Source organism: Aridibaculum aurantiacum, from assembly GCF_017355875.1.
GTDB lineage: Bacteria > Bacteroidota > Bacteroidia > Chitinophagales > Chitinophagaceae > Segetibacter > Segetibacter aurantiacus.
The window spans coordinates 1-115,343 of sequence record NZ_JAFEWC010000002.1; the positions used below are offsets into that span (position 1 = coordinate 1).

General features: G+C 43.5%; 79 protein-coding genes and 1 riboswitch (1 of these 80 running past the window's edge). Of the genes, 52 read left to right on the forward strand and 27 right to left on the reverse strand.

The features are described from left to right. Positions 1-228 precede the first annotated feature (228 nt). From J4N22_RS11755 to J4N22_RS11795, 9 genes are all read right to left on the reverse strand, one after another. Complete coding sequence (locus J4N22_RS11755) at positions 229-879, reverse strand: HAD family hydrolase (protein WP_242692209.1); 651 nt, start codon at positions 877-879, stop codon at positions 229-231. A gap of 140 nt (positions 880-1,019) precedes the next feature. Beyond that, positions 1,020-2,048 (reverse strand): LacI family DNA-binding transcriptional regulator, encoded by a 1,029-nt coding sequence (locus J4N22_RS11760; RefSeq protein WP_207494767.1) that lies wholly within the window; start codon positions 2,046-2,048, stop codon positions 1,020-1,022. Between the two features lie 13 nt (positions 2,049-2,061). After that, positions 2,062-3,768 (reverse strand): glycoside hydrolase family 43 protein, encoded by a 1,707-nt coding sequence (locus tag J4N22_RS11765; protein ID WP_207494769.1) that lies wholly within the window; start codon positions 3,766-3,768, stop codon positions 2,062-2,064. Positions 3,769-3,880: 112 nt separating this feature from the next. Continuing rightward, positions 3,881-4,990: an endo-1,4-beta-xylanase gene (locus tag J4N22_RS11770; RefSeq protein ID WP_207494771.1), complete on the reverse strand. Its 1,110-nt coding sequence runs from the start codon at positions 4,988-4,990 to the stop codon at positions 3,881-3,883. Positions 4,991-5,017: 27 nt separating this feature from the next. Further along, a complete protein-coding gene (locus J4N22_RS11775) occupies positions 5,018-5,815 on the reverse strand; it encodes a polysaccharide deacetylase family protein (RefSeq protein WP_207494773.1) in 798 nt (265 codons plus the stop codon). Between the two features lie 145 nt (positions 5,816-5,960). Beyond that, positions 5,961-8,522, reverse strand: coding sequence for a glycosyl hydrolase 115 family protein (locus J4N22_RS11780; RefSeq protein ID WP_207494775.1), 2,562 nt, complete (start codon positions 8,520-8,522; stop codon positions 5,961-5,963). Between the two features lie 40 nt (positions 8,523-8,562). After that, on the reverse strand, positions 8,563-9,315 hold the full coding sequence (locus J4N22_RS11785) for an SDR family NAD(P)-dependent oxidoreductase (RefSeq protein ID WP_207494777.1): 753 nt from the start codon (positions 9,313-9,315) through the stop codon (positions 8,563-8,565). 54 nt (positions 9,316-9,369) lie between these two features. Further along, complete coding sequence (locus tag J4N22_RS11790; RefSeq protein ID WP_207494779.1) at positions 9,370-11,520, reverse strand: alpha-glucuronidase family glycosyl hydrolase; 2,151 nt, start codon at positions 11,518-11,520, stop codon at positions 9,370-9,372. Positions 11,521-11,550: 30 nt separating this feature from the next. Beyond that, positions 11,551-12,579 carry a LacI family DNA-binding transcriptional regulator gene (locus J4N22_RS11795; RefSeq protein ID WP_207494781.1) on the reverse strand — a complete coding sequence of 343 codons (1,029 nt, stop codon included), beginning with the start codon at positions 12,577-12,579 and terminating at the stop codon, positions 11,551-11,553. Between the two features lie 151 nt (positions 12,580-12,730). On the opposite strand from J4N22_RS11795, the gene J4N22_RS11800 reads away from it, so the two are divergent. The 15 genes from J4N22_RS11800 to J4N22_RS11870 all read left to right on the forward strand — a co-directional run bounded on the left by J4N22_RS11800 (position 12,731) and on the right by J4N22_RS11870 (position 36,357). Next, positions 12,731-13,801 carry a glycoside hydrolase family 43 protein gene (locus J4N22_RS11800; RefSeq protein ID WP_207494783.1) on the forward strand — a complete coding sequence of 357 codons (1,071 nt, stop codon included), beginning with the start codon at positions 12,731-12,733 and terminating at the stop codon, positions 13,799-13,801. Between the two features lie 32 nt (positions 13,802-13,833). Then, positions 13,834-15,162, forward strand: a complete 1,329-nt coding sequence (xylA, locus tag J4N22_RS11805) for a xylose isomerase (RefSeq protein WP_207494785.1) — start codon at positions 13,834-13,836, stop codon at positions 15,160-15,162. Between the two features lie 32 nt (positions 15,163-15,194). Continuing rightward, the gene (gene xylE, locus J4N22_RS11810) at positions 15,195-16,595 is read left to right on the forward strand and encodes a D-xylose transporter XylE (RefSeq protein ID WP_207494787.1); all 1,401 of its coding nucleotides are present in this window, start codon (positions 15,195-15,197) and stop codon (positions 16,593-16,595) included. A 110-nt stretch (positions 16,596-16,705) separates the two neighbouring features. Continuing rightward, positions 16,706-17,386 carry a fructose-6-phosphate aldolase gene (fsa, locus tag J4N22_RS11815; protein ID WP_207494789.1) on the forward strand — a complete coding sequence of 227 codons (681 nt, stop codon included), beginning with the start codon at positions 16,706-16,708 and terminating at the stop codon, positions 17,384-17,386. A 23-nt stretch (positions 17,387-17,409) separates the two neighbouring features. Beyond that, positions 17,410-18,252, forward strand: coding sequence for a transketolase (locus J4N22_RS11820; RefSeq protein ID WP_207494791.1), 843 nt, complete (start codon positions 17,410-17,412; stop codon positions 18,250-18,252). 110 nt (positions 18,253-18,362) lie between these two features. Next, positions 18,363-19,322: a transketolase family protein gene (locus J4N22_RS11825; protein ID WP_207494793.1), complete on the forward strand. Its 960-nt coding sequence runs from the start codon at positions 18,363-18,365 to the stop codon at positions 19,320-19,322. Positions 19,323-19,339: 17 nt separating this feature from the next. Next, the gene (locus J4N22_RS11830; RefSeq protein ID WP_207494794.1) at positions 19,340-20,818 is read left to right on the forward strand and encodes a xylulokinase; all 1,479 of its coding nucleotides are present in this window, start codon (positions 19,340-19,342) and stop codon (positions 20,816-20,818) included. A gap of 444 nt (positions 20,819-21,262) precedes the next feature. Next, positions 21,263-24,415, forward strand: coding sequence for a SusC/RagA family TonB-linked outer membrane protein (locus J4N22_RS11835; protein WP_207494795.1), 3,153 nt, complete (start codon positions 21,263-21,265; stop codon positions 24,413-24,415). 18 nt (positions 24,416-24,433) lie between these two features. After that, the gene (locus J4N22_RS11840; RefSeq protein WP_207494796.1) at positions 24,434-26,221 is read left to right on the forward strand and encodes a RagB/SusD family nutrient uptake outer membrane protein; all 1,788 of its coding nucleotides are present in this window, start codon (positions 24,434-24,436) and stop codon (positions 26,219-26,221) included. 45 nt (positions 26,222-26,266) lie between these two features. Continuing rightward, positions 26,267-27,853 carry an endo-1,4-beta-xylanase gene (locus J4N22_RS11845; RefSeq protein WP_207494797.1) on the forward strand — a complete coding sequence of 529 codons (1,587 nt, stop codon included), beginning with the start codon at positions 26,267-26,269 and terminating at the stop codon, positions 27,851-27,853. A gap of 178 nt (positions 27,854-28,031) precedes the next feature. Further along, the gene (locus J4N22_RS11850) at positions 28,032-29,954 is read left to right on the forward strand and encodes a sialate O-acetylesterase (protein ID WP_207494798.1); all 1,923 of its coding nucleotides are present in this window, start codon (positions 28,032-28,034) and stop codon (positions 29,952-29,954) included. Positions 29,955-29,980: 26 nt separating this feature from the next. Continuing rightward, complete coding sequence (uxuA, locus tag J4N22_RS11855) at positions 29,981-31,147, forward strand: mannonate dehydratase (RefSeq protein ID WP_342450932.1); 1,167 nt, start codon at positions 29,981-29,983, stop codon at positions 31,145-31,147. A gap of 167 nt (positions 31,148-31,314) precedes the next feature. Beyond that, positions 31,315-32,211: an SMP-30/gluconolactonase/LRE family protein gene (locus tag J4N22_RS11860; protein WP_207494799.1), complete on the forward strand. Its 897-nt coding sequence runs from the start codon at positions 31,315-31,317 to the stop codon at positions 32,209-32,211. A gap of 38 nt (positions 32,212-32,249) precedes the next feature. Then, positions 32,250-34,877 carry a glycoside hydrolase family 3 C-terminal domain-containing protein gene (locus tag J4N22_RS11865; RefSeq protein ID WP_207494801.1) on the forward strand — a complete coding sequence of 876 codons (2,628 nt, stop codon included), beginning with the start codon at positions 32,250-32,252 and terminating at the stop codon, positions 34,875-34,877. A 133-nt stretch (positions 34,878-35,010) separates the two neighbouring features. Next, complete coding sequence (locus tag J4N22_RS11870) at positions 35,011-36,357, forward strand: alpha/beta hydrolase family protein (RefSeq protein ID WP_207494803.1); 1,347 nt, start codon at positions 35,011-35,013, stop codon at positions 36,355-36,357. A gap of 84 nt (positions 36,358-36,441) precedes the next feature. Here the strand turns inward: J4N22_RS11870 and J4N22_RS11875 are convergent, their stop codons facing one another. The 4 genes from J4N22_RS11875 to J4N22_RS11890 all read right to left on the reverse strand — a co-directional run bounded on the left by J4N22_RS11875 (position 36,442) and on the right by J4N22_RS11890 (position 42,556). Then, a complete protein-coding gene (locus J4N22_RS11875; protein WP_207494812.1) occupies positions 36,442-38,346 on the reverse strand; it encodes a DUF294 nucleotidyltransferase-like domain-containing protein in 1,905 nt (634 codons plus the stop codon). After that, positions 38,343-39,038, reverse strand: a complete 696-nt coding sequence (locus J4N22_RS11880; RefSeq protein ID WP_207494814.1) for a 3'-5' exonuclease — start codon at positions 39,036-39,038, stop codon at positions 38,343-38,345. The genes J4N22_RS11875 and J4N22_RS11880 overlap by 4 nt, the downstream gene beginning before the upstream one ends. 116 nt (positions 39,039-39,154) lie before the next feature. After that, positions 39,155-41,686, reverse strand: a complete 2,532-nt coding sequence (locus J4N22_RS11885) for an ABC transporter permease (protein ID WP_207494816.1) — start codon at positions 41,684-41,686, stop codon at positions 39,155-39,157. Positions 41,687-41,881: 195 nt separating this feature from the next. Next, the gene (locus J4N22_RS11890) at positions 41,882-42,556 is read right to left on the reverse strand and encodes an ABC transporter ATP-binding protein (protein WP_207494818.1); all 675 of its coding nucleotides are present in this window, start codon (positions 42,554-42,556) and stop codon (positions 41,882-41,884) included. Between the two features lie 115 nt (positions 42,557-42,671). Here J4N22_RS11890 and J4N22_RS11895 point away from each other — a divergent pair, with 115 nt between their 5' ends. Together J4N22_RS11895 and J4N22_RS11900 are read left to right on the forward strand one after the other, a co-directional pair. Then, a complete protein-coding gene (locus J4N22_RS11895) occupies positions 42,672-43,349 on the forward strand; it encodes an arylesterase (protein WP_207494820.1) in 678 nt (225 codons plus the stop codon). A gap of 65 nt (positions 43,350-43,414) precedes the next feature. Then, complete coding sequence (locus tag J4N22_RS11900; protein WP_207494822.1) at positions 43,415-44,635, forward strand: cation:proton antiporter; 1,221 nt, start codon at positions 43,415-43,417, stop codon at positions 44,633-44,635. A 97-nt stretch (positions 44,636-44,732) separates the two neighbouring features. On the opposite strand, the gene J4N22_RS11905 is transcribed toward J4N22_RS11900, so the two are convergent. Then, positions 44,733-44,945: a hypothetical protein gene (locus tag J4N22_RS11905; protein WP_207494824.1), complete on the reverse strand. Its 213-nt coding sequence runs from the start codon at positions 44,943-44,945 to the stop codon at positions 44,733-44,735. 363 nt (positions 44,946-45,308) lie between these two features. On the opposite strand from J4N22_RS11905, the gene J4N22_RS11910 reads away from it, so the two are divergent. The 4 genes from J4N22_RS11910 (at position 45,309) to J4N22_RS11925 (ending at position 51,056) form a co-directional block, all read left to right on the forward strand. Next, on the forward strand, positions 45,309-46,976 hold the full coding sequence (locus J4N22_RS11910) for an alpha-amylase family glycosyl hydrolase (protein ID WP_207494826.1): 1,668 nt from the start codon (positions 45,309-45,311) through the stop codon (positions 46,974-46,976). 12 nt (positions 46,977-46,988) lie between these two features. Then, on the forward strand, positions 46,989-48,332 hold the full coding sequence (locus tag J4N22_RS11915) for a BNR repeat-containing protein (protein ID WP_207494827.1): 1,344 nt from the start codon (positions 46,989-46,991) through the stop codon (positions 48,330-48,332). 8 nt (positions 48,333-48,340) lie between these two features. Beyond that, the gene (locus J4N22_RS11920) at positions 48,341-49,483 is read left to right on the forward strand and encodes a glycoside hydrolase family 88/105 protein (protein ID WP_207494829.1); all 1,143 of its coding nucleotides are present in this window, start codon (positions 48,341-48,343) and stop codon (positions 49,481-49,483) included. A 226-nt stretch (positions 49,484-49,709) separates the two neighbouring features. Beyond that, entirely contained in the window at positions 49,710-51,056 is a 1,347-nt protein-coding gene (locus tag J4N22_RS11925; RefSeq protein WP_207494831.1) for a hypothetical protein, read from the forward strand. Between the two features lie 101 nt (positions 51,057-51,157). Here J4N22_RS11925 and J4N22_RS11930 read toward each other — a convergent pair whose 3' ends face one another. From J4N22_RS11930 to J4N22_RS11940, 3 genes are all read right to left on the reverse strand, one after another. After that, complete coding sequence (locus tag J4N22_RS11930) at positions 51,158-53,449, reverse strand: GH92 family glycosyl hydrolase (RefSeq protein ID WP_207494833.1); 2,292 nt, start codon at positions 53,447-53,449, stop codon at positions 51,158-51,160. 220 nt (positions 53,450-53,669) lie between these two features. Continuing rightward, positions 53,670-56,255 (reverse strand): DUF4132 domain-containing protein, encoded by a 2,586-nt coding sequence (locus J4N22_RS11935; RefSeq protein ID WP_207494835.1) that lies wholly within the window; start codon positions 56,253-56,255, stop codon positions 53,670-53,672. An 8-nt stretch (positions 56,256-56,263) separates the two neighbouring features. After that, positions 56,264-56,656, reverse strand: a complete 393-nt coding sequence (locus J4N22_RS11940; RefSeq protein ID WP_207494837.1) for a hypothetical protein — start codon at positions 56,654-56,656, stop codon at positions 56,264-56,266. Positions 56,657-56,785: 129 nt separating this feature from the next. Between J4N22_RS11940 and dinB the strand changes: the two genes are divergently transcribed. From dinB to J4N22_RS11960, 4 genes are all read left to right on the forward strand, one after another. Beyond that, positions 56,786-57,934 carry a DNA polymerase IV gene (dinB, locus tag J4N22_RS11945; protein ID WP_207494845.1) on the forward strand — a complete coding sequence of 383 codons (1,149 nt, stop codon included), beginning with the start codon at positions 56,786-56,788 and terminating at the stop codon, positions 57,932-57,934. Between the two features lie 22 nt (positions 57,935-57,956). Then, a complete protein-coding gene (locus J4N22_RS11950) occupies positions 57,957-60,893 on the forward strand; it encodes a DNA polymerase III subunit alpha (protein WP_207494846.1) in 2,937 nt (978 codons plus the stop codon). A gap of 207 nt (positions 60,894-61,100) precedes the next feature. Continuing rightward, the gene (gene gnd, locus J4N22_RS11955; RefSeq protein WP_207494847.1) at positions 61,101-62,069 is read left to right on the forward strand and encodes a phosphogluconate dehydrogenase (NAD(+)-dependent, decarboxylating); all 969 of its coding nucleotides are present in this window, start codon (positions 61,101-61,103) and stop codon (positions 62,067-62,069) included. Between the two features lie 132 nt (positions 62,070-62,201). Continuing rightward, positions 62,202-62,501: a DUF1905 domain-containing protein gene (locus tag J4N22_RS11960; RefSeq protein ID WP_207494848.1), complete on the forward strand. Its 300-nt coding sequence runs from the start codon at positions 62,202-62,204 to the stop codon at positions 62,499-62,501. Between the two features lie 55 nt (positions 62,502-62,556). Here the strand turns inward: J4N22_RS11960 and J4N22_RS11965 are convergent, their stop codons facing one another. The 5 genes from J4N22_RS11965 to J4N22_RS11985 all read right to left on the reverse strand — a co-directional run bounded on the left by J4N22_RS11965 (position 62,557) and on the right by J4N22_RS11985 (position 74,974). Continuing rightward, complete coding sequence (locus tag J4N22_RS11965) at positions 62,557-64,530, reverse strand: PAS domain-containing sensor histidine kinase (protein ID WP_207494849.1); 1,974 nt, start codon at positions 64,528-64,530, stop codon at positions 62,557-62,559. Between the two features lie 1,298 nt (positions 64,531-65,828). Further along, positions 65,829-68,132 (reverse strand): PAS domain-containing sensor histidine kinase, encoded by a 2,304-nt coding sequence (locus J4N22_RS11970; protein ID WP_207494850.1) that lies wholly within the window; start codon positions 68,130-68,132, stop codon positions 65,829-65,831. A 390-nt stretch (positions 68,133-68,522) separates the two neighbouring features. Beyond that, positions 68,523-72,329 carry a fibronectin type III domain-containing protein gene (locus tag J4N22_RS11975; protein ID WP_207494851.1) on the reverse strand — a complete coding sequence of 1,269 codons (3,807 nt, stop codon included), beginning with the start codon at positions 72,327-72,329 and terminating at the stop codon, positions 68,523-68,525. A 253-nt stretch (positions 72,330-72,582) separates the two neighbouring features. Continuing rightward, positions 72,583-73,335, reverse strand: a complete 753-nt coding sequence (locus J4N22_RS11980) for a LytR/AlgR family response regulator transcription factor (protein ID WP_207494852.1) — start codon at positions 73,333-73,335, stop codon at positions 72,583-72,585. Further along, complete coding sequence (locus J4N22_RS11985; protein ID WP_207494853.1) at positions 73,328-74,974, reverse strand: sensor histidine kinase; 1,647 nt, start codon at positions 74,972-74,974, stop codon at positions 73,328-73,330. The genes J4N22_RS11980 and J4N22_RS11985 overlap by 8 nt, the downstream gene beginning before the upstream one ends. A gap of 139 nt (positions 74,975-75,113) precedes the next feature. Here J4N22_RS11985 and J4N22_RS11990 point away from each other — a divergent pair, with 139 nt between their 5' ends. From J4N22_RS11990 to J4N22_RS12005, 4 genes are all read left to right on the forward strand, one after another. Continuing rightward, positions 75,114-77,327 carry a S8 family serine peptidase gene (locus tag J4N22_RS11990; protein ID WP_207494854.1) on the forward strand — a complete coding sequence of 738 codons (2,214 nt, stop codon included), beginning with the start codon at positions 75,114-75,116 and terminating at the stop codon, positions 77,325-77,327. A 151-nt stretch (positions 77,328-77,478) separates the two neighbouring features. Next, positions 77,479-78,342, forward strand: coding sequence for a helix-turn-helix transcriptional regulator (locus J4N22_RS11995; protein WP_207494856.1), 864 nt, complete (start codon positions 77,479-77,481; stop codon positions 78,340-78,342). Between the two features lie 94 nt (positions 78,343-78,436). Beyond that, positions 78,437-78,661 (forward strand): putative antibiotic biosynthesis monooxygenase, encoded by a 225-nt coding sequence (locus tag J4N22_RS12000; protein WP_207494858.1) that lies wholly within the window; start codon positions 78,437-78,439, stop codon positions 78,659-78,661. Positions 78,662-78,663: 2 nt separating this feature from the next. Further along, the gene (locus J4N22_RS12005; RefSeq protein ID WP_342450933.1) at positions 78,664-79,665 is read left to right on the forward strand and encodes an NAD(P)/FAD-dependent oxidoreductase; all 1,002 of its coding nucleotides are present in this window, start codon (positions 78,664-78,666) and stop codon (positions 79,663-79,665) included. 316 nt (positions 79,666-79,981) lie between these two features. Here J4N22_RS12005 and J4N22_RS12010 read toward each other — a convergent pair whose 3' ends face one another. After that, positions 79,982-80,560, reverse strand: a complete 579-nt coding sequence (locus J4N22_RS12010; RefSeq protein ID WP_207494860.1) for a Crp/Fnr family transcriptional regulator — start codon at positions 80,558-80,560, stop codon at positions 79,982-79,984. Positions 80,561-80,761: 201 nt separating this feature from the next. On the opposite strand from J4N22_RS12010, the gene J4N22_RS12015 reads away from it, so the two are divergent. From J4N22_RS12015 to J4N22_RS12050, 8 genes are all read left to right on the forward strand, one after another. After that, positions 80,762-81,712: an NAD(P)-dependent alcohol dehydrogenase gene (locus J4N22_RS12015; protein WP_207494862.1), complete on the forward strand. Its 951-nt coding sequence runs from the start codon at positions 80,762-80,764 to the stop codon at positions 81,710-81,712. Positions 81,713-81,856: 144 nt separating this feature from the next. After that, entirely contained in the window at positions 81,857-82,609 is a 753-nt protein-coding gene (locus tag J4N22_RS12020; RefSeq protein ID WP_207494864.1) for a DUF4386 domain-containing protein, read from the forward strand. Positions 82,610-82,662: 53 nt separating this feature from the next. Further along, a complete protein-coding gene (locus J4N22_RS12025) occupies positions 82,663-83,334 on the forward strand; it encodes a porin family protein (protein ID WP_207494866.1) in 672 nt (223 codons plus the stop codon). An 88-nt stretch (positions 83,335-83,422) separates the two neighbouring features. After that, complete coding sequence (locus J4N22_RS12030) at positions 83,423-84,256, forward strand: CPBP family intramembrane glutamic endopeptidase (RefSeq protein WP_207494868.1); 834 nt, start codon at positions 83,423-83,425, stop codon at positions 84,254-84,256. Between the two features lie 31 nt (positions 84,257-84,287). Then, positions 84,288-84,884, forward strand: coding sequence for a short chain dehydrogenase (locus J4N22_RS12035; RefSeq protein ID WP_207494870.1), 597 nt, complete (start codon positions 84,288-84,290; stop codon positions 84,882-84,884). Positions 84,885-85,017: 133 nt separating this feature from the next. After that, positions 85,018-85,701: a porin family protein gene (locus J4N22_RS12040; protein ID WP_207494872.1), complete on the forward strand. Its 684-nt coding sequence runs from the start codon at positions 85,018-85,020 to the stop codon at positions 85,699-85,701. A gap of 102 nt (positions 85,702-85,803) precedes the next feature. Then, a complete protein-coding gene (locus J4N22_RS12045; RefSeq protein ID WP_207494874.1) occupies positions 85,804-87,117 on the forward strand; it encodes a S41 family peptidase in 1,314 nt (437 codons plus the stop codon). 288 nt (positions 87,118-87,405) lie between these two features. After that, entirely contained in the window at positions 87,406-88,149 is a 744-nt protein-coding gene (locus tag J4N22_RS12050; RefSeq protein WP_207494876.1) for a DUF4386 domain-containing protein, read from the forward strand. Here the strand turns inward: J4N22_RS12050 and J4N22_RS12055 are convergent. Beyond that, positions 88,111-88,647, reverse strand: coding sequence for a Crp/Fnr family transcriptional regulator (locus tag J4N22_RS12055; RefSeq protein WP_207494879.1), 537 nt, complete (start codon positions 88,645-88,647; stop codon positions 88,111-88,113). The two genes, J4N22_RS12050 and J4N22_RS12055, sit on opposite strands and share 39 nt — an antisense overlap. A 365-nt stretch (positions 88,648-89,012) precedes the next feature. After that, a complete protein-coding gene (locus J4N22_RS12060) occupies positions 89,013-91,862 on the reverse strand; it encodes a DUF7948 domain-containing protein (protein WP_207494881.1) in 2,850 nt (949 codons plus the stop codon). A 530-nt stretch (positions 91,863-92,392) separates the two neighbouring features. On the opposite strand from J4N22_RS12060, the gene J4N22_RS12065 reads away from it, so the two are divergent. The 10 genes from J4N22_RS12065 to J4N22_RS12110 all read left to right on the forward strand — a co-directional run bounded on the left by J4N22_RS12065 (position 92,393) and on the right by J4N22_RS12110 (position 106,252). Beyond that, a complete protein-coding gene (locus tag J4N22_RS12065) occupies positions 92,393-93,142 on the forward strand; it encodes a hypothetical protein (protein WP_207494883.1) in 750 nt (249 codons plus the stop codon). Positions 93,143-93,791: 649 nt separating this feature from the next. Continuing rightward, a complete protein-coding gene (locus J4N22_RS12070) occupies positions 93,792-95,600 on the forward strand; it encodes a T9SS type A sorting domain-containing protein (RefSeq protein ID WP_207494884.1) in 1,809 nt (602 codons plus the stop codon). Between the two features lie 244 nt (positions 95,601-95,844). Then, positions 95,845-98,253 carry an EcoAI/FtnUII family type I restriction enzme subunit R gene (gene hsdR, locus J4N22_RS12075; RefSeq protein ID WP_207494886.1) on the forward strand — a complete coding sequence of 803 codons (2,409 nt, stop codon included), beginning with the start codon at positions 95,845-95,847 and terminating at the stop codon, positions 98,251-98,253. A 1-nt stretch (position 98,254) separates the two neighbouring features. Continuing rightward, complete coding sequence (locus J4N22_RS12080) at positions 98,255-99,070, forward strand: hypothetical protein (protein WP_207494888.1); 816 nt, start codon at positions 98,255-98,257, stop codon at positions 99,068-99,070. 38 nt (positions 99,071-99,108) lie between these two features. Further along, positions 99,109-100,542, forward strand: a complete 1,434-nt coding sequence (locus J4N22_RS12085; protein WP_207494890.1) for a type I restriction-modification system subunit M — start codon at positions 99,109-99,111, stop codon at positions 100,540-100,542. An 82-nt stretch (positions 100,543-100,624) separates the two neighbouring features. Beyond that, a complete protein-coding gene (locus J4N22_RS12090) occupies positions 100,625-102,007 on the forward strand; it encodes a restriction endonuclease subunit S (RefSeq protein ID WP_207494892.1) in 1,383 nt (460 codons plus the stop codon). Further along, entirely contained in the window at positions 102,004-103,455 is a 1,452-nt protein-coding gene (locus J4N22_RS12095) for a hypothetical protein (protein ID WP_207494894.1), read from the forward strand. The genes J4N22_RS12090 and J4N22_RS12095 overlap by 4 nt, the downstream gene beginning before the upstream one ends. Positions 103,456-103,462: 7 nt before the next feature. Further along, positions 103,463-103,972 (forward strand): DUF6998 domain-containing protein, encoded by a 510-nt coding sequence (locus tag J4N22_RS12100; RefSeq protein ID WP_207494896.1) that lies wholly within the window; start codon positions 103,463-103,465, stop codon positions 103,970-103,972. Positions 103,973-104,031: 59 nt separating this feature from the next. Further along, positions 104,032-104,685 (forward strand): DNA-3-methyladenine glycosylase, encoded by a 654-nt coding sequence (locus tag J4N22_RS12105; RefSeq protein WP_207494897.1) that lies wholly within the window; start codon positions 104,032-104,034, stop codon positions 104,683-104,685. A gap of 553 nt (positions 104,686-105,238) precedes the next feature. Continuing rightward, the gene (locus tag J4N22_RS12110; protein WP_207494899.1) at positions 105,239-106,252 is read left to right on the forward strand and encodes a retropepsin-like aspartic protease; all 1,014 of its coding nucleotides are present in this window, start codon (positions 105,239-105,241) and stop codon (positions 106,250-106,252) included. Between the two features lie 1,004 nt (positions 106,253-107,256). On the opposite strand, the gene J4N22_RS12115 is transcribed toward J4N22_RS12110, so the two are convergent. Continuing rightward, on the reverse strand, positions 107,257-108,837 hold the full coding sequence (locus J4N22_RS12115; protein ID WP_207494901.1) for a rhomboid family intramembrane serine protease: 1,581 nt from the start codon (positions 108,835-108,837) through the stop codon (positions 107,257-107,259). A gap of 476 nt (positions 108,838-109,313) precedes the next feature. Further along, positions 109,314-110,204, reverse strand: a complete 891-nt coding sequence (locus J4N22_RS12120) for a LysR family transcriptional regulator (protein WP_207494903.1) — start codon at positions 110,202-110,204, stop codon at positions 109,314-109,316. Positions 110,205-110,305: 101 nt separating this feature from the next. Between J4N22_RS12120 and J4N22_RS12125 the strand changes: the two genes are divergently transcribed. The 5 genes from J4N22_RS12125 to J4N22_RS12145 form a co-directional block, all read left to right on the forward strand. Beyond that, on the forward strand, positions 110,306-111,529 hold the full coding sequence (locus tag J4N22_RS12125; protein ID WP_207494905.1) for an MFS transporter: 1,224 nt from the start codon (positions 110,306-110,308) through the stop codon (positions 111,527-111,529). A 47-nt stretch (positions 111,530-111,576) separates the two neighbouring features. Continuing rightward, entirely contained in the window at positions 111,577-112,092 is a 516-nt protein-coding gene (locus J4N22_RS12130) for a GNAT family N-acetyltransferase (protein WP_207494907.1), read from the forward strand. Between the two features lie 304 nt (positions 112,093-112,396). Beyond that, a complete protein-coding gene (locus J4N22_RS12135; protein WP_207494909.1) occupies positions 112,397-112,963 on the forward strand; it encodes a hypothetical protein in 567 nt (188 codons plus the stop codon). A gap of 1,408 nt (positions 112,964-114,371) precedes the next feature. Then, positions 114,372-114,558: riboswitch (cobalamin riboswitch) on the forward strand. Between the two features lie 123 nt (positions 114,559-114,681). Then, a complete protein-coding gene (dut, locus tag J4N22_RS12140; protein WP_207494911.1) occupies positions 114,682-115,125 on the forward strand; it encodes a dUTP diphosphatase in 444 nt (147 codons plus the stop codon). A gap of 29 nt (positions 115,126-115,154) precedes the next feature. Beyond that, positions 115,155-115,343: the beginning of a ribonucleotide-diphosphate reductase subunit beta gene (locus J4N22_RS12145; protein WP_207494913.1), read on the forward strand. It continues 786 nt past the right edge of the window; only the first 189 of its 975 coding nucleotides appear in the window; it begins with the start codon at positions 115,155-115,157; its stop codon lies off the right edge, out of view.

The following is a 115,343-nucleotide window of genomic DNA, read 5'->3' on the forward strand; positions in this document are numbered from 1 at the left end:
AGTAGTTAAAGAGATGCGGGGGCGGCTCGCTTTAACAGAGCAAGACACCGCATCTTTTTGACGGCAAACATCAACGTAGCAATAAAAAAACAAACAAAAAATGGTCAACTTTTTTCAGGACAAGACATAGACGTCAGTCGTGAGAATGTTAGGTTTTACGAGTTGACACAAGTTTATTGCCGGTTGTTTATTCCAGTTTTTAATAAAGTATTATCTGGAACTGCATAATTAGATGGTTAATCCTTTATAATCATCTATAATACCTATAACATTCTTGTAAGCTGCAAATTCATCGGCTGTATGCATGGTAGTAAGAACCACGCAATCCATACCAGCATTCAGAGCTGCTTCTACACCTTTTGGTGCATCTTCAAATACAAGGCAATTTTCTGCAGGCACTCCAAGTTTCTTAGCACACTTTAAAAATGTTTCTGGGTCGGGTTTGCTGTTACTAACATCATCAGCGCTTACAACAGCATCAATGTATTTTCGAATGTCTACACCATCCAGTACAAAATCAAGATTGAACATAATAGCAGCTGATCCAACTGCCATTTTGATTCCTTTTTCATGTGCCTGCTGCAGAAACTCGTGCAGGCCGTCCAGCAGTTTTAACTCAGGCCTGAAAGCTTCCTGGTACTGCCGTTCTTTTTCATAACTCATCTTATCCTTTTCTTCGTGGCTATACCTGCCGGGGAAGATGCGTTCCAGCAGCTCGTGGTTTTTGCCATAACACTCTTCTTTCATGCGTTCCATGCTGATGTTGGCTCCCAATCCATTGAGTATGCCATGCCATGCCTTTATGTGATATTGCATGTCATCTATCATTGTCCCATTCATATCGAAGATGAAGGCTGAATATTTATCTAATCCTTTCAATTGATTTTTATTTAATGCAAAATGTAAAATGTAAAATGAAAAACTGCACCAGGCAAAGTCAATTTTTGATGAACAATCAAGATGAAAATAACTCTATAGCTTGTTCTGGATGTAGCTATAGCTCATTTTTATTCTACGTTCTATAGACTCTTCATTGAAGAATCACGGACGATCAACTCGGAGTTTAGCACGATAGTGTTTGTTTGTGTGATATCTATTACACCTTTCAGGTGGTTGATAAGTACACGAGCAGCGGTGGCGCCTACATTATGACCAGAGTAGTTGATGGTTGTTAGCTTCGGTTCTATCAATGAACTAATAGCATCGTTATTAAAACCAACCACAGCTATATCAGCCGGTACGTTAACACCTGCTTCTTTGAATATCTGCATACATATAGCTGCAGAAAAATCGTTGGTAACAAATAGTCCGTCGGGCGGTTGTTTCATGGCCAGCAGTTGCTTTGCGGCCTGAACACAATTTTCGCGGTCAAGGTTGTTTACAAATACCAGCTTTTCATTCAGCTTTATCTTATGATCTTGCAGGGCCGCCATATATCCCTTGTGTCGCAGGTTGTATACATTACGCTTCAGGTTGCCGGTGATGTGTGCTATGCGTTTACATCCCTGGTCTATTAAATGTTTGGTAGCATCGTAACCAGCTTTGTAGTTGTTGATGATCACCTTGGTACCTCCGTTGTTCTCTTCTACCCTGTCGAAAAAAATCACGGGGATATTCTTCTTATGAAATTCTTCAAAGTGATCGAGGTTAGGTGTATCAAGTGCAAGCGATGCAATCAATCCATCTACACGTTTATGAAACAGGTTGTGCGCATTGGCAACTTCTTTTACACCACTTTCTGCAGAGTGAGCGATCAGTATATCATAATCCGTTTCACCAATTACCTGCTCTATACCGGTAAGTACTGACAGCATGAACGTACTGTTCAATTCGTGCATTAGTACACCAATGGTGTGCGTTTTATTCTTCCTCAGGTTACTTGCAAAGTTGTTGGAACGATAGCCCATCTCCTTTGCCTTATCCAGTATTTTCTTACGTGTTTTCTCGCTGATGGCAGTATTGCCTTTTAAACCACGACTTACAGTAGCGGCAGAGATCTTTAGCTTTTCGGCTATATCGTAAATGGTTATTTCTTTTTGTTCGCTCATGATTAACTCATGTTTATTTCCGCCTGTTGCTGGTGTTGTAAACTTCATCATTACCCTTGTACTCAAACCAATCGAAGTTTGCAATATTACCAGAAGGCGCGCCTGAAGATGTAGCATACAAACCAATCGTGCTGCCTACAAAGTTATTCGCAAATCCACCAGCTACTTTTGTACTTAGAAATTTTCCATCAACATTATCTTTTACCAGGTTCCAGTTCTTATTGTTGGTGCTGTAATAAAAGGAATAATTATCAGCATTGGCTACAACTTTGAACTGTATGGCACCGGTTGCCGTAGAAGGCAATACCTGTGACGCCAGTAGCTGCAGCTTCTTAGTTTCCTTGGTAGACTTGTAAAGTTGTACAACAGGTTGTTTGTTGTCAATGGACTTGCATAGGAAGTAAAAATTAGTCTCTTTCATGAAGCAAAGCAAGCCGGCTTTTTCATTGCTAGCTGAAGGTTGAAATATCATAGCAGTAGCTGCTTCAAAAGTTGCATGCTGTTGACGCCTTGCTACATACGATGGGTTAAGATTTCCTGCTACAGTTTCGGGCCGTAAGGTAAGTGTGAGAAAACCTTTCTTATTATTAAGTGAATACCATGGCTCCTTTATATGCCGCAGGAATATCCAGTCCGGCTGGAGATTAGGTTTATCAAAATTTTCTTTATAAGAAAAGTTACCACTGTAACTGGTTTGGTTTTTAAACTTCCGTTGGGGCAAAGGAAGCGGGTAGTGATATTGTACTTCATCGTGGCCTGGATTGATGATTGGCCATTCGTTCTTCCATTCTACAGGCGTAAGGAATGTTTCTCTCCCTGTATTGAAGTAGTCCTGCTCGTAAGGGCGTGTACCTAAGAATACAGCATACCATCTGCCATCTGGAAGTTCTACCAGGTCTGCATGACCGGTAGAGGTGATGGGATGTTTACGATCGCCAGTTAGATGCCGTTGTGTAAGAATTGGATTCTTCTCATATGGCTCATAAGGGCCAAGTATGTTTTTACTGCGAAAAGCTACTACTGAATGGTCAGCACCAGTACCGCCTTCTGCTGAGATAAGATAGTAGTAGCCGTAGCGCTTTACAATGTGTGGACCTTCTATCCAACTTGGTTCTTTGGCTATGTCTGTACCGCCATTCACAAGTATGGTATTTTCTCCCACCACCTTTAAGTTCTTATAGTCAAACTCGTTGATGCGGATGGTACGATGACCATTGTACAAACTCTTGTTGTCGGGTGGAATGCTGTTGTAAGTAATGTAACACTTGTCGTCTTCATCAAAATAAAGAGATGGATCAATGCCATCAATAGGCAACCATGAAGGATTGGACCACGGACCTGCAGGATCGGCAGCTGTTACTACGAAGTTGCCTTTGCCGTCGACCATTGTGCAGGTAACATAGAAGAGACCTTTGTGATAACGAATGGTAGGTGCAAAAATGGAACGCGATACGCCTTTGCCTGTAAAATCCATTTGCTCTGTACGGGTGATCACATGGCTGATCAACTTCCAATTCACCAGGTCTCTGCTATGAAAAACAGGTATGCCAGGAAAGTATGAAAAGGTAGAGTTAACCATGTAATAATCTTCTCCTACCCTCACGATACTTGGATCTGGATAAAAGCCAGACAGGATTGGATTGGTATACTGCTTTGTTTGCTGTGCCTGGCTTGTGAATGCACAACAAAGAATGAGCAATATGATGGTTAGTTTTTTCATGCGTTACTGGTTGAAGCTTCTGTGGGCGATGGTGGAAAATGGTGAATGTATAGATGCCGTACAAGTGTGCGACGCAACGATGTTCAGCTTTGATCTACTGCTGGTCCCATACTTATTTTACAACATTCACAACTTCCCAATAAGCCTTCTTACGCTCCAGTTTTTGATCGAATAATAATGGATAATCTTTCCGGTTCTGCACAGGGAAATTGTCGAGCCAGCTATACTTATCGCTCAGGTTCCAAAAGGTAACGCTGGTGATGTGCTTGCGGTACTTCTTAAACAACTCAAAGCACATCTTGTACTTCTCTATCTGTGCTTGCTCACGCTCAGGAGTAAAGGATGTATTGGCATCTTCTGCTTTGCGATCACGTGCATTGTGTTCTTTTGGATACACCGATATATCCAGCTCGGTAATGTGCAGTTGCAAGCCAAGATCAGCAAAGCGGCTAAGGGTGCTATCGAGCTGGCCGCGGCTAGGTTCATTAATAGCCCAGTGTGCCTGCAGCCCAATACCATGAATAGGAACACCTGCATCTTTCAGGCTCTTTACCAGGCGGTGTATCTTCTCTCTTTTTACAGGATCGATCTCGTTGTAATCGTTGTAGAACAATAGCGCAGCAGGATCTGCTTCGTGCGCCCATTGAAACGCCTTGATGATATAGTCTTCGCCGCATATCTTGTACCAGTCGGATGGTCGCAGGTATTCATCACGTTTATCAGAAATCACTTCGTTGGCTACATCCCATGCATATATCTTTCCCTTGTAGCGGTTCATTACGGTAAAAATGTGATCCTTCAGCCGCTGTAGCACCAGCTCTTTAGATGCCTGTTTGCCATCTTTATCTTCGAAGATCCACCTCGGCGTTTGCGAATCGTAATGCCACACAAGATTATGTCCGCGCACTTTCAGATTGTTTCTTTGTGCAAATGCAATAATAGCATCTGCGTTGCGCCAGTTGTATTGATCTTCCCTTGGGTGTATAGGTCCGATCTTCAGATCATTCTCCGGCGTTATGCTGTTGAATTCTTTTACCAGCAAAGCAGAGTCTGCACCACGAAGCGAATTTATATTTACAGCTACACCAATGGGGAAATATTTTGAATAGTAATCTTTCAAGCCTTTGTTGGGAGCAGCCGTTTGCGGTGAAAGTGGCCTGCTGCAACTGCTAATAACAATGGCTGCTGCAAGAACAATGGCTGAAACCTGGAACTTCTTCATTTTGTAAAATTTGTTATTATAGTAGTTCTATCTCTTCTTTTGGTGATCCTTTACATAAGCCGCTACATCTATCATAGGAGCTACCCATAGTTGCTTCTCTTGCTGCTTGATATGTTGCAATAGTTGCGTATGTACATCCAATGACACGTTGAGGTTGTGCTCGCCACCAACACCATGAAACAGGAAAACAAGCAGCGCCTTCTTTTCAATTGCCTGGTCAACCAGTGCCTGCAGCTTTTCGGCAGTGTCGCCGTTTACAGAATAGCTTGGAATATTGTAAAGCTGAACTTTATCAAAAGCGGGCATTTCTGCACGTACTGCACGGGCAGCTACCAGCTTATCTGTAGATGCATTGATGTATGCTGTATCGCCAATTTTTGTATCGCTGCAGGGAAATGCAAATGTTCTTTTTGTTTTACCATCTACCTGTTGAAGCAGCGTGTTGAGTTGTGTTATCTCATTTGTCATTCGCTGCACTGTATAATAATTCAGATCTTTTTCCGGGCGTACAAATTCTCTCCCCGGCCGCTGCCCAATGCATGGATGGTTCATAGTATGATTAGCCAACTCATGTCCATTGTTAGCAGCAGCTTTCCACTGTGGCAACTGCTGTTGCATTTTTCCATAGTAGTCGGTCAGGTAGAAGGTTCCTTTGAAGCCAAAAGAATCAAGCGCAGGAATAGCATGTGAAAGATGAACGAATAGAGCATCGTCGTAGGTTAGTACAACAGCTGCCTGTTTGCCGTTCCATGGGCGCATGCTGTCAGGAGCAACCACAGTAGATGACGGTTGTTGTGACTGCAGCTTTTTGGTACATGAAGCCATGAATAAACTGCAACAAGTGGCAGTTGCTACCAGCAATATTTTACTAGGCAAAAGTGTATGCTGAATCTTTTGAGTGATTGTGGTTGCGTAAGCTGGTTTATACGGCATATCCTTTCTATTTATTAGAAATACAATTGGCTACAGTCTACTTCTTTAGCAATGTCTCCGGTGGTCCCAGGTAGCTTTGCTTTACGCCACCAAAATCTACTACCAGTTTTTGCAGTACTACACCAGGCGATATAGCCCAATACTTTAGTACATGCTTTCCTGGTTTCTTGCTGCTATATTGTGTGGCTTTCACAATCACATTATTTGCTACCCAGCTGCCCCACTTAGCCTGGTTCTCATCATCTTTATTGATAGATATTACCTGTGGCTTCTCATCATCTATTGACACTGCATATTTCAATCCTTCGTTGTTGTGAAAATTGAGGGTAGGAGAGAAGTACAGGTTCAGGCTTAGCTTGCCTGTATCGTAGCTATAGAACTCGTACTGAAGATGCGTGCTATTAGCTGCCAGTAGTGCAGTAGCGGTTACAGGAAAAGTGGTTACACCATCGCCTGTGCGACCTATGCCTGGAATCACTTTAAAGTTGATCTTATTGCTGTTGTTGGCCTTTGTCCAGTTGCTTGCTTCCATAGAAACATATCCATCTTTCTCATAGAATATATTGCCCTTAACATTTGCAGGTACCATGCTTTCAGCCGTATTACTTTTTCCTGTTATCCGGCTTGCTTGCTCTACTGCAGAGTCGGGTGATACATACTTCACTTCAGGCATAGAGTTGAATGGCGGTTGTTGCCAGTAAGTATAGCCGATGTGCGTCTGGCTCATCATATGGTTCCACTTGCCATTGTTGATGGTGTGGTACTGCCTGGTGATCAGGCTGTCATTGATGTAGTATAGTTTTGCCCTGTCAGCATGCATGTTGGCTGCAGCCCATTTGTTAGAAGCAAACCACCTGTTGTACGCTACAGCCACATACATGCGGTGCAGGTTAGCTGCCGCTTGTATAGGATGAAGAATAAGCTGGAAGTAAGCATCCTTATGTTCTGCAGGCAATAGATTGTTTACAGCTTCTGCCTGCTGTTGCAATGCATCCCATTCGTTTACCACTCTAGAAGCTTCGTTGTAGTTGTGTATGCTGTAGGTATTAGCATCTAATAGTTCAGGTTTTCTACGGGCTATGTACTGCGAGAACTTCTGGTTGATGATGCCTATTTCTTTTGCATGCTGCTCACCAAACTGCTGTGCAGCCCACTGCGTATAATACTGCTGGAGATTGCTTTCATTCCACTTGTTCGGGTTCCATGCATAATCAAGGAAGAATGAAGTAGGGAACTCCATTGGCTTTATGTCTCCTACATTCACAATCCAGATCTGGCGGGCGTTATACTTCCATGCAAGGTGCATCTGCTCCCATACACGTGCAATGTTGTTGGTGTTGATCCATTTGTAATTTCTTGGGCCGCCTACATAATCGAAGTGATAGTAGATGCCATAGCCGCCTTTGCGCGGCTTCTCGTTCAGCTTAGGCAGCTTCCGTATGTTGCCCCAGTTGTCATCACATAGCAACAGTGTTACATCATCCGGAACGCGCATACCTTTGTCGTAGTATTCCTGCACTTCTTTGTACAATGCCCATAGCTGTGGTGTTTCCGATGCTGGCTTGCCCGTTACTTCTGCTATAATTTCTCTTTGGTCTTTTACTATTTTTTCTAAAAGTGCAATGGCTGTTCCCTGCGTCATAGGTTCATCACCATCGCCACGCATGCCTACACTCACAATTGTTTCAGTTCCTTGCACCCGCTCCATGCCTGCCTTCCAGAATTGTTGCAAACGTGTTGCGTTGCTATCATAGTTCCACTTGCCTTCACCAAACCGCCTCCATTCATCGTGTGCACGCATCAGCGGCTCGTGGTGTGATGTGCCAATCACTATAGCGTACTCATCAGCAGTTTGTTTGTTCAATTTATCATCGTCATAAAATGCACTGCCCCACATTGCCGGCCAGAGATAATTGCTTTTAAGCCGTAGCATCAGTTCAAAAACCTTTGCATAAAATTTACTGTTGAAGCCGCCGAATTTTTCACGGCTCCAGTTGCTGAGTGCGGGTGCTTCATCGTTTATAAAAATGCCCCTGTACTTTACTGCGGGTGCATCTGTTATAGTACCACCTGTGTAGTAGATTAGTTCCTTCTTTTTTACAGGAACATCTGCCCAATAATACCATGCCGATACACCCATTTTGGCAGATAACTCAAACGCACCATAAGCGGTTCCGCGCCTGTCGCTGCCGGCTATCACCAGTGCGTTGTCTACACCAGGAAAAGGATCAGCAACTACCTGCAGTTGGTATGCTTCCCATTTACCTTTCAGCTTATCAAGCTTTAGTTTCTTTTGCTTTACCAGCCTATCAATAACAGATGAACTGCCTACTGTCCCGATGATGATAACATTGCTGGCTGCAGGATTAGTATAGGCAACAGTAGGTTTTTTACCTGTTACCATTTCAATGTCTTGTTGCAGCAGTTCAGCAGCTTTTTTAACTACAGCATGATCACGTGCATCCACATATATAGGAGCCGCTGCGTTAGGTGATACTATAGCAAAACCGGTTTTCACCATACGGTCGCTTATCATTTGTTGCGCTATAGTTTGCTTTACTGCAAAACACAAGATTACCATCGTAATTATCTTCTTCATTATCACCATCACTTTAGTAGTTTATTCATTGGAGCAAGTACTAAAAACCTATTGAGTTACCACCATCTACTGGCAGTACTACACCTGTTATATATTTTGCTGCATCAGTCGCAAGAAAATATGCAGCCTCGCCTATATCGGCAGTCTCTCCTAAAAAGCCCATAGGTGTACGCGACAGAACCTTTTGCTTTCTTTCAGGATCATTGTTCAATGCTTTAGCACTCATTTCTGTTGCAATAAAACCAGGTGCAATACAGTTAACACGAATTCCTCTTGGTGAAAGATCAACAGCCATTGCTCTTGTCATGCCTTCTATGGCAGACTTTGAAGCGGTATAGGCTATGACTTTTGGTAGGCCATATTGCGAAGCCATAGAGCTGATGTTGATGATAGAACCTTTGCCTGCTTCTACCATCACTTTGGTCACTTCCCTTGAAAGTGCAAACACGGCAGTAACATTGGTAAGAATGATCCGCTGAAATTCTTCATCCGTTACTTCAGTGAATTCTTTTTTCAAATTGATGCCGGCGTTGTTCACCAGCACATCAATCTTTCCATGTTCCTGTGCTATACGCTGTACCAATGCAGGCAATCCTGCAAGGTCATTCAGATCGTGACTGATGGGGAAGCAAAGTGCTCCCAGTTGTTCTTTGGCTGCATCCAGTTTTTGCTGGTCGCGCCCTACAATGATGGTTGTTATACCACTTTGAACAAATTTGGTTGCTATAGCTAGTCCAATACCTGAACCTCCACCGGTTACTATTGCTACTGTTTTCTCTCCTATGTTTTGCATAAAGTTTTTTGTTGTGTTAGTTACAATAATAAAGCCTCTTCTCCTGTTAGCTTCTTACCCATTTCCAGGTGCATACGGAAACTTCAGGTTTTTATAGTATTCCAGGGTTTTGTCTGGTTGCTCGTATTTAGCAGGAATTGGTTTTTTGGAAAAGGTTTGGAAGTACAACAAACATGCATTGCGCCACCATACGGCTTCTTGTTCCTGTACAGCCAGTAGCATATTTACATGATCGTATCTTTCCTTATCAACATAAGGCTTTAGGCCAGCCCATGTTTTTTGCATACTGCGTACACTGTCTACTCCGCTATAATAGCGGTGAACCAATTCTTCCCAAAGTGTTCTTCCACTCTTCATCTTATGATCCCAACTTACCTTATGAAACCATAGAAGATATTCATCGGGACATGTGTTGATGTTGCCATAGAGCTTTTGTAGTTCAGGCGCATATTGGGCTAAAGCGTTGCTGCCTGTTGCTGTCCTGTCGAAGCCAATGCCTTTTTCGTCTGCTTTGTGGTAGTAGATAGGATTCCAATCATCACGACCAACATTATCTACCCAAGGCGCCGGTCCATAATGATGGCCTGTACCCATGATGTGATGCAAACCCAGCGGTGTCATATAATTGACCATAGCTTCGTAAGAGCCCATCATCATCTTCTTTGCTGACTGGATAAAATTGTGGTTGTTGTTGAAGGTTTGCTTCAACCATTCATCCGCCATTTTTTCTGAAGATAGCGTATGATCCCAGGCAAGCCGGCCCATGCAATACCAGTTGGCTTGTCCAAACAAATGGCCGGTCCAGTTGATGTCGCTTCCAATGTTTGCTACACCTGCCATACCGGTATGATTGTAATTGTGCAGGCTGCCATCAATGACTTTTGCTACCTGTGATCCTTTGCCTTTTTGATAGGTATCCGCGTCCAGGACTTCTTTGAACATGGGCGCTTCGTATACCAGATGCGTTGCTTGTCCGAGATACTCCTGTGTTACCTGGAACTCCATCATCAAAGGAGTTTTAGGCATAGCGCCAAATAGGGGAGAAAAAGGTTCGCGTGGCTGAAAATCAATAGGCCCATTCTTTACCTGTATCAATACATTATCACGAAACTTCCCATCCAGCGGCTTGAACTCGTTGTACGCCTGTTTGAACCTGTCTTCAGGTGTTTCGTGGCTGTAAACAAATGCCCGCCACATTACAATACCGCCATGAGGTTTTACTGCATCAGCAAGCATATTGGCACCATCATCGTGATTGCGGCCATAGTTCTGCGGACCGGGCTGTCCTTCAGAATTTGCCTTCACCAGGAAACCGCCAAAGTCCGGAATGTATTGATAGATCTCTGTTGCTTTATCCTTCCACCACTGCTGTACCTGCGGATCATGCGGATCAGCAGTTTTTAGTTTTCCTATTTCTATTGGCGCACTAAAGCGGGCAGTTAGGTAAACTTTTATTCCATATGGACGAAAGACATTTGCAAGCGCAGCTACCTTTTCTAAATAAGGAGCAGTAAGTACAACAGCATTGGCATTTACATTGGTAAGTACAGTTCCATTAATGCCTATTGATGCATTGGCTCTTGCATAGTCAATGTATCGTTGATCAATATAACCCGGAAGCCTGTGCCAATCCCAGATAGAACTGCCGGCATAGCCACGTTCCACATGCCTGTTCAGGTTGTCCCAGTGATTAAGCATGCGCACCTTTATTTTTGGCGCACTTACAAAAGAAAGATTACTTATAGGTTGCTGTGTTTGTAGTAGTCGCAAAAAATGAAATACGCCGTATAACACACCAACATCAGTATTGGCTGCTATAGTTGTTACTTTCTTACCACCGGTGGAAGTTGTCATCACTACAAAACCTTCATCGCCTGCAGACTTCAGCTGCGACTGGATAGGAAGAGACCGTATGGTGGCTGAAGTGGCAGGAGTACCAACTACAAGAGTATTTGCCGTAATGGAATTGGTTACAGGAATGTTTTTACCAAGCAGCCCTTTCAGTCCTTTTATAAGCTCTTCTTTAGCTACTGTAGTAGTAGCAGATGCTCCGGCAAAATTGATACTACTGATGATTGAATTATAAGACTGCAGTAGAGGTGCATTATTCACCTTTTGATACCTAAGCCATAGCTCGTAACCATTCTCTGCTTTTGCCACCAATACAGCACTAAAGAGCAGGTAAAAAAGGAAATATTTTTTCATAAAGAAGCACCTTGTTTTTTGAAGAAATAGTTACTCCGGCAGTCGTTTAGAAGATGCCCTCACGATGAGGTCAGAGCGCATGATGATGCTGTTTGTCATCTCTATTGTAGCAGTTCCATTTAAGTGGTTGATCAGGTTTTGAGCAGCCAGTTCACCCATCTGGTAACCGGGATAATTGATGGTAGTAAGGTTTGGTTGGATGACAGTAGACACCGGGTCATTATTAAAACCTACAAATGCCACATCGCCCGGGATATTTACACCAGCCTCCATAAGCGTTTGCATGCAACCAATGGCACAGTTATCATTTGCCACAAAAATTCCATCGGGCAGTTCATCCATTTCCAGCAGTGTTTCTGCTGCTGCAGCTCCAGCCTCCTGGCTCAGATTATTGATGATCACAAGGTCATCATCGTATTCCAATCCGCCATCTTGCAAAGCTTCCTGGTAGCCCCTCATCCTGTCTACATATACATTCCGTTTTTGCATAGCAGTTATATGTGCTATACGTTTACAACCCTGTTCTATAAGATGCAGTGTGGCATCGTAAGCAGCTTTGCGATTATCTATGAAGATTTTGGTGCAGTTCTCATGTTCAATTACACGATCGAAGAATAGCAGCGGTATATGCTTCTTAAAAAAAGGCTCAAAATGTTCAATGGTTTTGGTATCGTAAGCAAGAGACACCAGTAACCCATCTACCCTGTTATTAAACATAGTAGCTGCATTGGCTGCCTCTTTTATTGCAGATTCCTGCGACTGGCTAATGATCAGGTTGTAGCCTTCTTTGTTCACCACACTTTCAATACCTGCAATAGCTGTAGACATAAAGTGGCTGTTCAGGCGTGGTACTATAATACCTAATGTATTGGTACGCTGCCTGCGCAGGTTGCTGGCGAAATTGTTGCTTCTGTAGCCCAGTTCTTTTGCTAAGTCAAAAATCTTTTTCTTTGTGGTCTTCTTAATTGCAGGGTGATCCTTTAATCCTCTACTTACAGTTGCCGGAGAAAGGTTCAGCTTTAGCGCCAGGTCGTAAATGGTAATCTCCTTTGGCTTCATACAATCGTTTACGTGTTGATTACATGGTTGAAAGTAAGGAAAAATAAAATAATTTATGCAATCGGTTGCAATAATAAAAAAGTTTCTGATATTAGAGCACTTTTTCTGGTGAAATAAACTCTCAACGATTACAAACTATATGAAAATGGTAATGAAATCTTTCGCCTTTGCTGCTTCTGCCTTTCTTTTATTTACTACTATTCAAGGGTGCAAAAGCACAAGGAACCAGGCTCCAGTTGCAAATGGTAAATTCATAGGTCAACCCCTTGTTTCGCATATTTATACTGCTGATCCGTCTGCGCATGTTTTTAATGGTGAGATCTATATCTATCCTTCTCATGATATAGAAGCAGGTACACCTGAAAATGACTTCGGAGATCATTTTGATATGAGGGATTACCATGTTCTTTCTATGGATAGGATTGGTGGTAAAGTAACAGATCATGGAGTGGCTTTATCGGTGCAGGATGTGCCATGGGCAAAACGGCAAATGTGGGCTCCTGATGCAGCTTATAAAAACGGTACCTATTACCTTTACTTTCCGGCAAAAGATCAAAATGATATATTCAGGATTGGTGTTGCAACCAGCAATTCTCCTACAGGTCCTTTTAAAGCACAACCTCAGCCAATTCCCGGCAGCTTCAGTATAGATCCTGCTGTTTTTACCGATACCGACGGAACCTCCTACATGTATTTTGGTGGTATTTGGGGTGGCCAGTTGCAGAAATGGCAAACAGGAAAGTTTGATGCTGCTTATGGCCAGGAGCCAAAGGATAATGAACTTGCACTGAGTCCAAAAGTAGCCAGGATGAGCAATGATATGTTGAGTTTTGCAGGACCTGTAAAAGATGTAACCATTTTAGACCAGGCAGGTAAACCCATTTTATCAGGCGATCGTAACAAGCGCTTTTTTGAAGCTGCATGGATGCATAAGTACAATGGCAAATATTACCTTTCTTATTCTACCGGCGATACACATTTTATAGCCTATGCTACCGGCGATAATCCAATGGGTCCATTTACTTACCACGGCGTTATCTTAAACCCGGTACAAGGCTGGACCAACCACCATTCTATTGTTGAATTCAAAGGCAAGTGGTACCTGTTTTACCACGATACAGAGCTTTCTAATAAAACACATTTACGAAACGTAAAAGTGACCGAACTAAAGCATCGTGCAGATGGATCCATTGAAACCATAACTGCACTAAGAAATAATTAAATAACTATTCTATAAATCTCAATCTATTCATTATGTCAGTCTTAATTGGTAACAAAGAATATTTCAAAGGCATTGATCAAATAAAATACGAAGGGCCTGAAAGTGATAACCCGATGGCGTTTCGTTGGTACGATGAAAACAAAGTGGTAGCAGGAAAAACATTGAAAGAGCACTTTAAATTCTCGTGTGCTTACTGGCATTCATTTGTAAACGATGGCTCTGATCCTTTTGGCGGAGGTACGCATGTTTTTGAATGGAATGAAAAAGCTGATCCAATAGAAAGAGCAAAAGATAAAATGGATGCTGCTTTCGAATTCATGACCAAGATGAACCTGAATTATTATTGTTTCCATGATGTAGACGTAGTGGATTATACTAACGATATAAACGAGAACGACAGGCGCCTGCAGGCAATGGTGGAATATGCAAAGCAAAAACAGCAGGAAAGCGGCATCAAACTCTTGTGGGGTACTGCCAATCTCTTCTCGCACAAGCGCTATATGAATGGAGCGTCTACCAATCCTGATTTCCAGGTATTGGCACATGGTGCGGCACAGGTAAAAGCTGCATTAGATGCTACCATTGCACTAAATGGTGAGAATTATGTTTTCTGGGGTGGAAGAGAAGGCTACATGAGCTTACTAAATACCAATATGAAGCGTGAGAAGGAAAACTTTGCCCGCTTCTTACATACCGCAAAAGATTATGCACGTAAGCAAGGCTTCAAAGGCACCTTCTTCATTGAGCCTAAACCAATGGAACCAAGCAAGCACCAGTACGATTATGATTGCGAAACAGTGATTGGTTTCCTTCGCCAGTACGACTTGCTGAACGATTTTAAAATAAACATAGAAGTAAACCACGCTACGCTTGCAGGGCACACATTTGCACACGAACTGCAGGTAGCTGCCGATGCAGGTGTACTTGGCTCATTAGATGCTAACCGCGGCGATAACCAGAATGGATGGGATACTGACCAGTTCCCTAACAACGTGCAGGAAGTAACAGAAGCCATGCTGGTGTTCTTAGAAGCTGGTGGTTTCCAGGGTGGCGGCATAAACTTCGACGCTAAGATCAGGAGAAACTCAACTGATCCTGCTGACCTGTTCTACGCACACATTGGTGGTATGGATACGTTTGCAAGAGGTTTGATAGCAGCAGATGCTATACTAAATAAATCAGACTACAGGAAGTTCCGCCAGGAGCGCTATGCCTCTTATGATAGTGGAAAAGGTAAAGAGTATACAGAAGGAAAACTTACGCTGGAAGACCTGCGTGCCTATGCTATAGAAAGTGGTGAGCCAAAGGTAATAAGTGGAAGGCAGGAATACCTGGAGAACATCATCAACAGGTACATCTAGTATAACCAAAAAACCTTAAACTACTTGCTACTATGAATAACAACGCAACGGCACCAGGGCAAAACCTGCCTTACATTGCCGGTATTACCCTGATTGCTACTTTGGGTGGATTGCTCTTTGGTTACGATACTGCTGTCATCTCAGGTGCTGAGAAGTCTGTTCAGAATTACCTGATAAGTGGACTTGGCCTCAGTACCTGGGTGCATGGCGCCACTATATCAAGTGCACTAATAGGATGTATCATCGGCGGTGCCATCTCTGGTTTGTTAGCATCCGGCATCGGGCGTAAGAAAAGCCTGATTGTCGCTGCTGTTCTTTTCTTCGTTTCTGCGCTTGGATCGGGCTATCCCGAGTTCCTGTTTTTCAATGAAGGCGAGCCTACAATGGGCTTGTTGTATATGTTCAACTTCTATCGCATTATTGGTGGTATAGGTGTAGGACTGGCATCGGCAGTTTGTCCTGTTTATATAGGTGAAATTGCACCGGCTAACATAAGAGGACGTTTGGTGTCGCTAAACCAGTTCGCTATCATCTTCGGTATGTTGGTCGTGTATTTTGTCAACTATGGAATAGCCAAAGGTCAAAGCCCTGAATGGCTGGATGAAGTAGGCTGGCGAAGGATGTTCCTTTCTGAAGCTATACCGGCTGGCTTGTTCGGCATCCTGTTGTTCTTTGTTCCGGAAACACCACGTTACCTAAGCCTGGTAGGTAGAGACAAGGAAGCTATGAGGATCCTGGAAAAGATAAATGGTCCTGAAACTGCTAAGCGAATATTTGATGATATCAAGAATACGGTTGAGCATCATTCAGGAAATCTTTGGTCGTATGGTCGCATAGTCATCATCATAGGTATCCTGCTTTCCGTGTTCCAGCAGTTTGTAGGTATAAACGTGGCGCTGTATTATGCACCCCGCATTTTCGAAAGCATGGGCGCTGCCAAAGATGCCTCTATGCTTCAAACGGTGGTAATGGGACTCGTGAATGTACTATTTACTGTTTTAGCCATTGTAACGGTAGACAAATGGGGACGCAAGCCACTGTTGATCGTAGGTTCTATAGGTATGGCCATAGGCATGTTCGCCATTGCTGCACTTTCTTACTACGAGATCATTGGCATCAGTACCCTGGTATTCATCATTATCTATACAGCATCCTTTATGATGTCGTGGGGTCCCATCACGTGGGTGTTGATCTCAGAGATTTTCCCCAACAAAATAAGAGGCAAGGCTGTAGCCGTAGCAGTAGCGGCACAGTGGGCAGCCAACTACTTCATCTCGTCTACTTATCCTTCTATGATGGAATTTAGCGGCGCATTTACCTACGGCTTTTATGGTGTGATGAGTGTATTGTCGCTATTGTTCGTATGGAAGATGGTTCCAGAGACCAAAGGCAAAACACTGGAACAAATGGAGAGCATCTGGCTTAAAAAATAAATACTGATTATGGTCAACTTTAAGTATAAGAAGAAGTAACACTTAACTTCGCGACCGTATCAAGATTATTTGGATGATTTAAAACCTTCATATTTTTCAAACTCATTATTATGAAATTCTTTATAGACACAGCTAATCTTTCGCAGATAAAAGAAGCTCACGACCTTGGTATCTTAGATGGTGTTACTACCAATCCTTCGCTTATGGCAAAAGAAGGAATACAAGGAGATGAAGCAATCAACAATCACTACAAAACGATCTGCGAATTAGTAGATGGTGATATCAGCGCTGAAGTACTTTCTACCGATTTTGAAACCATAGTAGAAGAAGGGAAAAAACTGGCAGCTATCCATCCAAACATCGTGGTAAAGGTGCCAATGATCAAAGACGGTATCAAAGCCATTAAATATTTTACTGACAACGGTATCCGCACCAATTGCACATTGGTATTTTCTGCAGGCCAGGCTATACTGGCAGCTAAGGCTGGTGCTTCATATGTTTCTCCATTCATTGGCCGTATTGACGATAGCGGTTGGGATGGTATGATCCTGATCGAGCAGATCGCTAACATCTTCGCCATTCAAGGTTACAAGACCGAGATCCTGGCTGCTTCTATCCGCAATGCCAATCACATTATTCGTGCAGCCGAAATGGGAGCACATGTTTGTACCTCACCACTAGAGTCAATACTTGCTCTTCTAAAGCATCCGCTTACAGATATTGGCTTAGCTAAGTTCCTGGAAGATTCAAAGAAAATGGCCGCTGTAGTAGAAGATATCAAAGCTCAATAAACGACTAAACAACCTCTGTAATTATGGATTTACAACACCTGGAAAATATAGCCAAACAAGTACGTAGAGACATTGTACGTATGGTGCATGGCTGCCAGTCTGGCCACCCCGGTGGTTCATTAGGATGTACTGATTTTTTTGTTGCGCTTTACTTTCATGTAATGCGCCACAACGCCAAGGAGTTCAACATGGACGGAATTGGAGAAGACCTGTTCTTTCTTTCCAACGGTCACATTTCACCAGTATGGTATAGTGTGCTTGCACGTTCCGGCTACTTTGATGTCAGCGAGCTGGCTACTTTCCGCAAGATAAACTCTCGCCTGCAGGGCCACCCTACTACCCATGAAGGTTTACCGGGTATCCGCGTGGCTTCAGGGTCGCTTGGCCAGGGTTTGTCCGTAGCCATTGGTGCTGCGCAAGCCAAGAAGTTGAAAGGAGATAACTCACTTGTCTTCACCCTACATGGTGATGGCGAGCTGCAGGAAGGACAGATATGGGAAGCAGCCATGTATGCGCCGCACAACAAGGTTGACAACCTGATCGCCACAATTGATTACAACGGTCAGCAGATAGATGGTCCTACCGAGCAGGTACTTTCGCTGGGTAACCTACGCGCAAAGTGGGATGCATTTGGTTGGGATGTACTGGAGATGAATGGCAACGATCTGGCAGATGTGATACGTGTGCTGGAGCTTGCAAAGGCAAAAACTTTTAAAGGCAAACCGATCATGATACTTATGCAAACAAACATGGGTCACGGTGTAGATTTCATGATGGGATCGCACAAGTGGCATGGTGTAGCGCCTAACGATGAGCAGCTACAGCTGGCATTATATCAACTGGAAAGTTCTTTGCTCGATTATTAAAGTGAGTGGTGAGTAGCCAGTAGTGAGTTAAAATAAATGACACTCTCTACTACTATCAATCACTGACCAGTCACCACTAATTACTCACTCCTCACAACTGACAACTCACAATGAAGAAATACACTTTCACCGATAAAAAAGATACCCGCTCTGGTTTTGGAGCAGGTTTACTGGAAGCAGGAAAAAGAAACGAGAACGTAGTAGCACTATGTGCTGACCTTGTTGGTTCTCTTAAGATGGAAGCTTTCATCAAAGAATTTCCGCATCGCTTTTTCCAGATAGGTATAGCAGAAGCAAACATGATGGGCATAGCCGCAGGTATGACCATTGGTGGCTGCATTCCGTTTACCGGCACGTTTGCCAACTTCTCTACCGGCCGCGTTTACGATCAAATTCGCCAGAGCATTGCTTACAGCGATAAGAATGTAAAGATCTGCGCATCCCACGCTGGGCTAACACTTGGAGAAGATGGTGCTACTCACCAGATACTTGAAGACATTGGTATGATGCGCATGCTTCCCGGCATGACCGTTATCAACCCGTGCGATTATAATCAAACAAAGGCAGCTACTATAGCCATTGCAGAACATCATGGTCCTGTATACCTGCGTTTTGGTCGTCCTGTTATTCCTGTATTTACCGATGCAGATCAAAAGTTTGAAATTGGTAAAGCATGGATGGTGAACGAAGGAACAGATGTTACCATTATTGCTACAGGTCACCTTGTTTGGGAAGCTATACAGGCAGGCGAAAAGCTGGCAGAAATGGGCGTCAGCGCAGAGATCATCAACATACACACCATTAAGCCGCTTGACGAAGAAGCTATTCTTCGCTCTGTAGCTAAAACAGGATGTGTGGTAACTGCAGAAGAGCACAACCGCTACGGTGGATTGGGCGATGCTGTATCACAGGTACTGGTTACCAAGCATCTTGCACCTCAAGAATATGTTGCTGTGAACGACAGCTTTGGCGAAAGCGGAAAACCTGCTGACCTGATGGCTAAGTATGGTTTAGATGCAGCACACATAGTAGAGGCTGTACAAAAAGTAATGGCAAGAAGAAATAAATAATCTTTAGAGACAATACCATGTTGTTACTCGGAATAGATGTTGGCACTTCTTCAATAAAAGTTTCTGTAGTGGATGCTGCCACTCAACGTACGGTAGCATCCGCTCAATATCCTGAAACGGAAAGAGAGATCATTTCTTTGCAGGCAGGTTGGGCAGAGCAGTCGCCTGAGCGCTGGTGGCAGGATGTAAAAGAAGCTATCAAGAAGGTGAACAGTTTCGGGTTTTACAACCAGGGTGATATAGGTGCCATTGGTATCTCGTACCAAATGCATGGACTTGTACTGCTGGATAAAGAAGGTGCGGTGCTGCGCAACAGCATCATCTGGTGTGATAGCCGTGCTATTCCTTACGGTGAAAAAGCCTTTCATGCTATAGGCGAGAAGGAAAGCCTTAGATCGTTATTAAACTCACCGGGAAATTTTACTGCAGCAAAACTTGCATGGGTAAAAGAAAACGAGCCGGAGATCTTTGAGCGCATTCACAAGGTGATGCTGCCGGGAGATTTCATTGCGCAGCGATTAACCGGCGAAATAACAACCACTCCATCTGCATTATCTGAAGGCATCTTCTGGGACTTTAAAGAAGACAAACTATCTGAAGATGTAATGGAGCATTTTGGATTCTCTAAGGCTATCATTCCTTCTGTACAAAACGTATTTTCCGATCATGGACATCTTTCTGCCGCAGTAGCAGAAGAACTTTCTCTGAAAGCTGGCATACCTGTGACCTACAAAGCAGGTGATCAGCCTAACAATGCGCTATCACTAAATGTACTGCAACCTGGAGAAGTAGCTGCTACCGCAGGTACTTCAGGTGTTATATACGGCGTAAGCGACCAGCTTACTTATGATAATGAATCAAGGGTCAACAGCTTTGCCCACGTAAACCATAATGAAGTGGATACACGCATAGGCGTGCTGCTATGCATTAATGGAACCGGGATCCTGAATAAATGGGTTCGCAATATTACCGGCGGTACATTATCATATCCGCAGATGAATGAGCTGGCTTCATCTATCAAGCCTGGAAGTGATGGGCTGGTTATGCTTCCATTTGGTAATGGAGCTGAGCGTATTCTCAACAACAGGATGATTGGTGCTACCATCAACAATATTGATTTCAACCTCCATACAGCTGCACATATCTACCATGCTGCACAGGAAGGAATTGCCTTTGCCTTTCGCTATGGCTTAGATATCATGCGCGAAAATGGTATGCAGCCACAGGTAATAAGAGCAGGTAAGGCTAACATGTTCCTGAGTAATGTTTTTGCCAATGCATTTGTAAATGCTACTGGTGTACCTGTAGAGCTATACGAATGTGACGGTAGCGTAGGTGCAGCCCTTGGCGCCGGTATTGGTATAAGCTATTTTGCCAATGCCGCAGAAGCATTTACCTCGCGTGAATTGTTGAGCGTTATCAATCCTTCGCAGCCGGAGCTTTACAATGAGCTTTACCAGCAGTGGAAGGATGTATTGAAAGCTCAACTAGTTTAATCTTCTTCCTCTAATCTTTCTTCTCCTAAATATACCGGCTACAATAAGCCCTGCTATTGCTGTGCTTGCAATCTACTGGGGTACCTACTCCACTGAAAGAGGTACTGCAATCAGTTACATTACAATAATCTCTAACAGCTACCGCTTCTTTTGGTGTAACCATGACATTTCATGTATTATTTTATCTAATCCTGCTGTTTTCTTGACCATCCAATTATGCTGCATGAGCTGGAAAAAATATTTTTTTAGAAAAAAATGCAACCGATTGCATTTTTATGATTTTTATTTCTACATTAGTGTAGTAATACAACTACAGTTTCCAAAAACGATTGTCATGCTTCCTCTAATTCTTATCAAGAAGGACATTATGTTCCCTTCATCTTTCGCTGTAATTCCTCTTTCCTTTCATTCTGTTCTATTCAATAAAAACTAAAACGCCCTATTATGAAATGTATGGCTACACGAAGCCTGCTAAAGCTGATGATTGCAACTTGCTGCATTCTCTTAAGTAGTTTATCCTTCAAGGCTACTGCACAAAATGTGACAGTAACTGGTAGGGTAACCAACGACAGCGGGCAGGTGATCCCGGGAGCGTCAGTTTCAGTTGTTGGTTCTACCCAAGGTACCAGCACCAACGAGGCCGGCGTATTCTCCCTCTCTGTTCCTCCCAACAGCTCTCTTATTGCTTCGGCTATTGGGTATGCGGCTAAAACAGTACGCGCTACGCCGGGTACTCCTATGACTATTTCCCTTGTGTATGCTCAACGACAGCTGGAGCAGGTAGTGGTGGTTGGATATGGTACCCAAAGAAAACGTGATGTGACCGGTGCAGTGGTATCGGTAAATGAAACCGCTTTGCGCGAAGTACCTGTTGCTAACATACAGGGAGCTTTGCAGGGCCGTGCTGCCGGTTTAGAGGTGCAATCAGTAGGTACTAACCCGGGCGCTGGAGCGCAGATCCGCATTCGTGGTATACGCTCTATCAGTGGTTCCAACGATCCGCTTATTGTATTGGATGGAATTCCTTATGATGGAAGCCTGAATGATATTAACCCGGGCGACATCACAGCGGTTGATATCCTGAAAGATGCGTCTGCTACTGCTATCTATGGTTCCAGGGGTGCAAATGGCGTTATCCTTATTACCACCAAGCGTGGCCGCACAGGTGAAACACGTGTTTCCTACAACGGCTTCTATGGCTTGGGAACAGTTGCTAATAAGTATCCTGTTTTCAATGCGCAGGAATACCAGGCAATGCGCAACATATCTACGTTTGCCCAAGGCTATCAGCCTGAAGAACTTGAGTCGATCAGGAAAGGTATCAGCACCGACTGGCAGGATGTGATGTACCAAAAGTCGCACAAGACGGATCATAACCTGAACATTTCCGGCGGTAGCAATGGAAATACTTTCTCTTTAGGTGGCGGCTACTATAAAGAAACTTCGGTTCTTCCGGGACAGGATTTTACCCGTTATTCTTTAAGAGGTACAATAGATACCCGTATAGGCAGAAACCTGAAAGTAGGTTTGAACACAATCAATACACTTGGTATTACCAATGGATCACAATTTGTGAATCCAATGTTCCCGCTGCTTTCGCTTAGCCCGCTTATGCCGGTGTACGATAGCCTGGGTAAACCAATCCTTTCACCTACAGGTAACAACGACGACAGGCTTACACAATACAACCCAATCTTTCTAAAGAACAACAATAACAGCTGGTCTGACAGGGTGCGTCGTTTGCGCTCCTTCAACAGCTTGTATGGTGAATACCAGATTACTACCGGCTTAAAATATCGCCTGAATGTTGGTCTTAGCTATGCACAGCAACAGCAGGCACAGTTCAGGGCATCAGATGATCCACTAGGCATTACACCAAGTTACTTCCGTCCACGCCAGGGTAATATTGCTTTTGTAGGCAACGGTGAAGAGTGGGGCTACACGATCGAGAACTTGCTGACCTATGATAAAACTATAAAGAAACACAGGTTTAATGTAGTGGGACTGTATAGTGTACAGGAATCGCAGAATTACAATACAACTATCACAAAAGAGAACATCACTGAAAACTTCATACAGTGGTATGCATTAGGATTGTCTGATCCTGCGCCTGCTGCGGTATTGGGCGGCGGCGAGGCAAGATCATCTTTGCTTTCTTACATGGCAAGGATTAACTATGCTTTTGATGATCGCTTCCTGCTCACTCTAACAGGCAGGGCCGATGGTTCATCGCGCCTGGCGCCGGGAAACAAATGGCACTACTATCCTGCGATATCTGCGGGTTGGAACATAGACCGAGAAAGCTTTATGGACAGAGCTGACTATATCAGCAACCTGAAATTGCGTGTTGGTTATGGTCAAACGTCTAACCAGGCTATTAGCCCATATAATGCATTAGGATTGGTATCGAACCAGAACGGCGTAGGTAATACTGCTGGTATTATCCGCTACAACTTTGGTCCTACAGTAGTAACAGGATATAACGTGGTTACACTTCCAAACCCGAACCTGTCATGGGAGTTTACAAAAACACTGAATGTAGGTCTAGACTTCGGATTATTGAAGAACAGGATCACAGGTTCATTGGAGTTTTACGACTCTAAGACTGACCGCATCCTTTACGGTGTGAACCTGCCTGTAACATCGGGTGTAGCTGGTGCATATACTACCAACGTAGGAGAAATGCAGAACAGGGGTATGGAATTCACTCTTACCACCGACAATATCCGCTCAGCAAAAGGCTTCAACTGGAGCAGTGATCTAAACCTTTTCTTCAACAGGAACAAGCTGCTGAAGCTTACTGATAATATCGAAAGAAATGTTGGTAGCCAGCTGCACGTTGGATATTCTATGACCTCTATTTACGACTTCAAGAAATTAGGTATCTGGCAAATGTCGGAAGCGGCTGAAGCAGCAAAATATGGTGCTGTACCTGGCCAATTGAAGCTTGCTGATGTAAATGGTGTAGATGCTACTGGCAAACAGACAGGCCAGCCTGACGGTAAGATAGATGACAACGACCGCCACATCATTGGTAACAGTGATGCTAAAATCCAGGGTGGTTTCACCAACCGTTTTTCTTACAAAAACTGGGACTTGAGTGTGGTAACCTATGGCCGTTTTGGTGGCATGCTGATCAGCCAGATACACCAGCCGCTGGCATCGTACCTAACCATCATGAATGGTGTAAGAAGCGGAATAAAAGTAGACTACTGGACACCAACCAATCCATCAAATTGGTTCCCGATGCCACAGGCTGCTATCAGCCCTCAATCTACAGCATGGACAACGCTTGGCTATTACAATGCATCGTTCCTGAAGATCAGGAGCATCAACCTTGGTTATACATTTAGCAATAACCAATTGCGCCGCATGAATGCACAGTCGATCAGGCTGTATGCTACAGTTGATAATGTGGCTATTCTTTTCTCACCATATAGAAGGTTAACCGGTATAGACCCAGAAGGTACCAATACAGGTAATGCAGGTGTGGTGACACCAGGTAATATCAGGGGTGGCAATAACGGTGTCATTACTATCAATGCAGCTACTCCACAAAGAAGAACATTCATCATTGGTGCCAATATCAATTTCTAATTCACAATACTCAACACAATGAATTCATTCAAGAAATTCCCGTTAGTAGCAATAGGCATGATTGGCTTGCTGCTGCTGAATACCGGATGTAATAAAAAACTGGAGGAGAAGCCGTATACGGTCTTCACGCCTGAATATTTCAAAACCATTTCCGGGTTTCAAAGTGCGGTGCATGCACTGTATTCAGGCCAGCGATTCATGTATGGCCCTGAGGGTGCAGTGGCTGTTACGCAAGCTGGTACCGACGAATTTACCGCTGCCGACCAAACCAGGACGGGAGCTGCCGGCGACCTGTTAACCATCTGTAATTATACCATAGATCCAGGTAACGGCGCCATCCTTACACCGTGGAACCGTAGTTTCAACAACATCAACCTGGCAAATGCAGTAGTAGAATTTGCACCTGATGTACCACTGGATGCAGCCACTAAAAATGTTCTGGTGGCAGAGGCACGTTTTCATCGTGGTCTTTATTACATGAACTTGGTTACCCAATTTGGTGCTGTACCATTAGACCTGGGCAGCGGCGAGTTGAAATTCAACCAGCGCGCATTCCAGGGCTTCAACCGTGCACCTATTAATGAATTGCTGGTGAAGAACTACCAGACGATCATTAATGACTTCACTTTTGCTACGGAGAACCTGCCGAACCAAAGGCCGAACAATGCTTTCAGGCTTTCTAAGTCAGCAGCTTTCCTGATGCTGTCTCGTGCATACATGTACAAAGCTTATTCAGAAGCAAAAGAAGCAACAGATTTCAGCAGGTCTTATGCAGCTGCTATGCAGTTGATTAACAACCAGTCGCTGTACGGCATTGAACTACTGCAAAACTTTGCTGATGTTCACCGCGAAAACAACGACTACAACAGGGAGATCCTGTTTTCTGTAGAAAGATTACCAGGCGACAACAATAGCAACGAGGCTACGCTAAACCAGGGCATTGGCGGTGGTAAAGGTGTAGATGCTTCCAACGATTTCAATCCTGATTACACTACCATACGTTCTCCTTTGCCTTCATCTCCTTCTGCACCTGCAAGTACACGTACATCACAGTATGGCCGACCTATCAGGCGTTTTGCTCCTACTGCATGGTTGTACAATGTAGCCTTTGCTGATAAAACAAATGACAGCCGCTACGATGGAAGCTTCCGTACAGTATGGCTGGCTACTACTGCAGTAGGACCTTTTGCAGTAGGCGACACGGCTTTCATACTGGCTAAAACAAATGCACAGGCAGACTCTATGAATGCCATTCCTAAAAGTTATCGTGTGATTGCTCCACGTGAATTTTACCTGATAGGTGGAACGTTTGCCAACAATATTTACCCGGCGCTTAGTAAATACGAGGACAGCAAGAAACAGAACCCGAACGATCCGGGCGGAAGACCTTTCGTTGCGGCTAAATTTTCAGAAGCTTATTTGCTGGCTGCAGAGGCTGCCATGCAAGGCGCTGGTGGCGGTACCGCTGAAGCAGCAACACTGCTGAACGTGCTGAGACATCGTGCAGCTTTCAGACCAGGATTAACTACGGCTGAATTGACAGCCCGTAGAAATGCACTGACCATTTCTGCCGGACAGGTAAATCTTGATTTTATACTGGACGAGCGCACAAGAGAATTGTGTGGTGAAAGCATCCGCTGGCCAGATCTTGCACGCAGGGGTAAATTGCTTGAAAGAGTGATTGCTTACAATCCTGATGGCGCACCTAACATCAAGCCTTTCCACGTGTACAGGCCTATTCCAAGGTCGCACCTTGAAAACCTGACCGTGCCTAATCCTCAACAATATCAAAATCCCGGTTACTAATCAACTGATAATCCAGGAAGCGCCGCTTCAATAAAATAATCATCGATGAAAAATAATTTCAAACACATCATTCCTGCGCTGGTAGTTGCAGCCGCTATGAGCTCTTGCAGTAAGATGCAGGATGTAGGAATATTAAACCAGGGAGATTTTAAAGACACTTCCGCTCCACTAAAAAGTGCAGCTTCATTCACAGTAGGAGCTGCTGTCCCCTTCAACCAGATGGTGAACAACCCGCTGTATAACTCTATAGTAAAAAGAGATTTTAGCGGTATCACCATTGAGAACGACATGAAGCATAGCTCCATAGTTCAGGCAAATGGTAGCCTTAGCTTTACAAGGGCTGATGCAATTATCAATGCTGCACAAGGACTGGAGATCTTTGGTCATACACTTGCATGGCACTCGCAGCAAAATGCCAGCTACTTGAAATCATATGCAGGCATTACGGTAGCAGCAGCTACAGAATTGATCAACAATGGCGGCTTTGAAAACGGGCTTACAGGCTGGTCGGTGTTCAATACCAACGGCGCTACAATTTCTGCAGGTAGCGGTCCAACTGAAGTACGCACCGGCAACGGTTCAATGAAAGTGGTTAACCCAACTGCATGGCCGGGCGGGCAGTGGCGTGTGCAGGTATCCAGCTCCAACTTTCCTACAGTAGTAGGACGCCAGTACAGCGTTACCTATTGGGTAAAAGCTGCATCAGCAGGAGGTTCTATCCGTCTTTCTACGGGTCCTACCAACGCGCAGTACCAGGGCGACCAAACCATTGGAACCAACTGGCAAATGATCACATTTACATTCACTGCTAACATTGCGTCTACCACTTTCCTATTTGATATGGGCCAGGTAGCTAACACCTACTACATAGATGATGTGAGTGTGAAAGAAGTAGTACAGGCACCTTCAGGTGGACAGGTAGCAGCCAAGCTGGATGAGGCTTTAAATAACTTTATTACAGGTATGGTAACGCATTTTAAGGGTAGAGTAAAAGCATGGGATGTGGTGAATGAGATGTTTGCTGACAATGGTGCTATCCGCAACAATACCAACACCAATACTACGCCTGCAGATATCCTGGTATGGTCTAATTACCTTGGCAGAGACTTTGGCTTGAAAGCCTTCAATTATGCAAGGTCAGCTGATCCAAATGCATTGTTGTTTATCAATGATTACAACCTGGAGCAAAGCCCGGCAAAACTTGACTCCCTGATAGCTTATGTAGCCGAAATAAGAGCAAGAGGTGCTAAAGTAGATGGTATAGGTACACAGATGCACGTAAACTGGAACTCAAACCGCGGACGCATAGACGACATGATGCGTAAGCTGGCAGCAACTGGTTTGCTGATCCGCATCTCTGAGCTGGACGTGAAGGCTAACACTGGTCCTAAGCTTGGTTATGTTTTCACACCACTCGATGCTTCTTACCAGGCAGAGATGTACAGGTATATTGTAAACTCTTACATGAAGCATATACCTAAAGCACAGCAATACGGCATCACCGTTTGGGGTATCACCGACAACACAAGTTGGTTGTATAGAAATGGTGAAGATTTCCCGCTGCTGTACAATGCTGATTTTTCTAAAAAGCCAGCCTATGCAGGATTCTTGAAAGGATTAAGAGGACAATAAAATAATAAAGTGGTTGATGCTATTGCAGGCATCAACCGCACCTCATGCATGTACTACTGACAATGGAACTTAAGATGCAAGCAAGCAGTCGTTAGAAAGCAGGCGGCATACCTTTGTATGCTGCCGCTTCTTCTTTACAACAGAAACCACAAGTAGTTAGCTTTATCGAAACAGACCAATGGTTAGAATCATTTTGGCTTTTTTCCTTCTTACAATCAGTTGTGTTGCGCATGGGCAGGTGCGTTTGCCGCAGATCATAAGAGATAGCATGATACTGCAGCGTGATACCAAAGTAAATGTTTGGGGCTGGGCCAGTGCTGGTGAAAAAGTAACTGTAACCATTGCATCTAAAAAATATAGAACCACGACCGACCATGCCGGTAAATGGAAAGTAATGGTAGGACCAGTAAAAGCAGGTGGTCCTTATGAAATGGAAATAGCAGGAAAAAATAAGATCAGGCTTTCAAACATCCTGTTTGGCGATGTATGGTTTTGCTCAGGCCAATCGAACATGGTGCACCAGATGGAGCTACACAAAGAGACTTATGCTAGCGACATAGCAAATGCCAACAATGACCAGATCCGCCACTTTATAGTACCTAATAAAACCAATCTGCAAGCACCCGAAGACAACCTAACAGGAGGCAGCTGGAAAACAGCTAATCCTACAGATGTTAGGCAGTTCTCGGCCGTAGCATATTTTTTTGCAACAACTATCTATGATAAATACAAGATCCCAATTGGTCTTATCAATGCGAGTGTAGGTGGTACGCCAATAGAAGCATGGACAAGCGAAGAGGGCTTCAAAGAATTTCCCGCTGTATTAAATACGGTTCATAAAAATAGGGACACAGCTTATATCAATAGCTATAACAGGAATGCAGCAGCAACCCAACCTAAAGGTCTTGGTTCAAAAGACCTGGGAATGAAAGCAGCTACGAAATGGTATGATCCAAATTATTTACCTAAAGGATGGAGCAACATAAACATTCCCGGCTACTGGGAAGACCAGGGCACTAAGAACCTTGATGGAGTGGTTTGGTATCGCAAGGAGATAGAAGTACCCGGAACAATGGCAGGTAAAGCTGCTAAGCTTACGCTGGGAAGAATAGTGGATGCTGATGTGGTGTATGTAAATGGCACGCAGGTAGGTAGCACAGGTTATCAATACCCGCAGCGCCGGTACGCCATTCCTGCAGGTTTATTGAAAGCAGGAAAAAACCTGGTAGTTGTTCGTGTAGTGAACTATGGTGGTAAAGGAGGTTTTGTTCCCGATAAACCTTATCATTTTTCTGCAGGTACAGATACGATAGACTTGAAGGGAACCTGGCAGTACAAAGTTGGCGAAGTTTTCACGCCTGCTAAAAATGTAGTAGAACCTATCAATTTACAGAATCAGCCTACCGCGCTATACAATGCAATGGTGGCTCCGCTTACCAATTACAACATCAAAGGCGTGCTTTGGTACCAGGGTGAAAGCAACATCAGGAATGCAGCTGATTATGCTAAGCTGTTACCCAACCTAATTGATGACTGGAGAACAAAATGGAAGCAGCCTTCACTGCCATTCATCTATGCACAGTTGCCCAACTTCCAGGAGGTGCAGTACCTGCCATCAGAAAGCGACCTGGCAGTAATGCGTGAGAGCCAGCTAAAAGCTTTATCAGTACCTAACACAGGCATGGCCGTAACCATAGAACTCGGTGAATGGAACGATATACATCCCGACAATAAAAAAGATGTAGGCGTACGAATGGCACAGAGTGCATTGAAGGTAGCTTATGGAGAACAGGTGATTCCTTCAGGTCCTATCTTCAAAAGCTTTACCCGCAATGGCAACAAGCTGGTATTATCATTCGACCATATAGGTTCTGGTTTAATATCAAAAGATGGTGAGCCATTAAGATGGTTCGCCATTGCAGGAGCAGACAAGAAATTCGTGTGGGCAAACGCCGAAATACAAAATGATACAGTTGTTGTTTGGAATGAAGAAATAAACGATCCAAAATATGTGAGGTATGCATGGGCAGATAATCCTGCTGATGTAAACTTTTATAATAAAGAAGGTTTACCTGCGTCACCTTTCAGAACCGGCGAGTAAGATTACTTTTAGATAAATAAAAGCATATGCAAATGGAACAGACCATGCGGTGGTTCGGACCTAATGACCCCGTAAGTTTAATGGACATAAAACAAGCAGGTTGTACAGGTGTGGTAACAGCATTGCACCATATACCTGTAGGTGATGTATGGACAGTAGATGAGATCAACAAACGAAAGGCTGTTATAGAAGAAGCAGGACTAACATGGACGGTAATTGAAAGCCTTCCTGTAAGTGAAGACATTAAAAAACATTCAGGCAATTTTGCGCAGCATCTTGAGAACTACAAGACCAGCCTGCGCAATGTAGCAGGCTGCGGGCTGAAAGTGGTAACGTACAACTTTATGCCTATCCTCGATTGGATGCGTACAGATATCAACTACGTGATGCCCGATGGCAGCAAAGCATTGTATTTTGAAAAAGCAGCCTTCATTGCTTTTGATCTTTTCCTGCTTCAGCGACCCGGTGCTGAAGCTGATTATACAGATGCAGAAAAAGCAGCAGCTAAGGCTCGCTACAATACCATGAGCGAGCAGGAGAAAGAGATTCTTTACACCAATGCATTATTGGGTTTGCCTGGAAGTGAAGAACGTTTTACGGTAGAACAAATTTTAACCGCTCTCAGAACATACGAAGGCATCGATGCCCAAAAACTAAAGCAACACCTGTTTTATTTTTTACAGCAAGTAGTGCCAGTAGCAGAAGAGGTGGGTTTAAAAATGGCCATCCATCCTGACGATCCGCCTTATCCTATTCTTGGACTTCCACGTATTGTAAGTACAGAGCAGGATGCAAGGGAGCTGATAGAAGCGGCACCATCACCGGCTAATGGATTGTGCTATTGCACCGGCTCGTATGGTGTACGTCCCGATAATGACCTGGTTGGAATTATTGAACGACTGGGTGATCATATTCATTTCATCCACCTGCGTGCTACTAAGCGCGATGCAGATGGAAATTTTTACGAAGCCGATCATCTTACAGGTGATGTGGACATGTATGCTGTAGTGAAAGCATTGGTACAAACGATGAGGCGAAGAGGTGTATCTCTTCCTATGCGCCCCGATCACGGGCACCAGATGCTGGACGACCTGGAGAAGAAAACATACCCCGGTTATTCTGCCATTGGCAGGCTTCGCGGACTGGCAGAACTAAGAGGACTTGAATTAGGGATCAGCAGGAGTATTTCCTGATCGTATGACCTGTTGTTTATTTTGAACACATAGGTTCATAGGAACAGTAGGAAACATAGACTTTTGATCAAGTGAAAAGGGTGTAACGAGAACATCACATCTTCTATCTTTCAATTCTATGATCACAATGTTTTATGTGGTAATGAGTAAAATTTCAAAAACTGCTTATGAAAAATATGCTCTTGCTCTATATACTTTCTTTCTCCATGGCATGCGGCGCAAACAAACCAACACCTAAAGCTGCTACTACATCTTTAGTTGCTGATGGTGCTACGCTACAGTTAGTATCTGACCAGTTTAAGTTCACAGAAGGACCTGCAAAAGATGCAGCAGGCAATGTCTTCTTTACCGACCAGCCCAACAACCGCATCTGGAAATACAACACCGATGGTCAGCTTTCTATTTTCATGGAAAATGCAGGCAGGTCGAATGGTTTATACTTCAATACCAAAGGCCAATTATTAGCATGTGCCGATGGCAACAATGAACTATGGCGCATTAGCATGGACAAGAGTGTACAGGTGCTGGTGAAAGATGTAAGTGGAGAGAAGCTAAATGGCCCAAACGATGTTTGGGAGAATGCCAGCAATGGCGACATCTATTTTACCGACCCGTATTACAAGCGCGACTATTGGACAAGGACTGAGCCGGCAAGGCCGCAGCATGTATACTTGTTGCGCGGCGGCAAACTCACAACAGTGGCCACCGACCTGGTAAAGCCAAATGGCATCATAGGTACAGCTGATGGTAAACGTTTGTACATAGCCGACATTGGCGATAACAAAACTTATACGTACACCATAGAGAAGAATGGTAGCCTTAGCAATAAGAAGTTGTTGGCTGCTCAAGGCTCTGATGGAATGACCCTGGATGAAAGAGGCAATGTATACCTGACAGGCAAGGGCGTGATGATCTATAACGCACAAGGCGAGCATCTTCAAACCATTACTGTCCCGGAGAATTGGACCGCCAATGTTTGCTTTGGTGGGGTGAACAACAACCAACTTTTTATTACTGCTTCTAAGAGTGCTTATACTTTACTGATGAATGTAAAAGGGCAATGATGCTTTTGACTTTGTTTTTAAAACACCAATTACGCCATATGAATATATTCTTCAAACGCTTGTTGCTAATGGCAGCTATAGCGTCTACTGGTGTGCTGCATGCACAAAACAAATATGCTTTTCAAAACACACAGCTTTCGTTTGAGCAAAGGGTGAATGACCTTGTTAGTCATCTTACGCTGGAGGAAAAAGTAGCGCAGATGCTGAACGCTGCACCAGCCATCCCACGCTTAGGCATACCTGCGTACGATTGGTGGAATGAAGTACTGCATGGTGTAGCACGTACGCCATACAAGGTTACCGTTTACCCGCAGGCCATAGCAATGGCGGCTACCTGGGATACAAATTCACTTAAGACAATGGCTGACTATTCAGCATTGGAGGGAAGAGCTATATATAACCGGGCGATAGCAGAAGGTAAATCTGGGCAACGTTATGTAGGCCTTACCTACTGGACACCCAACATCAACATATTCCGTGATCCACGCTGGGGCCGCGGCCAGGAAACCTATGGCGAAGATCCTTTCCTGACAGCTATGTTGGGAAAAGCTTTTGTGCATGGGCTGCAGGGCAACGATCCAAAATACTTGAAAGCTGCTGCTTGTGCCAAGCATTATGCGGTACACAGCGGGCCCGAACCAGCACGACATGTTTTTAATGCAACAGCAACTAACTACGACCTGTGGGATACATACCTGCCTGCCTTCAAAGAGCTGGTGGTAAATGCAAATGTTGCAGGTGTCATGTGCGCTTACAATGCCTTCTTTGGTCAGCCGTGCTGCGGCAGCGATATATTGATGACCAACATCCTGCGCAACCAGTGGAAGTTCAACGGTTATGTTACCTCCGACTGCTGGGCAATAGATGATTTCTTCAAGAACCATAAAACACATCCTGATGCGGCTACCGCTTCTGCTGATGCAGTGTTGCATGGTACCGACATAGACTGCGGAACTGATGCTTATAAATCGTTGGTATCTGCAGTACAAAGAGGTTTAATAACGGAGCAACAGATTGATGTTTCTGTGAAGCGTTTGTTCATGATCCGTTTCCGCCTTGGCATGTTCGATCCCGTACAGATGGTGAAGTATGCGCAAACACCTGCTTCTGTTTTAGAAAGTGCACCACACAAAGCACATGCATTAAAAATGGCGCAGCAGTCCATCGTGCTATTGAAGAATGAGAACAACACGCTGCCACTAAGTAAGAAGATAAAAAAGATAGCAGTTTTAGGTCCTAATGCAGATAACAGCATTGCAGTGTTAGGAAACTACAACGGTATGCCTTCAGAGATCATTACGGCATTGCAAGGCATCAAGAACAAGCTAGGTAAAGATGTAGAAGTGGTGTATGAGAAAGCGGTCAATTTCACCAACGATACACTGCTTCAATATGCTGATGTAAGCAACCAGTACAGGTTTGAAGGCAAGCAAGGGTTCAGGGCAGAATATTTCAACAATCCTGAACTGAAGGGCGAGCCGGTATTGGTGCGTATGGAAAGCAAACTAGACAACTTCTGGCAGGAAGGCGAGATAGTGACGGGTACTTTGAAAGCATATAATTTTTCTGCCCGTTATACCACCGACTTCACAGCAACAACAACCGGCGATATCACTTTTGAATTAGAGGCAGACGATGGTTATCGCTTTTTTGTGAATGGCAAAGAAGAGATTAACGCGTGGACAAGGAACCGTTGGGGTGCACGCACTTACCAATTAAATACGGAAGCTAACAAAACTTACCGCCTGGTGGTAGAGTACCAGCAAGGCGAAGGCAAGGCTTCTGTTGCGCTGCGTGCGGGACGTTATCAAAAACCTGATTTTGCTGCACTGGCTAATCGTTTACAAACTGCAGACGCCATCGTGTATGTTGGTGGCATTTCACCGCAACTGGAAGGAGAGGAGATGAAGGTTGATTTCCCTGGCTTCAACGGCGGCGACCGCACCTCTATACTTTTGCCAGCGGTACAAACCAACCTGATGAAAGCACTACATGCTACAGGCAAGCCAGTGGTTTTTGTGATGATGACAGGAAGCGCCATTGCCACGCCATGGGAAGCAGAAAATATTCCTGCTATTGTGAATGCATGGTATGGTGGCCAGTCAGCAGGTACGGCCATAGCAGATGTCCTTTTTGGCGACTACAATCCTTCGGGCCGCCTGCCGGTCACGTTTTATAAGAACGACCACCAGCTGTCTGATTTCAATGATTACTCCATGGACAACCGCACCTACCGCTACTTCAGGGGCGAGCCGCTTTATGGCTTTGGCCATGGCCTTAGTTATACCACCTTCAGGTACGATCAACTGAAAGTGCCTGCTACCGTTGCGCAAGGCAAGAATGCAACGGTGAGTGTGCGTGTCACCAATACCGGCAGCCGCGATGGCGACGAGGTGGTGCAGCTTTATGTTTCGCATACCAATGAAAATACACGTACACCCATTCGCGCATTGAAAGGCTTCAAACGTATTTCTTTGAAAGCAGGTGAGTCAAAGGTTGTTTCCTTCACGCTTACACCAGAGCAACTTTCAGTGATCGATTATGCAGGACGTACCAAACAATTTCCCGGCAAGATCTTCATCAACGTTGGCGGCAGCCAGCCAAACGCAGCTACTAAGGCAAGTAAAAAAACAGTAGAAGGCAGTTTGATGATAGCACGTTCCTAAATCTCTTTGTACTAGTTGGTGACCAGCAGCAGTAAGCAAATCAGCTGTTGTTGTGTCACTCACTTGTACCGCATCTTTCCATAGCAGCTCTGGGCTCCATTTTTCATCTTCTTAATTATCATCAATCACCCCAATGAAGCGTTGTCGCATTCTTCTTCCACTACTCTGCTTTGCAGCTACTATAGCACAAGCACAGTTTTCGCAGCAAGCCAGGGACAGCATACGCAAACTTTCAGAGCAAGATCATGCGCACATGATGCGGCAGCTCGGGATTACCTCATTGCGGCAAGGTGCAGACGGTTGGAATCCTAATGCGCCCAATGCAGCAAATTTTGATGAAGCAAAGGCTAATCCTTATCCCAATCTGCCAGATCCGTTGCTGACAAAAAATGGCAAGCGTGTGAAGACAGCAAAGCAGTGGTGGCAGAAACGTCGCCTGGAGATAGTAGAAGATTTTAGCAGGGAGATCTATGGCCGTATGCCTGCTACACCACCGGTAAATTGGGAGGTAGTAAGCACTACCAATGAAGTAAAAGAAGGTTTTGCTGTGGTTACCAAAGAGCTGGTGGGACGGGTAGACAACGCTGCTTATCCGCAGGTATCGGTTAATATAGATCTTACGCTTACCACACCGGCCAATGCCACTGGACCAGTGCCGGTAATGATGGAGTTGGGTTTTGTATTTCCACCCGGCTTCCGCTTCCCCGGCCAGGACAGCACCAGGCGTGAACCAGCATGGCAGCAGCAGGTACTGGCGCAGGGTTGGGGTTATGCAGTCCTCGTTCCTGTTTCTATACAGGCAGATCATGGTGCAGGTTTGTCGCAAGGCATCATTGGATTGATGAACAAAGGTCAGCCACGCAAGCCCGATGACTGGGGAGCATTGCGTGCATGGGCATGGGGTGCAAGCAGGGCTATAGATTATTTTGAAACAGATAAAGCAGTTGATGTAACACGTATAGGCATCGAAGGACATTCGCGCTATGGCAAGGCTGCACTGGTGGCCATGGCTTATGATCCGCGTATTGCTGTTGGCTTTATCAGTTCTTCAGGTGAAGGTGGTGCCAAGCTGCACCGCCGCAATGCAGGTGAGCTGGTAGAGAATGTAGCCAGCGCTGCAGAATACCATTGGATGGCTGGCAACTTTATCAAGTATGCCGGCCCGCTTACATGGGACGACCTGCCGGTAGATGCACATCAGCTGATAGCTCTTTGTGCGCCACGTCCTGTATTTATTAGTGTAGGCAGCGTAGGCGAAGGATGGGTAGATGCAAGAGGTATGTTTATGGCTGCTGTACATGCAGGTCCTGTTTATAAACTACTAGGCAAAAAAGACTTGGGCACCGCTGAATTTCCGCCTGTAGGGAAAGGTCTGATGGATGGCGAGATATCTTTCCGTCAGCATGAAGGTGGACATACACCAGGCCCTAATTGGCCAACATTTATAGAATATGCAAAGCGGTATTTTGGGAAGCGGTAGGCGTTAGATGATAGGCGTGAGGCGTGAGGTTGTTAGGTGTTAAGCGTTAGATGAAAAAGCTCCTTCCCTTCTTACAGCAAAGTCTTAATACAGCTCGTTTGTAAAGTCGATCTTGATCTTTGTCTGGAAGTTGTCAATTGTCTTAAAGATCTCCCTGATTGTGCTGATCTCGATCTTCGTCAGGTCGCCAATGTTCATATAGTTGTCAGGTTGTGTTAGATCATACAATATCTGCCTTGCCTGCTTTTTCAGTCGCAGGCTCATCAGGTAGTAGTACGATTGCAGCAGTTCAAGAAACTCTGTATCAGTGAACACTCCTTTGCTTCGTAAGGCCTTTAGGCGCTCACCTGTATTTACTTCAAACACCCGGTTCTTCAGGGCATACACACGCACAAGATCTACAATGGGTGTCATGGCTTTTTTTAGGTTAAACACTTCCATCTTCCCTTTGGTAAACGTGCGGATGTTTTTGAAGAAGGTAAGTGGCGGCTCGTACTGCAGTGCATTTTTTGCCATGAAATAAAACAGCTTACCCATTGGCTTTTGTAACTCCACGTCAAGAAAAGCACGCAGCTCATCCAGTATAGCTGCCTCTCCATATAACATACGGCAGTCAAAGAACGTGGAGAAGTTGATAGCTGTTTCTGGAATGGCTTGCAGCATCCAGTCCTGGTAAGTCCTTTTCCAATGAGAAAGAGAGTGCGTCCATCTAGGGTTCTTTGCCATGAAGTCGCCTGTGCAATACACAAAGCCAATTTCATTTAGCCGGTCCGATACCAGGGTGGCAAAGCGCAGGAAATATTCCCTTACCTCTTCGCGGTGTTCGTTGGCCTTGTCTTCGTAAATGATGGCATTGTCCTGGTCTGTTTTTAGCGTCTGTTCTTTACGCCCCTCGCTACCCAGCACCATGAAAACAAATTTTGCAGGCGGTGCACCCAGTTCTTCTATCACGCCTTCTATTACCTTCACGCCTATAGTGTCAGAAATGGTGGTGATCACCTGGTTCACGATCTCTGCATTTACGCCACGAGCCAGTAGCTGCGTTACGATTTTTGGCACCTGCTCCCACTTCTTCTTTAGCTCATCCAGTGTAAGCGCCAGCTTTACTGATTGTATAAACATCATCGGCGACTCCGCCTGTTCACTCAGCAATTTATTTCTACTGATACAGCCTATGTACTGCCCATTATCTTCTACCAGTATGTAACGAGCTTTATTGCTGAACATCTTCAATATTCCTTCAAATACAAAAGCATCCCGCGAAATAGATACAATAGGATTATCCATGATGGTATCTACTGGTTCTTCAGCATTTCTTCTTTTGCTTACCACATTATCGCGGAAGGTAATGTCGGTAGCATAGCCAACTATCTGTTTGTTATCATCCTTAACAAATATGCAGCTGATCTTAGCCTCCGCCATCATTGCCGAAGCCTTGTAGATGGGTGTGCTTCGATGGCAGCTGAGTATTTCACGATATTCCTTCTGCTCGATCTTCTTCGAATACAACTGGTCGGAGCCCAAGAAGTTTTGCTCGTACACCAGTGGCCGCTTGAAGAAATGTGCGAACTCAGCCTGCTGCATCCGGTTGCTAAAGTCACGCGTAAAAAACAGGAAGAAGTTGTCGTAGGTATTGCAGATGCTTTGAAAATCTTTGGCGTTCAGAAACCAGGTAACGGTTCCTCTTTTTGCCACAACTGTTTTGATTGATTTCTTTCCATTGAGCAAAAACGAAATGCCACCATACGTGGTACGCGGCAAGTGTTCTTCAGAGCAACGCTTGTTGTGCATGCTGTCGTAGAAAAAACTTTCATAGCTGCCTTGTACAATTATATCAAGGCCCTTCATGGTTGTTACCTCGTGTTTGTAAAGGATTGCCTCCCGCTGGTAATGCTTGGTTTCAATCTTAGTAGCAACATGCGCAAGCACCTCTGCAGGCAGCAGATCAAATGGCTGTACAGTTTTCAAAAATTCGATAATATCTGTCATGCTAAAGCAAGAATTATCAAGACGAACAAGATGGTTATGGGTAAGAGTGCGCAACCGAAATTACCGGTGCTCTTCTTAGGTTCTGTTATATGCTTTGCCGCCTGCTCTATGGATGCTTCAGTGATACATTGCCTGGCCATGAGTTCGAAGAAGCACTCTGCCGTAGCTCTTGCATCATCCAATGCATTGTGATGATTAGGTAGCTGTTTCTTGAATAACTTATTGTACAACGCAGGCAGGTTAAGGCAGCGCGGGTACGGGTTAATGGAAGATTTGCTGGTCACCAGCATGGTGCAGAAACACAGCTGGTTTACCAATGGATGCTCAATCCCCAGGCGATAGCAGTCGGCGCCGATCACCTGCATATCCAGCTCTATATAATGACCCACAACCAGCGGTTGATATTGTGCTACATCTTTTGCCAGGAGATCAAAGATCTCTTTTCTGTCTATACCGTTTTGCTGGAGGTAATCCTTGTTGATGCCGTGTATCCTGGTAGCTTCATCAGTGATCTCGAAATCATCGTTACCAACAAAATGGTTTTCTTCTTTTACAAATGCACCATCTTTTTTGTACACCATCCAGCTTACCTGCACGACATAAGGCCAGTTAGCATTGTTGCTAAATGGTTCATCCCAATTTTTTGGAAGCCCTGATGTTTCTGTATCGATGAACAAAAGGTAATTATGCATGCGCTTGTGATAGCCTGTTCCTTGCTATTTTGTAGGTTGTCAACAGGAGCACAAAAGGTCGGTTAAAACAACCAAACCCCGTGTTGAAGCTGTGAAGTTTTTGTTACGTGAAGATCTTAGGTTTCTTTCCTCAGCACTTCTAAAGGTGGTTTATTTAAGATGCTGCGGCTGTTCATTAAGCCAATAATTACAGTAAGTATGCTAATGGCAAACAGCACTATTACCAACGGAAGCGGCTCTACTACAAAGCTTGTTTTGAACAGGTATTTTGCCAAAGCCCAACTGCCCACCAGCGATAGTAAAATGCCTGTGGCTGCAGCCAATGCACCTAAGAAAAAATATTCCAGTGCAGTGATGACTATGATCTGTTTTCGGCTGGCACCCAATGTGCGCAGCAACACGCTTTCCTTCACACGCTGGTATCTGCTGATAAGCACCGAAGCAATCAACACGATCAAGCCAGTGATAATACTAAAGCCAGCCATGAATTTTATGACGAAGCCGATCTTGCTAAGAATATCATCCAGCGTTTTCAGCACCAGCCCAAGATCAATGATAGATACATTTGGAAACTGCCTTACCACTGCCTGTTGAAACCGTGCAGATGATTGTTCATTTTCTACACGTGTAAGCAGCACATGAAACTGTGGCGCTTCTTCCAGTACGCCTGTTGGGAAAACAACCAGGAAGTTGGTTTGTATCCTGTTCCAGTCCACTTCGCGCAGGCTTCCAACAGTGGTAGCTATCATAGCGCCTTGCACGTTGAACACCATGGTATCACCAATGGCTATGTTGTTTCTTTTAGCCCAACCTTCCTCCACAGAAATTTGAATGTTGGCACTGTTTCCTGTTGTACCTGTCCATTTTCCTTTATTAACCGTTTCAGATGCGGTTAATGAGTCGCGGTAGGTAACACGGTATTCTCTTGCAAAAATATTGCGTGGGGAAAGACTATCATCTTGATAGTTTGCTGATGTTCGGCTATTGATCTGCTGCAGCCGCATGTTCACAATCGGCACTTGCTGCAGTACAGGCAGCTTATGTTGCTGAGCAAGTGACAGTACCTGTTGCTGTTGCTGCGACTGTATGTCGAACAGCACCATGTTAGGCTGGTTGCCGCTTGCTGATAAAGTAATCCTGTTCAGCAGTATGCCTTGTACCGAAAGCAGGATGCAAATGAAAGCAGTACCCAATCCTATTGAAACGATGAGTATTACTGACTGGTTGTTGGGCCTGTACAAATTGGCCAGGCCTTGCCGCCACAGGTAGCTCCACGATGAAGGGAAGAATTTGCGTACGAGCCACATCATAAGCATGGCTACCAGTACAAGAAAAAGAAAAGCAACTACTACACCAATGGTAAAGAAGATGCTCCTGGTCCAGTTGCCCAATTGCAGGTAAGTAAACACCAGTACAAACAGCAGTATGAGCAGGTAAACCAGCCATTTTGCTTTGTCTTTAGTAGCGGTGTTCTCATCAACAGAAACCCGCAGTGTATTGAGCGGTGATATTTTGCGCAGCGATATCAATGGCAACAAGGCAAACAACAGGCTGATGAAAATGCCGAGGAGTATTCCCTGGCCAATAGCTCGCCACGATATAGCAGTGGTGATGGTTACAGCAACAAGATCTTTTAGCACCAGGGGAAGGAACTGCAGGATCAGGGTTCCTAATGCGGCGCCTAGCACTGCGCCTATACATCCAATGGCAACGATCTGTATCAGGTAAATGAGGAAAGCTTGCTTTGACTGAGTGCCCAGGCAGCGGAGGATGGCAATGGTGCTTATCTTTTCTTTGATGTAAATATGAATAGAACTTGCTACGCCCACACATCCTAACAGCAGCGCGATAAAACCAACCAGCGATAGAAAATTGTTCAGGTCGTTGAATGACCTTCCGCTGCTTTCTTTTTGTGTTTCTATGGTTTCTACATTATAACCTTCCTTATCCAGCTTTGGCTCTAACTGCTGCACCAGTTGCTGTACGTTCACCGTCTTATCCAGCTTGTAATAAAACCGGTAGTTAATGCGGCTGCCCTTTTGCGACAGCCCTGTCTGTTCGAGGTATTGCAGCGGTATATAAACAACAGGCGCTATGGAGCTGGATAATCCTGTCTGGCCGGGTGCTTTCATGAGTGTACCTGCTATCTCAAAAGTAACAGCACCTACTTTGATGCTATCGCCGGGTTGAGCATCGTATTGCAGCATGAGCGTATTATCAACCAGCGCAGCTTGCTTGTTCTTAAATGCTTTACCTGCATTCTGCGGCACCGTTTCCAGTTGACCATAATAGGGAAATGGCCCCTGCAGTGCCCGCACCTGTACCAGCCTTGTTCCCTGGTTCTTGGTAAACATCACCATGGAAGCAAAATATTGCTCTTCAGATCGCTCCTGTCCAATGGAATCGAGTAACTGCTGCATTGCGGGTTCTACAGGTTTATTGGTAGATACCTGCAGGTCGGCGCCAATAAGCGTAGCAGCCTGTTGATCTACATCGCGGCGCACATTATCCCCGAGCGAATAAATAGCAACCAGTGCTGCTATGCCCAGTATAATTGAGGAGATGAACAACAACAACCGGCTAAAGTTGCGCCTGCTATCGCGCCACGCCATTTTTATGAGCCACGAAAAGTTTACTCTGTTGTTCATGTGGTGAATAGTCAATAGTCAATGGTCAATAAAAACAATGGTCAGTTGTCAAGGTGCAAAAAGTCAAAAGTCAAAAGTCAAAAGTTAGAAAGGAGAACAGCCTGCATTCACCAACCCAGTATCCAGCATCCAGCATCCGATCACAGCCTCTCATCTTCCAGCATCCGCCATTAATCATCAATCTTAAATCGTCAATCATAAATCCTCAGTCATCCTCCCTCCCCTGATCTTGATGATGCGTTGGGTTTTTGCAGCAAGGTCAAGATCGTGTGTAACCAATACAAGCGTGGTTCCTGCTTGTTTGTTCAGGTCAAAGATCAGCTCAATGATCTTCTCACTTGTTTCGGCATCAAGACTGCCTGTTGGTTCATCGGCAAAAAGTATTTGAGGTTGATTACTAAATGCTCTTGCCAGCGATACCCGCTGCTGTTCACCACCACTCAGTTGCGATGGGTAATGATGCGCTCTGTCAGCAAGCCCTACTTTATCAAGCAATTCTAGCGAAGCTTTCTTTACCTTCTTTTCGCCGCGTAGTTCCAGCGGCACCATTACATTTTCCAGCGCAGTGAGCGTAGGTATCAATTGGAAGTTTTGGAAGATAAATCCTACATGCTGGTTACGTACCTGCGCACGTTCATCTTCACTCAGGTTATCCAGCTTTGTATTGTTAAGTTCAATCATTCCGCTGCTACTTCTGTCGAGCCCTGCACTTAAGCCAAGGAGCGTGGTCTTGCCACTTCCCGAAGGGCCAACAATGGCAAGCGTTGAGCCTGCCTCTACAGAAAAGCTAATATTGTCGAGAACCGTAAGCGTTTTCCCTGACCCGTTATATGTCTTGCTTACGTTCTGAAGGTTTAAGATGGTAGCCAAATTGCATTGATTTAATAAATTGCCAGAAGCGGTATAGGTAAAAATAGAAGAATATACGCGCAGAAAAAGTTAACACAGGCGAATTAGCCGCCGGCATAGACTAAACAGAAAATATATGATAAGACCATTGATACTCTTGATCTCACTTGCTATGGTAGTGGGCGCATGTAAAAATGAGAACAATAAAACTGCTGATGCTGATACAGCGAAGACAGGTAAGGCGGCCAGTGATCAGCTTACCAGGAATATTCTCTTCTTTGGTAACAGCTTGACTGCAGGTTATGGACTTGATCCTTCCGAAGCGTTTCCTTCTCTTATCCAGCAGAAGATTGATTCAGCAGATCTTCCTTATAAAGTGGTGAATGCAGGTGTAAGCGGCGAAACATCGGCAGGTGGTAAAGGCCGTATTGATTGGATATTGAAGCAGCCGGTTGATGTTTTCATTTTAGAACTGGGCGCCAATGATGGATTGCGCGGAGTTCCTGTAAATGAAACAAGAGCAAACCTCCAAACGATTATTGATAGGGTAAGGAAAAAATACCCGCAGGTAAAGATCGTGTTAGCAGGTATGCAGATACCGCCTAATATGGGTGAATCTTATGCCAATCAATTTCGCAATATGTATGTAGAACTGGCGGAAAAGAATAACGTAGTACTGGTTCCTTTTTTACTGGAAGGAGTAGGTGGCGTTCGGGAGCTGAACCTGCCTGATGGCATCCATCCCACCGCAGAAGGGCACAAGATAGTAGCCAACAATGTTTGGGCTGTGCTGGAAGATGTATTGCGACAGTAGCATCTTTTTCATCAGCAGCAACAGGGTGCAGTTGTTGCAAGTACAGTTTGTTTTAAACAAGCCAGATGAAAAGTTTTGAATTGGTACTTGCAATTGCAAGCTTCCTGTTGTTAGCATCAGGAATGGTATTCAAAAAGAACAAGCGCTCTCCATTCAGTGAACCTATAGTAGGCCTGGCTGCAGGAATACTGCTAGGGCCACAGGTACTGAGAGTACTGCAAATGCAGGAGTGGGGACCACCGGAGCAGATCATGCGGGTGGCCTGCCAGCTTACCATTAGTATGGCCCTGCTGGCTACAGCATTCCGCATTCCTAAAGGGTTTTTTCTTCAGCATAAAGGCCAACAAACGAAGCTGGTATTATTGGGCATGATCGGCATGTTCCTGGTTTCAGGTTTTATTATCAAGTTGGTATTTGGTTTCGACTGGACATTGTCGTTCCTGATTGGTGCTGTTATCACACCTACAGATCCTGTTTTAGCATCCACTATTGTGTCGGGCCAGGCAGCAGAAGATCTTCTGCCAGAAAGGATTCGTCATACCATTTCATTTGAATCTGGCGCTAATGATGGAATGGCCTATTCATTAGTCCTCCTGCCGATGCTGCTGTTAGAAAAAGGCAGTGAAGCTGTAACAGAATGGATGGTGAGAACGGTTTTGTACGAAACTGTTGGAGGAATAGTATTGGGAATGGTGATAGGATATTTAGCTGCCAAAACATTAGTGCTCGCCACTGCCAAAGGCTGGACAGCAAAGCCGGCTTTACTTGTGTTCTCACTTTCGCTGGGGTTCTTTGTGCTGGGATTACTTGAACTGATCCATATGAATGCGATAGTAGGTGTATTTGCAGCAGGTTTTATTGCCAATCATGAGCTGTCAAGAGAAGAAGATATAGAACAAGAGGAAGTGCAGGAAGCAATGGAAAGAATATTCACGCTGCCTGTGTTTTTCTTATTCGGCCTTATTTTGCCATGGCACGATTGGCTGATGATGGGCTGGAAAGCAGCAGCAGTAGTTGCAGGTATCTTACTACTACGTCGCCTTCCTGTTTTATTTGCTTTAGGACCTTTGCTGAAATTTCCTAAGAAGGATGACCTGGCCTTTATCGGTTGGTTCGGACCTATTGGAGTAGCTGCTCTTTTTTATGCCATGCATGCCTTACATAAGACTGGACATAACGAGGTGTGGCATGTAGCAAGTCTTATCATCTTTGCTTCTACCATCATTCATGGTATTACCGGTTACCATTTTGCAAAATGGTACAACAAAAAACATGGCAAGAGCTAGTGGCTAAAAAGAAGTGTGACCAAGGCTTTCATAACCATCTTCAAATAAAAAAGGAACATGATGCATGTTCCTTTCAGATAATGTTGAGACTGATGTTTTAATTCTTCCAAACAGGACCATATTGTTGGTCGCTGTGGTTCAATTTCTTGCCTGGAAAAAGAATATCTGCAGCGGTTTCATAACCCTCGTCAGAAACCTGCTGTAACATTTGATTTTTATTCGACTTGTTTTTCATGCGCACCAACTGGCTGACTGCAGCAAGTAATAATGTTGCGCCTCCTAATACTAATAGTTTTTCAGTTCTTGTCATCCCGTGGTTTTGTGCAAATTTATCAAAAGTTCGATGCTACACCATCAACTGTCAAAAAACCTTAACGAAGCCTATTCATTTTTAAACTGGCTAATGAACAAGAAAGCAGGCGATGGATGTAAGCTGGTTATCTTTTTGTTACCTGACAATTTTCATTGGTGGCTTTAGAAACTCTTGGTTTTCAAATTACATTGTCCCTTCTTCTTTTGGCAGAAAAAGATGATGATGTAGATGCTTTAGGATTCGGATCAATTTTAAATGCCTGCACCATCCGTTGCTGCCGATCATTAAATGATTAACAAACCTTGGCTATATTGCCAATTGTAACTCTTGCCGAAGGCTTATCTACAACAATGCAGCTGTATGAAAAACATCTTCCTGTTTCTACTGATCTGGGTTTGCTATTCATGCAAAAAAGCGGGACCCACTGTTGCACAGCCATCTACAGCTGCTATCTCTGCTTTACAATGTGCAACCGCCAACATCAGCGGGCAGGCTGTAGCAGGCAGGCCATTTAGCGGTACTTTAATTGTTCCGTATACAGGTGGAAATGGAGTGGCATATGCAGCAGGTGGCGGCATAGCATCTTCTGGTGTTACAGGTCTTACTGCTGTGCTGCAGGGTGGTACGCTTACCAATGGACAAGGCAGCCTATACTTTACCGTTTCTGGAACACCAGCGAGTGCAGGTGATGCATCTTTTAGTATATCATTTGGCCAACAGGCATGCACTTTTAAACTGCAGGTAGGTGCAGCTGAACCAACGCAATACGGAACTCCTTTCGCCAATGTGCCCGACAGGCAAGATGCAGTGATCTACCAGGTGAATATGCGTGCATTTAGTGCCAGCAGTAATTTTGCCGGCGTAACAGCACGGCTTGATTCCATAAAAGCTTTAGGTGTAAACGTGGTTTACCTGATGCCTATTTACCCGGTAGGTACAACAAGAGCTTTTAATTCTCCATACAGTATAAAAGATTTTACTGCCGTGGGTGCTGAGTTCGGTACGCTTACTGACCTGCGTACATTGGTAGATGGTGCACATACCAGGAATATGGCTGTTATTGTTGATTGGGTGGCCAATCATACGGCGTGGGATCATCCGTGGATCGTAAGCAACAAAGACTGGTACATGCAGGATGCTGCGGGAAATATAATCAGCCCGCCGGGAATGGGTTGGAGTGATGTGGCTCAACTGAATTTCAACAATGCGGCTATGCGGCTTGAAATGATCAGGAGCATGAAGTACTGGATCTATGCCGCCAACATAGACGGCTTCCGGTTCGATCATGCTGATGGGCCACCAGTAGATTTCTGGAGGCAAGCGGTTGACTCGCTTCGAGATATCTCTTCACATAAATTACTGCTGCTTGCTGAAGGAGCTCGAAACAATCATTTTACTGCCGGGTTTGATATGATCTATGGCTTTGGATTTTTTGGCAACCTGAAAAACGTTTTTAATAATAATCAGCCTGCTACCATCATTGACGGACTGAACAATATAGAGTATACCAATGCTACCGGTGGTCAGCAGGTGGTGCGGTATACTACCAACCATGATGTGAATGGATCGGATGGAACGCCACAGGAAGTGTTTGGAGGCATTCGTGGATCAATGGCAGCTTTTGTGGTAGCCGCTACTATGAAAGGCGTACCAATGATCTATAATGGCCAGGAAGTAGGCACGCCATTCAGGCTTACTTTTCCTTTTACCAGTGCAGATATTAACTGGAACTTGAACCCTGAGCTGACAACCGAGTATAAGAAGATCATAGCTTTCAGGAATAGCAGCGCGGCCGTTAGAAGAGGACAATTGGTTTCTTTCACCAACGCCAATGTGTGTGCATTTACCAAAGAGCAAGGATCCGAAAAAGTGTTTGTCATCTCCAACCTCAGGAACCAAAATATCAGTTTTACATTACCAACTTCTGTGGCTAACAGCACCTGGATAGATGCTATGAGTAATACAACTGTAGCTCTGGGAGCATCCATTTCATTAGCTCCTTATGCTTATTATTTACTAAAACAATAACCTCCTGCTTTGTTGCCCCACTACCTTTTCAAGTCTATTATCAACAGGTGTTTAGCAATGTTGCTGCTGGTACTACTGGCAAATGAAAGCCCTGCACAGCAAGCAGTAAAAGGCGTGGAAATCATTCCTGTGGATTCGGGCTGGGCGAACAATTCAATCAACGCGGTGGTATTCAGGAAAAATTCTTTAGTTACATTTCGCGATACGCAGTTTATTGCATTCTATGATCCAACAAGTCATGTGGTGCTTGGGAAGCGCCGGCTGGGAAGTACAAACTGGATCTTGCAAAAAACAGAACATAAAGGAAATACAAGCGATGCGCATAACTCCATCAGCATAATGGTGGATGGTGCGGGTTACCTGCATGTGGCGTGGGATCATCATAACAACGCACTGCGTTATATGCGAAGCATTAGCCCGGGTTCTTTACAAATGATCAGTAAGATGCCAATGACAGGAAAGCTTGAAGGGCGGGTTAGTTATCCTGAATTTTTCAAGCTACCGAACGGCAACTTGTTGTTTTTTTACCGCGATGGAGGCTCAGGACAGGGCAATCTCGTGATCAATCAATACAATGTTGTGACCCAACAGTGGGAGCAATTGCATAGCAACCTGGTAGATGGGCAGAAGAAAAGAAATGCTTATTGGCAGGCGTGTGTAGATGGTGCCGGCACTATTCATGTTTCGTGGGTCTGGCGCGAAAGCCCGGATGTTGCCAGCAACCATGACATGGCTTATGCACGTTCTGTTGATGGCGGCAAAACCTGGGAGCGCTCTACGGGTGAAAAATATGTTTTACCTATAACAGCAGCCACTGCTGAATATGCGTTGCGTATACCACAAAAGAGCGAGCTGATCAACCAAACATCTATGACTACCGATGATAAAGGCAATCCTTTCATTGCTTCTTATTGGAAAGACAGTGGAAGCATGGTGCCGCAGTATCACATCATCTTTCACAATGGGAAACAATGGCGGACTGCAACTATACCTATTCGTAAAACTTCTTTTAGTTTAAGTGGTGTGGGATCTAAACGAATACCTATTTCGCGGCCGCAGGTAATGGTAAAAGGTAAGGGCGATAAGGCATCGGTGTTGCTTGTATTCAGAGATGAAGAAAGGGGCAGCAAAGTATCTGTTGCTACCAATAAAAAGATGCGCAGGAACCGGTGGAAGGTTTACGATCTTACAAACAGGTCTGTAGGTAGTTGGGAGCCATCATTTGATACAGAGCTTTGGCGCGAAAAGCAACAACTACATTTGTTTGTTCAGTATGTAGAGCAGGTAGATGGGGAAGGCAAGGCGGCTATCTCTCCACAAATGGTTGAGGTGCTGGAATGGAAACCAAAATATTAGTTCAACTTATGATTCAGCGTTCACAGATTTTTCTTCTTTTAGTTTTTACTGTTTTACTAAGCAGTTGCTCCTCTCAAAAAAGAACTGCTTCTATACATACAAACAAAGCAGAAGTATTATCCATCATCAACAAAGTGAATGGCTATTGGCAGGCAAATCATCCTCCACAGCAAAAAGCTTTTTGGGATGTGGCTGCCTACCATACAGGAAATATGGAGGCATATGCAGTGACAAAAAATGAAGCATATAGAAAGTATTCTGAAGCATGGGCGGAGCATAATAAATGGCAAGGCGCCACATCAAAAAACAAAGCAGAATGGAAATATGCCACGTACGGAGAGAAAAATGATTTTGTATTATTTGGTGACTGGCAGATATGCTTTCAAACATATATAGACTTATACAACCTGGATAAAGACCCAAAGAAAATAGAACGTGCTATAGAAGTGATGGAGTACCAAGTGAGCACAAAAAACAATAATTATTGGTGGTGGGCCGATGGATTATATATGGTAATGCCGGTGATGACCAAAATGTATAAGCTCACCGGCAACAAGGTTTACCTCGACAAGCTGTATGAATATTTTACTTACGCGAAAGGTATTATGTACGACAGCGAAGAGAAGCTTTTTTACCGGGATGCCAAATATGTATATCCAAAACATAAGAGCGCTAATGGTAAAAAAGATTTTTGGGCACGTGGCGATGGTTGGGTGTTTGCCGGTTTGGCTAAAGTGCTGCAGGATCTGCCGAAAGATAATGAGCACCGACAAGAGTTTATTTCTATCTATAAAGGAATGGCTGAAGCAATAAAAGCTAGCCAGCAGCAAGAAGGATATTGGACACGAAGTATGTTGGATAGTGCTCATGCACCAGGACCTGAAACCAGTGGAACCGCTTTTTTTACTTATGGTTTTCTGTGGGGAATGAACAATGGAATATTACCAGCAAAGGATTATAGGCAAGTAGTAGAAAAGAGTTGGAAATATCTAACCAAAACAGCCTTGCAACAAGATGGTAAAGTAGGTTATGTTCAGCCTATTGGTGAACGTGCAATCCCAGGGCAGGTGGTAGATAAAAATTCAACAGCCAATTTTGGTGTGGGTGCTTTTTTATTGGCAGCGTGTGAGATGTATAGGTATCTAAAATAGCATTACACCATTGTGTTAATGCTATCATTATCTTCTGTTTCTTATGATGTTTTAAGTAACTTTTACACCGGTGGTTAACCCCTATATTTAATCAATGTTTTTGAGCACAAATAGCAAAATATTTTTCCTGCTGATTTGGTTGATGATTTCAGGGGCTTGTGCCAGTGCTCAAAAAATTGAATACAGCAGGCAGACGTTTTCTCACCCTTATGCTGATGTTACACAATTGGTAACAAATATTTCCGGTAAGCACCATTTAATTACTTTTCTGTCTGATAAAAAACCTGCCATTCACATTTTTGACCAGAAGTTGCAATTGGTCTCTCAAAGAGAAATAAATTTTAGGTTTAAAAAACAGCAAGTAGTCCATGTAATACCTTTTAAAGAACATTATTTTATTTATGTACATCAACCTGCAGGTGAAAATGTTATTTGGCGAATTGATGAAGATGGGAAGGCAGTTGAATTGAGTGCTGCACTTAAAGGTTTTATCGATAGCACCCTCAAAAAGAGAATTACTAACATAGAAATTTCCAACAACCAGGATGAGCTATTTATTACTTCCAATATTTATTACCCAGAAGTAGAAACGGTAGTAAGTACTGTTGCACAAATGGATAAAGATTTAAAAGTTGTGTCTACCAATAAACTCGCTTTTCCTTATAAAGCATCAGATAGATTAAAGCAAGTTGAGCTGCATGGAAAAGATCTTTTTTTACTGAAGCGTTCGGTAGATAGTGCAGGCTACACGTTACATTTAATGAAAGGAGATCGTGCAACTGGCAAAATAACCAGGTGTTCCTTTTCAAGTAATGTAGATTATACATTAGCTGCATTTAATAATAATTCATCTGACTCTTCTATCACGCTGTATTCAATTGTTCGAAATGATATTTTCCTGACTAAAGTGAATAATAATTTAGAAGAAATAGTTCCGGTGAGCTTGGTTAAAGGACAATTTAGGGGACGTGTGGCTAGTACATTTTTTTCCGTTCCTGGAATGAAGGAGAGCATTGAAACAACTCTTCCATTATTCTCCACCCAGTATACGCGACCATACAGGGAGCCTTTGTTGCCAACTGTAGATGCAATCGCAAATGAGCCCAGTGCCTTCCAGAGAATGTACGAGACCAATGATCAATATGCGCAAAGGCTATTCAGAGAAACTAATATCAATAACAGAAGTAATTCCGATTCTAGGTTAAGGCAAAACCGGCAATTAACACCTTCTTTTCCTGTGCGTATATCTGTATTAGACAATCAATTTAAATTGATCAATAGCAGGATTATTTCTGCAGAAGAAGAGGATAAACGTATTGAAACATCTTCAGTTGCCAATGTGCAGCTTAAGGGCAAAAACTTTTACATTTTTGCTCAACATTTTCCAGGTAAGAAGCAAGGGCTGCTGGCAGTAACCAATAATGAACAAAATGAATTTACTACCTCTGACATTAGGGTATTTGAGAAGTACAATTTCCTGCTACAACAAGTGCAAGCTGTTGACTACGAATATATCCTACTACCCTACACGCATAAACGTATGATGGGATTGGTGAAAATAACTTTGAACTAAACGGATGTTTTTTTAAGTAACTAGTCGGTAAAAGAATACTCATATTCTGTTGTTGCAATAATTTTTTCTACCTGAGTTATAAGAAGCTGTAAAATATTAGCCTATTTGTTTTTGTCGCTAAAGGAATAAGGAAATGCGGCAGTTGTTGTCCCTCGTTTTTTGTTCGGCTTATCGCTCATTTCAAAATGTAGTTTCGCTCCTTTCATAAGTTCAAAATGCTCCAGGTAATTTTTGTGGTATGGCTTACCGTTTAGTGTCATCCTATTTATATACCTGTTGTTATCGCTGTTCTTGGGTGCAGATATATGTATTAATTTACCATTCTCTAATTGTAATGTGATTTTTTTAAAATAGGGTGTACCTAAAACATACTGCGTAGTGCCGGGGCAAACAGGATAAAAACCCATTGCAGAAAATATATACCATGCAGAAGTCTGGCCATTGTCTTCATCGCCGCAGTAACCATCAGGTGTAGGTCGATACATCCTGTTCATTGTTTCCCTAATCCAGTATTGTGTTTTCCATGTTTCACCAGCCCAATTGTACAGGTATATCATATGCTGGATGGGTTGGTTGCCATGAGCATACTGACCCATATTTGCCACCTGCATTTCACGTATCTCATGTATAACACCGCGGTAGTAACTTTCATCAAATACAGGAGGCATGATGAACACAGAGTCAAGCATCTTTACAAAATGCCGTTGTCCTCCCATCAGCTCCCTCAGGCCTTTTACATCATGAAAAACGCTCCACGAGTAATGCCAGCTATTACCTTCAGTAAAAGCATCACCCCACTTGAATGGATTGAACGGCGATTGAAAACTACCATCCTTATTACGTCCTCTCATCAGCTTCAGTGTTGAATCAAACAGGTTGCGATAGTTCTGGCTTCGCCTGGCGTACAGGTCTATCTCAGCCTGTGGTCTTTTCAATGCCTTTGCTAACTGGTAGATCGTAAAATCGTTGTAGGCATATTCTAAAGTGCGTGCTGCATTTTCATTAATCTTTACATCGTAAGGAACATAGCCGAGTTCATTATAATATTGAACACCTGCGCGTCCTACAGCAGTTAACGGACCTTCATTATTAGCACCTTTTAGCAGCGCTTCGTACAGTGTATTGATATCATACCCACGCAAACCTTTTATGTAAGCATCAGCAACTACAGAGGCTGAATTGTTTCCAATCATGACGTTCCTGTAGCCTGGGCTCGACCACTCAGGCAACCATCCGCCCTCCTTGTAAGCATTTGCGAGCCCTTCCTGCATCTCTTTGTTGATGCTTGGGTACAGCAGGTTAAGGAACGGATACAGTGCACGGAAGGTATCCCAGAAGCCAGTGCCGCCAAACAAGTAGCCTTTTTCTATTTTACCATTGTACGGGCTGTAATGAACTGCATTGCCTGCGGCATCTATTTCATATAGCTTGTTTGGAAATGAAAGTGTGCGATACATGCAGGAGTAAAAAGTTCTCACCTGGTCTACAGTGCCACCTTCTACTTTTATTTTGCTCAATAGTTTATTCCAAAGCCCTTTAGATTTCTGCATGGTAGTATCAAATGATTCATTTGCTACTTCACGCTGCAGGTTTAGTTCTGCCTGCTCATAGCTGATGAATGACGATGCAATCTTTACATTGATCTTTTCTCCATTACTGGTATTAAATCCAACGACAGCGCCTGCATGATCTGCTGTTACAGTAAGGGAATCTTTTATCAATGTACTATCGCGCCATGTGGTAGAAAAAGTAAATGGCTTATCAAAAAGCATGACGAAATAGTTCCGGAAGTTTTGAGTAACGCCACCACTGTTGCGCGTAGAATATCCAATGATCTTTTGCTGACCTGGAATGATGGTAACAGAAGAGCCGCGGTTGAATGCATCTACTACAACAAACGCACTATCAGTTTGCGGAAATGTAAAACGGAATTGTGCTGCACGTTCAGATGTTGTTAGCTCTGTTGTTACATCTGCATCGGCGAGGTAAACGCTATAGTAATAAGGCTTGGCTACTTCCGCTTTATGCGAGAACCAACTCGCTCTATCATTTTGCCTGAACTTCAGGTGATGTGTTACCGGCATGATCGAGAACTGGCCGTAGTCATTCATCCACGGACTTGGCTGGTGCGTTTGTTTGAAGCCACGGATCTTGTCTGCACTGTATTGGTATTGCCAGCCATTGCCCATCTCGTTGGTTTGAGGCACCCATAAATTCATTGCCCAGGGTACAGCAATGGCCGGGTAAGTATTGCCATTAGAAAAGCTGATCTTAGAATCTGTCCCCATCAGCGGGTTCACCCATTCTTCTGGGTTGTTTACCTGTAATACCTGCTGCGCCTTTGCAGCAAGAGAAATAAAAAGAGTTAGTAAAGCAATGGCAGATTTGAGCATGACTAAAAGTAAGAAAGCTGCAAGCAATTATCATCATCAGCAGTAACCTGTATGGATATAAACTAGTTTTTTACAACTCCTGATACAGGCGTTGCTGTGTTAGAAGCCACAACAAAAAGATTATATCGTTTACTTGTTGCTGAAAATGTTTTACATCATAATGGCTACCTCTAATGAAGTAGCCATTATATTTAGTTCAATCACTAATTACCGATTGCTGTTACCTGGTATTGATCTGGCTGGTAATTGTTGGATCAGTTATTTTATCGTCATCAGCTAAGAGCACTGCTTTGCTGAGAATGACAGATAAACCATTGTCTCCTTCAAACGGCAGGAACAGCGTGGATGCATTATCTGTACTTCTTCCTGGAACTATACACAGGTATTGATCATTGGGTTCCATCAATATATTGGTACTGCCAATATGTATTTTATAAGTCCTAAGCTTTCCTTTTACCACCAGGAACTTGTCTCGAATTGTCGCCACCTTTCCCACCTTCAACCTTGGCAGCATTCGCTCCAGGATAGACTTTCTTGTTTTTGCTACTTCGGTCAGGTCGCCAAAAGAATAAGCTTGCCAGTAGTCCCTGTAAGCCGGTAGTCCTCCACTGTCGCGCCACTGCGGATCGTTGCCTACACTGGCTACACCTACAAACAGATCCACGTCGCGCATCACTTCGCTAAAAGCCAGTGCCGGAACATCCAGCAGTTCAATTACTGTACGAGTGCCCGTGCGTACGAAACGTACCTGGTCCGTTGCTACATACAGCCATATACCTGTATCATTATAAGCATCTTCAGCATTCACTTCATTTATCCAAAATTCAGCTGTAAGACCATAATCAGGTAGTTCTATACATGCAATTTCATTATCCCGTCCATCATCGTAACTGCCAAGCAGGCTGTACTTCCAGCCGCGGGTCTTAGCCAGCGAGTTAAACTGGTGTTGCTTCAAAATATGCGCAGCCATCCGGTTGCTATAGGTACGCGTAGTTATCTCTGCATCCGTAAGCAGGTATACCTCTCTGAATGCCTGCTTAAGCGGTTGAACGATTTCGCGTTCTACTAAAAAATTTCTCCAGTCACTTATCTCCTGTACACTGCTGGCTACCGGGTGCCAAAGGCGTACAAGTGTATCCTCGCCTGGTTCAAATGACAATACACCTTGTAAGCTTACCCACTGATCATCCAGGTAAAGCACGTTCTCCTTTTTACCACCTTCCTCTAAGGTCCAGATCATCTTGCGTGCAAACAAGCACATCAATCCATGGTTGAGGTAGTACTCCTGGAACTGCTGCCACCGCAGGCTTCTTCCGCTCTTGAACATCCTGTCTATCCTATCGCGCTGCGCTGTAGATGTAAGTTCTACCTGCTTGATCGTGTCTTTTATCTTCTTAAGCTTAGCAGCATGTTTTTCTTTAACAACAGCAGGTACAGACTTCTGTGGGCTGCCATCTGGTTTAAACCAAAGCAACTCCGTTTTGCCGGTTGCTACATGATTAAGCACTGCTTTAAAACCATCAAATTCATATGTTTTAGAACCGAGTTCAAGGTCAAAATCATCCACCGCCATATCCTCAATTTCATGCAAGCTCACCCCTTGCTTTTCTGCAGCATTGAGCATGTATTTATTGATGAGGTTTTGCGTGTTGTTTTGTTTGATGCGCAACTTCAGTCGGGATAGAAGCCCAACGCCATCAAGTCCTTTTACATTGCCTAATACATAAATGCAAGCATTACCTACTGATGGAGCGGCAGGTCCTTGTCCAGGTATTTTCCGATAAGCTCTTTCTGCCAATGCGGCAAGGTTGAACAATGTATTCTTGTCATGGAAATGAACACACATCCAGATGAACCCTTTCAGTATATCAAGATTTTGAGCAGTAAGAAAAGTAGTGTTGCTATACGTATATACCTGGCCGTTGTGCTCATTGGTGTATTCAGTCACTTTATCTTTCAAAGAGGCTACATATACGAACCAGTCGTTTACTACGTGTTTGAATTTCGCTGCACCAAACGCTTCAAACAGCGTCTTTGCCTCGTCCACATATTTTTTTGATGGCGAGCCACCGGAAGCTTTCTGTGCATGCTGCATCAGTTTAAACCATTGCTGCCTGTCTGTATCATTCATGGCTTCAATGGCAGCGTTGGCATGTACAGCCAGATCATCATTAGCTACAAACCAGGTCGGTTTCACCAAGCCCTGGTTGTTGGTGCTGCTAAACAAAAGCTGGTCGATCTTCTCTATGATTTTTGCCTGCTCTTTAGCAGCATAATAATGTTGATCTTTCTGAACACGATCTTTCAAGGAAGAAAGTATTTCCAATAAATCCTTCGAAGCCGCTCTTGTCTTTAATTGCTTTTCTACCTGCCCAATAACCGCCGCTATAGGCCAGTGCATGAGGCTGGAGCTGTTGTACCTTCTGTAGGTAAAAAACATCTGCAACACACCAATGATGTCTTCATCATCCATGCTAAGCCGCATCTTTAGAAGGTGTCGTAGAATACTATCATACATATTCGCCAGTAACGCTTCTTTGTCGTTGCTACTCCACGAGTTGTTGCCGGTGGTAAACTTAGCTATGCTTTTTATGGCTGTTTGTAATAGCAGAACTTTCTCTTTGTCAGAAAGGCTAACAACCTGCTGTTTAAACACCTCGTTCTCATTCGGCTTAAACTCCCAATAGTGTACGTTTGTTTTTACAAACTCGCGGTACATCTCATCCATCATCTGCTCAAATGGATTACCACTGTCTTTGCCGCTAATGCTGCTAACGGCCTTTTTGATAGCGTTAAGAATACTCATACGGGATATTAGCCGCCAACAAGAGGCGTTAGTTTGATAAAGGAGATTTCAGTCTTTGGGTTGATAACGATCATCTGCTCAAGGCTCTCTGCTTGTATGTTGTCAATAAGCATGAAGTATCCGTTGCGGTTGAACGCTTCCAGTGCTACGAGTACTTGCTTTTCTGCATCTACCTTTCTTCGTTGTTTCATTTTGAAACCATTCAACGTTACTTCAGCTTCGCCGGGTTGCACCAATCCCTGGTAGTATTCAGGCAGCCTGTTGTTGTACTGTTCTACCTCCGCCGTTACCCGTGCGGTAATGATCTCCTGTACTGTAGCTAATTCATTATTGAATGAAACGCGGGTCTCATTTATCACCTTGCCGCCGGCCGTTTCATCTTTTATGGTAAGTGTAACCATGCAGTTGTTTTGCGGTCAATCTAAAGCTTTTTCTTAGTATTTGCAGCAGAACGAGGAAGCTTTTCTTTTAGCTTATTTTGCTAAATATTTTAGCAAAACCATTTAAATCCTCTAGCTTTGTTGGCGGAAATGAAAGACGAACGAACCATAGCGCATTATGACCTGGATGCCTTCTTCGTAAATGTAGAATGCCTGAAAAACCCTAAGCTAAAGGGCAGGCCACTGCTGGTAGGAGGGCATAGTGACAGGGCAGTAGTAGCTGCCTGCAGCTACGAAGCGCGGAGCTTTGGTATTCACTCAGCCATGCCTATGAAACTGGCCCGGCGGCTATGCCCACAGGCCACGATCATCTCGGGCGATATGGAGTCGTACAGCAAATATTCCACATTGGTAACGGATATTATACGCGACACCGCGCCCTTGTTTGAAAAAGCCAGTGTAGACGAGTTCTATGTTGACCTTACCGGCATGGACAAGTTCTTTGGGTGCAACCTGTACAGTGAGGAGCTGCGCAAAAAGATTTACGCAGAAAGTGGATTGCCGATATCTAAAGGCTTATCCATCAACAAGCTGGTAAGTAAGGTAGCAACTGACGAGGCCAAGCCCAATGGTCACAAAGAAGTGCCTTCGGGAATGGAGCGATCTTTTCTTGCGCCGCTGCCGGTAGAAAAGCTGCCAATGGTTGGGCAAAAAACGGCGCAGCTACTTCGGCAAATGGGTGTACGTACCATACAGACACTCAGCGAGATCCCGGTGGAGATGATGAATAACCTGATGGGCAAGAACGGGCTGGAGCTATGGCGCCGGGCTAATGGTATTGATGATACGCCTGTCGTTCCTTTCCACGAGCAAAAGAGCATCAGCACTGAAAACACCTTTGAAAGCGACACGATTGATATACGTTTTTTGAACGCACAACTGGTAAAGATGACGGAGCGGATAGGGCATGAGCTGCGGCAGCAAAATAAGCTGACAGGCTGTATAACCATCAAGATCCGGTATGCCGACTTCAATACACTAACAAAGCAACAAGCCATACCCTATACATCTGCTGATCACCTTTTGCTAGCAAGGGTAAAGGAGCTATTTACCAGGCTTTACGACAGGCGACTACTGGTGAGGCTCATCGGCATACGGTTTTCCAACCTGGTGCCCGGCAATTACCAGATCAACCTGTTTGACGATACCAACGAGGACATCAAGCTCTACCAGGCGCTCGATCATTTGAACAATCGCTATGGCCGCTCCATGGTAGTAAGAGCCAGCGGTATGCTTTAATCATTTATTCCTATGAACACCTATGTACCTCAACTGCAAGACATATTTCTCGTTTCGCTACGGAACCTTTGCCACGGATGAACTGGTAAACTATGGCGTAGAGATGGGGGCGGCAGCAATGGCCATTACCAACATCAACAGCACTGCCGATACATGGGATTTTTATGATAGCTGCAAGCAGGCAGGCATCAGGCCACTGCTGGGTGTAGAGATTAGGAACGAAGATCAGTTTATGTATGTGCTGGTAGCCATGAATATGAACGGTGTACAAAAGATCAACCTGTTCCTGTCGCAACACCTGCAGTATAAAACTTCTTTTCCCGAACGAGCCAGCATTACCAACGATGTATGGGTAGTTTATGCATTGGGTACATTTTCACCAGACGAGCTAGCGGCTAATGAGCTGATAGGCGTGCAGGTATCGGAAGTAAATAAGCTGATGAATGCAGGTTGTATTGCGCATCCTACAAAGTTTGTAGTGCGACAACCGGTGACATACAAGGATGCTACAAGCTATAATCTTCACCGGCTGCTGCGTGCTATTGATAAGAATATACTGCTATCGAAGCAGGAGGCGACGCACATTGCCGGAAACAAAGAAACCTTCATCGCACCGGCAAAGATCCTGGAGGCATTCCAGAAGTACCCACAGATCATCACCAACACGCTACAGGTGGTGGACACCTGCAGCTATGAAATTGATTTCAACAAAGACAAGAACAAAAAGGTCTATTCCGCTACTTTAGAAGATGACCGGATCCTGCTGGAGAAACTGGCTATAGATGGAATGCGTTACCGTTTTGGGACCCGTAACAAAGAGGCGCAGCGGCGGGTAGCAAAGGAACTTGAGATTATTAACAAGCTCGGCTTTAACGCCTATTTTCTTATTACCTGGGATGTGATTCGCTATGCACAAAGTCGCGGCTTCTTTCATGTGGGAAGAGGAAGTGGCGCTAACTCTGTAGTAGCTTATTGCCTGCAGATAACAGATGTGAACCCAATAGAGCTGGATCTTTATTTCGAGCGATTTCTCAATCCGTACCGAACATCGCCGCCAGATTTTGACATTGACTTCAGTTGGCAGGATCGCGATGAAGTGATCGACTATATCTTCAAGCGATATGGGAAAGAACACGTAGCGCTGCTGGGAATGTTCAGCACGTTTCAATACAATGCAGTATTGCGGGAGTTGGGAAAAGTATTTGGACTGCCTAAGCATGAAGTAGATGCAATAGCCAATAATCCCAATGCTACGCTGCTGGATGATAAGATACAGCGGCTCATCCTGAAGTATGGCAACCTGATGCGCAACTTTCCAAACTACACCAGTATACACCCGGGAGGAATGCTTATAAGCGAAGAACCCATTTACCAGTACACGGCGCTGGAGATGCCGCCCAAAGGATTTGCCACTACGCAGATAGATATGTTTGGTGCCGAGAAAGTAGGATTGTACAAGCTGGACATACTTAGCCAACGTGGTTTGGGACATATAAAAGATGCCATTCAGCTGGTGCGGCAAAACAAAGAGATATCAGTAGATATACATGCCGTAGAAAAAATGAAGAAGGATGCAAAGGTGGCGGAGCAGATACGGCGTGCCGATACCATTGGATGTTTTTATATAGAAAGTCCTGCTATGCGGCAACTGCTGAAGAAGTTGCGCTGCGATAGTTATATCACACTGGTTGCTGCTTCGTCTATTATTCGCCCTGGGGTATCGCAGTCGGGTATGATGCGGCAATACATCGAGCGCTTTCATCATCCCGATGGTTTTGAGTACCTGCACCCCAAGATGAAGGAGCTGCTGGAAGAGACCTACGGTGTGATGGTATACCAGGAGGATGTGATAAAGGTTGCGCATCATTTTGCAGGATTGGATATGGGTGAAGCAGATGTACTGCGCCGCGCCATGAGCGGCAAGTACCGCGGACGCAAAGAGTTCGAGAAGATCAGGGATCAATTCTTTGACAACTGCAAACAGTTTGGCTATGCCGATGAGCTGACCAAAGAGGTATGGCGACAGATAGAAAGCTTTGGAGGCTACTCGTTTTCTAAAGCGCACTCTGCATCGTTTGCTGTAGAAAGTTACCAGAGCTTATTCCTGAAGACCTACTATCCCATGGAGTTCATGGTGGCTGTTATCAACAACTTTGGCGGCTTCTATAGCACCGAACTATACGTGCATGAATTGCGGCGGGCAGGTGCCATTGTACATGCACCTTGTGTGAACAATAGCGATGAATTGACCAACATAGAGAGCAACCAGGTGTACCTGGGTTTTGTACACATCAAGAGCATAGAGAAAGATGTGATACAGCAGCTACTGCAGGAGCGTAATAACAACGGGTGGTACCAAAGCCTGGAAGACCTAGTGAAAAGAACAGGGATAGGGCAGGAGCAACTGAATACACTCATACGTGTAGGTGCATTGCGTTTTACAGGTAAGAATAAAAAAGAGCTGCTGTGGCATGCAAACTTTTTTCATAAAAGGGTGCAGCATACGGCGGTGGCCAAAGCCACTACACTATTTGAAGAACCGGCAAAAGATTTTCAATTGCCGGTATTGTATCATTCAGCTATGGAAGATGCGCTTGATGAGCTGGAGCTGCTTGGTTTTCCTCTGTGTGATCCTTTTTCACTGGTTGATGCCGATACAAATGCGTTTGTAAAGGCTTCACAATTTGAAGCTCACCTTGGAAAGCAGGTAGATGTGCTGGTATACTACATTACCGAGAAACCAGTAAGAACTAAGAAAGGTGATGTGATGTACTTCGGGACATTCATTGACAGCAATGGTGATTGGGTAGATACGGTACATTTTCCCGATGTAGCTGTAAAGCACAGGCTGACAGGCCGCGGCTATTACCATATTCGTGGTAAAGTGGTGGAAGAATTTGGCGTGTATACACTGGAAGCAGTTTGGATGAAGAAGCTAGGATTGAAGCAAGTAGTGTAGGTGGTAGTTGGGAGGTGGTAGTTGTTAGGCTTTAGGCGGTGGCGCTTAGCTAATAGTCCAAACATCAAACAATCAAACATCCACCCTCCAACTCACAACTTCCAACACCTAACATCAAACCTCCAACTCCAACCTTAAACATCAAACATTAAACCTTAAACTTCCTAAGCGGGAACAGAATTTTCATGCTTCCACAAAAGCATTGTTATGAAAGGAACGATTGGAATAATTGGCTTAGGTAAAATGGGAAGCAACCTGGCTTTCCAGGCGGTGGATAAAGGATACGAGGTGGTGGGATATGACCTGTTTGTGAAACCGGGTTTATTCCAGGACAAAATCATACAGGCAGCTGACATGGAAGAGTTCATTGGCCGCCTTAGCTTACCCCGCGTGGTGTTGATCTTTATACCAGCTGGTAAACCAATAGACGACCTGATAGATAACATAGTTCCTATGCTTTCGCCCGGCGATGTACTGGCCGACTGTGGAAACAGTTACTGGGGCGATACCATCAGGAGGGCACAAAGGATAAGTGAGAGCGGGGTTTATTTTATAGACTCCGGCACCAGCGGTGGAGTAGATGGTGCCAGGAACGGCGCCTGTTTTATGATAGGTGGCGACAAGAAAGGTGTTGAAATCATTGAACCTATTTTAAAAGACCTTGCTGTAGAAGGTGGATATGTTCATGCAGGAAATTCAGGTGCAGGACATTATGTAAAATTGGTACATAATGGAATTGAGTTTGGAATGCTGCAAGCTATTGGTGAAGGCATGAACCTGCTTGCGCGTTACCGCGAGCCGCTGGACTATACCAGCATTTTAAAGTGCTGGGAAAATGGTTCGGTAATAAGGTCGTGGCTGATAGAACTGATGCGGCAGCAACTGGAAAAACAAGACGGCTATGATAACATACCGGCTTATATAGAAGATACCGGCGAGGTTAACTGGCTGGTAACAGACGCTATGCACATGGAGGTGCCTATTCCTGTAATTGCTCAATCGGTGATGAGCCTGATAGCCAGCAGGGATAAAGAACAAACATGGGCTAAAGCAGTTGCTATGATGCGCCACGGCTTTGGCGGGCATCCTTTTGGCGAAAGTGCTTTCCTTAAATACGAGCGCATGTACAGCCAGGTAGAAGGCTTTCCAAAACCACAGGATGAGCAAGGGACATAGTGCTGTAAAGACTTACAATAGGGACATGCACATGAACGAGTGCTGGCTATATCATATATGCAGTAGAAGTTTATTCTTTATTTTGTTTTGTATCGGCTTGAGGTGCATGGTTTAAATAAAACGTACCACCAGATGACTGGAAAAATAGAATACGCATTTACTGGAAGTATATGGCAGCATCTTCCTGCAGGTGGCTGGCACTTCGTTTCACTTCCAAGCGAATTATCTACCGAAATCAGGAACAACCTTAAAAGCGAAGAAGAAGGTTGGGGGAGGTTGAAGGCAAGAGCAGCAGTTGGAGCATCTAATTGGGATACTGCCATCTGGTTCGATACAAAGAGAGGAACATACCTGCTTCCTATAAAAGCGGATATCAGGAAAAAACAATTGCTTACAGCTGGCGACCAGGTCCAGGTAGTGATATGGATCTAAATATTTGCTTTAAATGAATCCATGTTCCAGTTCCTGTGCTACTGGATCTTCTAACCTAAAGAGGCAGCTGGATAATGAACTTCGATCCTTCTCCAATTGTAGATTTCGCTGTAATAGTGCCGGAATGATTTTCGACAATCTTTTTACAGATAGATAATCCTAAGCCTGATCCTTCATATTGGTTTTTGTTGTGCAGGCGAAAGAATAAACCAAAGATCTTTTCGCTGTCACTGTCATCAAAGCCTATCCCATTATCGGCAATAGATATTTCAAGAAATTGCCTGGTAGTAGACGCTGCAGGTTTATCAACTATAAAACTATGAGTGATGGTGATCCTGGGTGGTTCATCCGGCTTTGAAAACTTGAGCGCATTTGCAATCAGGTTTTGAAATAATTGGCTCACTTGTGGAGCTATCACATTGGCTATGGGCAAGCCATCTGATGTTATTTCAGCATTTTTATCAGCAATACTTTCCGACAGAATTTCCTTCACTTCTGATAATACGTTCTCTAAATCCGTTGGCGTTTTCTCCTGGTGTATATCAATAAAAGAAAACTGGAGAATATCCTCCATCATTTGTTGCATATGTGCTATGCTCTGAAATATTTTTTGCAAAGAGGTGTGGGATGCTTCCGTCAATTTGTCTTTTTCTGCTTTTAAAATTTTAGAAGCAAAAATGCCAATCTTCCTTAGAGGCTCTTTCAGATCATGACTTGTAATGGCTGCAAACTTTTGTAAACTTTCGTTCGACTTTTCAAGTTCAAGGGTCTTTTGCTTTAGCTCTTCTTCTATTCTTTTGATAGTCGTAATATCCTGCACTGTTCCTATCATCTTCACAGGTTTACCATCTTCAATGGTCACCAATCCTCTCGACCATATAACCTTCTCCTTGCAATTCCTGAGATACCTGAAAATGCAATCATAATTACCTGTTTGAAAAGAAAGATTAATTGCATCTTCTACCATTTTATAATCATCTCGGTGAACATGCTGCATGAACTCTTCAAACTTCTCCAGTTCATTCATCTCAAAGACCTTATATATCTCGGGTGAATTGGTGGTGGATTTATTGCCATCAATAAACCATTCAAAACTGCCTATCTGTGCAATACTTTGCGCTTCCAGCAATTGGTCCTCCCTCGTTGCAAGTGCCTCACTCGTCTCCTTTTCTACAGTCACGTCAAAAGCTACTCCTATAATTTCTCTTATGTCTCCGTTAGTCTCAGTTCTTAATGATGTTTCGTAAAACCTGATCCATTTGTAGTTGCCATTGGTATCTCTCATCCTGCATTCAAATGAACAGATCGAACCATCGACAAAAGAATGGCTTTGCCTGCATGTGAAGGCTTTCTCCCAATCAACCGGATGTATGACAGATCGGTAAAAGTTATCACTGATAGATGCTACTTCCTCGTTACTATATCCTAAAAGATCACCCAGCTTATCATTAGAAAAAGTCTGTTTTTCCTGGTGAACATCGTAAACATATATGAAGCCCGGAAGCGCATTGGAAAGTTTAACCCTGAACTCTTCCTGTTCGTGTAGTTGGTCTTTTATGATGGTGATGTAAGTATTCGCTGAAGTGGTTGTAGTTGCCATCAGGAAATCATCGATCTCTGCTAGTAGCGCTTCAATTTGTGTGGGATCATTATAAAACTTGAATGCGTAATGCTTGAATGATTTTCCTCTTACATGCGGCACCAACGTTAGGTCCTCTGCGGTGATGTCATATTTACCTACTATTTCCAATTGGTTGGATAACCATCTTTCAGTAGAAATAGATATAAATTCAGCAGCATTGTTAGCAGCCAGGTAATTCAATATTTCTGTGATACCAGTGATAGTTATTTCTATCAATTCCTCATCAGAATAGTGGCTAAGGAATTTTAATAATGGAACATCGTACTGCCTTGCATAAGCTAGTTGTTGTACTGAATATTGATAAAGATGCCCATCTAAAATAAACTGGGCAAAAGACGGCAGGTGTTGGTATTTATATAATCCAGGTGATGAATTTGTTACTGACAAGCTATTGGTATTTTAAAAAAAAAGAGAAACCGGCACAGGTAAAATGCCTTCTAAGATATAGCAGATGAACAAGTATAAAGAAGGTTTGTTCGCTTTTGACGATGAAGGGTTGCATACAGGTTGTTTTGCCAAAGAATTTATATCTCATTCTTGCTTTTACTCAGGTGAAGCTTTGGTAATATGGCACACCTCCACCAGTTACTGCATAAGGGACATTAGGCCGGTTCGGTGTCGAGTGCAACGAGACATTCAAACATTGCGCAGCTTTGTTTGAAAGAAGCGGGTGGAGTCCCGTTGCAGTAACGAGGCCCTGCGGCCTGAGCTGTTTCTTTAGTCACTTTTTGCTTCGCCAAAAAGTAACCAAAAAGGCGACCGGGAATGATATACAGCCCATTCCCGGAGTCTTACCATTTAGCTTTTGTACTACTGTAATGAAGAGCAGCGGGGCGTCGATGCATCGACTGTTCGGCGAGCGCTATGCTTACATATGCTCATGATTGCGAGGTAAGAGGTAATCTTTGTTAAAATATCCAGTGGTTAATTCTCTTTACTCCACCAGTTACTGCATAAGGCTCATTAGGCCGGTTCGGTGTCGAGTGCAACGAGACATTCAAACATAGCGCAGCTTTGTTTGTAAGAAGCGGGTGGAGTCCCGTTGCAGTAACGAGGCCATGCGGCCTGAGCATACATAGGACTACAGGTATTGATCAGCAAAAAAACAGGCAGCCAACAGTTAAGGCATCAAAGATCAACTGCCATTCATCACCATGTACAAAAGCTCAATCGCGGGTAACCGGGAATGGGCCGTACATCATTCCCGGGGCCCTTTTTTTGGTTACTTTTTTTGGGCAAACAAAAAAAGTGACAACAGCAAGCAGGAACAAAGTGAACTGCGACAAACTTGTTTATAATAATTAGCTGCTATAGACATCAGGGTCAGGCCGCATGCGCTCGGTAACATGGTGATGCTTTCAGGCAGGTGTATTTGCGAAAGACTTATATCGCCATTTAAAAGCAATCTGAAGAAGAATTTGATACAAGCCTTAGATGTTAAAGGCTTATGCTCAGGCCGCGTGGCCTCGTCATTGCGCCGCCGCTACACTTATAAAGTCAAAAGTCAAAAGTCAAAAACAGGCAGCTAAAAAATTAAGGTATTAGAGATCAATTGACATTCACCAAACTTGCCTAGCGGCAGGCAGTTGGTTAATTTATTGGACCAAGCAAAAAAAGCGACAACAGCAATAAGGATGATGAAGCTTGCACACTACATAATTAACCACGCCCAATCATATAAACAATCAATACTTCGATACAGGTAGCAGTATATAAAACGTAGCTCCTTTGTGCAATTCACCTGATGCCCAGATATAACCCTGGTGATTATCTACTACTTTCTTCGCAATAGAAAGACCAACCCCTGTTCCTGAATATTCGGCCTTGCCATGCAGTCGTTTGAACATCCCAAATATTTGTTCAGCATACTGTTGCTCGAAGCCGATACCGTTGTCTCTAATTTCCACCTGGTGGTATTTTTTCTGTAGCTCATCAGCGGGGAGTTCAATATGTGTTTTTACATCCGCACCATTTACCAGGCTGTATTTGATAGCTATTTCAGGTGGCACTCCCGGCTTTGAATATTTAAGCGCATTATTCACCAGGTTGTAAAATAACTGCTGAAGCTGGCGCTTGTTACCATGAACTACCGGCATTGTATCTACAGTAAACCTTGCTCCTTTTTCCTCAATGGAGAGTTCAAGGTCTGCAAGCACTTTTTGAACTTTTACATTCAAGTCTACCTGTGCCATTTCACGCGGCCGTTCGCTTACATGAGAAAATTCAAGGAGATCATCTACCAGTAGTTCTAATCTTTGAGCAGATGTTTCTATACGCTTCATCAGGTTGCTGGATGATTCATCTACACGTTCTGCTAGTTTCACTTTCAACCTGTCAGTAAACGTGCGGATCTTACGAAGTGGCTCCTTCATGTCGTGCGAAGCTGCGTGGGCAAATTCTTCCAGGCTTTGATTAGAGCGTTTCAATTCTTCTACCAGTCGCTCCTGTTGCAGCTGTGCTTCTTTTATAGGAGTTACATCCGTAAATACATGTATCAGGTTTTCGTGATCCATTCTTGACACACTTAGTTCCAACCACCGGTTTGTTAATTGGAAATAGTATTGCGTAATAAAAGGTTCACCTGTTTCCAGTGTTTTTTTACACATCTGGAAATAAGGAGACTCTAAAAGCGCAGGCTCAATTTCAGAAGCGAGTTTAGTTAAATAAATATCCCTTGGTAAGCCTGCAATGGCAACTGCGGCATCATTAGCCAGGATGGTGCGACAGTCTATGATATTGCCATCGGTATCACGAACAAATTCTGTAACCGATATACCATTGGATGAGCCTGCAAGAATATTATCCAGCAGTCTTTTTTGCTCTTCTATTTTCTCTGCAGCAGTCTTTTGCTCCATAACATCTTCAAAGGTTATCACCAGTCCATTATCACCAACCTTCACTGAAGAGATATCAAACCATGCATTCAGTCCTTCTCCTTTATACTTAATATCAAACCTTGCCGGTACTCCCGTTTCAATCACCTTGCAGTGCGTATCATAAATACCATTGGCAACTGCAGTCGGAAACAGTTGCCGCATCGTTTTTCCAAGTACTTCCTCTTCATTTTTCCCGATCATCTGCTTGAACATCTCGTTGATCTGGGTGTATTGCAGGTCTAATATCTTGCCTTCTTCATCTCGTATAGCCTCACAGGTACACACAGCATTAAGCGATGCATTGAAAATACTATTGAGATAATCTGATTGTTGTTGCAGAACTTTTTGTGATTCTTTCAACTCGGTTATGTCGCTAAGCATAGCAAGAAAACCATCATCCAATTTTACAGTAGAAATACAAAGCCATTTCATCGAGCGTTCTACGTATTGTTCCCGTTGAATGGATGTTCCGTTTTCTACCACCGATACATACTTTTCAAAAGCAGCTGGCGAGCCTAGCATTTGGAGTATCTCGCTAAACTTCATCTGTTCACCTTCTGCTTCTGTTAATCCCAGCAGGATGTTACGTTGCTTATTGTAAACCCTTAGTTTGAAATCTTGAATTACACCGTCGTCATCTCGTATTGCCTCGAATACAGCTATGCCTATTGGTGCACTCGCTACTATCGATTCCATGGTTCGGCGTGTTGCCTGTTCTCTCTTTTCCGCCTCCCGCTGTGCGCCACGGTCACGGGTGATGCTAAGCACACCATGATTATGTGGCTGTCGAACCGTTTCGTAGACACGGTTGGTAAAATGAGCAACAAACGTATATTCCTTCACCTCACCACTTTCATATACATCCAGGTAGTGTTTAAAATTTCCGGGGGCACTTTGTGCGGATGGTACACCATCCCGCAGCAGGCGTAGTCCTACCAGGTTTCCCTGAGGATGGCCAACACCTTCAATAGCCGCTTTATTAGCATAGCCTACTTCAAAATCTTCAACTGTTCCATCATCGTTCTTGATGGGAAACACCCATATCAGCGGGTCGGGCACAAGGAACAATACGGACGCCTCAAGGGAAGAAGTTTTTGGTTCAAGACTGATCATAAGATAGAAGCAATATTGTGTAACAGAATAACAAATTTAATTAAACAAATTTACATTAGCTGCCATACCAGCAAGATGAATTACCGAGGCAGATGTACTTGCTTAATAATGGGTTTATAACGATAGGATTTTGAAAAACTGTACAATATAAGCAAGGTCTTTTTATAATGTTCAGTAACATACAAGAAAGACTAAAACATCATCATCTACAGCTAAAGAATAGGCTTCAACAGCTATCGAAGCTGTGGTAAAATTAGTAATAGCAAATACTAAAGAAGCCCTGGAAAACCAGGGCTTCTTGTTTTAATTAAAGTATTTGCACTACATGCTTAACAAAACATGATCTTGGTGAAGCAATGCTGTGCAATATTCCTCAGATCATTAGCTCACTTATTGCTTTACAAATCGTTTCGTGTTGATCAATTGGTTGCTTTGCAGCAGGCTAATATTGTAAAGACCAGCAGAAAGATGTGCAACCGGCAGTTCCAGTACAGTATTATTAACCGCGGCCTGCGCAACCTTCTTACCCGACATATCAGTTATGACTACTGAAGATCCATGCACCAACTGCGGTAGTTGTATTTTCAACGAATGCGTAACTACCGGCTGCTCTATCACCATTACATGATTTACTGTAGCTACTACTTTTACTACCGCAGAATAACTTGATTGACCATCTTTATCTACTTGTTTAATTCTATAGTAGTTGGTTCCACTTGGATGGTTAACATCATTGATAGTATACGTGTGGCGGCCTGATCCCCTGCTGGCTACAGTAGCGATGGTTCTATAGCTTGATCCATTGCTGCTGCGTTCTATTTCGAAGCGGCTGTTGTTTACTTCTTCTATGGTCCATTTTACTTCTACTCCAGTTAGTACATGCTTCGCCTGCACATCTATCCACGTTACAGGAAGTAGCACACCATTGAACATAGCAGTAGGAGCATTGGCCGTCAAATATGCAGGACCTGTAGGAAACTGGTTGTACTCATATACGGTGAAGTAATAAACTTTTTCACGCTGCAGGTTGGTAACCGTTACATGATCAGATGTGCCGTCAAATACTACAAAACTGTTTGTACCTACAGCCTGTCCTGTACCGAAGAAACTGTTAGCTGTATAAGTTGTTGTGTTAGCCGGAACAAAATCTGTAGGTGCGGCTTCTCTTGCCACCACAATCCTGCGCTGGCCGCTACCGTTTGTCCATCTTACTTCTACTGAAGTAGATGCAGGACTGTTGAACACAATGCTTTGTGCGGCAACCAGTGGAGGTCCAAGTGTTGTAACACTTCCAACAGCTGGATTGGCTAGTTGATACACCGGTCCATGCAAGCCATTCATTTCATACACGGCGAAGTGGTAGGTTGTTCCTGGTTCAAGATTGGTGGCGCCTACATTGGTACCTGCTCCTTTGAAGATGATAAACTGACCTGTGGTCAATGTCTGATTGCCGAATGCAGTACTTGCTGAATAGTTCACAAAGTCAACCGGCACAGCAGTTACAGGACTTCCTTTACGTGCTATCACAATCCTGTTCGATCCGTTGCCATTGGTCCAGGTAACGGTAGCAGTACTGCTGGTAATATTTGAAAACAATACATTGCTCGATTGAACAGTAGGAGCGTTAAGCGTGGTTCCTTGTGCACTTAAGAAAGCCGAGGTAAGATAAGTAATAGCAGATCCAGATCCATCTGCTTCGTACACTGCAAAATGATAAATAGTAGATTTTTCTAAACCTTTTATCTCTACAGAACTTGAGGAGCCGTTGTAGACCACGAATTCGCCGGGAAGCAATTGCGTTCCATTTCCAAAAGTTGTATTGCTGGTATACGTTGTACCATCTACAGGTGCCGCTGAAACGGGTGCGCCTTTTTTAGCAACAACAATTCTTTTTGTACCTGTACCATTGGTCCATTGCAGGGTTATGGCATTACCTTCTACTGCACTTATAACAGCAGCTGTGCATGGCTGGGTTGGTCTTACTTCAGTTGTTGTGCTGGAGCGGGGAACTGCAGTTTGCAGGTATACAGGGTTATTGTTGCCATTGTATTCGTATACGGCAAAATGATACTGAGTATTTGGTTGCAGCCCTGTAACAGTAGCAGTGTTACCGGTAGAAGAATAAATTGAAAAGTTTCCGTTTCCTAAATGGTTGCCGGAACCAAAGATCAAATTTGGTGTGTAGTATGTGAGGTTATTCAAAGTAGCATCTACAGAACTTCCTGCTTTAGCAATTACCAATCTCCTTCCACCATCACCATTGGTCCAGGTGATCTTAGCAGAATTACTCGTAACATCAGAAATAACAACATTGCTGGCAGCCAATGCAGGGGTAACAGAAGTAGACCTGCTGGAAGCAAGGAACTGGCTGGTAAGGTAATAGTTGAGGCCGCTGCTGATGGTATACTCGAATACTGCAAAGTGATAAACAGTATTGGGTGCAAGACCTTTCAATTGCAAAGACGATGCAGTCGAATTCGTAACAACATATTCTCCCGGCAGTATCTCCTGGCCGCTGGTAAGTGTGCTGCTTGCTGTATAGTTTGTACCATCTACAGGCACTGCTGATACAGGTGCACCTGCACGTGCAATAACTATTCTTCTTGTGCCATTACCTGTTGTCCACGAAAGATCCATAGAAGCTCCATCAACAGAAGTAAAGGTCATGTTTGAAGCTGGAATGGTTGGTTTAAGTGTTGTAAAAAAGCTTCCTGTAGCTGGTGCAGTGGTAAGATAAACAGGGTTGTTAGCGCCATTGGCTTCAACTACCGCTACATGGTAAGTTTTTTCTGGAGAAAGATTATTTACCGTGATCGTATTGCCGGTGTTGTAGTAAACAGCATAATTACCTGTACCCACCTGGCTTCCTACACCAAAGTTTGCATGTGCAGAATAATGTACCAGGTTTACAGGAAGTGCATCTACCGGCGAACCCTCACGTACCAGTATAATTCTTCTGTCGCCATTGCCTTTTGTGCATGTAATGGTAGCCTGGTTGCTGGTGATATTGGTGATGATGACATTGCTGGCTTCTACTGTAGGTGTAACCGCGGTAGACCTTGAGCCTGTAAGAAAAGAGGCTGTAAGGTAGCGGGTATTTGAGCCAGTGCCATCATATTCAAACACGGCAAAGTGGTATGTGGTGGAATGCTGCAGGCTCAGCAGGCTTATCTGCGAATTGGTGTTATTAGACAATACAAATTCACCCGGTGCTATTTGCTGGCCGTTACCGAAGGTATTGCTGGCTGTATAATTTTCACCATCAACAGGTGTAGCTGTAACAGGACTGCCGGCTTTTGCTATTACCAATCTTCTGCTACCATTGCCTGTAGTAAAAGCCATCTGGAATGTAATGCCGTCGATGTTTGAAAACGTCATTGCAGAACTAGCAACTGAAGGACGTGGTGCAGTGGTAAAACTTGCCGTGGGAGGTGTTGTAGTCAGGTATACAGGACCTGCGTTGCCATTGTATTCAAAAACGGCAAAATGATAAGTTTTGCCCGGCTCAAGATTGGTAGCGGTCACTGTTTCCGGTGTACTTGACATGAGCACATAATTGCCATTGCCCAAATGTGAACCTAAACCAAAACCAGGATTACCGTTGTAAGCCACCAGGTTGGTTGGGTTGGTATTCACTGGCGCTCCTTCTCTTATGACTACTATTCTACGTGCTCCATTTCCTTTGGTAAAAGAGATCTTGATGCTGTTGCCGGTGATATTCGTGCCAGTGATATTAGAGGGTTGTACAGTAGGTGCACTGAGTGCAGTAACAGATGCGGTACCTGGATTGGTGGTTAGATATTCAGTCTGGAAACCGTCACCTGTATACTCGTAAATAGCCACATAATAAGTGTGGGACGGGGTAAGACCAGTAAGTGTAAAACTGGTTGCGGAATTGTTATAAACAACATATTGCTCCGTGCCTAAGGCATCTCCATCGCCAAATTTAGCGTTAGCTGTATACGTTACACCATTAACCGGTGTGGCCGTTACAGGTTGATCTTTCCTTACTACCACCAGGCGTTTAGTGCCGTTTCCATTGGTCCAGGTAAGGGTGGCCCTGTCACCGTCAATGGAGCTAAATGTAAGATTGGTGGCATTGGTGGTGGGGGGCGAAGCCAACACAGAAAGATTGCTGCAAAGGAGCAAAAGCAAAGTCATAACCACCGTGCTGGTGGTAGCAGTGAAAGTCTTCATAAACAGGTATTGTTGGTTGCGGCTGATTAACCGGTTACCCGGCTTTTTAGTGAGGCAAAACTACCTGCTGCTAATGCATGCGTAAATCACATAATGTGGTGTATTTACAGCAGAAAAAGAGAAAATAAACTGTTAGATGTGATACATATTTTCTTGCCGCTCATCAAGTGGAATTGGCAGAAAGGCACGAACGATGGACACTTTAATATCCAGTGTTTTTGAAAGTGCCATGGTGTAACAACCTCTGGTGTTGCTATGCCTTGAATTGCTCTACCAACTGCTGCAATCCTGTCTTCCCGTTCTCAAACTTATCGTTGTGGCAGTACACATAGTTGGCATCATAGCCGGTGATATAGTTGCGGTTCAGGATTATGCTCCTGTTTATCTTGATGAAATCATTGCGCTTACCTGCAGGCATCAATTGTTCCACCACGTAACTTAAAGAACCACGTACGGGATAATCCAACCTGGTGCTCTTCGACCGCAGCTTTACATAATTCTTTCCCGCTTCTATGTAATAAACATCATCCCAAAGCACCTTGGTAGTGCGGGAACCAACTTTCACAAAGAAGTAATCAGGTGCGTCATTCGCCTTAGCGTTTCCATCCATTGCAGATTGTGTCCTGTAGCGCTCGAGCGCCAGTTGTATGGTAGCAAAAAGTGTTGCACTATTTACCGGCTTTACCAGGTAACCATTTGGCTGTAGTACAATGGCGTCGTCTATTGTTTGCCGGTCGTTGTAAGCAGTAAGAAAAATGAAAGGCTTCTTTATCGTTTCCCTGGCATATTTGGCGAGTGCCAGGCCGTTGTGTTCTTTGTTGCTATCCTGCAGGTTGATGTCGAGCAGTAGCAGGTCTACGGCAGATCGATGTATACTTTCTACAGCTTCCTGGTAAGTATAGCAGGTAGCTACTACGTCAAAGCCAAGATCGTCCAGGCTATAGCGCAGGTTTTCTGCAATGATGGCTTCGTCTTCTACTACTAATACTTTTATCTTATCAGTCATAGTTAAGCGTTAGCTGGTAATGGTAAGGGTTGTTGTGAAGGGTTTCTATCTTAGCGGATATCTGCCTGCAAAGCATGTGAATGATCTGGCTTCCTAATCCCTCAGGCTGCTTTGGCTGTATCTCCCCATTGTCGTTGTAGGTAACAGTGATGCCATCTTCTTTTTTGCAGATAGCAATATTCAGTTCCACCAGGTCGGTCTTAGGTTGGCAATACTTGAGCGAGTTGGTTACCCATTCATTGATGATGAGCGATACAGGCAGGTACCACTTCAGGGGCATCTGGTTTACCTCTACTGATATCTGCGTTACGATCTTGCCATCGTTCGACAGGCAGTTGATAGCCGAAGACATCAGGTGTTTGATGTGCTTTGCAAGATCCGGGTTCTGACTTGTTTCAACTAACTCATTGTTTAGCGAAGCAATGGCTTCTATGCGCAACATTGCCGCCTGCAGGTTGTTGGTAGTTTCGCGGTGTGTTGTCTTGCGTTCCTGCATCTGTAGCAGGCTAAACACCATGTGCAGGTTGTTCTTTACCCTGTGCTGAATCTCCTTGTTCATTACCTGCACCTGTTCTATCTTCTCGTCCAGCACGTGATTGGTAGCCGCCAGTTTCCTTGTCTGTACTTTATACCTTTTTTTCTGGCGCTGCAAGTGCAGGCTGAGTACAGTAATGAAACCTAATAAAATGCTGAGTATCCATATTGCCGTTACCCATGTTCTCCGCAGGGTTGATTTGTACTCCGTCTTCCTCTTCTCTGCCTGTAATTCGCTACGCAGCAGTGCTTCCTCCATGCTGGTTATATCTGCGTTGTTGTTTACCTGGTTTGCCAGCTGGTTGTGCATCTGCAGCATACTGAAAGCGGAGTCGTACCTGCCAGCGCCAGCATACAACTGTGACAGGTTAAGCGCATAGTACATCTTGTCGAGGGTGGCAGCATTGTCAACTACCTTCCGCAGCGAGTCTACATGCGGCGAAGGAATATGGCGCCTGTAATGAACGTCGAGCCTGCTTTGCGCCAGGTAATAGTGATCCAGATAATTGTACGTATTGCTATCGTTAACGATCCATGCTCTACTTGTAAGGTTGTTCAAAATAGAATCAGCCAGCGGGTAATTGCGTACCTCTGTACTTACCAATGCCATCTCCGAAGTAAAACCCAGTTTAGATCGTAAACTGTCTGGCAGTGGCTGTATCTCGTGGTATAGCTCCCGCAGTACCGATACACAATTGATGCTGTCTCCCATTTTGTCGTAAGCATGTGCCAGCAGGTGTTTTACATATAAATAGCGCCTGTGTACCTGTGGCATAGTGGCAAACAATGCAGCAGCCTGGCTGAAGTGGCTTATGGTGTTTTGCGGATCGCGGTTCCATGCATCAAATACCCGTCCTTTAGCAAAAATGGCTTCTGCCAATAAAAGCGTGTCGTCCGTTTCATCAGCTATTGCGCGGGCCTTGTCGTAGTACTCGAGGCTTGTTTCAAAGTTTTTAAAACCCGTTTTGCCGGCGTATGCCTCATCTCCTTTATCCAGGTAAATAAAGAAGCTGTCCTTCAGGTTGGCTGGCAACTGCTGCCCACTTTTGCATGACATAAACAACACAACCAGCAGTAAGACAGCAAGAGGTTTAGCATTGAACATGCGCAAATCTATGCTTCCCGCATGTGTATAAACAACTCTTCCACCTCAAAACATATAGGGTTCCGCCTCAATTCGTCAAAATCACTTGACGTTGCTCTCAAACTATACTTCTTTCACTTTCTCAAAACAAAGAATCAACATGAAAAAACCTTTACCCAAAAGAAATGCACACCTGCTGCTTGCTATGGCGGCAATAGGTATTAGCATTAGCGCATCTGCACAATCTCCTGAACAACGTAAGCAGGTACAAGCTGCAAGTAATGTAGCAGCGCTTAATAAGCAGCTGGTAAACATCAACAGCAGGTTGCAACGAGATGAAGCAGCTGTACAAGCTTACCTGCAACGCACTCCTGGTGCTAAACGCTATTTCGAAAAGAATGGCTCCCTGTACTACATCAAGTACATAGATGCCCAGGGTAACCCGGTATACATCAACACGAAGAATGTAGAGTCGTGCGATATGATTGGCGCCAACCAACTTCACCCGGGTGGCAGCGTAGGAGCAAACATTGATGGTACCGGTATGGTAGCAGGTATATGGGATGGTGGACAAGTAAGATCAACCCACGAACTGCTGGCAGGCAAGGTGACAATGCAAGCCGGCCAAACACTTAACAGCACCAAGGGAAACAACCACATGACGCACGTATCTGGAACCATGGTGGGAAAGGTATTGGCAAATCAACCATCGGCACGGGGTATTGCCTTTGGCGCCACTGCACGCAACTACGACTGGACCAGCGACCAGGCAGAAATGACAGCCTTCGCTACAAGTGGTTTCCTTATTTCAAATCACTCGTATGGCCTGGCAAATGATAACACTACACCTGTGTGGCAGTTTGGTGCATACGACCAGGAAGCGCAGCAGTGGGATGAAATAGCAAAGAATGCTCCGCTGTACCTGCCTTTTGTAGCAGCAGGAAACGAGCAGTCTGCAAATGGTAATATGACAAAGGCTGGTTTTGATCTTATCAGCGGTGCATCTGCTGCTAAAAACGTAATGACCGTTGGTGCACTGAATGGCGACAGCACCATGAGTGATTACAGCAACTGGGGACCTACTGACGACGGAAGGTTTAAACCAGACCTGGTAGCGAAAGGCACAGGTATTAACTCATCAGAATATGCTACAGACCAAACTTACAGCGGCAACGGTGTAAACTCTAGCGGTACATCGTATGCTACCCCTGCAGCGGCGGCAGTAGGACTGCTACTACAGCAATACCATCACCAGCTTGCAGGCAGCTACATGCGTTCTGCTACACTTAAAGCTGTTATGATGCATACTGCACACGACCTGGGAAATCCTGGTCCTGATTACAAATTCGGATGGGGATTATTAAGTGCAGACAAAGCGGGTAACCTTATCAAAAAAGCAAAAACATCTGCCACTCCACAAGGAGCCATCATCACAGAGTTTACTACCAATCCTGCTAATGATGGTGTATCCGAAATACCTGTAACTGTAACAGCGGCCGGCAACGAGCCACTGATCGTGTCTATCGCATGGACAGATGATGAAGGTACTGAGCAAACAGCTACTGATCCTGTAGATCAATCAACAGGCAGGCTGGTACACCACTTTGACTTTATGGTACGCCACATGGCTACGTTTACCGATACCCGTCCATGGAGACCAATGGGTATGGCTAATCGCACGCAAAATGCAGCCAAAGGAACAGCATGGTTTCAAAACGATAATAATAACTATCGCCAGGTGATCATCGAGAACCCTGTAGCCGGAGCAACTTATACCATCTACATCAGGAAGGCCTCTACCTCTCCTGCAGATGTTAAACCATTTTCTTTGGTTGTTTCTGGTACACAGGCGTCTAGCCCACTACCTATAACCCTGGTGTCACTTACTGCTACTGCTGCAGGTGCAGACAACATCATCAGGTGGCAGACTGCCGGCGAAAGTGGAACTACTGGCTATGATGTAGAAAAGAGCCTGGATGGTCGTAGCTTCTCTAAAATAGGTACAGTAACCAACACTGGTGCTGGTAGCCGTTATGAACTACGCGATGGTAAACCTACTGCAGGCATCAACTACTACCGTTTGAAAGAAACCAAACAGTCTGGCAGCTTCGAGTACAGCGATGTAGTATTTGTAAAAAGAACAGCAGTACAGGCAGCTATTACCGTATCGCCGGTGCCTGCACGCAGCCACATCACTATCACCAATATCGACAGGAACCTGAACGGAACAGAAGCACGTATCAGTGATGTAAGTGGTAAAGTGATCAAAACTTTCACAATGCAAAGCATGCAGGTGCTGGATGTGGCAGCTTTCCAACCAGGTACGTACGTACTAACCACACAAAGTGGAAGCATCAAGATTGTTAAGCAATAATATTGCGGGGGTTCGTATACACCATGGGGCTGTTCCGAAAGGAGCAGCCCTTTTTGTTTGCCTGCTGTTATAAGGAATATTTATAGTGTCGCTTTTAATTTCTTAAAAAGACGGCTTCATTTCGTTGAAGACTATTAATAACTTTAAACGCATGAAAACAATTCCGATCAGGCAAATTACCGCTACACATAGTGAGCAAAGTAATGCCGGTCGTTTTAGCATCCGAAAGGTGGAGCAAATTCTAAATGGCACCGACCTGCAGCATGATCTGCATCGCCACAATTTCTTTTTCATTTTGTTATTACAAGCAGGCGATGGTATTCATGAAATTGATTTCACTCCACACAGAATTTCTGATAAATCTGTCTTTATGTTACGTCCGGGGCAGGTTCACGAACTCCAGCTAAAGGCAGGTGCAGCCGGTTATTTGGTAGAATTTGATACAGAGTTTTATCATCCATCCAATAAGCTATCTGCACAACGTTTGCGAAAAGCAAGCAGTAAGAATTTCTGCGACTTTGATGAAACTCGGTTTAATAAAATTCATTCACTGTTAGCTAATTTATTTGAAGAGTATACCAATAAACTGGATGGTTACAGGGATGCCATAAGAGCTGGACTTGAAATGTTTTTTATTGAGTACGTTCGTCAAAGTGATGACGCTGGTAATACAGCTGCATCCAGTAATGAATATACACAGGAAAGGTTTGAAGAGTTTACAGACTTATTGGAAAAGAATGTTTCCATGCAGAAGCAGGTTACTTACTACACCAGTTCAATGAACCTTTCTTCTTACCAGTTAAATGAAATAACAAAAACAGCAGTTGGAAAAACGGCTTCGGCGATGATAGATGAATACATCCTGCTTGAAGCAAAAAGATATTTACTGGCTACACCAAACCAGGTGAAAGAAATTGCAGATCATCTTGGATACGAAGATGCTTCCTACTTTATCCGGTTCTTTAAAAAACATACAGGACTGTCGCCTGATGCTTTCAGAAAGAATTTTATATAAATCCTATTCAACTTCATAAGCGTCCTACCACACCCCCTTTTGCACATTCTACTTTTGTGAGAGAAATATCATTACTCACAAAAAAATAATTAGCATGAAAGCAAAGGCAAGAATTTTAATGTCGCTCAAAATATGGATGGTTATTTATCCTTCCATCACAATGTTTTTATTCCTGTTCGGGCAACACCTGGCAGCGCTGCCATTGTACCAGCGAACATTTATCCTTACCATTTCACTGGTTCCTTGGATGATGTTTATAGGTGTACCAGCTCTGGATTTTTTACTCAAACAGCTATCTCAAAAAACAGCTTCTAAGTAAACATGTTGCCAAGACGTGATTTTATAAAACAAGCAGGTGTTTTGTTAGGAGGAATGATAGCTCACTGGCCATTGCTTAGCATTTTTAAAAACAATGAAATGAAAGAAAAACAATTTGATGTTATTACCGTCGGGGGCAGTTATTCTGGTCTTGCTGCCGCAATGGCTTTAGGCAGAGCATTGAGAAATGTATTGGTTATTGATGCTGGAAATCCATGTAACAAGCAGACGCCGCATTCGCATAACTTCCTCACTAATGATGGTAAGACACCGAAAGAAATTGCCACGCTTGCAAAACAGCAGGTACTGGTGTATGGCAGCGTAAGCTTCATGGAAGGTGTGGCAACGGCTGGTAAAAGAACACCAAATGGTTTTGAAGTTCAAATGCAATCAGGTGAGACGTTCACAGCTCGTAAACTTGTTTTTGCTACAGGCATAAAAGACACCATGCCCAACATCCCAGGCTTTTCAGAAAGCTGGGGTATCAGCGTGCTTCATTGTCCTTACTGTCATGGTTACGAAGTGCGGCAGCAAAAGACCGGCATCCTTGCCAATGGCGATACGGGTTTCGAGTTGTCATCACTGATCTCAAACTGGACTAAAGATCTTACACTTTATACCAATGGTGCATCTACACTTACAGAACAACAAACACAAAAGCTGGATAAACATAAGATCAGCATTGTAGAAGCAGAGATCAGCAGGTTGGAACACAAGAACGGTTATATGGAAAATATTGTTTTCAAAGATGGAAAAATGGCGCCATTAAAAGTGATGTATGCCCGCTTACCATTTGTACAACATTCGTCTATTCCACAAGCGTTAGGTTGCGAACTTACACAGGATGGATATATAATAATAGATCCTGCACAACGAACAACCATACCAGGCGTGTATGCCTGCGGCGATAACACTACACGTATGCGAACTGTTGCCAATGCTGTATCAATGGGTACAACAACAGGATTGATGGTGAACAAGGAATTGATTGAAGAAGAGTTTTGACCAGGTAGGTCTTGACCAGGGCACCAGGTAAAAGACAATTGCGGCTTAACTCTGATCTAAGTTCTCTTTATTTTTTTAAAGCTAATTCACCACTCCTAACAATAAATTAAACTAGGTTCTGCACAAGCTAATATTGCAACTCATTTGAGATAGGGATTAATATGAGTGGCTTAATGTATAAAAAGCCAGGAAGAAAGCAAATATTTGCAATGTTTGATGTAATTGCTGCTTGTTTTAAATGCTTCACAAACCTACAATGGTATGATATGGCAAAAGGCTATCTAGAGATAAAAAGGATGGTTTCTTAAGAAGAAATCTACTTGACTTTAGTGGATACTCTTTTTCGCATCCGGCTAAGGGATACAGGCGTAATTCCCAGGTAAGTAGCAATATGATAAAGCGGCACCCTGTTAAACAGGTCTGGCCGCGTTTCCAACAAACTTAGATAGCGTTCCTCAGGGCTTAAACTTTTAAAGTTGTCGAATGACACTTGCTTTTGTACAAGAAGTTCGCTATTTAACTGGGCAACCATGAGCTGGAGCTTTGGTATTTTTTCCAATAACTGATTATTTCTTTCTGTTGAGCCAAGTGCAATGATAGAGTTTTCAAGACAGGAAAGAAAGTATTTTGATGGTTCCTTTAGTGTATAGCTTATAGGTGTTATAGCCTGGCTTTCGGTATAAAAGTCAGTGGTTTTTTCTTCCCCGTCAATCAGGTAATAGCTCCTGACACAACCCTGAAGAATAAAAAAACACTCCTTAGCATACTCGCCTTCTGATAATAGGATTGCATCTTTTCTATAGCTTCTAATTAAATTTTGTTCATGAATGATAGCTATTTCTTCGTCTGTAAGAGGCACATATCGGGTAATAAAAGAAATGATTTCATCCGTCATGGTTATAGACTTATTCTTAAAAAAATAAAGGGAAAAAACACTAACTGATGTTATCACAATACTACTATAAAAAAAAACATCAACACGGCAACTAATTAGCTTAAGATAATCTTTTTGGAAAACCTGCTTGATAAGTTTGCATTGTCTTAGAGGGAAATTGAATATTCCCGGAGAAGAGCAGAATAAATAAAAAGGTATAAAATGAAAGCATTTACCAGAACAGTATACGGCGGCCCCGACGTCCTTCAATTAGAAGAAGTAGAAAAGCCTTTGGTAAAAGAAGGCGAAATCTTGGTAAAAGTATTTGCCAATTCCGCCAATCCTGCCGACTGGCATATCCTTCGGGGCGAACCTTTCTTCGCAAGATTTACATTTGGTTTATTTAAACCAAAAGATAAAATCATTGGAGCCGATTTTGCCGGTGTTGTGGTAGAGGCAGGAAATAATGTAAAGCAGTTTAAAACCGGCGATCGTGTTTTCGGTGAAACACTTAAAGGCGGTGCATTTGCAGAGTATGTAGTTGTGCCTGAAACTTCCTGTGCCCTCATTCCTGGAGAGATCAGTTTTTCTGACATAGCAGCTGTACCGACTGCAGGTCTTACTGCCCTGCAGGCACTCATCACGCATGGGAAACTGAAGCATGGTGAAACGGTGTTGATCAACGGTGCTTCTGGTGGTGTTGGGCATTTCGCTGTGCAAATTGCAAAAGCCTATGGAGCACATGTAACCGCTGTTTGTTCCAGTAAAAACATAGACTTTGTAAAGAGCTTAGGTGCTGACAAAGTGATTGCTTACGATAAAGAAATCATTCACCAGCACCAGGGAAAATATGATCTCGTAATCGACACGAATGGCAATCTTCTTCATAAGGACTATAAGCGAATGGGTCAGCGAGGTGTCATGGTCGGCTTCACAACGTTAGGACATATGTTTGCGACATTATTAAAGAAAGCTACAAGCAAATTCCCACTACTGCAGTTTAAAGCAGAAGCGAATACTGAAGATCTGCAAATACTTGCTTCTTTGGTGCAGGAAGGAAAAGTTACTCCGCATATTGAAAAGACATACTCTTTTGAAGATATTCCTGCAGCTATCAGTTACATTGAAGCCATGCGTACCAGGGGAAAAGTCGTAATGGTTTGGGAGGCTTAATTTGCTCCCGTTAATACTTGAGAAAAGTCCTATACAACTGAAAAACCGTCCTACCACTAGGGCATACCTGCAGCCTAATTTTGTTCTATGATTTACATCTACCGTATGCTTTGATAAACATTTCCAACTCATAAAATTCTGAAAATGCAACAAACAAAATCACCTTCCGTGAGGGAGGACAGGAATGGTATTGTCCTTTCTGTAAGGAAAACCGATAAGGTCAATGCTATCATCACCGGTTGTTTTTTTATTACGGCAACCGTTACGGCTATTACTGGTTTGAAATTGTATGATCCCCTGCTTGCCACCAGCGATTATTTACATCAAGGTGCAGTTCACTCTAATCAAATCATTTTAGGAGCTGTATTCGAGCTGCTTGTAATTGCGGCTAATTGTGGTACTGCAATCATGTTGTTTCCTTATTTAAAGGTGTACAACGAAAGGCTTGCTTCGGGGTACTACACGTTCCGCTTCCTGGAGTGTGTATCAATTTTTGTGGGTGTGATAAGTGTACTGTCTTTACTAACACTTAGCCAGTCTTATCATGCAAGCGCTGATGCTGATAAAAGCATTTATACCGCTATTGGTACAATAGCCAAAGCCTTCCATGACTGGACATTTCTGCTGGGTCCCAAATTCTTCTTAGGTATAAACACCTTTATCTACAGTTATGTTTTTTTTAAAACCGAGCTTGTTCCCAAAAAACTTTCCGTGCTGGGGATGACAGGAGCTGTGCTGGTTTTTATTAATTCCCTTTTCACAATGTTCGGTTCTATCAGCCTGTTTTCTGCAGTAGACATTGCCACAGTTTTCCCTATTGCCATTTATGAAATGATACTTGCCGGGTGGCTTATTGCTAAGGGCTTCAACATTCACTATATCTCTCGATATAATTAAAAGGTTATAACAGTTTATTTCAATCATTTATAAAACAAGTAAAACAAAACATTATGCAATCACTTATCAAATCAATCACAGCAGTACTGCTGTTTATGACAGTCTCAATCATCTCATCTGCACAGTCGAATCGTTTCAGTATTTCACTAAACTCGTTGACTACAAATTTTAACTACGGAAAATCAAACACCGCATTGGAACCATACAAAAAGAACTACAAGGGTTTCCAGGCAGGCTTCTCTTACCAGGCTGGAATTTCACCAATGTTTTCTGTAGTGCCTGAACTGTATTTTGCGGTAAAGGGTGGTAGATTAAAGGAGAACAATCCGCTTACAGGTAGCAAATCAACGCTTAGAGTAAACAGCTTAGAGATACCAGTTTTAGCTCGGCTGCACTGCAATAAACTGTATCTCAATGCTGGTCCTTATGCGGGTTATAATGTAGGAGGTCGTTTGAAAATTGATGGTACGAATACATCACCTGAAACAACAGAGAAAGTTTCATTTGGTAACTCATCTGCAGACTTTAAACGTTGGGATTTTGGCTTCCAGGCAGGTGCCGGCTACAACTTCAATTTAAAGCAATCTGTACTCACTCTGGATGTTCGCTATGGCTATGGCCTGGTAAATTTTTCCAGGGATATTGAACGCTATAACAGAATGCTAAACATCAGTGTGCAGGTTTCAAGACCCGGTAGAAAAACTGAAAAGCATAAACAGGGATAGTATTCTAAAAAGTGAACCCACTACCATCAAAAAAGTAATCGCAATGAACATTTTCATAAACGCTCAGAAGCAAGTTAGAAGCATTTGGTTGGTAGCTATTTTCTTCATTGTATTGGCAGCATTCACAATCCCTTTGATAATCATTTCACAGCAATATGGCTGGGAAGTAACAATAGCACACCAGGCGATAATAGTAATTGCCGCCACCTTGTTTTGCCAATTAATGCGGAGGAAGCCAATGTCAGAATTAACGGGCGGGTTTAATTTGAGTGCGGTTAAAAATTGTTTGATAGGAATAGTAGCTGGTGCTTTATTAATGCTATTCCCGGCAATGTTCTTAATGATGTGTGGTTTTATTGATTGGCAGCTAGGAAGCGGAGATGTACTATCAATTCTCAACACAACGGGTGTGTTTATTTTGGTAGCCGTTGCAGAAGAGTTTCTTTTCAGGGGTTTTATTTTTCAGCGTCTCAGAAAGAGCACAGGTGTATGGATTGCTCAATTGATGATAGCCGCCTATTTTTTACTTACGCATATTAATAATCCAGGCATGACAGGCACCATTAAAATGCTTGCGTCCATCAACATCTTTATTGCCTCAATGATGTTTGGATTTGCCTACATTAAAACCAACAGTCTTGTCATGCCTATAGCAATGCATTTTATGGCAAACTGGGTGCAGGGGACTTTATTAGGGTTCGGCGTCAGCGGCAATGAGCAGGCAAGATTGATGAAGCCATCCTTTGGCGATGCTCCCCAATGGTTAACCGGTGGCAGCTTTGGGTTAGAAGCAAGTGTACCAGGTTTAGTTTGTGTTATTGTTACAACTTTTCTTCTTTACCGGTGGAAGCCAATACAGGCTATAGAACAGTCGGTAACTGGTAAGCTCAATGAAGAAAAAACAGTGACCCACTCCTTTTGATTTTAATCACTAAACATTTCAAACAATAAATATGAAGATTATCATTGTTGGTGCCTCAGGCACCATGGGCAGCTATTTGTCTAAAGCATTCGAGAAAGAGCATGAGATAATTCGTGCAGATAGAAACAGTCCCGATGTTAAGGTTGACATAACCTCACCGGTAGCAATTGAAAACATGTTTAAAACTGTCGGTGCTTTCGATGCCTTGATCTGTACAGCTGGTCCCACTTATGTTGGTCCATGGAAAAATCTAACGGATAAAACTTTCCGCAATGGTGTAGAAGGAAAGATGATGGGACAGATCAACCTCGTTTTAATTGGGCAGCATTACATTAATCCTAAAGGATCATTCACACTCATCACAGGAGCTTTAACCCACGAGCCACAAAAGAATTTTGCAAATGCATCCGCAGCCAATGCCGCTGTTGAAGGATTTGTTCGTGCTGCAGCCATTGAATTAGAAAATGGAATACGCATTAATGCAGTAAGCCCAACAGTTATTGAAAGCTCGCCTCAATATTTTCCTTTCTTCCCTGGCGAAATACCGGTAACAATGCAGCAACTTGAATATGGTTTTAGGAAAAGTGTATTTGGTGCAAATACAGGACAAATTATTAAGCCGTATTAGGCCTGTTGTACAGGTCATACTTGCATTATTTAAGAAGCATTTCATTTCTTACCCAAAGTCAACGAAAGCCCACAAGTGTCCAACTAGTTTTGGTACATGATGTAAATAAACTACATCATTTAAAAAATACATTATGTACAAGAAACTTCATGTAATAGTTGGAATGATGTTCCTTATTAGCAAAGCAATTGGCCAAACAAGCGAAGAGCATTTGGGCAAAGAGGTTAAAGAAAAATTCACTCCTCAATGTTACTTCGCCCCACTGCTTAACGTGGTGAATAGCAACCTGAACTATGGTAATGATAACTCATCAGTAGCTGGTAACAATAAGCAAAGCCTCGGTTTACAGGCTTGTGTATCTGTCCAGGCTGTTGTGTCTTCCAGGTTTTCAGTTTTGTCAGAGTTGTACTATATAAGGAAGGGGGGTAAGCTGCAAAGTAATAATCCGCTCACTTCTACAGAGGTTGCTTATCGTTTTAACAGCCTGGAATTACCTGTATTGGCTCGTGTTCATTTTGGTAGAGTTCATATAAATGCAGGACCTTCCATTGCATATAATCTTTCGGGTTCTGAAAAGACTAATGATCTCACTACAAAGATGTCTTTCAAGGAAGGTCGTGAAAGTTTCAGTCGTTTTGAGGCAGGCATTCAAATGGGTGGCGGCTATACATTTCCCTTCAAAAAGAAAAGTCTCATCCTCGACATCAGGTACAACTATGGTCTTACCAACATCTCCTACAGCAAAGAAATGTTCAACAGGAATTTAGCAGTGAGCCTCATTTTGATCAAGCAAGGCAAGAAGGATAGTGGAAGGTAGATCACCTAAGGCGAATGGTAAGGAATAGAATTATGCTATCACCTTATACAGGTGAAGTCTGTACTTCATCATCTCAAAAAATCAAAATTTTAATCAAGTAGAATGTACCAGAACAAAATAAAAGTCTTTATCACCTGCTTCTTCCTGTTGTTATTTATAAGCAACTTAAGCATCGGCCAGGTTGCGAATAAGCTTTCCAGCAGCCACCTCATCGACACAATCAATATGAAGCTGGAGAAGAATTACATTTTTCACGATAAAGCCAGGATGATCGCAGAGCATCTTCAGTCACGAGCAAAGAAGGGAGCCTACAACTCCCTATCAGCAGACCCGGAAAAGCTAGCTGCCATGATACAAGTTGATATCAACACAGTTCACCGTGATCCTCATATGGTGGTGCAGTATAACCCTGGTTGGGAAGGGCATTCACAAGACTACGCAGGTCCATCTGAGGAGGAACAGAAGTGGTTCGCAAACTTTGTGAAGGACAACAATTATATGTTTAAGAAGGTGGAGCTTTTACCCGGTAACATAGGCTATTTGCCCTTTAATGTTTTTGTTGAACACGTACAAGAGGCCAAGCCAACCATAGCTTCAGCGTTGAGTTTTATAGCTAATTCCAGTGCAATCATCATTGATTTAAGAGAAAATACCGGTGGGGAACCCGAAATGGTAAGCCAATTGGAAAGCTATTTTTTCAAAGAAAAGACCCTTATGAATGTCATCATCAACCGATCGAAAGGTGACACTACTTTTTACTATGCCGATCCGGCTAAAACAGGCGGCCTGACCCTTACCATGCCCATGTATATCCTTACCAGCAAGAAGACATTCTCCGGTGGCGAGGACTTCAGCTATGGCATGCAACAGGCCAAACGGGCAACCATCGTTGGAGAGGTAACCGGCGGAGGTGCGCACCCTACAAATCCTTTCTCAGTGGGGCAGGGCTTCATTGTTCATATTCCTTTTGGCCGTTCATCCAATCCTGTTACTAAAACCGATTGGGAAGGAACAGGAGTAATACCTGATGTGAAAGTTGAGTCTGCAAAAGCACTTATAAAAGCACAGGAGCTTATATTCAGAGAGCGTCAGGCAGCTGCTGAAACTGAAAAGGAGAAACAAAAGATGGAGTACCTGGTGAATGCGCTATATGTGAACCAGGATCTTGGTACGCTCCCCTTGGATCAGTTTGATAAGTTCGTCGGCACATACGGTCCTTTGGTTATCTACCGCGAGGGCAACAAGCTTTTTTGCAATCTATCAGGTAACATTTCTGAACTGGCGCATATCTCCAAAAACCTTTTTGTGCTGGACGGTAATGCACAAATTGATTTCATCAAAGACAGCAATGGGGTGTACTCCAAGGCAAAATTATTTACCAGCCACGGAGGCGTGTTTGAAGAGTTGAGGAATTAAAATAAAGCTTGCAGCGCAAGCATAAATGGCGCCAGTACAACGTTCACTCTTTTGAATAATTATTATCAATGTCCACCCCCAAAGTCTCCAATTGATGTCATCCAGGCTCATAAGCTTGTGATGACGTCGTTGGGGGTAATGCCGCATTCCTATCATCCGGCTTCTATCATACTTGAAGCTTTTTATTTTTCCTCAAGTAGTTTTCTTACCCAAAGTCAATGAGTTTGGATATACAGGAAACTAGCTTCGCTCTATCATGCATCTCTAATTCTTCAAAAGATAAAGTTTATGAAAACAACTACTTCCATTAAAACAACTGCAAGAACTGCAGGCTTTCTTTACCTTCTCCAAATTCCTCTTGGTGTGTTTGGTATCGTTTATGTTCCACAAGCACTTATAGTCATTGGTGATCCAGGAAAGACTGTCTCTAACATTTTAGCCAATGAATTTATATTCAGGCTGAGTATTGTAAGTGCTATATTATGTGCGCTGGTTACTATTGCAACAGCAGTTTATATCTATAGAGTTCTCAAGTCGATCAACAAGCAACAAGCAAGATGGATAGTAATATTTACAATTATTGTAGCTCCCATTACCATCCTTAATGAATTAAATAATGTTGCTGTTTTACTTTTATTAAAGTACCCCGAATATTCACCTGCATTTACTCCCGGGCAAGTAAACAATCTTGTTTCTATATTTTTAGATATACACCATTATGGTCTCCAGCTAGCAGGAATATTCTTTGGACTGTGGTTATTCCCTATGGGTTACCTGGTTCTTCGCTCCACGTACATACCTAAGATCATAGGCATTTTATTAATGGTTACTTGTTTAGGCTACTTACTAGACTTCCTGATATTTTTCTTGTTGCCTGGCTTCAATGTAATAATAAGTGAATACACTTGGCTTGGTGAAGTATTGATGGTTTTATGGCTGCTGATCAAGGGTGTAAATGCCAAAAGGTTTGAAAAGTGGCAGGAAGATCAAAAATTAGTTTTGCCTGGCAATCCTTTTCCTGATCCGGCTTAACGATTCTGGAGTAACACCTATATAGCTTGCTATTTGATATTGAGGAATTCGTTGAAATAGATCAGGCCTTGATTGTAATAAGTTTTGGTACCTCATGGTTGGGGTGTTAATTGTAAAAGCTTCTATTTTTTCCTGCTGTCCAGTAAACACGCTTTCCATTAGTTTCCTGGACACTGTTTCAAGGTTTGGAAACTTCTTATACAAGCCTTCTCCTTTCTGGCTGTTACCAATCAATAAAGCACAGTCTGTACAACATTCAAGATAGTATGGCGAAGGGTTGTTGAGATTGATGTGCTGTAAGGATATTACCCATTGTTCATCGGAAAAGAAGTCGCTTGTTTTCTCCAGCCCGTCAATCAGGTAGTATTGCCGGACAATACCTTCCAAAACAAAATAAGTATCACTGGACACCTGGCCTTCTTTCAGTAGTATTGTTCCCTTTTCAAATTGTTGCAAACGCATAGTTTCATCTATAGCCTCAATTTCCTCTTCTGACAAAGGTTTGAATTTTGTAAAATGATTTAAAAGCTTTTTGTCCATTTTTCTGGTGGTGGTTTAAAGAAGTCATAATTCCAAAGTCAAAGAAGAACCAACAAGTTAATGGTGAATTGTCAATGGTGAATAAAGATCTGATGCTCCCAAATAAGTCAAAAGTCAAAATTCAAAAGTCAAAATAAACCCGGCTGCTGGTCACAAATCAGACATCACAAAATCAGAAATCCCAAAATCTCCTTCCATTGTGTCTCTGTGGTTCTCAATAAGTCAAAATTCAAAAGTCAAAATAAGGATCTGCGGCTCGTACAACTCGGACAACTCAAAATCCGACATCCGAAGTCAATATACGGCATCATTAATTCGAAAATCTAATAAACCACCTGCTTCACCAGCACTTCTTCTTTCATTTGCACTTTTACTATCAGCGTACCCTTTGGAAACGGCTGCAGGTTGATGGTGCAATAGCCGGCGCCGGTAAGCGGTTGTGTTGCCAGTAGCTTTCCTTCTACCGTGTACACCGATACATGCAGTGCCTCGTTAGGCATGCGCAGGTGCAATGATTGTCCTGCTACTATTGCTTCCAAGTTCTTGCTCTTATCGCTGCCAAGGCGGATAATCTTAGAGTATCCTGTAGCCGCTGTTGCTGATACGATCTTTAGTCTGTAGTAACTATCGCCTGTATTGCCGGCAGGCAGCGTAGCAGTGTACGTATTGCTGGCTGTACTGCTATGGGCAGTGGCAGCATAAGCAGCTCTAAAAGGTCCCTGAGGGTTGGTGGCAGTTTCAACTATATACATGTCACCTTTCTCCTCGGTAACCACTCTCCAGCTAAGATGGTGATAGCGGTTGACAGCCTTGCCCGTAAAGCTCACGAGGTGTACTGGTACGGGTGTAGTACAATAGTCAAAAGATATCTTAACGACCGCCTGGTTGCAGCTGTTGGAGCCATTGGTAGGTGCCCATGCACCGGGTGTAGTAGGGAATATAGCTCCGCGGCCACAATTGGCACAGATCCCCTGGTAGAGTACACCCATCGGATCGAACCTGCTGGTGCCGCCATCTACATGTTCGCCGGAGCCGCCCACCTGCCCAAAGAAACTGCCATACAGCTGCGAAGCTGCATCTTTCTGCAAGACGAAGAAATAGAAGTCGCTGCCATCGGTGGTGGACTGTATAGCGTTGGGTGTAACGGTCAGGCCGTTGGTGGAAGCAGTGGGATAAGGGCCTGCAGCCTCATTCATAGATCCTCCCCAACCGGTAAGGTACACATTTTCGCAGCCATCTACCATGAAGCCGGCAGTAGAAAGATTGGGTGCTGCTGTATTGGTGCCGAACCTCGTAGAATAGACATAGGCCGAAAGATCCGGCTGTAGTTTGGCTATAAACTGCTTACCACCAGTTTGCGAGAAAGCAGCATTCAACACGGGCCAATCGACGGTAGTGGTACCCGTCACATACGGGAAACCGGCGTTGTCAATCTTCAGCCCGTACAACATGTCGTTGCCCCACGTGCCTAAAAATGTTGTTCGGGCTAATGCTGTACCCGTAGGATTAATTATAGAAACAAATCCGTCTGTAAGACCTCCCTGATATGAAGAAGCAATAATACCAGGTTGCGTGCCCGGAAGCCCACCGTTACTGGTTGTACTGCCTCCTACGTATAGGTTGTGGCTGAAAGGATTAATTGCCACGGTAAACAAACCATCATCGCCACTGCCACCCAGGTAGCTGATGAAAACCGGAGTGCTTAGATCAGGAGACATTTTGATGATCGCCCCGTCCTGGGCTCCACCGCCAAAGAATGGTTGAAATGCCCCGGCAGTAACTGGGAAGTTGCTGGACTGGGTGCACGATGCCAGGATGATATTGCCGGCTATGTCCACCAGCACTTCGCTTCTTGAATCGTCGCCATAGTTGCGGCGGATAGAAACTGCGCCCATGGGCGGCTCGGCTCTGTGCTTGATGTTCACACCATCTGGTCCTGTTCCGCCAATCACCCTGCTGCCGATGAGTGCTGTTCCGTCAGCAGTGAACTTGGTGAGGAAGATGTCGCCATTGCCACCAGGGCCTATAATCGGTGCAGTAGAGGGAAAAGTAGCGGAATTAGTATAACCGCTGATCACCAGGTTGCCCTGCAGGTCCGTAACCATGCTGTGTGGAAACTCGTTGCCGTTGCTGCCAAGGTAGGTGGCGTACTCCCGGTGGCTACCTGTTGCGTTCAGCTTTATAATTCCTATGTCGTAGCCGGGGATGCCATTACTTGGCAGGCCGCCTGTAAAGCTATTTTGGTAAGCTCCTGGCGAAACAGGGTAGCCGCTACCCAAAACGATGCCTGCAGCAAAGGCAGTTCCTCCTGGTCCATAGGTAGCAGTATAGCCCCAGTTGTCAGCGGTACTACCAGTAAAGGTGGAAAAGACCAGGGTAGGATCGATAACAAGCACTTTAGTAGCGTCGTATGAGCCTGCTTCAAATCGCAGTACATTCCCCTCAAGCCTGAAGTTACAGCTTACCTGTACCTGCCCGCCACCCTGTTGTTGGTAGGCATAAGGCGCCAGTTCCTTTACGTCGCCTACTGAAGTGCTGATGATGAGGTCGCCATTGTTGATGGCTAAACCACCTGCTCCATCAATCTTCATGGCTATGGTGCTTATGTCGGCGCCGGGGTGCACCAGCAGGTCGTACTTCAGCTGGCCGTTTGCTGAATAATATTTTACATCAATACAGGGGTAGATATTCCTAAAGGTGATGTGCTGGTAGATCTTACATCCGCCTGCCCACTTCGCAGGATCGTTACCAATAAAATAGTTGTTGTAACTGTTCAGCATCCCTTCGCGTGCAACTGTTGGTTCTGCAGCATTGAGAAACTCTACATTGTAAGCGTGCGAACGCACCAGGGTGCCACCTGCTGGCGCCACGGCAGTGCCATGATGCACATCGGCAAGTCGCTGCAGGTCTTCGGGGTGATGTTGCAGCACGGTGAAACCCTTTTGCTCCAGGAAGAAAGCTCCCGCAGGCAGGTCTGCTTTAAAAAAGACGCTGTTATTCCACTGGCCCTTATTTTCTACAAACTCGAAGCTGGCAGCATGCTGGGAAGTACCAGCCAGGGGCAACAGCAAAGAAAGAAATAGAACAAAATAAGTAAGGGTGTTGGCGGCTATAGATTTTCGAGAGTACAATCTTGCAGCCGGGGCACAGGTGTGTTTAGGGTGACAGTTCATATGCAGTTTTGGTTACGAGCAGCGTTTGCTCTTGTACCAAATTAGCGATTTTCATGGTTCCACGGGTGGCGGTTGTGCAAGGCTGTAAAGCCGCCAATGAAAACAGGATGCGCTTTCTAAAATAGATCCAGCTACTGCAAGCAACTCAGCTATCATCAAATCAGCGATGAGCTATCAGCAAACAGCTGTCAGCAATCAGCATTCAGCGATTTGAAGTCCGACATCTCAAAATCAGAAATCCCAAGATCAGAAATCTCCTTGTGGTTCAAAAATGTGAATGGTGAATTGTCAATGGTGAAAAAAGGATCTGCTGCTCGTGCCAAATCTAAAATCACAAAATCAGCAATCAAAAATACCACCTGGCTCTTGACATAGCTATACCAGCGCCGTATCTTCCGTGGGAATTCCCACGGCAAACCAAGCTGAAACCCGACCAAGAGACGAACAAAACATAAAGCAGGTTTACAACTCCAGGCAGGCATCCGGGTCTCCACGGTGTGCCACTTTTCTCAACCATTAAAACTGTTCTAATGGGTAAACAAAAACCAAGGTTTTTTATTGGCCGGATTGGTAACTGCGTGTACTATATGTGGCGTGACATCTATTGTATGCGGACAATACCAGAACACCCGCACCAGTGCGAAAAGGTGAAACTGCAAAGTGCCTACAACGGCAGGAGCACCAGCCTTGGTAAGCCATTCCGGGAGCTGTTGAACAGCGCCATCCCTTTTCCTCTTGACATGAATATGCAGACGCACCTCCGGCTGTACCTGCAAAAGTGGATGAAGGCACAAGACACACCTGGCGCAATGCAAGGCATATCTCCCGCTTGGCAATGGGAGCTGTCGCTGAATGCTGACGCACCGCTGCCGTCCATATTGCGTGTGCCTATCCAGGTCTTACAGCCTCAACAGGATATACTGCGGCTGGAGATCCCTCCGCTGGTACCGACGGAAGCAATTAAAGCACCACTGGGAACGACAGCTGTACACTGGAAGATCGTAAGCGCCTGCTGCGATACACAGCAACTTGCTGCAATGGGCAACAACATGTACGAGTTTACGATGATGTATGACAACCAGGCATTGCCGGGACAAACAATAGAACTGCCCCTGCAGTCGGGTGAAGGTCTACTTACACTGGTAGTTGTAGCACTTCGTTTTGAAACTGCCGGCATGCAGGTCACTGACAAGCGCTGGCTGCCATGTGATGTAGTGGGTGGAGTAGGTGGACGCGTTGCTGCTGTTTTAAATCCGCTTCAACGGGAAGCAGTTCTTTAATCAGGGTCATCCCTACGAAGAATGGATCTTCAATGCTAAATATTGACGCTTTGCCTATGATCGTCAGTCATCCCGACGTAGGAGGGATCCCCTGCATGAATAGGTTTTACCTGTTTGAGTTTCACAAAAGGCTAAGAGATTTCTCTTCTCAAGTTTAAATGAACAGTCATTCAAAACTCAGCAACAAAATGAAAACCGATCAAAGGTGCTGTCCTTTACATCTGTCACTTTCTTTGTCTTGAAACAAAGAAAGTAACCAAAGAAAATTCAAGAAAGGAACGATTACACCCCGTTCCTTTCCTTGTTCCTTGGTTAAGCGGTTGTACTACTGTGACCTCAGCAATAGAATTTCATGCGTGTCTCTTTTTGACATAAAGATTTCAAGTTGAAGCGGCTTGCCAACCACTCAAGGCATCAGTGGTCAAATGCTCTTCATCACAGCATTACATAAGCTAAATAGTAAGACCCCGGGAATGGGCTGTATATCATTCCCGGTGCCCTTTTTTTGGTTACTTTTTTTGGGCACACAAAAAAAGTGACAACAAGAATTGCTTTTCATTACCAATGGTGAAAGCATACACCAATTGCATGATAAGGCCAGCCCTAAGCATTATCTCATTTACTTATATTTATCATCCAAACTACCTGCATGACCAGAACCTGCCTCCTGCTGCTTATCATGAGCATCGTCACTTCTACAGTAGATGCACAATCGGTTTCCTGGGCTCATAATCTTGGTTTGGCGCACAATCATTTCATCTCGGCTTTGGCCACAACACCTGCCGGCGAGAGTGTTACCGCCATCAATAACCGCAAGGCAACTATGAGCCTGACAGGCTTATACATGGGCGACCTGGTCATACAGAAAAAGAGTGCACAGGGTAGCATGAAGTGGGAGAGATTGTTTCCGGCAACGGCGATCGTAAAAAGCATGAAGATCGATAACAGCGGAAACATCATCATCACAGGTGGCTATAGTGGTGTGCTGCAACTTGGCAACTACAGTTTTTCTTCCGCAGCGTCGCCCAGTATGTTCCTGGCTAAACTAGATACCGCTGGCAACGTGCTGTGGGCGGTTGCCGAACAAACACTTACACATGCCAGCTATGGAGCAAGGCTGGCTATAGGAGGTGATAACGAAATTTACATGACCCTGAACAGCTCCTTTCATGGAAGTTTTTCGAAGTATACACCTGCTGGTGTTTTGGCCTGGACTAAAATTGCTACAGGTGTAGAAACCTTTAGCGGTATAGCTGTGGATACCAATGGAGACCTGTACGTGACAGGCACCTGCGAGCGCAATGCAGTGTTTGATGCCATTGCGCCTGCTATGCCGGCGGCCAGTAGTTACTTTACCTTTTTGGCCCGCTACAATGCACAGGCGCAGGCACAATGGGTGGAACTGCAGCTGTATAATACGTTCGACACAAGAGATGAATTGTTGCTGCATAACAACCACTTGTTCTGGATGCACCAGAGAAAGGTAAACGCCTCCGCCAGTGTTTCACTCACGCTTCAAAAATTCACTAGGCAGGGTTCAATGGTGGCAGAGATGACACCTTTCAATGTGTCTTCGCTGGCGCTGCATAAGTTTATGGCTAATCGCTTTCTTATTACTTCAAAAGGTGAGATGGTTATTTCTTTAGCGGCAACTGATACAGCGCGTATAGTGGTGCTCGATAGCCTGCTGACCTATCAGAAGGAGTTTCGCCTGGAGTCGAAATACATAGGTCTGGGACAGCTTGCTCCCATCTTTAGTTCGTACAACGATACGCTTGTTTGTGGCGGTAATTTTTCCGGGGCAACGGTGCAGGTTGGTAGCGTGGTAGTACCTAATGCCAATACGCCTGTTACGCAAAATGATATCTTCCTTACATCCTTTACGTTCGATACTGCTTCTTCGCTGCCGGTAAAGTGGATTGATGTATTGGCAGGCGTGCAACGAAAACAGGTGGTACTGAAGTGGTCGGTAGCAGGTGAGGTGCGGAACACTGGTTTTGACGTGGAAAGAAAGACCAGTAACAGCAATTGGAAGAAGCTGGCATTTGTACCGGGATCGGGAACAAGTACAACTATCAACCGTTACGCTTACACCGATGCCAACGTTCCTACAGGAACTGTTTTGTACAGGCTGAAACAGGTAGATCACGATGATAAATATGATTATTCTCCCGTGGTAAGGGTGAAGACAACCGGGCTGCCGGAAAATGCATTAACGGTGTATCCCAATCCTGTAAAAGATAAAGCTGCTATACATTTCACTTTAAAAGAAACCACTGCTGTGGATCTGTCTGTTTTTAGTGCAGCAGGAATCCGTCAAAGATCCCTCATTAGTGAAGTGCTGCTGGAAGGCAGCTATGTAAGAACGATTGATTGCAGCGGCCTTGCACCGGGTGTGTACTTCCTTCGCCTGGTGGTGAATGGAGAAGTTAGCAGCTACCAGATGATAAAAGAGTAGGGATGGGGGCTGTTCTTAAAATATCGATTCGCATTATAAGAACCGAATTCATGTTACGTAAAGTAGAATGCAACATTTACTTGCTCTGCACAATCCAAAATTCCTATAACGTGAATCCTCAAATTTCCTATCTTCCATCCTCCTTCCCCGGATACATCCCCCAATGTTTGCCTGAAGGAAGTTTTGCACAGCAGACACTGTGAAAGAAACTTTTTCCATTTTGATTAACTGCTAAAGATCACCCTTGGCCACAGCTTACTTAAATAAGAAATCACTTTCTGAAAGAGACATCTGCACGAAGTTTATCACACCTGCAATAGTTGCTGCAGGATGGGATGTTGATACACAGGTCCTGGAAGAAAAATCCTTCACCGACGGTAAAATATTTGTAAAAGGTAAGTTGACTGCAAGAGGCAAACGTAAAAGAGCCGATTACATCCTGTACTATAAGCCAAACATCCCCATTGCAATCATTGAGGCAAAAGATAATAATCATACAGTAGGTGCAGGGGTGCAACAAGCCCTTGAATATGCTCAGATACTAGATATTCCCTGTGTGTTCAGCAGTAATGGTGATGGCTTTGTATTCCACAACAGGACAGCTAAAGGTGCTGGTATAGAAACTGATCTTGAGCTGGATCAATTTCCTTCACCGGATAGCTTATGGAAAATTTACCAACTATATAAGGGTATCACCAAGCCAGAAGAAGAAAGGATAATTGCACAGGATTATTTTACTGACGGTAGCGGCAGAAGTCCCAGGTACTACCAGCAGATCGCCATCAATAAAACTATTGAAGCTGTTGCCAAGGATCAGAACAGGATACTGTTGGTGATGGCGACAGGTACAGGCAAAACCTACACTGCTTTCCAGATTATATATCGCTTATGGAAAGCCGGTGTGAAGAAGCGGATACTTTTTCTTGCAGACCGAAACGCTTTGATTGATCAAACAAAGCGTGGAGACTTCAAGCACTTCAGGGATAAGATGACTGTGGTGAAGAACAGGGTAGTGGATAAGAGCTATGAAATTTACCTTGCCCTGTACCAAGGTTTGTCTGGAACCGATGAAACAGCAAATGCGTATAAACAATTCAGCTCTGACTTTTTCGACCTCATAATTATTGATGAGTGCCATAGAGGGAGTGCATCTGAGGATAGCGCATGGAGGGATATACTGAAATACTTCAACAAGGCTACCCATATTGGCCTGACTGCTACTCCGAAAGAAACCACGACCATCTCCAACAGCGAGTACTTTGGTGATCCAATCTATACCTATTCTTTACGACAGGGCATTGATGATGGCTTTCTTGCACCTTATCGTGTAGTTCGAGTAGGATTAAACATAGATCATGAAGGATGGCGCCCTGAGAAAGGCAAGACAGATAAGCAAGGCCAACTGGTAGATGACAGGATTTACAACCGTCGAGACTTTGATAAATCACTTGTTGTTGATGAACGGACTGATACAGTGGCCAGGAAGGTTAGCGAGTTTCTACGAGGGACTGACCGGTTTTCAAAGACCATTATTTTCTGTATTGATATTGATCATGCAGAAAGAATGCGTAAAGCAATGGCTCGTGAAAATGCAGACTTAGTAGCAGACAATTACAAATATGTAATGCAGATCACGGGTGACAATGATGAGGGAAAAAGGGAGTTGGACAACTTCATTAATCCTGAAGAAAGATATCCTGTGATTGCCACTACCAGTAAGTTGATGACAACAGGTGTAGATGCGCAAACCTGTAAGGTGATTGTGCTGGATAGTAATATTCAGAGTATGACCGAGTTTAAACAGATCATTGGGCGCGGTACCCGCATCAATGAAGAGTTTGGTAAGATGTATTTTACCATAATCGACTTTAGAAATGTAACCGACTTATTCGCAGATCCTGCATTTGATGGTGATCCTGTTCGTGTAAAAGTAACTTCTGAAGGTGAAGACTTGGGGGATGTAGAAGACGAAGAAGAGCAGGAGCCATCAGACGATCCATTGGATGAAAATGAAGGCTTGGAATGGGGAGAGGCAGATGAGCCTTTTGTTCCGGGTTCAGGAGAATTTATTGATAGGGAGCCTGCCCGGCGTGAAAAGGTATATGTAAATGGAGTAGACGTTTCTGTTCTGGTAAGCAGGGAAATGTATTTCGATCACCAGGGCAAGCCGATCACGGTTTCACTGAAGGACCATACGAAAGAGATCATCAAAGATCAATATGCGTCGCTTAATGAATTTCTGCAGAAGTGGAATGATGCGGATAGGAAAGCTGCCATTATAAAGGAACTTGAAGAACAGGGTGTTTTGGTAGATGCCTTACTAGGTGCAGTTGACAAAGAATTAGACTTATTTGATTTGATCTGTCACGTAGCCTACGATCAACCACCACTTTCCAGAAAGGAAAGAGCCAACAACGTAAAGAAGCGCAACTACTTCACCAAATATGGAGAGGAAGCCCGGCTGGTGTTGGAAGCGTTACTGCAGAAGTATGCTGATGAAGGAGTGACCACCATTGAAAGTACAGAAGTACTTTCTTTGCACCCCTTTGATGAGTATGGTACACCACCGGAAATCATCAGGATGTTTGGTACAAAGGACAAATATTTTGAAGCCGTTAAAGACTTAGAAAAACAATTATATCAAATAGCATAAGATGGCAGCATTAAGTATTTCTGAAACTCAATTCGCCTTCACATATTTCCATAAGTTTAGCCTATTGAATAGGAAACAATCTTATCATTTTGTTTTTCCAACTTTAAAACAAGAAGGTAATCCTTTATCAGGTTATGCTGGGGCCGACATTGTCATTAGTAAAAATCTTTTTATCCAATTTAAAGTGCCGGAATATTTAAAAACCGGTGGAACTTTAGAATTCTATAACTATAATGCCCGGGACCTGTTTGATCCTCCTTTTTTTAGAATGAGAGTAAAAAATAAACTTCTAAATGGAAAACCAAACTCTGGGCAGTATCAAATGCTGCAGCGTGCTGCAAGAAGTGGGAAGTCCGCTCAGTATATTTTCCCAGTTTTTAATAACGAATTTCAGAACGACAAACGGGATGACGCAGACTATTGGTTTAAAGACTTCTTTGACTTGGAACCAAGCACTTCAATGCAGCGTTACTGTATTTCAGTTGATTTCTCTGATATGCTTACACCAGAATTTGATCTCGATAATGTAGATACTCATACCCTATGCACTGATTATAAAACAGGAATGGGGGATGGGGACATTTATTTATTTTCGGAAGCAAAACATGTTAATGCGAGAAAGTTTAATTCAGCACTTACATATGACAATATTTTAAATTGGGAGGAGGAGGGTGATTATACAATAAGAGAAACAGAAGATCAAGTACGAGAGATATTTGAAATAAACCAGAAGTTCGAAAGTCTTAGTGAAATACAGAGCTATTTGCTTAGTTTCTATGACATTTATTGGATGCCAATTGTGAAGATAGCAGCGTAACAAATTAATTACAACAAAATAACATTTCTGAGAATAGTATGTCTAACCTAACCTCCACCATAAAATCCATACAGGACATTATGCGCAAAGATGCCGGCGTTGATGGCGATGCGCAACGCATTTCCCAACTCGGCTGGATGCTGTTCCTGAAAATATTTGATACAAAAGAAGAAGATTGGGAAATTACTAACGACAATTATAAATCACCCATACCCAAAGACCTTCGTTGGCGCGAATGGGCTGCCGATGAAGAAGGCATGACCGGAGATGAATTACTCGGCTTCGTCAACAATTCCCTGTTCCCACGCCTGAAAGACCTGAAGCTACGGCATAACAAAGATGCCGGTCTTATGGTAAAACAGGTGTTCGAAGACAGTTACAACTACATGAAGAGTGGTACGCTGCTCAGGCAGGTCATCAACAAGATTAACACAGGCATTCAGCTAACCTCTAAATCCGAGCGACACCAGTTCAACGATATTTACGAACAAATACTCCGCGACCTGCAAAGTGCCGGTAATGCCGGGGAGTTTTATACCCCCCGTGCCGTTACACAATTCATTGTTGAAATGATTGCACCAAAGCTGGGCGAAGTAGTGCTTGACCCCGCATGCGGAACCGCCGGTTTCCTTACCAATGTTATTGACTATATCGAAACCCACCAGAAGGTAAAAACTCTCGAGCAGCGCCAGCAATTGCAAAACTGCATCACAGGTGTCGAAAAGAAACCGTTGCCCCACATGCTTGCCACTACCAATCTTATTTTGCATGGCATAGAGGTACCGGTTATACAACACGACAACCTGCTCAACCGTAGCTGGACCGAATGGAGCAACAAACACAGGGTCGATGTCATTGTTACCAACCCCCCTTTTGGCGGTATGGAAGAAGATGGTGTAGAAAATAATTTTCCTGCACAATACCGTACCCGCGAAACAGCCAACCTGTTTATGTCGTTGGTCATTCACCTGCTAAAAGATGGCGGACGTTGTGGGCTGGTATTGCCCGATGGCTTTTTGTTTGGCGAAGGCGTAGCCACCCGTATAAAAGAAAGCCTGCTCGAAAAGTGCAACCTGCATACCATAGTGCGATTACCCAATGGCGTGTTTGCCCCTTATACAGGCATTAAAACAAACCTGCTGTTTTTTACCAAAGGCAAACCCACCAAAGACGTTTGGTATTTCGAACATCCTTACCCCGATGGCGTAAAGAACTACAATAAAACCAAGCCCATCAACATAAAAGAGTTCGACCTCGAAAAAGCCTGGTGGAACAACCGCGAAGAGAACCAATATGCCTGGAAGGTCAGCGCCGAAGAACTAAAAAAGCGCAACTACAATTTCGATATCAAAAATCCAAACAGCACCGAAGAACAACACCAATATACCAGCAGCGTATTAATTGATTTGCTCGGACAATCATTTGCCAAAAGCAACCAGTTACTAAAACAATTAAAAGAAGAATTGGTATGATACAAGGTGCAGTAACTCCGGTTAAGCATCGTTGCGTCGCATTTCGTTCATCTGATGTACTACTATTAAACAGATAAGAAGAATGAGTTGGAAGATTGAAAAGCTTGGAAACGTAATAACTCAAAGGAAAGAGTTTATAACGATAGACAATTCTGTTGAATACAAACGTTGCCGTGTTCAGGTTAACAGGAAGGGAGTTGTTTTAAGAGACATTGTAAAAGGCATTGCAATAAATACCAAGAAACAACAAGTATGCAGAGAAGGTGACTTTCTAGTTGCAGAGATTGACGCTAAAGTAGGAGGTTATGGTTTTGTTCCAAGTGAATTAGAAGGTGCAATAGTTAGTAGTCATTACTTTTTATTTGAATTAGATGAAACTAAGCTGTTGAAAGATTATTTAGCATGGCTTATTAAAACAGATATTATACAGGATCAAATTACTTCAAAAGGAAGTACAAATTATGCTGCTATACGACCACATCATGTTTTAAACTTTGAAATTCCTCTTCCTTCCCTTGGCGAACAGGCAGTTATTGTACATAGGTTAAATATCATCAATGAGGAGTATAGTTTACTTGATAAAGAACTTGACCAACAACAAACCTATCTCCAACTTCTCCGCCAAACCATATTGCAGGAAGCCGTACAGGGAAAACTAACCAAACAAGACCCAACAGAGGAACCAGCAACCGAATTACTAAAACGCATAAAAGCCGAAAAAGAAAAACTAATAAAAGCAGGCAAGCTCAAAAAAGAGAAAGAACTACCACCAATAACAGAAGATGAAATTCCTTTTGAATTGTCGGAAGGATGGGCGTGGGTGCGAGGGGATGATGTGGCATCATTCATTGACCCACAACCAAGTCATAGAACACCACCAGTGGTTTTAAATGGTGTGCCTTATATAGGAATGACGGAAGTGAGAGATGATGGAACAATAGATTTCGATAGTGCTAGAAAAGTGTCAGTAGAAGTTCTTAAGGAGCACAACAAAAGATATACACTTGAAGATGGAGATTTTATTATTGGTAAAATTGGAACTATAGGTGAACCTACGTTTTTACCTAAGCCTTTCAACTATACCTTATCTGCAAATATCATTTTAGTTCAACCATTTCGAAATAGTATAGACGCCCATTTTATTACTTACTATTTGCAGTCTCCTATAGCAATTGATTTATTAAAATCTCAATCAACTAATAGTACCCATCTTGTTTTTGGTATTAAAAAATCAAGAATGTTATTGTTTCCTCTTCCACCTATGAAAGTACAAAAGGTTATAGTAGCCAAAGTACAGCAATTGCAACAGCAGCTAAGCCAGTTAGAAGCCCAGGTACAACAAAGCAGGCAATATGCGCAGCAGTTGTTGCAGAGTGTATTAAGGGAAGCGTTTGAACAAAGGGGTAAGGTGTATGAGATGGAGGAGGAACAGGTTTTAAATATGGTAGCGGAGGGAGAGGTATGAGTTACTTGGATAATTTAACTCCGAAAGAAAAAAGTGTCTTAAAAACATTTCCGTCGTTCCAACAATATTATGAGCTGGAAAAGGAAGAGTTTGAAAACCAAACTTCTTCAGATTTTTCTACCTACACATTAAAAGCTGAAAACATAATTTTTGAACATGATTATGGATTCACCGGAGAATTAGATTGTTTACTGGCTTTTAAGAATTGTTATTTTAAGACGGATGTAACCTTTCATAATGTTACTATAAAGAAAGAGATCAATTTTACACGCTGTTATTTTGATAATGAGCTTTATATTGACGAAACTTCGAAATTTGAAGGAGATTTTCATTTAATTGAAGTTTCAGTAAAGCGTCAGATGTATGTTAAGGGAGGGGATTTTGGTATTTGCAAGTGGACCTTGAAAGACAATGGAATATTGAAAATTAATGGAGGAAAATTTATTGATCTGAATATCGGTTATTGGGGCGCAAAATCTATTTTAAAACAATTGAGTTTTCATCTTCCTAAAGTTCATGGTGTTATAACGGTATCCGGAAATAAATCAAAAATTGAAAGATTAGATTTCTTTCAGTACAGTGCAAGCGTTTCCTTGTCAGTTGAAGATGTTTCAGTAAATAGTATAAGCTTCTATAGATATAGAAATGAAAAATCTTTAAGGTTATCCAATTTAAAATCCTTTGAAACTGATCATCCTTCCCAATTCTCAGTTGTTGAATCCTATCTCGGAAAAGCGGAGTTTTACTCCATAAACTTTGAAGAGTTCAGAAGTATAAATTTTCTAGATGCGCATTTTGTTGATACGATTTTTGTAAATGCACGATTTAGTAATTCCATTAATGCTTACAAAGGCCGACTCGTCGGCAAATCTGAGGAAGAGAGAGCTTTAATCAAAAAAATAAAGCTTTTAGAACAGAAAAGATCAGTTTTCAGAAAATGGTTTAAAAGGCCATCTTATGATCCCTCAATTATTGCTTATTATGAAAAGAAAAGGGAAATCCTAAGGCAATTGAAGTATGCGCTAAGTAAGCAAGGTGATACTATAAACGAGCAAAGGTTTCATTCACTAGAAATGAAAGCGCATGATCGATCATTAACCTGGAGAAAAAACTTTTGGACAAAGCTAATTATTAAGGCAAGTTCATGGACTGGTGATTTCGGACAAAGTATTTGGCGACCGTTTCTTTTCTTGCTAGCAGGGCATCTATTACTATTTTACCTTTTGTTGCTTTGTGGAATGTTCAGTCATTTCTATTTTTCTTGGGCACAAAGAACTATGGATGGTTTCTGGCTTGGATTTCATGAATATTTTAAGCTAATCAACCCTTTGAGGAAGACGGACGAGACTTTTGCGGGAGGGTTCATACTGGTTGACATACTAATGAGGGTTTGGGCTTCTTATATGATTTATAATATTATTAGGGCATCAAGAAGATTTATAAAATAGTAGTCTTATGATTGGGAAAGAGGAGCAATTATATGAAATTTTGGGTGCTGCAAAAAAAGCGGCAATTGAATACAAAAAATTGACTGGTAAACCACTTGGGATTACAGGTGAAATAGCAGAGGTGGAGGTGGCTAGAATTTTCAAATGCCAGCTTTGTATTGCAAGACAGGAAGGTTATGATCTGATTGGAGAGAAAGGAGAGAAGATTCAGGTTAAGGGGAGAGTTTACAATCATAACCATCGAGTGCCCTCTATCAATATAAATAAAGTATGGGACACAGTAACTCTGGTTTTGTTAAACCAAAACTACATCCCATTTTTAATTTTTAAGGCGAAGAGAAAAGTAATTGTTGATACATTATTAGTGCCGGGATCAAAAGCAAGAAATGAAAGGTTTTCAATGAGTGTTTCTAAATTTGTAAGCATTAGTGAGCTTATTTACGAGAATCGAAAAGCCAACTTAAATGGGGTGTCGTTTAGATTAATCAAGAGGTCTAAGAAGATTATTGAAGAATGAAGTGACAAGGCTAAAAAAAATAATTCCAATCAATTCAAGCTATAGCAAATAAGTTAATAATGTTTGTAGCATCCCCTTCTAACATTGCCGCTTCCTTCAACCGAATTGCCAATGATCTATTCAATAACTACATCATCCAGGTAAACGATAACTTTTATCGCTTATTAGAAATTGAATTTTATTACAACGATTCTAAAGAGCATAACGATTCATATACCCACGGTCATAAGTTGCAAAAAAGATCAGGCTATTGGTATGTACATGGTTCAGGTATTGACATTGCCATAGGTAACGAACAAGCGTATGGTGGAATATTGCTTAGGAGCATACAGAAGCTACAGCCAGCTACTGCTAATACAAAGGAGCAATACAACTTTGGTCCACAGAACGTACTTACAGAACTCATTAGCGGCTTCAATAGCTGTATTGATGGAGCTCCAAATGTATTTGCATTAGTGAAGCCTGAAGAACATGGTATCACGATTGAACCAGTACCTGAAGAAGAGATTATACAATGTGGCAGGATAGGCTTATCAGCAAAGGATGAGCAGTACAGAGATTCATTGTACCGATACCTTATTCATCCACACCTTCCGCATAAAGAGAAAACAAAGATGGCTGAACTGCTATATAAAAAGTGGAGTGCTAAAGAAGATCGTCTAGATAAAATAAAAGAGCTGTTGGGTAGTGAGTTCTTAAAGAAGTATAGATAGATAAGAACCAAAAGATGCTAATAAAATTTCATTACCCCCCTTTATGTTCCAGCTGTTCCGCAGGGCCACCTCGAACTTAAGGATAAACGCCTGCCTGTCGGCAGACAGGTTGTTCTCCGTACAACCTGCTTTGCAAAAGCAGGGTAATGATAGGTTAGTGTATTGGCAAACCTTCGAAAAGCTGATGGTGACAAGCAGTTGTTGGCTCGCTGCTGTCAGCACTGCCGTACAAGAGTGCGACCCCGCAATGCTGACGGGGCAGGCTGCAACGATGATCAATCGGAGTTACTTCAGCTTGTACCATAAATTCCTTGTTAGCGCAAGTGTTCGTGTAGTCAGTTTCATTCTTCCGCAGGATCGCTAAATCAAACATGATAGCAGGATCCCGCAATACTGATGGGGTACATGCATCCGGCACAAGGATTAACTATTCTTTCATTTCATAAAAGCAACTACAACAATCTTCCTCCCCCGTAACATTTTTTGGATACATTCACTGCGTAGTTACTATTCACCCGTTATTAAGCCAATACTTTAAACCTATCATTATCTCATGCTTCAGCGCTATTGTTTCGTTGTTTTTGTTGTATGCATTTTTTCTTTTCAGTCGTATGCACAAGGTGATTACATAACCAGTAAAGAGGGCAGGTCTATTTTAAATAGGCGGCAGGTGATTAATAATTGCCTGAAAGGGATGAAGAAAGACAAGAGCAACCGTGCAGCTGTTTCGATATGCGAGTGCCAGGTGAATAAGATCGACAGGTATTTTACAGCCAAACAATACCGGGAGAATACCAGGCAAGGTGTGATAGATATTGGCACTATGATAAAAAAGGACAGCGTGCTGGAAAAGCAGATGAATGCTTGCTATACCAATTCAGGCGTATCGGTATTGTTGCAGGCAGAAGGTTTTGAAGAAGAGTTTGTAGCGAGTTGTATCACGAGTGTGAATGCAAGCACGGAACGCAGTATTGATGCTAAAAAAGTAAATAGCTTTTGCAACTGCCAATTAAGTATGGTAAAAGGAAAAAAGCTAACGGATGCACAAATGGAATCGCTCAGCAATCCTAATTCATTGTTGTTTTACGAGATGATGTACACCTGCGGTGATCCTTTTGAAACGAGTGATAACATCAACAGGGGCTGGAGTGCATCATCAGCAAGTGATATCAATGGACCGAATAGTGATACGATTCGGGTACTAACGTTGAACGGGCTGTCGTACATACAAATTAAAACCGGCAGTATGGTCCAGTTCTGGCTGCTGGATACCGGTGCCAGCGATATGCTGGTTAATAAAGACATGGAAGAAACACTGAAGGCAGAAGGCTTGATTGGTCAATCTAATTACCTGGGCACTGCAGAGTATGAAATGGCAAATGGTATGATTGACACCTGCCGCCGTTACCAGGTAAACAATATCCAGGTTGGAAGTTTCTCGCTTGACAACATCATAATAGCTGTTACTGACAAGGGTAAAAAGGTCATTGCAGGCAAAGGCATGCTAAATAAGTTTACCACCTGGTATTTAAATAATAAAGAAAACACACTGGTGCTAAGTAAATAAGTGTTGAGGTTTTTATAAAGGTGTGTAGCTGCTTCTTTTGTCACTTTTACTTCGCTAGAAAGGAGCAAATATTCTTTTGCAAGCATTATGCTTTATTCAACCATTAAATATTTTCTTTTTTGCTTGTCCAAAAAAGAAACAAAAAAAGACAGCCAAGAATGATATACAGCCCATTCTTGGCGGGGCCCTGATTTAGCTTTATTACTACCCTGCCTGCCGGCAGGCAGGTGTGTGAAAAGCAGTTGGGCCTTGATGCCTTAATTATTAGCAAGGGGTTTTCCTTTTTTCACTTTACATTTTACATGTTACATTTTGCATTTGCCTAACTCATAAATCACAACTCCTCTCTCATCATTCATCCGTGTTCTCTTTTTTTTATTCTGCATTTGTTTCATTCATCATTCTGTTCTTAGACTTTTTCTTTCGACATCATAAAAACAGCGTCAAGAAAAATGACAGATACTGCGTTAAGAAAGAAAATAGATGTTATAAGAGTATGGAATTATTGATATCCGGTAAGTCCTACAAAAGCTTAATTACTGATAAAAGTTGTGACTTATTTTCTTTTAGCAGGAGAAGTCATTTTTAGCTGTTGTTATGGAGTCTTGAATTTTTGGTTCTTTTGTTTCAAGACAAAAGAACAAGCAGATGTGGAATAGGTGTTACCCCTACAACCAAATTTGGTAGTAGCTTAAAACCTAATCCTACTACTTAATATTTAATCTTCTTCTGTCACTTTTTGCTTCGCAAAAATAACCAACCTGCTTGCCGGTAGGCAGGAAAGGCGCTCGATAATGATATACGACGCATTTTCGGCATTTGCTATCAAGTTGTAGTACTACCCTGCCTGCCGGCAGGCAGGTGTGTGAAGATCATTGGGGCCTTGATGCCTTGATTGATCACAAGTAACTTTTAATTCATCATTCATCATTCATAATTCATAATTCGTCTCTCATCATCCATTGGTGTTCCTCCAGCTGGCGCAACAGTTCTGCAGCTGTTGGTCATATGTCCAGTTCACCTTCTGCATCCTGCTTCGGTCTATAATATTTAAAGAACAGCCAGCCGCCTACGATCCCGGATACCAAGCCCCCGACATGCGCGATGTTATTTACATTAGGAATGAAGAAGCCCATAAACAGGCTGATCCCTGCAGTGCATGCAAGCAGCGTATACATAAACGTCTTCAGCTCCCTGGGAAAGATGCCGGTAAGCACCATAGCTACCAATATTCCATACAAACCAAAGATGGCACCGGATGCACCTACGCTTAGTTCATAATCAGAGAATGCCATGGTAGCTGCCGACGCGCATAAACCGGTGAGTAGGAAGAAAAGAATTAGCCTCGCTCTTCCAATAACAGGCTCCACAAATAAGCCAGCCAGGTATAGTGAGAGCATGTTCATGACAAGGTGTACAATACTACCATGAAGAAAGACAGAAGTGAGCAGTCGCCAGTATTCACCTTGTCTCACGCCTGATCTAAACAAGCCACCCCACTCCACCAGTTTGGCGTTGTATACCTGCATCACATCGCTGCCTGACAGCACTACCAGTGCATACACGATGAAGCAAATAAAGATTAACGCAGTTGTTGCATATGCATCACGGGTTGGTAGCCAAGACTGCAGGTTAAGGAGAAGGTCCTCCTTGATTGTATAGTTTTTACGAAAGAACCAGCGGGCCTTGTTCATATGGATGCCGGGAATTATAACCATTACGAACCATACAGCCATACAAATGGTCCAACTGCCAAACACCCATGGCAACTTGTTGCCGGTGCGATGAGCAAATGTCCCTTCTATTGGTTTAAGCAGGTAGACCTTATGGTCGTCACTATAAGTTATGTACATATCGCTTTTGCGTGCAGCTGCCATGAATTCGTCCCTATCATTATTGTTGGGCAATTGCTCGAGGTAATTGAACTTAAAACTCTTGTTCTTGTAGTAGTCGTTCATGCTTCGCTCGATAAACGCGTTCCACTCCTGCTCCTTGTTAGCATCGGCGGTATGGCTTGATATACTGGTATGATAACTATAGGTGAGAAAAGCATGCGCTGGCTTTAGTGTATCCCCGAGGTGATTGCTCATCGGTACGGCAATGTAGATTTTGAAGTGAAGCGTTTCACTTCTTTTACCAGAATAGTAAGAGGAGTATTTTATTCCTGGATAATTATGCTGAATGACATAAAACCCTGGCTGGTAATACTTGGTTGAGGGCAACGTGGCTATGTCACTTACCATGTTCAATGTTGTGAGTGTCCCGGTCGCCTTTTCTACATAATTAACAGACAGGCCAGCAGGCAATGCTATAGTGGCCATAGCAACCATATAGTACAAGCCACGAACGCGACCATCATCCCGATCCAGCTTTAGTGCATGAACGCGTTTGCGGATCAATAGCATAACTAATAAAAATCCGAAGCAAATGGGTAACCACCACTCAAGAACATCTTCACGAAAAACATTGACCTGTAGCAAAACAATAAATACCCAGTATACCAGGACATAGGTTGCGGTAAGTATTAGCGAGTACTTCGCCAGGGGATAGAAAGCGAGGCGTAGTTTAGGTTGCAGCTTCTTCATAAACAGTAGCCGCAATATAACCCTGTTGTTGTATTTGTTTTGCGGCCGTGTTATGCGGGGTCTTACAACAGCGAGAACTTATAGTTATTAGTAACTGCCTTGCCGGTTGGCGCATTGATCACCCTGTTGGTAAAAGTGTTGCGGTATTATTGGTTGAAGTTATAAAGAAGGTCCCAGCTCTCTGTAGTGTTGCGCAGGGCAATTACGAAGGAAACCTGCCTGCCTGTAGGCAGGATCAAAAGCCAGTCTGTGACTGGTAGTGTTGATTCTATATTATCCAGACTTGATTATCTCCGGAATAATCCTGTTCGGGCAGGAATTTTAAAGAAGGCAGAGGAATATATTCTTGTGCGGCTGGGGTCTCGAATGGGACTCTGACAATTGAGGTCATGGTCAATTGAACATCTTGGCACTGTAGGGTCCCTTGGCAAATGCACGATAACTTTCAAGGAGAACCCGCAGGGACGAAAGGCCAGTTAGCTAACTTTTTGTTGATCGATGATGTCTTGCGTCAGCAGGCTACAAAATTTCTTCACGGCTTGCTTTTCGTATGCTTCTTTCAGTGAAATGATCATGGCGGTTCGGACCATATCGCTGCCCTTGATGGGTATGGTAACCAAGTCTTCCTCTTTCACGCTGGTTTGCACCAGGATACCGTGCCACTTCCCTGTTTTCACTAGGTCTGTTATGGTAGGGATGTCATTCACTTCAATAGAGATTTTAGGGCTCAAACCACTCCTGTCAAATGCTTTGATTATAAAATGGCTGGTACTGTCTCCTTTTGTCGATATCACCAAAGGAAGCTGGCAAATCTCTTCCAGTGTGATAGATGTTTTACCGGATAAGGGAGATGTTACGGAAGTAACGAAGGTCACAGCGGAATTAAAAAGAGGTTGATATTTTAAATGATGTGCATTGGTGGATTCGTTAAACACCAGGATTAAGTCTAATTCAAGCTGGTTTAGATCTTCAATCAACCCTTCAGAAGTGCCATATACAACACGAATATTAATACTAGGGAACTCACTGGCAAAACGAACCAACGCCGGGGTAAGGATACTGCGTAGTCCATAGGTAACCCCGATGGAAAGTGTGCCAACATTCAGCTCGTTCAAATCATTTAGCAATAACAAACCTTCATTCGCTTTATGGACACTTTGCGCGGCATAAGATGCAAACAGTGCCCCTGCTTCCGTAAGTGTTATCCGTTTCCCTATTCTGTTGAACAAAGGAGTATTGAGCTCTTCTTCCAGCTGTTTAATCTGTTGGGATAAGGTGCTTTGGCTTATATGCAAGCTATCGGCAGCTTCGGTAAAATTGAGCAATTCCTTTGCCTTCAGGAAGTATCTCAGCTGTCTTAGTTCCATAATGTTAATCGGTATTATCGATCATTCTTATCGAAAAATACCGTTTTACAAATCTATTCAGTCTTCCAAACTTTGCCTCGAGAAAATTAGAAAGATCACCTATGTCCTTAGAAGTACTAAAACCCTCTATCACAAAGAACGTTGCGTTAGGTTGTGCTCAAATTCTTTTGTGGGGCGGCTCGTATTTCATTTTATCGATCCTGGCGGAACCGATCATGCAGGAGACAGGCTGGTCATACCAGATGGTTTATGGCGCCCTTTCCCTGTCGCTGTTGATTTCAGGGTTGCTATTGCCTCGAATCGGAAAGATCATAGGTGAAAATGAGAAAAATTTTGTTTTGCCTTATGCAGGTATCATCATGGCTTTGGGTCTAACTGTCATTGGCTTTTCAGAACATTATTTCTTATTCCTGGTAGGTTGGACTATCGTAGGTGTTGCCATGGGAATGGGCTTATATGATGCACTGTTTGCTTCACTTGGAAAAAGCTACGGAAAGGCCACAAGCAGGGTAATTGTTCAGGTAACGCTGATTGCCAGCCTGGCTCCAACCATTTCCTGGTTTATTGTCTCGCTTCTGCTGAGTGACTACGGTTGGCGTACTGCCTGTTTTATATATGCGGCCATATTGCTCGTCACTATATTACCTATTCATCGATACACTTTACCTCCTGCAGGGAGCAAAGCCGCCATAAAACCACAGCTGAATGATAAAAAGACAAATCCACACAAGCCTTTCCGTTCCAGGATCTATTACCTGTTGCTTGTAAATTTTACGGTTGGTGCTGTTTTGACAACAGGTATTGTCATTCATTTGATTGACATTTTGCTGGATAAAGAGATGGCAATGGCAGCTGTAGTTAGTGCTGTTGCTTTCTTAGGGCCAAGCCAGGCAGGTGTTCGGGTACTGGAGTTAGTGTTCTCCAGAAATGCACCTGTTAAGACAGCCATCATTTCAGCTGTCATTACGCTCGTTGGCATTCTATTGTTATCGCTCAATCCCAATTTTGCAATACCGGGAATCATTCTATTCGGTATGGGAAACGGTATGCGTTCTATTTTAAGAGGAACGTTGCCTTTAGCAATTTTCGGACAGGAAAATTATGCCGTCGCTGTAGGAAAACTTGCCCGAATGCCTTTGATCGCCCAGGCACTAACACCTTTTATCGGGAGCTTTTTGATAGAGCAGTTTAGCGTAACGGTATTTCTCAATGCATGCTGCTTGTTGGCACTCATCAATATCGTTTTCTTTTTGATGGTGCCGAAACTAATGCCTCAACAAAATGAATCGAGGAGAAGCATTGCAGTTAGCATGGCCAATAAATAAAGCTGATTAGAATTATTACATAGAACACTTAATTAAATTTTTACAAAATGGAACATAACTTCAGAAAAGCCACTATGGCGGAGCTAGATCAAATATGGAGCATTCTACAACGAGCCATTGAACGCAGGAAAACGGACGGCAGCAACCAGTGGCAGGATGGTTACCCGAACCCGGAAGTTGTAAGGAATGACATTGACCAAGAAGTGGGTTTTGTATTGACGGAAGGAGAGACCGTAGTTGGATATACCGCAGTATTGATCAATGATGAACCAGAGTATGCCCATATAGAGGGGAAGTGGCTAACGGACGGTGATTTTGTAGTGTTTCACCGGGTAGCCATTTCTGAAAACCATTTGGGCAAAGGCTTAGCTAAAAAGATTTTAGCATTTATAGAATCGTATGCGCTCAGCAACAACATTTACAGCATTAAAGCGGACACCAATTTTGATAACGTTGCTATGATGAAGACGTTTGAAAAAGCAGGCTATGTTTATTGTGGTGAAGTATATTTTAGAGGAAGCCCAAGAAAGGCATATGAGAAAGTTTTGACTAAAGCTGCATAGAAATCAGTGCAGCAAGGAGCGGTGCAATGGTGTTTGATCTTGTGTGTGTGCGCTTGGGCCAAAGTATTAAAAACAGGAAATGTAAACCATAGTTCTATTCGCCCGCAGCACTCTATTGCCTAGTGATAAGTTCAGGAAAATACCTCCTGTAAAAGCTTGCACTTAACAATTTGAGTTTATACTTTTACCTGCTGCTAATCCTTCCGTTATAAGATCGTTCTGATAGTATTGCGAGTGCCAGGGAACATTCTACGACAGGCAACTACCAATAGGCATTTTCTTTCATCACTTAATACTTTACCAAATGAAAAGAAAACTATCAAACAGCCCATTTCTTTTGTGTGGATTGCTGCTGTTAGCGATTTCCTGCACAAAACAAGTAGCAAACGACGCCGCACCTGGAGAGGTGACGTCAAACGCTGCATTATCTGAAAAATCAAAGTCTGAAAATGACAAATCAGATCTGCTGAAATCGGTGAAACAGGCTACTTCCAGGTTCCATTCTACCACCCAGGCATTGAAAGCCGGCTATGAGCGCGATGATCATTGTGTATCTCACCCTCTTCTGGGAGGCATGGGTTACCACTGGCTTAATCCTTCGCTGGTTGATCCGGTGTTTGATCCCCTGAAACCTGAGGTGATACTTTATGCCACTGGTCCTGACGGTAACCTGCGCATGGTAGCGTTGGAATATATTGTAATAAATACCGGGCAGCCGCATCCGAAGTTTGGCGATCAGCTACTGGATGTTGGTGGCGTACCACCGCTTGCAGCACAGGGCATAGATCACTGGAGCCTTCATGTTTGGTTATACGAGCACAATCCTCGAGGTATTTTCCAACCATTCAATCCTAATATCACTTGTCCTTAGAACTCAAAAAGAGTTTCCTTTTTCACGATCTTGTTCGGGGTGCTTTCAGGGGAAAGCGCCCCGTGCTATTTAGGGAAACATAAATTCAAATGCCGACTTGTCAGTCTTTCCGTTGTCGAGAATGATTACACCCCGTTCCTTTCCTTGTTCCCTGATTAAGCATAAGTGCTACCTGCCTACCGGCAGGCAGGTTGTGACTTCAGCATAGGTTTTTCATGCATATTCCCTTTTTGGAACTTTTTATATCATCGTTTTAAGCAGCTTGCTAACTTATCAAGGCATCAACGTCCCGCTGCTGTTTACAACACCTGCCTGCCGGCAGGCAGGGTAGTACAAAAGCTCAATAGTAAGACTCCGGGAATGGGCTGTATATCATTCCCGGTCGCCTTTTTTTTGGTTACTTTTTGGGCACACAAAAAAAGTGACATCAAGAGGATGAAAAGCCGGGTTCTATAACTCTGTAATCAACATGTCTTAGTAAGAGAGTAGAGTTAAGTATCGGAAAAACAGCAAGTAAATAAACCTTACTGTACAAAAATCTGAGGAAAAAACAGAACACCTTTAGGAAACCATACTCGAGACCATGGTCTATAGAACACCTTGGTATTGAAGGGGACCGTGGCAAACGCACGATACCTTTTAAGGAGACACCGCAGCTTTTAAGGAGACACAGCAGGGATAAACATGAAGACGTGTCATTCGCTTCCTTAAAACATCCAAGGAGAGCTGGGGGAGAAGTTGCTGGCGAGGAAAAGCTGGCGCTGGAAGTGTTAAACCAAAACACCAACAAGGCGTAAAAAAGAAGCCCGGCAGTTTGAACCGGGCTGTCTTCGTTTGCACCTTAACGTGCTCTCTTTGTTAGCGCTTTAGCTTTCTTCTGTGCTGAGCTTTTCTTTTTAGTAGGCTTATTCTTTTTAGGATGAGCTGTTTTTGACATACAATTAAAATTTAAAGGTTAGAATATTATTTACTTATGGCTCCAGCGTATGTTTCCCCGTTTCTTAAGATGCTTGTAGGAACGGCAACTTTACAACCAGTTTCAAAAAGTGGACGAAGATATGCTTATAAGGGTAAATACGCTGCTTGATCAATGATTGTCATGCCGCGGCCTCCTTGCTTCCCCAACTTTCGGTAGTGTCCCTTATGGCAAACCAGCTTTCCGTAGTGTCTCCAGCTCAGTTTTCGAAGTCTTCCGTAGGAACACCTCAATCTTCCCTGGCAGCAGGGTTATCCCGCAACAGAATTACCACCTCCAGGGCAAGCTATTCACCTGGATGGGCGGGATACCGCATCAGCCTCACCTTTGATAGCAGCGGCATTTTCTCTATTCGCCGACCAGTCCAGCGGGACAATATTTGTTTTCAACATAGGGTGAACAACAAGTTGGCCCCCTTCTATTCTTATGTCATTATTTTGAACATGATACGGTTCCCGCCACGGCGGGATTTAAAGGGAACCAGGTGCAAGTCCCGGACTATCCCCGTAGCTGGGAGCTCCTATCATGGTTGTCATCTTCAAGCCACTGTTCTTAAAAGAACGGGAAGGCTATGAACAACGGAGCAAGTCAGAAGACCTGCCGCATTCAATTTAGTAACAATGCTTTCGGAGGAAAAGTAGGTACTGATCGTTACGCCCTTCTATCGGCTCAGCCTTCAGCTTCCTGCACTCTATCCGCGAGTGTTACAGTAATAAACTAACAAGATGAATTAATAATTATCATGCTACATACAGATATATCCATCATCAACCGATCAACCAATCCATTGCCTGAATATGCCACCGAAGGATCTTCAGGTATGGACATCAGGGCTTTTGTAAACGAGGTGGTGACTTTAGAACCGCTGCAACGAGCTTTGATACCAACAGGTCTTTTTTTAGAACTGCCAGCTGGTTATGAAGCGCAGATACGCCCAAGAAGCGGCCTGGCCATCAAACAGGGAATTACCTGCCTGAATACGCCGGGTACCATAGATGCAGATTACAGGGGTGAGATAAAAGTGATCCTGGTTAATCTTTCGAATGAACAGGTAACCATCAACAATGGCGATAGAATAGCGCAAATGGTGTTTCAGAAAGTGGAGCGGGTACAGTTGAGAGCGGTAGAAGAGATCAATGTTACCGAAAGAGGTGCAGGAGGATTTGGACATACCGGCAAGAATTAAAATACAGTTGAAATAACAATAAACGTTTTATGGGATTATTTGATAAAAGAATTAATTACAAGCCATTCGAGTACCCGGAAGTATTGCAGTTTACTGAAGCAATCAACAAATCGTTTTGGGTACACTCAGAAGTGGATTTTACCGCTGATGTGCAGGACTTTCACTCTCACCTTACCGAAAGTGAACAAAGCGCTATCAAGAACAGCTTACTCACCATT

Bases quoted from the DNA above. Each gene is read 5' to 3' on its own strand.
- J4N22_RS11760 (WP_207494767.1), bottom strand. From the start codon at position 2,048: ATGAGCGAACAAAAAGAAATAACCATTTACGATATAGCCGAAAAGCTA.
- J4N22_RS11765 (WP_207494769.1), bottom strand. From the start codon at position 3,768: ATGAAAAAACTAACCATCATATTGCTCATTCTTTGTTGTGCATTCACA.
- J4N22_RS11770 (WP_207494771.1), bottom strand. From the start codon at position 4,990: ATGAAGAAGTTCCAGGTTTCAGCCATTGTTCTTGCAGCAGCCATTGTT.
- J4N22_RS11775 (WP_207494773.1), bottom strand. From the start codon at position 5,815: ATGGCTTCATGTACCAAAAAGCTGCAGTCACAACAACCGTCATCTACT.
- J4N22_RS11780 (WP_207494775.1), bottom strand. From the start codon at position 8,522: ATGAAGAAGATAATTACGATGGTAATCTTGTGTTTTGCAGTAAAGCAA.
- J4N22_RS11785 (WP_207494777.1), bottom strand. From the start codon at position 9,315: ATGCAAAACATAGGAGAGAAAACAGTAGCAATAGTAACCGGTGGAGGT.
- J4N22_RS11790 (WP_207494779.1), bottom strand. From the start codon at position 11,520: ATGAAAAAATATTTCCTTTTTTACCTGCTCTTTAGTGCTGTATTGGTG.
- J4N22_RS11795 (WP_207494781.1), bottom strand. From the start codon at position 12,579: ATGAAGCCAAAGGAGATTACCATTTACGACCTGGCGCTAAAGCTGAAC.
- J4N22_RS11800 (WP_207494783.1), top strand. From the start codon at position 12,731: ATGAAATCTTTCGCCTTTGCTGCTTCTGCCTTTCTTTTATTTACTACT.
- xylA (WP_207494785.1), top strand. From the start codon at position 13,834: ATGTCAGTCTTAATTGGTAACAAAGAATATTTCAAAGGCATTGATCAA.
- xylE (WP_207494787.1), top strand. From the start codon at position 15,195: ATGAATAACAACGCAACGGCACCAGGGCAAAACCTGCCTTACATTGCC.
- fsa (WP_207494789.1), top strand. From the start codon at position 16,706: ATGAAATTCTTTATAGACACAGCTAATCTTTCGCAGATAAAAGAAGCT.
- J4N22_RS11820 (WP_207494791.1), top strand. From the start codon at position 17,410: ATGGATTTACAACACCTGGAAAATATAGCCAAACAAGTACGTAGAGAC.
- J4N22_RS11825 (WP_207494793.1), top strand. From the start codon at position 18,363: ATGAAGAAATACACTTTCACCGATAAAAAAGATACCCGCTCTGGTTTT.
- J4N22_RS11830 (WP_207494794.1), top strand. From the start codon at position 19,340: ATGTTGTTACTCGGAATAGATGTTGGCACTTCTTCAATAAAAGTTTCT.
- J4N22_RS11835 (WP_207494795.1), top strand. From the start codon at position 21,263: ATGAAATGTATGGCTACACGAAGCCTGCTAAAGCTGATGATTGCAACT.
- J4N22_RS11840 (WP_207494796.1), top strand. From the start codon at position 24,434: ATGAATTCATTCAAGAAATTCCCGTTAGTAGCAATAGGCATGATTGGC.
- J4N22_RS11845 (WP_207494797.1), top strand. From the start codon at position 26,267: ATGAAAAATAATTTCAAACACATCATTCCTGCGCTGGTAGTTGCAGCC.
- J4N22_RS11850 (WP_207494798.1), top strand. From the start codon at position 28,032: ATGGTTAGAATCATTTTGGCTTTTTTCCTTCTTACAATCAGTTGTGTT.
- uxuA (WP_342450932.1), top strand. From the start codon at position 29,981: ATGCAAATGGAACAGACCATGCGGTGGTTCGGACCTAATGACCCCGTA.
- J4N22_RS11860 (WP_207494799.1), top strand. From the start codon at position 31,315: ATGAAAAATATGCTCTTGCTCTATATACTTTCTTTCTCCATGGCATGC.
- J4N22_RS11865 (WP_207494801.1), top strand. From the start codon at position 32,250: ATGAATATATTCTTCAAACGCTTGTTGCTAATGGCAGCTATAGCGTCT.
- J4N22_RS11870 (WP_207494803.1), top strand. From the start codon at position 35,011: ATGAAGCGTTGTCGCATTCTTCTTCCACTACTCTGCTTTGCAGCTACT.
- J4N22_RS11875 (WP_207494812.1), bottom strand. From the start codon at position 38,346: ATGACAGATATTATCGAATTTTTGAAAACTGTACAGCCATTTGATCTG.
- J4N22_RS11880 (WP_207494814.1), bottom strand. From the start codon at position 39,038: ATGCATAATTACCTTTTGTTCATCGATACAGAAACATCAGGGCTTCCA.
- J4N22_RS11885 (WP_207494816.1), bottom strand. From the start codon at position 41,686: ATGAACAACAGAGTAAACTTTTCGTGGCTCATAAAAATGGCGTGGCGC.
- J4N22_RS11895 (WP_207494820.1), top strand. From the start codon at position 42,672: ATGATAAGACCATTGATACTCTTGATCTCACTTGCTATGGTAGTGGGC.
- J4N22_RS11900 (WP_207494822.1), top strand. From the start codon at position 43,415: ATGAAAAGTTTTGAATTGGTACTTGCAATTGCAAGCTTCCTGTTGTTA.
- J4N22_RS11905 (WP_207494824.1), bottom strand. From the start codon at position 44,945: ATGACAAGAACTGAAAAACTATTAGTATTAGGAGGCGCAACATTATTA.
- J4N22_RS11910 (WP_207494826.1), top strand. From the start codon at position 45,309: ATGAAAAACATCTTCCTGTTTCTACTGATCTGGGTTTGCTATTCATGC.
- J4N22_RS11920 (WP_207494829.1), top strand. From the start codon at position 48,341: ATGATTCAGCGTTCACAGATTTTTCTTCTTTTAGTTTTTACTGTTTTA.
- J4N22_RS11930 (WP_207494833.1), bottom strand. From the start codon at position 53,449: ATGCTCAAATCTGCCATTGCTTTACTAACTCTTTTTATTTCTCTTGCT.
- J4N22_RS11935 (WP_207494835.1), bottom strand. From the start codon at position 56,255: ATGAGTATTCTTAACGCTATCAAAAAGGCCGTTAGCAGCATTAGCGGC.
- J4N22_RS11940 (WP_207494837.1), bottom strand. From the start codon at position 56,656: ATGGTTACACTTACCATAAAAGATGAAACGGCCGGCGGCAAGGTGATA.
- dinB (WP_207494845.1), top strand. From the start codon at position 56,786: ATGAAAGACGAACGAACCATAGCGCATTATGACCTGGATGCCTTCTTC.
- J4N22_RS11950 (WP_207494846.1), top strand. From the start codon at position 57,957: ATGTACCTCAACTGCAAGACATATTTCTCGTTTCGCTACGGAACCTTT.
- gnd (WP_207494847.1), top strand. From the start codon at position 61,101: ATGAAAGGAACGATTGGAATAATTGGCTTAGGTAAAATGGGAAGCAAC.
- J4N22_RS11960 (WP_207494848.1), top strand. From the start codon at position 62,202: ATGACTGGAAAAATAGAATACGCATTTACTGGAAGTATATGGCAGCAT.
- J4N22_RS11970 (WP_207494850.1), bottom strand. From the start codon at position 68,132: ATGATCAGTCTTGAACCAAAAACTTCTTCCCTTGAGGCGTCCGTATTG.
- J4N22_RS11975 (WP_207494851.1), bottom strand. From the start codon at position 72,329: ATGAAGACTTTCACTGCTACCACCAGCACGGTGGTTATGACTTTGCTT.
- J4N22_RS11980 (WP_207494852.1), bottom strand. From the start codon at position 73,335: ATGACTGATAAGATAAAAGTATTAGTAGTAGAAGACGAAGCCATCATT.
- J4N22_RS11985 (WP_207494853.1), bottom strand. From the start codon at position 74,974: ATGTTCAATGCTAAACCTCTTGCTGTCTTACTGCTGGTTGTGTTGTTT.
- J4N22_RS11990 (WP_207494854.1), top strand. From the start codon at position 75,114: ATGAAAAAACCTTTACCCAAAAGAAATGCACACCTGCTGCTTGCTATG.
- J4N22_RS11995 (WP_207494856.1), top strand. From the start codon at position 77,479: ATGAAAACAATTCCGATCAGGCAAATTACCGCTACACATAGTGAGCAA.
- J4N22_RS12000 (WP_207494858.1), top strand. From the start codon at position 78,437: ATGAAAGCAAAGGCAAGAATTTTAATGTCGCTCAAAATATGGATGGTT.
- J4N22_RS12005 (WP_342450933.1), top strand. From the start codon at position 78,664: ATGTTGCCAAGACGTGATTTTATAAAACAAGCAGGTGTTTTGTTAGGA.
- J4N22_RS12010 (WP_207494860.1), bottom strand. From the start codon at position 80,560: ATGACGGATGAAATCATTTCTTTTATTACCCGATATGTGCCTCTTACA.
- J4N22_RS12015 (WP_207494862.1), top strand. From the start codon at position 80,762: ATGAAAGCATTTACCAGAACAGTATACGGCGGCCCCGACGTCCTTCAA.
- J4N22_RS12020 (WP_207494864.1), top strand. From the start codon at position 81,857: ATGCAACAAACAAAATCACCTTCCGTGAGGGAGGACAGGAATGGTATT.
- J4N22_RS12025 (WP_207494866.1), top strand. From the start codon at position 82,663: ATGCAATCACTTATCAAATCAATCACAGCAGTACTGCTGTTTATGACA.
- J4N22_RS12035 (WP_207494870.1), top strand. From the start codon at position 84,288: ATGAAGATTATCATTGTTGGTGCCTCAGGCACCATGGGCAGCTATTTG.
- J4N22_RS12040 (WP_207494872.1), top strand. From the start codon at position 85,018: ATGTACAAGAAACTTCATGTAATAGTTGGAATGATGTTCCTTATTAGC.
- J4N22_RS12045 (WP_207494874.1), top strand. From the start codon at position 85,804: ATGTACCAGAACAAAATAAAAGTCTTTATCACCTGCTTCTTCCTGTTG.
- J4N22_RS12050 (WP_207494876.1), top strand. From the start codon at position 87,406: ATGAAAACAACTACTTCCATTAAAACAACTGCAAGAACTGCAGGCTTT.
- J4N22_RS12060 (WP_207494881.1), bottom strand. From the start codon at position 91,862: ATGAACTGTCACCCTAAACACACCTGTGCCCCGGCTGCAAGATTGTAC.
- J4N22_RS12065 (WP_207494883.1), top strand. From the start codon at position 92,393: ATGGGTAAACAAAAACCAAGGTTTTTTATTGGCCGGATTGGTAACTGC.
- J4N22_RS12070 (WP_207494884.1), top strand. From the start codon at position 93,792: ATGACCAGAACCTGCCTCCTGCTGCTTATCATGAGCATCGTCACTTCT.
- J4N22_RS12080 (WP_207494888.1), top strand. From the start codon at position 98,255: ATGGCAGCATTAAGTATTTCTGAAACTCAATTCGCCTTCACATATTTC.
- J4N22_RS12085 (WP_207494890.1), top strand. From the start codon at position 99,109: ATGTCTAACCTAACCTCCACCATAAAATCCATACAGGACATTATGCGC.
- J4N22_RS12090 (WP_207494892.1), top strand. From the start codon at position 100,625: ATGAGTTGGAAGATTGAAAAGCTTGGAAACGTAATAACTCAAAGGAAA.
- J4N22_RS12095 (WP_207494894.1), top strand. From the start codon at position 102,004: ATGAGTTACTTGGATAATTTAACTCCGAAAGAAAAAAGTGTCTTAAAA.
- J4N22_RS12100 (WP_207494896.1), top strand. From the start codon at position 103,463: ATGATTGGGAAAGAGGAGCAATTATATGAAATTTTGGGTGCTGCAAAA.
- J4N22_RS12105 (WP_207494897.1), top strand. From the start codon at position 104,032: ATGTTTGTAGCATCCCCTTCTAACATTGCCGCTTCCTTCAACCGAATT.
- J4N22_RS12110 (WP_207494899.1), top strand. From the start codon at position 105,239: ATGCTTCAGCGCTATTGTTTCGTTGTTTTTGTTGTATGCATTTTTTCT.
- J4N22_RS12115 (WP_207494901.1), bottom strand. From the start codon at position 108,837: ATGAAGAAGCTGCAACCTAAACTACGCCTCGCTTTCTATCCCCTGGCG.
- J4N22_RS12120 (WP_207494903.1), bottom strand. From the start codon at position 110,204: ATGGAACTAAGACAGCTGAGATACTTCCTGAAGGCAAAGGAATTGCTC.
- J4N22_RS12125 (WP_207494905.1), top strand. From the start codon at position 110,306: ATGTCCTTAGAAGTACTAAAACCCTCTATCACAAAGAACGTTGCGTTA.
- J4N22_RS12130 (WP_207494907.1), top strand. From the start codon at position 111,577: ATGGAACATAACTTCAGAAAAGCCACTATGGCGGAGCTAGATCAAATA.
- J4N22_RS12135 (WP_207494909.1), top strand. From the start codon at position 112,397: ATGAAAAGAAAACTATCAAACAGCCCATTTCTTTTGTGTGGATTGCTG.
- dut (WP_207494911.1), top strand. From the start codon at position 114,682: ATGCTACATACAGATATATCCATCATCAACCGATCAACCAATCCATTG.